107 protein-coding genes and 3 tRNA genes (2 of these 110 running past the window's edge) are annotated in these 112,476 nt (G+C 64.2%); 47 read left to right on the top strand and 63 right to left on the bottom strand.

Going from position 1 to position 112,476, the window contains the following annotated elements:
• The 3 genes from QCE49_RS05480 to QCE49_RS05470 all read left to right on the top strand — a co-directional run.
• Nucleotides 1–2,403, top strand: the 3' portion of a protein-coding gene (locus tag QCE49_RS05480) for a [protein-PII] uridylyltransferase (protein WP_250456406.1). The gene continues 183 nt to the left of window position 1, outside the view; only the last 2,403 of its 2,586 coding nucleotides appear in the window; its start codon lies off the left edge, out of view; the stop codon is at nt 2,401–2,403.
• Nucleotides 2,404–2,409: 6 nt separating this feature from the next.
• Entirely contained in the window at nt 2,410–4,284 is a 1,875-nt protein-coding gene (locus QCE49_RS05475; RefSeq protein WP_250456408.1) for a pseudouridine synthase, read from the top strand.
• 216 nt (nt 4,285–4,500) lie between these two features.
• The gene (locus tag QCE49_RS05470) at nt 4,501–4,737 is read left to right on the top strand and encodes a hypothetical protein (RefSeq protein WP_008350092.1); all 237 of its coding nucleotides are present in this window, start codon (nt 4,501–4,503) and stop codon (nt 4,735–4,737) included.
• Between the two features lie 72 nt (nt 4,738–4,809).
• Here the strand turns inward: QCE49_RS05470 and def are convergent, their stop codons facing one another.
• The 5 genes from def to QCE49_RS05445 form a co-directional block, all read right to left on the bottom strand.
• Entirely contained in the window at nt 4,810–5,343 is a 534-nt protein-coding gene (def, locus tag QCE49_RS05465; protein WP_008350093.1) for a peptide deformylase, read from the bottom strand.
• Nucleotides 5,340–7,418 (bottom strand): NAD-dependent DNA ligase LigA, encoded by a 2,079-nt coding sequence (ligA, locus tag QCE49_RS05460; protein ID WP_034471993.1) that lies wholly within the window; start codon nt 7,416–7,418, stop codon nt 5,340–5,342. Before ligA ends, def begins: the two co-directional genes overlap by 4 nt.
• Nucleotides 7,419–7,610: 192 nt before the next feature.
• The gene (locus QCE49_RS05455; protein WP_250456409.1) at nt 7,611–8,870 is read right to left on the bottom strand and encodes a cell division protein ZipA C-terminal FtsZ-binding domain-containing protein; all 1,260 of its coding nucleotides are present in this window, start codon (nt 8,868–8,870) and stop codon (nt 7,611–7,613) included.
• 175 nt (nt 8,871–9,045) lie between these two features.
• Complete coding sequence (gene smc / locus QCE49_RS05450) at nt 9,046–12,561, bottom strand: chromosome segregation protein SMC (protein ID WP_250456411.1); 3,516 nt, start codon at nt 12,559–12,561, stop codon at nt 9,046–9,048.
• A 124-nt stretch (nt 12,562–12,685) separates the two neighbouring features.
• Nucleotides 12,686–13,660 carry a DMT family transporter gene (locus QCE49_RS05445; protein WP_309805779.1) on the bottom strand — a complete coding sequence of 325 codons (975 nt, stop codon included), beginning with the start codon at nt 13,658–13,660 and terminating at the stop codon, nt 12,686–12,688.
• A 193-nt stretch (nt 13,661–13,853) separates the two neighbouring features.
• Here QCE49_RS05445 and dapC point away from each other — a divergent pair, with 193 nt between their 5' ends.
• The 6 genes from dapC (at nt 13,854) to cls (ending at nt 20,103) form a co-directional block, all read left to right on the top strand.
• Nucleotides 13,854–15,071 carry a succinyldiaminopimelate transaminase gene (gene dapC / locus QCE49_RS05440; protein ID WP_250456412.1) on the top strand — a complete coding sequence of 406 codons (1,218 nt, stop codon included), beginning with the start codon at nt 13,854–13,856 and terminating at the stop codon, nt 15,069–15,071.
• Nucleotides 15,072–15,122: 51 nt separating this feature from the next.
• Nucleotides 15,123–15,962 (top strand): 2,3,4,5-tetrahydropyridine-2,6-dicarboxylate N-succinyltransferase, encoded by an 840-nt coding sequence (gene dapD / locus QCE49_RS05435; protein ID WP_175979978.1) that lies wholly within the window; start codon nt 15,123–15,125, stop codon nt 15,960–15,962.
• 2 nt (nt 15,963–15,964) lie between these two features.
• A complete protein-coding gene (locus QCE49_RS05430) occupies nt 15,965–16,336 on the top strand; it encodes an ArsC family reductase (RefSeq protein ID WP_008350107.1) in 372 nt (123 codons plus the stop codon).
• Nucleotides 16,337–16,431: 95 nt separating this feature from the next.
• On the top strand, nt 16,432–17,568 hold the full coding sequence (gene dapE, locus QCE49_RS05425) for a succinyl-diaminopimelate desuccinylase (protein ID WP_175979977.1): 1,137 nt from the start codon (nt 16,432–16,434) through the stop codon (nt 17,566–17,568).
• Nucleotides 17,569–17,598: 30 nt separating this feature from the next.
• Nucleotides 17,599–18,483, top strand: coding sequence for a 50S ribosomal protein L3 N(5)-glutamine methyltransferase (gene prmB / locus QCE49_RS05420; RefSeq protein ID WP_008350110.1), 885 nt, complete (start codon nt 17,599–17,601; stop codon nt 18,481–18,483).
• 129 nt (nt 18,484–18,612) lie between these two features.
• Nucleotides 18,613–20,103: a cardiolipin synthase gene (gene cls, locus QCE49_RS05415; RefSeq protein WP_309805777.1), complete on the top strand. Its 1,491-nt coding sequence runs from the start codon at nt 18,613–18,615 to the stop codon at nt 20,101–20,103.
• Between the two features lie 6 nt (nt 20,104–20,109).
• Here the strand turns inward: cls and QCE49_RS05410 are convergent, their stop codons facing one another.
• Nucleotides 20,110–20,601, bottom strand: coding sequence for a glutathione peroxidase (locus tag QCE49_RS05410; protein ID WP_250439607.1), 492 nt, complete (start codon nt 20,599–20,601; stop codon nt 20,110–20,112).
• Between the two features lie 155 nt (nt 20,602–20,756).
• Between QCE49_RS05410 and QCE49_RS05405 the strand changes: the two genes are divergently transcribed.
• Nucleotides 20,757–22,697, top strand: coding sequence for an ATP-binding cassette domain-containing protein (locus QCE49_RS05405; protein WP_008350117.1), 1,941 nt, complete (start codon nt 20,757–20,759; stop codon nt 22,695–22,697).
• Between the two features lie 15 nt (nt 22,698–22,712).
• Nucleotides 22,713–23,735 (top strand): CaiB/BaiF CoA-transferase family protein, encoded by a 1,023-nt coding sequence (locus QCE49_RS05400; protein WP_034471999.1) that lies wholly within the window; start codon nt 22,713–22,715, stop codon nt 23,733–23,735.
• On the opposite strand, the gene QCE49_RS05395 is transcribed toward QCE49_RS05400, so the two are convergent.
• From QCE49_RS05395 to alr, 3 genes are all read right to left on the bottom strand, one after another.
• Nucleotides 23,732–23,995, bottom strand: a complete 264-nt coding sequence (locus QCE49_RS05395) for a DUF2866 domain-containing protein (protein ID WP_008350121.1) — start codon at nt 23,993–23,995, stop codon at nt 23,732–23,734. The genes QCE49_RS05400 and QCE49_RS05395 overlap by 4 nt on opposite strands.
• 162 nt (nt 23,996–24,157) lie before the next feature.
• Nucleotides 24,158–25,543 carry a DNA repair protein RadA gene (radA, locus tag QCE49_RS05390; protein ID WP_175979974.1) on the bottom strand — a complete coding sequence of 462 codons (1,386 nt, stop codon included), beginning with the start codon at nt 25,541–25,543 and terminating at the stop codon, nt 24,158–24,160.
• 39 nt (nt 25,544–25,582) lie between these two features.
• Nucleotides 25,583–26,653 (bottom strand): alanine racemase, encoded by a 1,071-nt coding sequence (gene alr / locus QCE49_RS05385; protein WP_034472003.1) that lies wholly within the window; start codon nt 26,651–26,653, stop codon nt 25,583–25,585.
• Between the two features lie 281 nt (nt 26,654–26,934).
• On the opposite strand from alr, the gene lplT reads away from it, so the two are divergent.
• The 4 genes from lplT to thiD are packed head-to-tail and all read left to right on the top strand — an operon-like array spanning nt 26,935 to nt 30,537.
• Nucleotides 26,935–28,242, top strand: coding sequence for a lysophospholipid transporter LplT (gene lplT, locus QCE49_RS05380; RefSeq protein WP_008350127.1), 1,308 nt, complete (start codon nt 26,935–26,937; stop codon nt 28,240–28,242).
• Nucleotides 28,243–28,255: 13 nt separating this feature from the next.
• Nucleotides 28,256–29,071, top strand: a complete 816-nt coding sequence (gene thiM, locus QCE49_RS05375; RefSeq protein ID WP_034472006.1) for a hydroxyethylthiazole kinase — start codon at nt 28,256–28,258, stop codon at nt 29,069–29,071.
• A 1-nt stretch (nt 29,072) separates the two neighbouring features.
• Nucleotides 29,073–29,720, top strand: a complete 648-nt coding sequence (gene thiE, locus QCE49_RS05370) for a thiamine phosphate synthase (protein ID WP_175979973.1) — start codon at nt 29,073–29,075, stop codon at nt 29,718–29,720.
• A 10-nt stretch (nt 29,721–29,730) separates the two neighbouring features.
• On the top strand, nt 29,731–30,537 hold the full coding sequence (gene thiD, locus QCE49_RS05365; RefSeq protein WP_034472154.1) for a bifunctional hydroxymethylpyrimidine kinase/phosphomethylpyrimidine kinase: 807 nt from the start codon (nt 29,731–29,733) through the stop codon (nt 30,535–30,537).
• Between the two features lie 11 nt (nt 30,538–30,548).
• Here thiD and QCE49_RS05360 read toward each other — a convergent pair whose 3' ends face one another.
• Genes QCE49_RS05360 through tsaB form a run of 4 tightly spaced genes read right to left on the bottom strand, consistent with a single transcriptional unit; the run spans nt 30,549 to nt 33,682 of the window.
• The gene (locus QCE49_RS05360; protein ID WP_250456413.1) at nt 30,549–31,532 is read right to left on the bottom strand and encodes a DUF1853 family protein; all 984 of its coding nucleotides are present in this window, start codon (nt 31,530–31,532) and stop codon (nt 30,549–30,551) included.
• Complete coding sequence (locus QCE49_RS05355) at nt 31,532–32,425, bottom strand: uracil-DNA glycosylase (RefSeq protein WP_250434551.1); 894 nt, start codon at nt 32,423–32,425, stop codon at nt 31,532–31,534. Before QCE49_RS05355 ends, QCE49_RS05360 begins: the two co-directional genes overlap by 1 nt.
• Nucleotides 32,412–32,906, bottom strand: coding sequence for a ribosomal protein S18-alanine N-acetyltransferase (gene rimI, locus QCE49_RS05350; protein ID WP_008350138.1), 495 nt, complete (start codon nt 32,904–32,906; stop codon nt 32,412–32,414). Before rimI ends, QCE49_RS05355 begins: the two co-directional genes overlap by 14 nt.
• Nucleotides 32,903–33,682: a tRNA (adenosine(37)-N6)-threonylcarbamoyltransferase complex dimerization subunit type 1 TsaB gene (gene tsaB / locus QCE49_RS05345; RefSeq protein ID WP_250456414.1), complete on the bottom strand. Its 780-nt coding sequence runs from the start codon at nt 33,680–33,682 to the stop codon at nt 32,903–32,905. Before tsaB ends, rimI begins: the two co-directional genes overlap by 4 nt.
• 178 nt (nt 33,683–33,860) lie before the next feature.
• On the opposite strand from tsaB, the gene QCE49_RS05340 reads away from it, so the two are divergent.
• The 3 genes from QCE49_RS05340 to aceA all read left to right on the top strand — a co-directional run bounded on the left by QCE49_RS05340 (nt 33,861) and on the right by aceA (nt 37,932).
• Nucleotides 33,861–34,130 carry an acyl-CoA-binding protein gene (locus tag QCE49_RS05340; RefSeq protein WP_008350142.1) on the top strand — a complete coding sequence of 90 codons (270 nt, stop codon included), beginning with the start codon at nt 33,861–33,863 and terminating at the stop codon, nt 34,128–34,130.
• Between the two features lie 474 nt (nt 34,131–34,604).
• Nucleotides 34,605–36,251, top strand: a complete 1,647-nt coding sequence (locus QCE49_RS05335; protein WP_250456415.1) for a DEAD/DEAH box helicase — start codon at nt 34,605–34,607, stop codon at nt 36,249–36,251.
• Nucleotides 36,252–36,624: 373 nt separating this feature from the next.
• On the top strand, nt 36,625–37,932 hold the full coding sequence (gene aceA, locus QCE49_RS05330) for an isocitrate lyase (RefSeq protein ID WP_008350146.1): 1,308 nt from the start codon (nt 36,625–36,627) through the stop codon (nt 37,930–37,932).
• 86 nt (nt 37,933–38,018) lie between these two features.
• Here the strand turns inward: aceA and QCE49_RS05325 are convergent, their stop codons facing one another.
• Together QCE49_RS05325 and QCE49_RS05320 are read right to left on the bottom strand one after the other, a co-directional pair.
• Complete coding sequence (locus QCE49_RS05325; protein ID WP_008350148.1) at nt 38,019–38,453, bottom strand: universal stress protein; 435 nt, start codon at nt 38,451–38,453, stop codon at nt 38,019–38,021.
• A gap of 132 nt (nt 38,454–38,585) precedes the next feature.
• Nucleotides 38,586–39,488: a LysR family transcriptional regulator gene (locus tag QCE49_RS05320; protein ID WP_034472020.1), complete on the bottom strand. Its 903-nt coding sequence runs from the start codon at nt 39,486–39,488 to the stop codon at nt 38,586–38,588.
• Nucleotides 39,489–39,626: 138 nt separating this feature from the next.
• Between QCE49_RS05320 and QCE49_RS05315 the strand changes: the two genes are divergently transcribed.
• From QCE49_RS05315 to QCE49_RS05305, 3 genes are all read left to right on the top strand, one after another.
• Entirely contained in the window at nt 39,627–40,466 is an 840-nt protein-coding gene (locus QCE49_RS05315; RefSeq protein ID WP_250456416.1) for a haloacid dehalogenase type II, read from the top strand.
• A gap of 18 nt (nt 40,467–40,484) precedes the next feature.
• Nucleotides 40,485–42,095 (top strand): malate synthase A, encoded by a 1,611-nt coding sequence (gene aceB, locus QCE49_RS05310; RefSeq protein WP_250456417.1) that lies wholly within the window; start codon nt 40,485–40,487, stop codon nt 42,093–42,095.
• A 153-nt stretch (nt 42,096–42,248) separates the two neighbouring features.
• Nucleotides 42,249–42,509 carry a hypothetical protein gene (locus tag QCE49_RS05305; RefSeq protein ID WP_008350156.1) on the top strand — a complete coding sequence of 87 codons (261 nt, stop codon included), beginning with the start codon at nt 42,249–42,251 and terminating at the stop codon, nt 42,507–42,509.
• Between the two features lie 17 nt (nt 42,510–42,526).
• On the opposite strand, the gene QCE49_RS05300 is transcribed toward QCE49_RS05305, so the two are convergent.
• Complete coding sequence (locus QCE49_RS05300) at nt 42,527–42,817, bottom strand: putative quinol monooxygenase (protein ID WP_008350158.1); 291 nt, start codon at nt 42,815–42,817, stop codon at nt 42,527–42,529.
• Between the two features lie 460 nt (nt 42,818–43,277).
• Nucleotides 43,278–44,486 carry an outer membrane protein assembly factor BamC gene (gene bamC, locus QCE49_RS05295; RefSeq protein WP_034472024.1) on the bottom strand — a complete coding sequence of 403 codons (1,209 nt, stop codon included), beginning with the start codon at nt 44,484–44,486 and terminating at the stop codon, nt 43,278–43,280.
• A 416-nt stretch (nt 44,487–44,902) separates the two neighbouring features.
• Here bamC and QCE49_RS05290 point away from each other — a divergent pair, with 416 nt between their 5' ends.
• Nucleotides 44,903–45,364: a DUF2844 domain-containing protein gene (locus QCE49_RS05290; protein ID WP_008350161.1), complete on the top strand. Its 462-nt coding sequence runs from the start codon at nt 44,903–44,905 to the stop codon at nt 45,362–45,364.
• A gap of 10 nt (nt 45,365–45,374) precedes the next feature.
• A complete protein-coding gene (locus tag QCE49_RS05285) occupies nt 45,375–46,661 on the top strand; it encodes a DUF3443 domain-containing protein (RefSeq protein ID WP_284508265.1) in 1,287 nt (428 codons plus the stop codon).
• Between the two features lie 64 nt (nt 46,662–46,725).
• Here the strand turns inward: QCE49_RS05285 and pcaC are convergent, their stop codons facing one another.
• From pcaC to QCE49_RS05255, 6 genes are read right to left on the bottom strand one after another with little or no spacing between them, the layout of a single operon-like run.
• Complete coding sequence (gene pcaC / locus QCE49_RS05280; protein WP_008350165.1) at nt 46,726–47,109, bottom strand: 4-carboxymuconolactone decarboxylase; 384 nt, start codon at nt 47,107–47,109, stop codon at nt 46,726–46,728.
• A gap of 2 nt (nt 47,110–47,111) precedes the next feature.
• Nucleotides 47,112–47,900 carry a 3-oxoadipate enol-lactonase gene (pcaD, locus tag QCE49_RS05275; protein ID WP_175979964.1) on the bottom strand — a complete coding sequence of 263 codons (789 nt, stop codon included), beginning with the start codon at nt 47,898–47,900 and terminating at the stop codon, nt 47,112–47,114.
• 27 nt (nt 47,901–47,927) lie between these two features.
• A complete protein-coding gene (locus tag QCE49_RS05270; RefSeq protein ID WP_244808010.1) occupies nt 47,928–49,283 on the bottom strand; it encodes a 3-carboxy-cis,cis-muconate cycloisomerase in 1,356 nt (451 codons plus the stop codon).
• Nucleotides 49,284–49,287: 4 nt separating this feature from the next.
• A complete protein-coding gene (gene pcaF, locus QCE49_RS05265) occupies nt 49,288–50,490 on the bottom strand; it encodes a 3-oxoadipyl-CoA thiolase (RefSeq protein WP_250456418.1) in 1,203 nt (400 codons plus the stop codon).
• A gap of 22 nt (nt 50,491–50,512) precedes the next feature.
• The gene (locus tag QCE49_RS05260; protein ID WP_250456420.1) at nt 50,513–51,169 is read right to left on the bottom strand and encodes a 3-oxoacid CoA-transferase subunit B; all 657 of its coding nucleotides are present in this window, start codon (nt 51,167–51,169) and stop codon (nt 50,513–50,515) included.
• 16 nt (nt 51,170–51,185) lie between these two features.
• Nucleotides 51,186–51,878 carry a 3-oxoacid CoA-transferase subunit A gene (locus tag QCE49_RS05255; protein WP_008350174.1) on the bottom strand — a complete coding sequence of 231 codons (693 nt, stop codon included), beginning with the start codon at nt 51,876–51,878 and terminating at the stop codon, nt 51,186–51,188.
• A gap of 211 nt (nt 51,879–52,089) precedes the next feature.
• On the opposite strand from QCE49_RS05255, the gene QCE49_RS05250 reads away from it, so the two are divergent.
• Both QCE49_RS05250 and QCE49_RS05245 read left to right on the top strand, forming a co-directional pair.
• Entirely contained in the window at nt 52,090–52,908 is an 819-nt protein-coding gene (locus tag QCE49_RS05250; protein ID WP_008350176.1) for an IclR family transcriptional regulator, read from the top strand.
• Between the two features lie 34 nt (nt 52,909–52,942).
• Nucleotides 52,943–53,866, top strand: a complete 924-nt coding sequence (locus QCE49_RS05245) for a LysR family transcriptional regulator (protein ID WP_250456421.1) — start codon at nt 52,943–52,945, stop codon at nt 53,864–53,866.
• 3 nt (nt 53,867–53,869) lie between these two features.
• Here the strand turns inward: QCE49_RS05245 and QCE49_RS05240 are convergent, their stop codons facing one another.
• Nucleotides 53,870–54,286, bottom strand: coding sequence for a DoxX family protein (locus tag QCE49_RS05240; protein ID WP_250456423.1), 417 nt, complete (start codon nt 54,284–54,286; stop codon nt 53,870–53,872).
• Nucleotides 54,287–54,389: 103 nt separating this feature from the next.
• On the opposite strand from QCE49_RS05240, the gene QCE49_RS05235 reads away from it, so the two are divergent.
• The 4 genes from QCE49_RS05235 to QCE49_RS05220 all read left to right on the top strand — a co-directional run bounded on the left by QCE49_RS05235 (nt 54,390) and on the right by QCE49_RS05220 (nt 56,676).
• Nucleotides 54,390–55,280, top strand: coding sequence for a LysR family transcriptional regulator (locus tag QCE49_RS05235; RefSeq protein WP_250434526.1), 891 nt, complete (start codon nt 54,390–54,392; stop codon nt 55,278–55,280).
• A gap of 141 nt (nt 55,281–55,421) precedes the next feature.
• Nucleotides 55,422–55,832: a hypothetical protein gene (locus QCE49_RS05230; protein ID WP_250456425.1), complete on the top strand. Its 411-nt coding sequence runs from the start codon at nt 55,422–55,424 to the stop codon at nt 55,830–55,832.
• Nucleotides 55,833–55,921: 89 nt separating this feature from the next.
• Nucleotides 55,922–55,998 (top strand) — tRNA-Pro (locus QCE49_RS05225).
• Between the two features lie 330 nt (nt 55,999–56,328).
• Nucleotides 56,329–56,676: a hypothetical protein gene (locus QCE49_RS05220; RefSeq protein ID WP_244807941.1), complete on the top strand. Its 348-nt coding sequence runs from the start codon at nt 56,329–56,331 to the stop codon at nt 56,674–56,676.
• Nucleotides 56,677–56,842: 166 nt separating this feature from the next.
• Here QCE49_RS05220 and QCE49_RS05215 read toward each other — a convergent pair whose 3' ends face one another.
• The 14 genes from QCE49_RS05215 to QCE49_RS05150 all read right to left on the bottom strand — a co-directional run bounded on the left by QCE49_RS05215 (nt 56,843) and on the right by QCE49_RS05150 (nt 70,432).
• Nucleotides 56,843–57,223, bottom strand: coding sequence for a MerR family transcriptional regulator (locus tag QCE49_RS05215; RefSeq protein WP_250434517.1), 381 nt, complete (start codon nt 57,221–57,223; stop codon nt 56,843–56,845).
• An 89-nt stretch (nt 57,224–57,312) separates the two neighbouring features.
• A complete protein-coding gene (locus QCE49_RS05210) occupies nt 57,313–57,717 on the bottom strand; it encodes an integration host factor subunit alpha (RefSeq protein WP_008350190.1) in 405 nt (134 codons plus the stop codon).
• Nucleotides 57,718–57,782: 65 nt separating this feature from the next.
• Nucleotides 57,783–60,215 (bottom strand): phenylalanine--tRNA ligase subunit beta, encoded by a 2,433-nt coding sequence (gene pheT, locus QCE49_RS05205; RefSeq protein ID WP_250456426.1) that lies wholly within the window; start codon nt 60,213–60,215, stop codon nt 57,783–57,785.
• Nucleotides 60,216–60,292: 77 nt separating this feature from the next.
• Complete coding sequence (gene pheS / locus QCE49_RS05200; protein ID WP_033537244.1) at nt 60,293–61,306, bottom strand: phenylalanine--tRNA ligase subunit alpha; 1,014 nt, start codon at nt 61,304–61,306, stop codon at nt 60,293–60,295.
• Between the two features lie 203 nt (nt 61,307–61,509).
• A complete protein-coding gene (rplT, locus tag QCE49_RS05195) occupies nt 61,510–61,869 on the bottom strand; it encodes a 50S ribosomal protein L20 (protein ID WP_008350196.1) in 360 nt (119 codons plus the stop codon).
• Between the two features lie 25 nt (nt 61,870–61,894).
• Entirely contained in the window at nt 61,895–62,092 is a 198-nt protein-coding gene (gene rpmI, locus QCE49_RS05190; RefSeq protein ID WP_004191477.1) for a 50S ribosomal protein L35, read from the bottom strand.
• 234 nt (nt 62,093–62,326) lie between these two features.
• A complete protein-coding gene (gene infC / locus QCE49_RS05185) occupies nt 62,327–62,854 on the bottom strand; it encodes a translation initiation factor IF-3 (RefSeq protein WP_075583511.1) in 528 nt (175 codons plus the stop codon).
• 47 nt (nt 62,855–62,901) lie between these two features.
• A complete protein-coding gene (gene thrS / locus QCE49_RS05180; RefSeq protein WP_008350308.1) occupies nt 62,902–64,809 on the bottom strand; it encodes a threonine--tRNA ligase in 1,908 nt (635 codons plus the stop codon).
• A 292-nt stretch (nt 64,810–65,101) separates the two neighbouring features.
• Nucleotides 65,102–65,178, bottom strand: a tRNA-Val gene (locus QCE49_RS05175).
• 99 nt (nt 65,179–65,277) lie between these two features.
• Nucleotides 65,278–67,500 (bottom strand): bifunctional (p)ppGpp synthetase/guanosine-3',5'-bis(diphosphate) 3'-pyrophosphohydrolase, encoded by a 2,223-nt coding sequence (locus QCE49_RS05170; RefSeq protein WP_034472050.1) that lies wholly within the window; start codon nt 67,498–67,500, stop codon nt 65,278–65,280.
• A 32-nt stretch (nt 67,501–67,532) separates the two neighbouring features.
• The gene (locus tag QCE49_RS05165) at nt 67,533–67,886 is read right to left on the bottom strand and encodes a RidA family protein (protein ID WP_008350311.1); all 354 of its coding nucleotides are present in this window, start codon (nt 67,884–67,886) and stop codon (nt 67,533–67,535) included.
• Between the two features lie 73 nt (nt 67,887–67,959).
• A complete protein-coding gene (locus QCE49_RS05160; RefSeq protein ID WP_250456428.1) occupies nt 67,960–68,880 on the bottom strand; it encodes an alpha/beta fold hydrolase in 921 nt (306 codons plus the stop codon).
• A 203-nt stretch (nt 68,881–69,083) separates the two neighbouring features.
• Nucleotides 69,084–69,725 (bottom strand): CoA transferase subunit B, encoded by a 642-nt coding sequence (locus tag QCE49_RS05155; protein ID WP_008350316.1) that lies wholly within the window; start codon nt 69,723–69,725, stop codon nt 69,084–69,086.
• 2 nt (nt 69,726–69,727) lie between these two features.
• Nucleotides 69,728–70,432: a CoA transferase subunit A gene (locus tag QCE49_RS05150; RefSeq protein WP_008350318.1), complete on the bottom strand. Its 705-nt coding sequence runs from the start codon at nt 70,430–70,432 to the stop codon at nt 69,728–69,730.
• A 217-nt stretch (nt 70,433–70,649) separates the two neighbouring features.
• Between QCE49_RS05150 and QCE49_RS05145 the strand changes: the two genes are divergently transcribed.
• Complete coding sequence (locus tag QCE49_RS05145) at nt 70,650–71,195, top strand: LuxR C-terminal-related transcriptional regulator (RefSeq protein ID WP_244807937.1); 546 nt, start codon at nt 70,650–70,652, stop codon at nt 71,193–71,195.
• Nucleotides 71,196–71,205: 10 nt separating this feature from the next.
• On the opposite strand, the gene QCE49_RS05140 is transcribed toward QCE49_RS05145, so the two are convergent.
• Entirely contained in the window at nt 71,206–71,643 is a 438-nt protein-coding gene (locus QCE49_RS05140) for a thioesterase family protein (RefSeq protein WP_008350323.1), read from the bottom strand.
• A 17-nt stretch (nt 71,644–71,660) separates the two neighbouring features.
• Entirely contained in the window at nt 71,661–72,440 is a 780-nt protein-coding gene (locus tag QCE49_RS05135; RefSeq protein WP_008350325.1) for an SDR family oxidoreductase, read from the bottom strand.
• A gap of 203 nt (nt 72,441–72,643) precedes the next feature.
• On the opposite strand from QCE49_RS05135, the gene QCE49_RS05130 reads away from it, so the two are divergent.
• Nucleotides 72,644–74,317: an electron transfer flavoprotein-ubiquinone oxidoreductase gene (locus QCE49_RS05130; RefSeq protein WP_250456430.1), complete on the top strand. Its 1,674-nt coding sequence runs from the start codon at nt 72,644–72,646 to the stop codon at nt 74,315–74,317.
• Between the two features lie 42 nt (nt 74,318–74,359).
• Here the strand turns inward: QCE49_RS05130 and aroC are convergent, their stop codons facing one another.
• The 3 genes from aroC to QCE49_RS05115 all read right to left on the bottom strand — a co-directional run bounded on the left by aroC (nt 74,360) and on the right by QCE49_RS05115 (nt 78,096).
• Entirely contained in the window at nt 74,360–75,466 is a 1,107-nt protein-coding gene (aroC, locus tag QCE49_RS05125) for a chorismate synthase (protein WP_034472056.1), read from the bottom strand.
• Nucleotides 75,467–75,519: 53 nt separating this feature from the next.
• On the bottom strand, nt 75,520–77,460 hold the full coding sequence (locus QCE49_RS05120) for an MFS transporter (RefSeq protein WP_008350330.1): 1,941 nt from the start codon (nt 77,458–77,460) through the stop codon (nt 75,520–75,522).
• 183 nt (nt 77,461–77,643) lie between these two features.
• A complete protein-coding gene (locus QCE49_RS05115; RefSeq protein ID WP_008350333.1) occupies nt 77,644–78,096 on the bottom strand; it encodes a CBS domain-containing protein in 453 nt (150 codons plus the stop codon).
• A gap of 249 nt (nt 78,097–78,345) precedes the next feature.
• Between QCE49_RS05115 and QCE49_RS05110 the strand changes: the two genes are divergently transcribed.
• The 3 genes from QCE49_RS05110 to QCE49_RS05100 all read left to right on the top strand — a co-directional run bounded on the left by QCE49_RS05110 (nt 78,346) and on the right by QCE49_RS05100 (nt 80,966).
• Nucleotides 78,346–79,683, top strand: coding sequence for an O-acetylhomoserine aminocarboxypropyltransferase (locus tag QCE49_RS05110; RefSeq protein WP_250456553.1), 1,338 nt, complete (start codon nt 78,346–78,348; stop codon nt 79,681–79,683).
• The gene (locus QCE49_RS05105; protein ID WP_175979952.1) at nt 79,680–80,522 is read left to right on the top strand and encodes an alpha/beta fold hydrolase; all 843 of its coding nucleotides are present in this window, start codon (nt 79,680–79,682) and stop codon (nt 80,520–80,522) included. The genes QCE49_RS05110 and QCE49_RS05105 overlap by 4 nt, the downstream gene beginning before the upstream one ends.
• Before the next feature lie 123 nt (nt 80,523–80,645).
• A complete protein-coding gene (locus QCE49_RS05100; RefSeq protein ID WP_250456432.1) occupies nt 80,646–80,966 on the top strand; it encodes an Mpo1-like protein in 321 nt (106 codons plus the stop codon).
• An 18-nt stretch (nt 80,967–80,984) separates the two neighbouring features.
• Here QCE49_RS05100 and QCE49_RS05095 read toward each other — a convergent pair whose 3' ends face one another.
• On the bottom strand, nt 80,985–82,292 hold the full coding sequence (locus QCE49_RS05095) for a YihY family inner membrane protein (protein WP_175979951.1): 1,308 nt from the start codon (nt 82,290–82,292) through the stop codon (nt 80,985–80,987).
• Nucleotides 82,293–82,386: 94 nt separating this feature from the next.
• Here QCE49_RS05095 and wrbA point away from each other — a divergent pair, with 94 nt between their 5' ends.
• The 5 genes from wrbA (at nt 82,387) to QCE49_RS05070 (ending at nt 86,553) form a co-directional block, all read left to right on the top strand.
• Complete coding sequence (gene wrbA, locus QCE49_RS05090) at nt 82,387–83,007, top strand: NAD(P)H:quinone oxidoreductase (protein WP_008350342.1); 621 nt, start codon at nt 82,387–82,389, stop codon at nt 83,005–83,007.
• Nucleotides 83,004–83,399 carry a DUF2069 domain-containing protein gene (locus QCE49_RS05085; protein WP_175979949.1) on the top strand — a complete coding sequence of 132 codons (396 nt, stop codon included), beginning with the start codon at nt 83,004–83,006 and terminating at the stop codon, nt 83,397–83,399. The genes wrbA and QCE49_RS05085 overlap by 4 nt, the downstream gene beginning before the upstream one ends.
• Nucleotides 83,400–83,559: 160 nt before the next feature.
• The gene (locus tag QCE49_RS05080; RefSeq protein WP_250456433.1) at nt 83,560–85,014 is read left to right on the top strand and encodes an FAD-binding oxidoreductase; all 1,455 of its coding nucleotides are present in this window, start codon (nt 83,560–83,562) and stop codon (nt 85,012–85,014) included.
• Nucleotides 85,011–85,814: a metallophosphoesterase gene (locus QCE49_RS05075; protein WP_244807930.1), complete on the top strand. Its 804-nt coding sequence runs from the start codon at nt 85,011–85,013 to the stop codon at nt 85,812–85,814. Before QCE49_RS05080 ends, QCE49_RS05075 begins: the two co-directional genes overlap by 4 nt.
• 28 nt (nt 85,815–85,842) lie before the next feature.
• The gene (locus tag QCE49_RS05070; protein WP_034472073.1) at nt 85,843–86,553 is read left to right on the top strand and encodes an SOS response-associated peptidase; all 711 of its coding nucleotides are present in this window, start codon (nt 85,843–85,845) and stop codon (nt 86,551–86,553) included.
• Nucleotides 86,554–86,571: 18 nt separating this feature from the next.
• On the opposite strand, the gene QCE49_RS05065 is transcribed toward QCE49_RS05070, so the two are convergent.
• Nucleotides 86,572–86,730, bottom strand: a complete 159-nt coding sequence (locus tag QCE49_RS05065; protein WP_160172895.1) for a hypothetical protein — start codon at nt 86,728–86,730, stop codon at nt 86,572–86,574.
• A gap of 124 nt (nt 86,731–86,854) precedes the next feature.
• The gene (locus tag QCE49_RS05060) at nt 86,855–87,793 is read right to left on the bottom strand and encodes a LysR family transcriptional regulator (protein ID WP_008350353.1); all 939 of its coding nucleotides are present in this window, start codon (nt 87,791–87,793) and stop codon (nt 86,855–86,857) included.
• A 167-nt stretch (nt 87,794–87,960) separates the two neighbouring features.
• Here QCE49_RS05060 and QCE49_RS05055 point away from each other — a divergent pair, with 167 nt between their 5' ends.
• The 4 genes from QCE49_RS05055 to QCE49_RS05040 are packed head-to-tail and all read left to right on the top strand — an operon-like array spanning nt 87,961 to nt 92,771.
• Nucleotides 87,961–89,472, top strand: coding sequence for an efflux transporter outer membrane subunit (locus tag QCE49_RS05055; RefSeq protein ID WP_250456435.1), 1,512 nt, complete (start codon nt 87,961–87,963; stop codon nt 89,470–89,472).
• 2 nt (nt 89,473–89,474) lie between these two features.
• Complete coding sequence (locus tag QCE49_RS05050; protein ID WP_239294952.1) at nt 89,475–91,676, top strand: FUSC family protein; 2,202 nt, start codon at nt 89,475–89,477, stop codon at nt 91,674–91,676.
• Nucleotides 91,663–91,866: a DUF1656 domain-containing protein gene (locus QCE49_RS05045; RefSeq protein ID WP_008350357.1), complete on the top strand. Its 204-nt coding sequence runs from the start codon at nt 91,663–91,665 to the stop codon at nt 91,864–91,866. The genes QCE49_RS05050 and QCE49_RS05045 overlap by 14 nt, the downstream gene beginning before the upstream one ends.
• Before the next feature lie 41 nt (nt 91,867–91,907).
• Nucleotides 91,908–92,771 (top strand): HlyD family secretion protein, encoded by an 864-nt coding sequence (locus tag QCE49_RS05040; RefSeq protein WP_244807924.1) that lies wholly within the window; start codon nt 91,908–91,910, stop codon nt 92,769–92,771.
• Between the two features lie 66 nt (nt 92,772–92,837).
• Here the strand turns inward: QCE49_RS05040 and QCE49_RS05035 are convergent, their stop codons facing one another.
• The 13 genes from QCE49_RS05035 to QCE49_RS04975 all read right to left on the bottom strand — a co-directional run bounded on the left by QCE49_RS05035 (nt 92,838) and on the right by QCE49_RS04975 (nt 106,670).
• Nucleotides 92,838–93,641 (bottom strand): ABC transporter substrate-binding protein, encoded by an 804-nt coding sequence (locus tag QCE49_RS05035; RefSeq protein WP_008350359.1) that lies wholly within the window; start codon nt 93,639–93,641, stop codon nt 92,838–92,840.
• Nucleotides 93,642–93,764: 123 nt separating this feature from the next.
• The gene (astE, locus tag QCE49_RS05030) at nt 93,765–94,781 is read right to left on the bottom strand and encodes a succinylglutamate desuccinylase (protein WP_175979944.1); all 1,017 of its coding nucleotides are present in this window, start codon (nt 94,779–94,781) and stop codon (nt 93,765–93,767) included.
• Nucleotides 94,765–96,105 (bottom strand): N-succinylarginine dihydrolase, encoded by a 1,341-nt coding sequence (gene astB / locus QCE49_RS05025; RefSeq protein WP_250456436.1) that lies wholly within the window; start codon nt 96,103–96,105, stop codon nt 94,765–94,767. The genes astE and astB overlap by 17 nt, the downstream gene beginning before the upstream one ends.
• Nucleotides 96,106–96,120: 15 nt before the next feature.
• Nucleotides 96,121–97,593, bottom strand: a complete 1,473-nt coding sequence (gene astD, locus QCE49_RS05020) for a succinylglutamate-semialdehyde dehydrogenase (protein WP_250439564.1) — start codon at nt 97,591–97,593, stop codon at nt 96,121–96,123.
• 12 nt (nt 97,594–97,605) lie between these two features.
• Nucleotides 97,606–98,637, bottom strand: a complete 1,032-nt coding sequence (astA, locus tag QCE49_RS05015) for an arginine N-succinyltransferase (RefSeq protein ID WP_250456437.1) — start codon at nt 98,635–98,637, stop codon at nt 97,606–97,608.
• Nucleotides 98,634–99,680 carry an arginine/ornithine succinyltransferase subunit alpha gene (aruF, locus tag QCE49_RS05010; protein ID WP_033537219.1) on the bottom strand — a complete coding sequence of 349 codons (1,047 nt, stop codon included), beginning with the start codon at nt 99,678–99,680 and terminating at the stop codon, nt 98,634–98,636. Before aruF ends, astA begins: the two co-directional genes overlap by 4 nt.
• Before the next feature lie 16 nt (nt 99,681–99,696).
• Nucleotides 99,697–100,923 carry an aspartate aminotransferase family protein gene (locus QCE49_RS05005; RefSeq protein ID WP_250434487.1) on the bottom strand — a complete coding sequence of 409 codons (1,227 nt, stop codon included), beginning with the start codon at nt 100,921–100,923 and terminating at the stop codon, nt 99,697–99,699.
• Nucleotides 100,924–101,033: 110 nt separating this feature from the next.
• A complete protein-coding gene (locus tag QCE49_RS05000) occupies nt 101,034–102,005 on the bottom strand; it encodes a GlxA family transcriptional regulator (protein WP_235366349.1) in 972 nt (323 codons plus the stop codon).
• Between the two features lie 43 nt (nt 102,006–102,048).
• Nucleotides 102,049–102,876, bottom strand: coding sequence for an ABC transporter ATP-binding protein (locus tag QCE49_RS04995; protein ID WP_051996525.1), 828 nt, complete (start codon nt 102,874–102,876; stop codon nt 102,049–102,051).
• 21 nt (nt 102,877–102,897) lie between these two features.
• Nucleotides 102,898–103,629 (bottom strand): ABC transporter permease, encoded by a 732-nt coding sequence (locus tag QCE49_RS04990; protein ID WP_008350370.1) that lies wholly within the window; start codon nt 103,627–103,629, stop codon nt 102,898–102,900.
• A gap of 23 nt (nt 103,630–103,652) precedes the next feature.
• Nucleotides 103,653–104,342 (bottom strand): ABC transporter permease, encoded by a 690-nt coding sequence (locus QCE49_RS04985; protein WP_008350371.1) that lies wholly within the window; start codon nt 104,340–104,342, stop codon nt 103,653–103,655.
• A gap of 281 nt (nt 104,343–104,623) precedes the next feature.
• Nucleotides 104,624–105,022: a hypothetical protein gene (locus QCE49_RS04980; protein ID WP_250434589.1), complete on the bottom strand. Its 399-nt coding sequence runs from the start codon at nt 105,020–105,022 to the stop codon at nt 104,624–104,626.
• A gap of 61 nt (nt 105,023–105,083) precedes the next feature.
• Complete coding sequence (locus QCE49_RS04975; RefSeq protein WP_008350376.1) at nt 105,084–106,670, bottom strand: EAL domain-containing protein; 1,587 nt, start codon at nt 106,668–106,670, stop codon at nt 105,084–105,086.
• Between the two features lie 270 nt (nt 106,671–106,940).
• On the opposite strand from QCE49_RS04975, the gene QCE49_RS04970 reads away from it, so the two are divergent.
• From QCE49_RS04970 to rpsU, 4 genes are all read left to right on the top strand, one after another.
• A complete protein-coding gene (locus QCE49_RS04970; RefSeq protein WP_175979942.1) occupies nt 106,941–107,480 on the top strand; it encodes a GNAT family N-acetyltransferase in 540 nt (179 codons plus the stop codon).
• 54 nt (nt 107,481–107,534) lie between these two features.
• On the top strand, nt 107,535–108,128 hold the full coding sequence (locus QCE49_RS04965) for a YigZ family protein (RefSeq protein WP_008350379.1): 594 nt from the start codon (nt 107,535–107,537) through the stop codon (nt 108,126–108,128).
• 26 nt (nt 108,129–108,154) lie between these two features.
• Nucleotides 108,155–108,463 carry a 2Fe-2S iron-sulfur cluster-binding protein gene (locus tag QCE49_RS04960; RefSeq protein WP_033537218.1) on the top strand — a complete coding sequence of 103 codons (309 nt, stop codon included), beginning with the start codon at nt 108,155–108,157 and terminating at the stop codon, nt 108,461–108,463.
• Nucleotides 108,464–108,627: 164 nt separating this feature from the next.
• The gene (gene rpsU, locus QCE49_RS04955; protein WP_006999077.1) at nt 108,628–108,840 is read left to right on the top strand and encodes a 30S ribosomal protein S21; all 213 of its coding nucleotides are present in this window, start codon (nt 108,628–108,630) and stop codon (nt 108,838–108,840) included.
• Nucleotides 108,841–109,169: 329 nt separating this feature from the next.
• Here the strand turns inward: rpsU and QCE49_RS04950 are convergent.
• From QCE49_RS04950 to QCE49_RS04935, 4 genes are all read right to left on the bottom strand, one after another.
• Nucleotides 109,170–109,246: transfer RNA gene (locus tag QCE49_RS04950), tRNA-Met, on the bottom strand.
• A 39-nt stretch (nt 109,247–109,285) separates the two neighbouring features.
• Nucleotides 109,286–110,830, bottom strand: a complete 1,545-nt coding sequence (locus QCE49_RS04945) for a peptide MFS transporter (RefSeq protein WP_008350387.1) — start codon at nt 110,828–110,830, stop codon at nt 109,286–109,288.
• A gap of 421 nt (nt 110,831–111,251) precedes the next feature.
• The gene (locus tag QCE49_RS04940; RefSeq protein ID WP_008350388.1) at nt 111,252–111,884 is read right to left on the bottom strand and encodes a LysE family translocator; all 633 of its coding nucleotides are present in this window, start codon (nt 111,882–111,884) and stop codon (nt 111,252–111,254) included.
• A 66-nt stretch (nt 111,885–111,950) separates the two neighbouring features.
• A protein-coding gene (locus tag QCE49_RS04935; protein ID WP_244807919.1) for a porin crosses the window boundary here: on the bottom strand, nt 111,951–112,476 show its 3' portion. It continues 644 nt past the right edge of the window; only the last 526 of its 1,170 coding nucleotides appear in the window; the start codon falls outside the window, past its right edge; the stop codon is at nt 111,951–111,953.

Genomic DNA, 112,476 nt, shown 5'->3' with positions numbered 1-112,476 from the left:
AGCGCGGCGCTCGTTGCGGTCGGCGGCTACGGACGCGGCGAGCTCGCGCCCTACTCCGACGTCGACATTCTCGTCCTGCTGCCCGACGCATCGCCGCACGGCAGCGACGCGGAGCTCAACGGCCGCGTCGAGCGCTTCATCGGCATGGCGTGGGATCTCGGGCTCGATATCGGCAGCAGCGTGCGCTCGGTGGAGCAATGCATCGCCGAGGCGGGCAACGACATCACCGTGCAGACGTCGTTGCTCGAAGCGCGGCGCATCTGCGGCGATACGCAACTTTTTCAGCGCTTCTCGGCGCGCTACCACGAGACGCTCGATCCGCGCGCGTTCTTCCAGGCGAAGGTGCTGGAAATGCGCCAGCGGCACGCGAAGTTTCAGGACACGCCCTACAGCCTCGAGCCGAACATCAAGGAAAGTCCCGGCGGCCTGCGCGATCTGCAACTGATTCTCTGGATTGCGCGCGGAGCGGGTTTCGGCAGCAGCTGGCGCGAACTCGACACGCGCGGGCTCATCACCGAACGCGAAGCGCGCGAACTGCGCCGCAACGAAGGCTTCCTGAAGGCGCTGCGCGCGCGGTTGCACGTCATCGCGAAGCGCCGTCAGGACATTCTCGTCTTCGACTTGCAGACGCCGCTCGCGGAAAGCTTCGGCTTCAAGGCGACCGCCGCCAAGCGCGCGAGCGAGCAGTTGATGCGCCGTTATTACTGGGCGGCGAAAGCCGTCACGCAGCTCGCGACCATCCTGATCCAGAACGTCGAAGCGCAGCTTTTTCCGTCGACGAGCGGCATCACGCGCGTCGTCAACGGGCGTTTCGTCGAGAAGCAAGGCATGCTGGAAATCGCCCGGGACGATGTCTTCGAGCGCGAGCCGCACGCCATTCTCGAAGCGTTTCTGCTGTACGAACAAACGCGCGGCATCAAGGGATTTTCGGCGCGGACGCTGCGGGCGATCTACAACGCGCGCGATCTGATGGACCGCGACTGGCGGCGCGACCCGGAAAATCGCCGGCTGTTCATGGAGATTCTCAAGCAGCCCGAAGGCATCACGCACGCGTTTCGCCTGATGAACCAGACGAGCGTGCTCGGGCGCTATCTGCTGAACTTCCGGCGCATCGTCGGACAGATGCAGCACGATCTCTATCACGTCTACACGGTCGATCAGCACATCCTGATGGTGCTGCGCAATCTGCGGCGCTTCGCGATCGCCGAGCACGCGCACGAATATCCGTTCTGCAGCCAGCTGATGGGCAATTTCGAGCGCCCGTGGGTGCTGTACGTCGCGGCGCTCTTTCACGATATCGCGAAAGGCCGCGGCGGCGATCATTCGACGCTCGGCATGGCCGATGCCCGGCGCTTCTGCCGCGAACACGACATCGGCGAGGAAGACACCGAGCTCGTCGTGTGGCTCGTGCAGCAGCATCTGACGATGAGTCAGGTCGCGCAGAAGCAGGACACGAGCGATCCGGACGTCATCAAGCAGTTCGCCTCCGTCGTGAAGACAGAACGCCGGCTCACGGCGCTGTATCTGCTGACCGTCGCCGATATCCGCGGCACGAGTCCGAAAGTCTGGAACAACTGGAAGGGCAAGCTGCTGGAAGATCTCTTCCGCGCGACGCAAGCCGTGCTCGGCGGCGCGCAGACCGACGCGCATTCGGAACTCAAATCGCGGCAGGAAGCGGCGCTCGCGCTGCTGCGGCTCGAAACGGTTCCCGAAGGCGCGCAGAAGCGGCTTTGGGATCAGCTCGACGTCGGCTATTTCCTGCGTCACGATCCGGCCGACATCGCGTGGCAGACGCGCGTGCTCTATCGGCACGTCGCGAGCGAGGAGCCGATCGTGCGGGCGCGGCCCTCGCCCATCGGCGCCGCGCTGCAGGTGCTCGTCTATCTGAAGGATCGGCCGGATCTTTTCGCCGGCATCTGCGCGTATTTCGACAAGAACGGGCTTTCCGTGCTCGATGCGCGCGTGACGACGACCCGCCACGGCTATGCGCTCGACAACTTCCTCGTGGCCCATCCGGACCACGACGGCAGTTATCGCGACATCGCCAATCTCGTCGAGCAGCAACTGGCCACGCTGCTCACGGACGAGCGTATTCTCCCGGAACCGTCGAAGGGCCGCGTGTCGCGGCTCGTGCGTACGTTTCCGATCACGCCGCGCGTGGACCTGCGTCCCGACGATCGCGGCCAGTACTACATCCTGTCCGTGTCGGCGAACGACCGGCAGGGCCTTCTTTATTCGATCGCGCGCGTTCTGGCGCAACACCGGATCGGCGTGCAGGCGGCACGGATCAACACGCTCGGCGAACGCGTCGAAGACGTGTTTCTGCTCGACGGCAAGAGCCTGTCGAACAACCGCACCCAGATCCAGGTGGAAACCGAACTGCTGCGCGCGATCGCAGCCTGAGACTTTATGCGCGTCAAACTGACAGCCAAACATCCGCGTCCGACCTCGGCAACGCGTTCGCCGGTTCGAGCCGGCACGACCACCGGGCGCAAGCCCGTTCGCGCACCGTCGCCGGACGAGGCGCGTCCGAAGCGCTCGGGCCAGCCGGCCGACAAGCGCAGCGACGCGCCGCGTGAGCCGCGTGCTTTCAAGCCGCGTGGTGACGATTCGCGTCCGGCGTTCGGTGAACGCGGTCCGCGCAAGTCGTTCGAGGGTCGTCCGCCTGCGCGTGGCGAGCGTCCGTCGGGTGGCGATGAACGTCGTCCGTTCAAACCGCGTGGCGATGATTCGCGTCCCGCGTTCGGTGAACGTGGTCCGCGCAAGTCGTTCGAGGGTCGTCCGCCTGCCCGTGGCGAGCGTCCGTCGGGTGGCGATGAACGTCGTCCGTTCAAACCGCGTGGTGACGATTCGCGTCCCGCCTTCGGTGAACGTGGTCCGCGCAAGTCGTTCGACGACAGGCCGCCGCGTGGCGAACGCACGTCGGGCGGCGATGAACGTCGTCCGTTCAAACCGCGTGGCGATGATTCGCGTCCGGCGTTTGGCGAGCGTGGTCCGCGCAAGTCGTTCGACGACAGGCCGCCGCGTGGCGAACGCACATCGGGTAGCGATGAACGTCGCCCGTTCAAACCGCGTGGTGACGATTCGCGCCCCGCTTTCGGTGAACGCGGTCCGCGCAAGTCGTTCGACGACAGGCCGCCGCGTCGCGAACGCGCATCGGGCGGCGATGAACGTCGCCCGTTCAAACCGCGTGGTGACGATTCGCGTCCGGCGTTTGGCGAGCGCAGTCCGCGCAAGTCGTTCGAGGGACGTCCGCCTGCGCGTGGCGAACGCGCATCGGGCGCCGATGAACGTCGTCGCTTCAAACCGCGCGGCGACGATTCGCGTCCCGCTTTCAACGAACGCGATCCGCGCAAGTCACGCGACGATCGCGCGCCCGGAGCGCGTCCCGCACGCCGCGATGAGAACGACCGTCCGTACGCCAGACGCGACGATCGCGGCGATACGCGCAAGCCAGCGGCGAAACCTGCGACGAAGCCCGCCGCGCCCGTCGCGGAGTCCGCGCCGAAGCATCGCGATCACCACGACGGCCTCGTGCGCCTGTCGAAAGTGATGTCGGAGCTCGGCCTCTGCTCGCGCCGTGAAGCCGACGAATGGATCGAGAAAGGCTGGGTGCTCGTCGACGGCGAAGTCATCGACACGCTCGGCACGCGCATCCGTCCGACGCAGAACATCGAAATCCTGCCCGCGGCGCATTCCGCGCAGGCGCGCCTCGTCACGATCCTGCTGCACAAGCCGGTCGGCTACGTCTCGGGTCAGGCGGAAGACGGCTACGAGCCCGCGGTCACGCTCATCAACCCGGCCAATCACTGGAACGAGGACCACTCGGGTGTGCGCTTCGCGCCGAGCCATCTGCGCACGCTCGCGCCGGCGGGCCGCCTGGACATCGACTCGACGGGACTTCTCGTGCTCACGCAGGACGGCCGCATCGCGAAACAACTGATCGGCGGCCACTCGGAAGTCGACAAGGAATACCTCGTGCGCGTGCGCTTCGGCGAGCATACGGTCGACGTCGATCAGCATTTCCCCGCCGAAAAACTCGCGCTCCTGCGTCACGGCCTCGAACTCGACGGCGTGCCGCTCAAGACCGCGCAGGTGAGCTGGCAAAACGGCGAACAACTGCGCTTCGTGCTCCGCGAAGGCAAGAAGCGGCAGATCCGCCGCATGTGCGAGCTCGTCGGACTGGAAGTGGTCGGTCTGAAGCGCATTCGCATGGGCCACGTGACGCTCGGCGCGCTGCCCCCCGGCCAGTGGCGCTATCTCGGCCCGAACGAGACTTTCTGAGCAAACCGAGCAGTTCGCGCGCACGTCGATCGAACGTTCGCGCGGCGTCGTATTGCGTCGCAAAAATGCGACGTTCCAGCAGAAAAAACGGCACGACGCAATTCCGGTCGTGCCGTTTCATTTTTGGCGGCTTTTTGGCTAAAGAAAATAAGTCATCGATCCGATAAACCAGACAGCAGGATCAGCAGCATTGAACGGCATTGATGGAGAATCGCCATGTCAGTTGAGATCATCGTTCGTGAGACGGGAACCGGTCTGGAGATCGTGAGTGGCCGGCGGCGGCTCGAAGCCCTCCTCGCCCTGCGCGACGAAGTCGTCGTGACGAGCCCCGGTGTGGGTGAAATGGTGATCGCCCGTCTGCCCGACGGACGCCTGCAGGCATCCGCGAATCCGGAGCATGTCGCGCTGTTTCGTCAACCCGACGTCAGCGGCAATCCGAAAACGTTGGCGTAAAGAAAAAGCCGCTTCTCGCGAAAGCGGCTCTCCGTATTCAGGCTGATTCGTTGCGATTCCAACCGCGCGGCGTCAGTCGTCGCGCGCGGGATCGAGACCCGGAAACAGCACTTCGGTGAAGCCGAACTTCGAAAAGTCGGTGATACGCATCGGATAGAGCTTGCCGATCAGATGGTCGCACTCGTGCTGCACGACGCGCGCGTGAAAGCCCTCCGCGAGCCGTTCGATGGCTTTGCCGTACTGATCGAAACCCTGATAGCGGATCATCGAGAAACGCTGCACCGCGCCGCGCAAACCCGGCACGGACAGACAGCCTTCCCAACCCTCCTCCATGTCGTGTCCGTTCGGCGTGATGATCGGATTGATGAGGACCGTCTCCGGCACCGACGGCGCGTCCGGATAACGCTCGTTCTGCCCGAAGCCGAAGATCACCACCTGCAGATCGACGCCGATCTGCGGCGCGGCCAGCCCCGCGCCGTTGGCGTCGCGCATCGTATCGAACATATCCTGCACGAGCGCGTGCAGTTCGGGCGTGTCGAAATGCTCGACCGGCTGCGCGATACGCAAAAGCCGCGGATCGCCCATCTTCAGGATTTCGCGAATCATGGAGTGACTCCTTCCAAAAGCTTACGCATGGCCTCTTCGTCGAGAACAGGAACCCCGAGTTCCTCCGCCTTGGCGAGCTTGCTGCCCGCTTCCGCGCCCGCCACGACGTAGTCGGTCTTTTTCGATACGGAACCGGCAACCTTCGCACCCGCCGACTCCAGCATTTCCTTCGCTTCCTCGCGCGATAGCGTGGGCAGCGTGCCCGTCAGCACGACGGTCTTGCCGGCCAGCACGCCCTGCGGCGCTTTCGGCGCGGGCGGCCCTTCCGGCCACGACACCTTGACGCGCAACTGCTCGATCACATGCTTGTTGTGTTCTTCGCTGAAGAAATTGTGGATGGCCTCGGCGACGATCGGCCCGACATCGTTGACTTCGAGCAGCTCTTCGACCGAAGCAGCCATGATCGGATCGAGCGAGCCGAAATGCTTCGCGAGATCCTTCGCCGTCGATTCGCCCACGTGCCGGATGCCGAGCGCATAGATGAAGCGCGCGAGCGTCGTCTTCCTCGCTTTTTCGAGCGAATCGATCAGGTTCTGCGCGGATTTGTCGGCGAACCGGTCGAGCGCCGCGAGCGTCGAAAAGCCGAGATTAAACAGATCCGCGGGCGTACGCACGAGATTCTGCTCGACGAGTTGATCGATGATCTTCTCACCTAGCCCGTCGATATCGAGCGCGCGGCGCTGCGCGAAGTGCCACAGTGCCTGCTTGCGCTGAGCGGGACAGAACAACCCGCCCGTGCAGCGCGCGATCGCCTCGTCCGGCAGGCGCTCGATCTTCGAGCCGCAGACGGGGCACTCCGTCGGCATGACGAATTCGCGCGCGTCGGCGGGACGGCGCTCAAGAATGGCGCCGACGACTTCGGGGATCACGTCGCCCGCGCGGCGCACCGTGACCGTATCGCCGATGCGGATGTCCTTGCGCCGCACTTCGTCCTCGTTGTGCAACGTCGCGTTCGTGACCGTCGCACCGCCGACGAACACCGGCGCGAGACGCGCGACCGGCGTGATCGCGCCCGTTCGACCGACCTGCACGTCGATGGCGAGCAGTTGCGTCAGCGCTTCCTGCGCCGGGAATTTGTGCGCGAGCGCGAAACGCGGCGCGCGCGACACGAAGCCGAGCTTATCCTGCTCGTCTCGGCGGTCGACCTTGTAGACGACGCCGTCGATGTCGTACGGCAGCTTCTCGCGCTTCTCGCCGATCCGGTGGAAGAAGGCGAGCAAACCGTCGGCGCCTTCGACCACGGCGCGCTCCGCATTCACCGGCAAGCCCATTTCCTTGTACCAGTCGAGCAACGCGGCGTGCGTCGCGGGCATCTCCGCGCCTTCGAGCACGCCGATGCCATAAGCGAAGAACGACAGCGAACGCTGCGCGGTCATTTTCGGATCGAGCTGACGCAAGCCGCCCGCCGCCGCGTTGCGCGGATTCGCGAACTCGCGCTGGCCCGCTTCGCGCTGACGCGCATTCAGGCGCTCGAAATCGCGCTTGAACATCAGCACTTCGCCGCGCACGTCGAGCCGTTTCGGCACGTTCTTGCCCTTCAGCGTGAGCGGAATCGAGCGGATGGTGCGTACGTTCGCCGTCACGTCCTCGCCCGTCGCGCCGTCGCCGCGCGTCGCGGCCTGCACGAAATGGCCGTCCTCGTAACGCAGGGAAATGGCGAGGCCATCGAACTTGAGCTCGCACGCATATTCGACGCTCGCGTGGCCCAGCGCGTCGGACACGCGCTTGTCGAATGCGGCGATGTCCTCGTCCGCGAAGCCGTTGTTGAGCGAAAGCATCGGCACGTCATGGACGACCGGCGTGAATCCTTCGGCGACTTCGCCGCCCACGCGCTGCGTCGGCGAATCCGGCGTGATCAGATCCGGATGCTCGGTCTCGATGCCCTGAAGTTCCTTGAAGAGCGTGTCGTACTCGGCGTCGGGCAGATCCGGCTGATCCAGTACGTAATACGCGTAGTTCGCGCGTTCCAGTTCCGAACGCAGCCACGCCGCGCGCTCGGCCGGACGAGCGGCGCTGGGCACGGCGGCGCCCGACTTCGCGGTCGCGGCGGATTCGGCTTTTGATTTTGCGGACATGCGGCTTCGAGAAAGTAGGTAAGTCAGTCAACCGACCGTTCGATTGTCTCAGAAGATCGGTAAATCGTGGCCTCGGCCAAACGGCCTAAGTGCGGGCGTCGGTGCGGCGGCGCGCACGCAAAGAAAAGCGCCCCGGCTGGGGCGCGATTCTCCTGGCAAGCAAGCGCCTTGCCGACTGCGCGCAGCAAAAAGTTACTGGCTGAAAAGACGCCGCGTCGCGGGCGAGCCGGCCGGAATGCCCGCCTGCTCCAGCTTCGCGTAGAGCGTCATCAACTGCTTCTCGATGGCGAGCAGCGCGGACTCCGGCAAGGGCCGGCGCTGGTCGTCGACGACACGCGCGCCGATACGCTCCGACAGCGACTTCGCGTAATCGCACATCAGGCGGAACGGCAGGATGTCTTCGTCGGCGACGGGCACGTCGAGCACCAGCGTGATCATCTGGCCGCCCTTGTAGGTGAGGTCGTCGCGCAGGAAGTTCGTGTCGCCGAACTGGAGCATGAAGACCGGATTCTGCTTCGCGTCGAGTTTGACGAAGCGTGTGCCGTCGCGCGAGAGCAAAAGGCCGTCTTGCGACGCCACCGCCTGCACGTAGTTCGCGGACCACGGCGCGCCGTCGGAGAGGATGTTGATCGAGAGCTGCGCGTCGCATTGCGCGGCGAACGCGTCCAGCTCGCGCGCCATGCCGACGGTTTCCATCATGTCGGGGAATTCGGGCGCGCCGTCGATGGCGTCGGCAAGCCGCTGCACGCCGGTCACGAACTCCGAGAATTCGAGTTCGTTGAGCGGGCCGCTGCGGTTCGCGAGCTGGGCGGCCGCGCGCAACTCCTCGTAGCGCACGCCGTTTCGCGGCAACTCCCACGCGCTGTCGCCTTCGGCCTTGCCTTCGATCGTCACGGGCTTCGTGCCCGCGCGGCGCAGGCGCTGCGCAAGCGGAATCACGCGATCGCCCGCAACCGGCGCGGCGAGGCGAATCGGCACGACACAATCGATGCGGCGATCGACGACCGCCGGCGGCGCCTGCGAAATCGTCGTCGCGGCGGGCATCACCGGTTCGGTGCGCTCGTCTTCGGTGGCACTTCGCGCTTCCTCGGACGCGCCATTGGCGGACGTCGCCTCGGCCTGGAGATCGACGGCGGTATCGGCAGGCGCGACGGGAGCCGCCGCCGTCGACTCGTTCGCCGTGCCGAAGCTCGGCTCGACACGCGTATCGCGCGGTTCGGCATCGGCGCCATCGGCGCCGCCCGCTACGGGCTCGCGCCGCGACTGACGCACGGGCTCGATGAACGGCTGCTCGTCGTCCGCTTCCTGGCGCGCAAGCGCATCCGCCGCTTCGTCCGGCATCGGACGCGGCATCTTGCGACGCACCTTCGCGCTCTGCCACGCGTTGTACACGACCACGCCGCCCACCACCACGGCTCCGGCTCCAATCAAACCGAGTGTCAACTCGTCCATGCAGGCTCCATCATTCTTTTAAGTTACGAAGCGCCGCGCGATCTGTCGCGCGCATCGCCGCGTTCCGGCTTCTCGCCGCCGCCTGGCCGATGCGCGCCACTCCGCGCCTTGACGCACGCTGCCGGAAACCTCGTCCGGCCCTTTCACTCAATCAAACTCTCGCGAGCGCGATGCTTCAGCCGTTCTGCGCGAAGCCCGCCGCCGCTTCCATGTCCACCGCGACGATGCGCGACACGCCCTGCTCCTGCATCGTCACGCCGATCAGTTGCTGCGCCATTTCCATCGCGATCTTGTTGTGCGAGATGAACAGGAACTGCGTCTTGGCCGACATCGCGCGCACGAGGTTCGCGAAGCGCTCGGTGTTGGCGTCGTCGAGCGGCGCGTCGACTTCGTCGAGCAGACAGAACGGCGCAGGGTTCAACTGGAACATCGCGAACACGAGCGCGGTCGCGGTCAGCGCCTTTTCGCCGCCCGAAAGCAGGTGAATCGTCGAATTCTTCTTGCCGGGCGGCTGCGCCATGACCTGCACGCCGGCGTCGAGGATTTCATCGCCGGTCATGATGAGCTTCGCCTGACCGCCGCCGAAAAGGCGCGGGAACAGTTCGCCGAAGTGACGGTTCACTTCGTCGAAGGTGCCTTGCAGCAGCGCGCGCGTTTCCTGATCGATCTTCTGGATCGCGTCTTCCAGCGTGCCGATGGCGTCGTTCAGATCCGCGGACTGCGCGTCGAGGAAATGCTTGCGCTCGGTCGCTGCCGCGAGTTCCTCGAGCGCGGCCATGTTGACCGGGCCGAGCGCGTTGATCGCGTTGTTCAGCCGCGTGACTTCGCCCTGCAGATACGACGGCTTCATGTCCGGCGTGAGCTTTTCGGCGAGCTCGGCTTCATCGACGCCGGCTGCCTGCAACTGCTCGACGAACTGCTCGCCGCTGATGCGCGCCGCCTGCTCCTTCAGTTGCAACTCGTTGATCTTGTCGCGCAGCGGCTGCAGCGAACGTTCGGCCATGAGGCGCTGCTCGTCGGCCTGACGCAGACGCGCGGTCAGATCGTCCAGTTCGACGCGCGCCGCATGCAGCGCTTCCTCGCGCGCCGCGCGCACTTCGAGCGCGTCCTGCAGGCCGGTCTGCGCGGTCTGTTCGTTGATGGTTTCGAGTTCGGCGCGCGCGTCTTCCAGCGTGCCCGCGATGCGCTCGCTCTGATCGTGCGCCGTCTCGATATTGCGCTTGTATTCGTCGATCTTCGCGGCGAGGCCGCGCACGGCGAAGCTGGCATCGCTCGCGGCGCGTTCCAGTTCGCGCAGTTCGTGGCGCGCGTTCGTGAGTTCCTCGTCGAGCGACTCGAACGCAAGCTGGTTGTCTTCGAAACGCGCCTGCAATTGCGCGATTTCGCCATCGTGACGTTCGAACGCGGCTTCCGATTCGGCGCGCAAGGCACGCTGCTCGTCGACCTGCGCGGCGATCTCTTCGAGCTCCTCGCCGATCTGCGTGTTGCGCTGCGTATAGCGTTCGTGCGCCTGCGCGAGCTTGAGCACGTCCATCTGCAACGCGTGCACGCGCTGCGTCGCGCGTTCAGCGGCGGCGCGCGCTTCCGCGAGCGTCTGCGAGCCTTGCGTGTGGGCGGCATCGGCACGCACGGCGTTGGCCTTGGCTTCATCGGACAGCAAAGCCTGCGCGCGCACCTGCTTCGTCAGATTCTCGATTTCCTGCGCACGCGCGAGCATGCCCGACTGCTCGGAATCCGACGCGTAAAGCTGCACGCCCACGCGCGTCACGATATGCCCCGCCTTCACGACGAACGCGGCGCCATCCGGCAACTGATTGCGCGAAGCGAGCGCCTGCGCGAGATCGTCGGCGACGAAAGTCGTGGCGAGCCATTCGTTGAGCACGGCGCGCAGGCCCGGATCGTCGATGCGCACGAGCGACAGCAGCGAGCGCAAGCCTTGCGGCGCGTCGACCGGCTTGCCCGCGACGGGCGGCGAGTAGAACGCGAGCTTGGCGGGCGGCGCATCCGTGGCGAACGCCTTGACCCAATCCAGATTCGATACTTCCAGCGCGGCGAGACGCTCCCGCAGCACGGATTCGAGCGCCGCTTCCCAGCCGGTCTCGACGTGCAGCTTCTTCCACAGACGCGGCAGCGCGCCGAGCTCGTGCTTGTCGAGCCACGGCTGGACCTTGCCTTCCGTCTGCACGCTTTCCTGAAGCTGCTTCAACGCGGCGAGGCGCGCTTCGAGCTGATGGATCTGCGCGCTTTCCTTCTGCACGCGTTCCTGCGCGGCGCGGCGCTCGGCGTCCAGACGCGGCACGGTTTCCTGCGCATCGGCGAGACGCGCTTGTGCTTCGGCGAGAATCTCTTCGTTTTCCGCGAGCTGCATGCGCAACTCTTCGAGATGCGCTTCGTCGGGCGCGTCCAGACCGCTCGCCTCGCTCTTCAGACGCTCCTGACGCTGCTGCAATTGCTGAAGCTGCTGATCCGCGTTGCGCTGATGCGCCGCTTCGAGCTTGAGCGCCTGTTCCGCGCGCGCGATGCCCGCGCGTTCTTCGTTCAATTGCGCTTGCGCGTCGCGCCAGCGCGCTTCGAGCGCGGGGAGCGCGTCGTGTTTCGCGGCGGCATTTTCCTGCGCGATCGCGGCCTTTTCTTCGCCTTCGGCGAGCGCTTCGGTCGCGGTATCGATTTCGTCGCGCGCCTTTTGCGCCTGCACCTGCCATTGCTCGCGCTGCGCGGTGAGCGCGGCGATCTGCGCCTGCACGCGATTGCGCGACTCGACGATAAAGCGGATCTCCGCTTCGAGCCTGCTCACTTCGGCATTGGCTTCGTAGAGCGAGCCTTGCGCGCCTTGCATCGCGTCGCTCGCGCTGTAGTGCGCGACGCGCAGCGTTTCCAGTTGCGCTTCGACTTCACGCAGACGCGCCGTCTGCGCTTCGAGCTCGACCTGGGCCTCGCGAATGGCGCGCTGCTGACGCTCGGCTTCGTTGCCCGCTTCCTTCTTGCGCAAGAGCCACAGAAGGCGTTGCTTCTCTTCGCCTTCGGCCTGCAGTTCCTTGTACTTCGTCGCGACGACCGCCTGCGCTTCGAGCTTTTCGAGGTTCGTCGACAGCTCGCGGATGATGTCTTCGACGCGCGTCAGGTTCTCGCGCGTGTCATGCAGACGGTTCTCCGTCTCGCGGCGGCGCTCCTTGTACTTCGACACGCCCGCGGCTTCTTCGAGGAACACGCGCAGCTCTTCGGGCTTCGCCTCGATGATGCGCGCGATCATGCCCTGCCCGATGATCGCGTAGGCGCGCGGGCCGAGACCCGTGCCGAGGAAGATGTCCTGGATGTCGCGACGGCGCGCGGGCAGATTGTTGATGTAGTAGCTGGAAGTGCCGTCGCGCGTGAGCACGCGCTTCACGGCGATTTCGCCGTAGGCGCTCCATTGACCGGCGGCGCGGCCGTCGCCGTTATCGAAAATGAGTTCGACGCTAGCCCGGCTGCCGGGTTTGCGCGCCGTCGATCCGTTGAAGATCACGTCCTGCATCGATTCGCCGCGCAACTCGGAGGCGCGCGATTCGCCGAGCACCCAGCGCACGGCATCGATGATATTGGACTTGCCACAGCCGTTCGGCCCGACGACGCCGACCAGTTGGCCGGGGACCTGGAAATGCGTGGGATCGACGAAGGACTTGAAGCCAGCGAGTTTTATCGAGGTCAGACGCACGGCGATATCGCTGTTTTGAATGAGTGACGGAGGATATATGGCGGACAGGCCGCAGCGCGGCCCGTCGTTTCCCGGCCGCGCGGCAGTGAAGCACCATCAACTGGCCCGGCGAAAGCGGACTCCATCATACCATCGCGCGCGTCGATTTCTTTTTGCTTTCCGGCACTTCTATCGCGAAGTCGGACGCTGCGGACGAAGGCGAGCGCGCTGCCCGCGGCCGATGCACCCACGCCGACAGCACGCATGCAACGACGATGCACGCGCCGCCCGCCCATTCTCGCGCTCCGGGGACTTCGCCTGCGAAGAGCCACGCCGACAGCGCCGTGACGACGAGTTCGAACAGCATGATGATCGACGCACGATTGGCCGGCACGCGCGCGAGGCCGAGTTGCACGATCATGTTGTTGCCGGCGAGCACGACGCCCAGCCCGATCACGATCAGGCTCACGGTCGGCAAGAGAGCGGCTGCGGGCGGCGCGGGCATCGGCTCGAACAGCGTGACGATGGACGCGATGAGCGCCGCGCCGCCGAAGATCACCGCCGTGCGCATCTCGGGCTTCATCGCGGGCAGCGTACGGGTGACTTTCACGACGAGCACGTTGCTCATCGCGAAGCCCATGCCGCCCATCAGACCCGACCATTCGGCGAGATCGGCCGGCAGCGGCATGCCGAGTTCGGGCGACCAGAGCATGGTGACCGCGCCCGCGAGCGAGAGGAGCGAGAGCGCGGCGTCGGCGCGCGTGAGACGCTCTTTCAGGATGAAGTGCGCGAAGATCGCGGTCCACGCGGGCGTCAGATAGAAGAGCAGCAGCACGCGCATCACCTGACCGTGGATCGCGCCCCACACGAAACCGATATTGGTCACGCCCGCGGCCACGCCGAGCCCGACGAGCAGCCAGTGCCACGACAGCGTACTGATCGAGCGGCGTTTCGCGACGAGCACGAAGACGCACGCGGCGGCGCTCGTCGTCGCGCTCGCGGCCGTGCCGGAGAGGCCCATGGCGGCAAGCATCCGCATCGGATACCAGACAAGGCCCCACACCGACGCGCCGAGCATGATTGCGAGCGTCGGCCATGCATTGCGCACGCTGCTCGTCATCGAGATGGTCCTTGCATTGCGTCCGGCATCACTCGTGTTTTCGTCCTTCGTGGCGCGCGCCGCCCGCCGTTTCCGGCGCGACGCCACGCGCTATAATCGTGAGTTCGTTTCACGTCCGTTCGATTCTTCCGATTGCCGCGCTCGCAGGCGCTTCTCGCCTCGCGCGCATCGCTCACTGCTTACCGGTCACGCCGTGAATCCACTTCTCGAGAAACTTCAGTCTTATCCATTCGAAAAGCTTCGTCTGCTCTTCAAGGGCATCGAGCCGCGCGCGGGATTCACGCCGATCAGCTTCGGCATCGGCGAGCCGAAGCATCCGACGCCCGCGCTGATCCGCGATGCGGTGGCCGATTCGCTCGACGGCCTCGCGAGCTACCCGGCGACGCTCGGCAGCGAGCCGTTGCGCCGCGCGATCGCGGCATGGGTGATGCAGCGTTACGGCCTCGAATCGATCGATCCGGCAACCGAAGTGCTGCCTGTCTCCGGCTCGCGCGAGGCGCTTTTCGCGCTCGCGCAGACCGTGATCGACAGCCGCACGAACAAGGCCGCAGAACCGCCCATCGTACTCTGTCCGAACCCGTTCTATCAAATCTACGAAGGCGCGGCCCTGCTCGCGGGCGCCGAGCCGTACTTCGTCAACAGCGATCCGGCGCGCAACTTCGCGTGCGATTACTCGGCGGTGCCCGAAGAGATCTGGGCGCGCACGCAACTGCTCTACGTCTGCTCGCCGGGCAACCCGACGGGCGCCGTGCTCACGCTCGAAAACTGGCGCGAACTCTTCGCGCTGTCGGACAGGCACGGCTTCGTGATCGCATCGGACGAGTGTTATTCGGAGATCTATTTCGACGAAAGCAATCCGCCGCTCGGCGGCCTCGAAGCCGCGCGGCTGCTCAATCGCAACTTCGACCGTCTCGTGATGCTGTCGAGCCTGTCCAAGCGCTCGAACGTGCCGGGCATGCGTTCGGGCTTCGTCGCGGGCGATGCGTCGATCCTGAAGGACTTCCTGCTCTATCGCACGTATCACGGCGCGGCGCTGTCGACGGTGTTTCAGCGCGCGAGCATCGTCGCGTGGCAGGATGAAACGCACGTGCGCGACAACCGCGCGCAGTATCTGAAAAAATTCCAGACGGTCACGCCGATGCTCGCGGACGTCCTCGACGTGCGTTTGCCCGACGCCGCGTTCTACCTCTGGGCGAACGTTTCGGGCACCGGGCTCACCGATACCCAGTTCGCTGCACGCCTTTACGCCGACTATAATGTGACGGTTCTGCCGGGCTCCTTTCTCGCTCGCACGGCGCACGGCGCGAATCCCGGCGAAGGTTTCGTGCGCATCGCGCTCGTCGCTGAAACCGGGGAATGTGTCGAAGGCGCTCGCCGCATCGTCGAATTCTGCCGCACGCTCAGTTCCTGACAAACGGTTCTGAAACGTAGCCGGCCCAACTACCCATCCTTGATACCAACTATGTCGCAACAACTTCAGAGCATCATCGATACCGCCTGGGAAAACCGCGCCGAGCTGTCGCCCAAGGCCGCGCCCGCCGAAGTCCGCGAAGCCGTCGCGCATGCGATCGAGCAGCTCGACAAAGGCCAGATGCGCGTCGCCGAAAAGCGCGATGGCGACTGGGTCGTGAATCAGTGGCTCAAGAAGGCCGTGCTGCTGTCGTTCCGACTGGAAGACAACGCGCCGATGCCTGCCGGTGGCGGGTCTTACAACTACACGCAGTTCTACGACAAGGTGCCCTCGAAGTTCGCGAACTACACGGCCGAAGACTTCGCGGCGGGCGGTTTCCGCGTCGTGCCGCCGGCCATCGCGCGCCGCGGCTCGTTCATCGCGAAGAACGTCGTGCTGATGCCGTCTTACACCAACATCGGCGCATATGTCGACGAAGGCACGATGGTCGATACGTGGGCGACCGTCGGCTCGTGCGCGCAGATCGGCAAGAACGTACACCTGTCGGGCGGCGTGGGCATCGGCGGCGTGCTGGAGCCGCTGCAGGCGAACCCGGTCATCATCGAGGACAACTGCTTCATCGGCGCGCGTTCGGAAGTCGTGGAAGGCGTGATCGTCGAAGAGAATTCCGTCATCTCGATGGGCGTGTATCTCGGCCAGTCGACGAAGATCTACGATCGCGAAACCGGCGAAGTCACGTACGGCCGCATTCCGGCGGGCTCGGTCGTCGTCGCGGGCAACCTGCCGTCGAAGGACGGCTCGCACAGCCTGTACTGCGCGGTCATCGTGAAGAAGGTCGACGCCAAGACGCGCGCGAAAGTCGGCCTGAACGAACTGCTGCGAGGCGACTGATTTTGGCACGCGGATCCACCCCGACGACTGTCGTCTACGGCATTCCGAACTGCGACACGGTGAAGAAGGCGCGCGTGTGGCTGGAAGAGCACGGCGTGCCGTTCGAGTTTCACGACTTCAAGAAAGCCGGCGTGAACGAGAAGCTGGTTCAGGACTGGCTGAAGGACGTATCGCTCGATCAGCTCATCAACAAGCGCGGCACGACGTGGCGCGGCCTGTCGGACGTGCACAAGGCCGAAGCCGACACGACCAACGGCGCGATCGCGCTGATGATCCACAAGCCGTCGATCATCAAGCGGCCGGTCGTGGTGGTGAACGGACGCGTGAAGACGCTCGGATTTTCCGCCGAGCAGTACGAAACGCTCTTTGCCTGAGCCGATGCGATGACTGTGAATCCGACGGTCATCGCGAGCTTGCTACGAGTGCCGGCCCGCGCGCCGGCATTTTTTATCGCTGTGGAAAAAGAACCATGTCCGGCACCCTTTCCCTTACCGAAGCGCTGATCGAACGCGCATCCGTCACGCCCGACGACAAGGCTTGCCAGGCGCTCATGATCGAGCGGCTCGCGGCGATCGGCTTCGAATGCGAAACGATCGAATCGGGCGGCGTCACGAACCTGTGGGCCGTCAGGCGCGGCACGGACGCAAGCGGCAAGCTGCTCGCCTTCGCCGGCCATACCGACGTCGTGCCGACCGGCCCGCTCGAACAGTGGAGCTCGCCGCCCTTCACCCCGACGCATCGCGACGGCAAACTCTACGGTCGCGGCGCGGCGGACATGAAGGCGTCGCTCGCGGCGTTCGTCGTGTCGAGCGAGGAATTCGTCGCGCAGCATCCGGAACATCGCGGTACGCTCGCGTTTCTCATCACGAGCGATGAAGAAGGCCCCGCGACCGACGGCACGATCAAGGTCGTTCAAGCGCTGAAGGCGCGCGGCACGCGGCTCGATTACTGCATCGTCGGCGAGCCGACTTCGAACGCCACGCTCGGCGACATGGTCAAGAACGGCCGGCGCGGCTCGATGACGGGCAAGCTCGTCGTCAAGGGCGTGCAGGGGCATATCGCGTATCCGCATCTCGCGAAGAATCCGGTGCATCTGCTCGCGCCCGCGCTCGCCGAGCTCGTCGCCGAAAAATGGGACGACGGCAACGAATATTTCCCGCCGACAACCTGGCAAGTGTCGAACCTGCATTCGGGCACCGGCGCGACCAACATCATTCCCGGTCATGCCGACCTGATGTTCAACTTCCGCTTCTCGACCGCGAGCACGGTCGAGAGCCTGCAAAGCCGCGTCCACGCGATCCTTGACAAGCACGGCCTCGAATACGACCTGCAGTGGATCGTGAGCGGCCTGCCGTTTCTCACCCCGCGCGGTGCGCTGTCCGACGCGCTCGAAAAAGCCATCGCCGATGAAACCGGCGTGCGCACCGAGCTGTCTACTACGGGCGGCACGTCCGACGGACGCTTCATCGCGCAAATCTGCGATCAGGTCGTCGAATTCGGCCCGCCGAACGGCACGATCCACAAGATCGACGAGCATGTCGAAGTGCGCTTCATCGAACCGTTGAAGAACGTGTACCGCCGCGTGCTCGAAGCACTGATCGCCTAATTCAAATCCGACAATAAAAAGGAGCCTTCGATGGCGCTGCCCTTCACCACCGTGCGCGACCTGCTGCGCTTCGGCGTCTCGCGTTTCACCGAAGCGGGCTTGTCCTTCGGCCACGGCTCGTCCAATGCCTACGACGAAGCCGCGTATCTGATCCTGCATACGCTGCATCTGCCGCTCGACACGCTCGATCCGTTCCTCGACGCGCGCCTGCTCGACCACGAGATCGACGCGGTCATGAAAGTCATCGAGCGCCGCGCGAAGGAACGCATTCCCGCCGCGTACATCACGCAGGAAGCGTGGATGCACGGCCGCCGCTTTTACGTCGATGAACGCGTGATCGTGCCGCGCTCGTTCATCGGCGAGTTGCTGCAGGACGGCTTGCAGCCGTATGTGGCCGATCCGGATCAGGTCACGCGCGTGCTCGAACTGTGCACCGGCTCGGGCTGCCTCGCGATTCTCGCGGCGCAGGCCTTCGAAAACGCCGATGTCGATGCCGTCGACATTTCCGCCGATGCGCTCGCGGTCGCGCGCCGCAATGTGGACGATTACGGTCTGGAAGAGCGCGTGAGCCTCTACGAAGGCGACCTGTACGCGCCGCTTCCCGAGGCGCGCTACGAGGTCATCATCACGAATCCGCCGTACGTCAACGCGGACGCGATGCAGGCGCTGCCGGCAGAGTACCGCCACGAACCCGAGCTCGCGCTCGCGGGCGGCGCGGACGGCATGGACGTGGTACGGCGCATCGTGCGCGACGCGGGCAAGTGGCTGACCGAGGACGGCGTGCTCGTCGTCGAGATCGGCAATGAGCGCCCGAATGTCGAAGCCGCGCTCGGCGGCCTCGATCTCGTCTGGCTCTCGACGAGCGCCGGCGACGACAACGTGTTCCTCATCCAGGCCGCCGACCTTCCGGCCTGAGCGTCCGCTTCTCCGTGAGCGGTCGTTGCGGCGGCGCAAGCGCTGCAACGATCGCTGACACTTCGCGTGGAAGGGTTGGGTAATATGGCAAATCGCCATTAGCCAAGCCCTTAGCTCCTTCCCGCGTCTATGCAAGCATCCGACTGGCTTCACCTCGGCACGCTCGTGATGGCCGCGCATGTGCTCGGCGTGATCGCCGCGATCCATGCCGTCATCAACACACGCACGTCGCAAGGCGCGGTCGCGTGGGCCGTGTCGCTCGTCGCGATGCCCTACTTCACGCTGATCCCGTATCTCTTCCTCGGCCGCAGCAAGTTCGCCGGCTATATCGACGAACGGCGGCTGGAAATCGAGATCCTGCGCAGCCGTTCGAAGCCTGCCGAATGGGATTCCGGCGCCCGCAGCGATGCGCCCGAAGCCGCTCCGCTCGTCGATTCCACCGGCGCGCGCGGCGAAATCGCGCCGGGGCCTGCCGCTTATCTCGGCAATCCGACGATCCGCACGCTGCAGCGCCTGTCCGGCATGCCGTTCTTGCGCGGCAACTCGGCCCGCGTGCTCATCAACGGCGACGCGACGTTCGCCGCGATTCTCGAAGCGATCGCCGGCGCCGAACGCTATGTGGTCGTGCAGTTCTTCATCGTGCGCGCCGATGCGCTCGGCGAAATGCTCAAGGACGCGCTCATCAAAAAAGCTCAGGCCGGCGTGCGCGTGTACTTCCTCTATGACAGCATCGGCAGCTTCGACCTGCCGCATCGCTACGTCAATGCGCTGCGGGCGGGCGGCGTCGAGGCGCATCCGTTCGCGGCCACCCGCAAGTTCGTGCACCGTTTCCAGATCAACTTCCGCAATCATCGGAAGATCTTCGTGGTGGACGGCAAATGCGCGTTCGTCGGCGGGCACAACGTGGGCGTCGAATATCTCGGCGGCAATCCGCGGCTTTCGCCGTGGCGCGACACGCATATCGAAGTGCGCGGCCCGGCGGTCGCGAGCATTCAGTTCGTGTTCACCGAAGACTGGTACTGGGCGACGCAACGCCTGCCGGAACTCGGCCCCGCGCCGCATTCCGGCGAGAACATGCACTGCATGGTGCTGTCGAGCGGCCCGGCGGACAAACAGGAAACCTGTTCGCTTTTCTTTGTCGAGGCGATCAACGCGGCGCGCGAGCGCATCTGGATCACATCGCCCTATCTGATTCCCGACGAAGCCGTGTTCTCGGCGCTGCGGCTCGCCGTGATGCGTGGCGTCGACGTACGCATCCTGATTCCGAGCCGGCGCGATCATCGCGTGGTGTTCGCGGCGTCGCGGCTTTACGCGTACGACCTCGTGCAGGCGGGCGTTCGCATCTTCCGCTACAAGCCGGGATTTCTGCATCAGAAGGTCGTGCTCGTCGACGGCATCGCCGCGTCGATCGGCAGCGCGAATCTCGACAATCGCTCGTTTCGCCTGAACTTCGAAATCACGGTGCTGACCGTCGATCGCGCGTTCGCTAGCGAAGTGGAAACCATGCTGCTCGCCGACTTCGCGCATTCGTTCGAGATCGACGCCAATGACTATCGCGGCAAGGCCTTCTGGCGGCGCATGGCGATGCACGTCGCGCGGCTTTTCTCGCCGATTCTCTGAGCGGCGTCAGAGCAGCTTTTCGATGTCGTCGGTGATCGATTCCGGCTTGGTCTGCGGCGCATAGCGCTTGATGACCTTGCCACTGCGATCGACGAGAAACTTCGTGAAATTCCACTTGATCGCTTCGATGCCGAGCAGGCCCGGTTCCTTGTCCTTCAGATACTTGTAGAGCGGATGCGCGTTGGAGCCGTTCACCTCGATCTTCGCGAACATCGGAAACGTGACGCCGTAGTTTTGCTCGCAGAAAGCGCCGATTTGCCCGGCATCGCCCGGTTCCTGCTTGCCGAACTGGTTGCACGGAAAGCCGAGCACCTCGAAACCGCGCGCCGCGTACTGTCGATAAACCTCCTGCAAACCCTGGTACTGCGGTGTGAATCCGCATTCGCTCGCCGTATTCACGATGAGCAGAACCTTGCCGCGGTACTTGTCGAGGCTGACGGTCGCGCCGTCGAGTGTTTCGGCCGAGAAGCCGTAGATGCCTTCGCTGGCTGTGCTCATGGCGTGCTCCGGAAAAATTCGATGAAAGTCACGCGATGCTAACCCGTCGCGCGTTCGCCCGCCATTAGCCGAACGGCCGACCCCTGCCGCGCAATCGGTCCGGTCTAAAATAGCGCTTTCCCTCAAAGCCGCGCCCTTTTCGCCGCCATTCCGACGTGATCCGCTTCAACCAGTTCAGCCTGTCCCGCGGCACCAAGCCGCTTTTCGAAGACACGAGCTTCACGCTCAATCCGGGCGAGAAGGCCGGTCTTGTCGGCGCAAACGGCGCGGGCAAGTCGACGCTCTTTTCCGTGCTGCGCGGCGAATTGCACGCGGACGGCGGCGACTTTTCGATGCCGCCGTCGTGGCGCATCGCGCACGTCGCGCAGGAAACGCCCGCCGTGGATCGCAGCGCACTCGACTACACGCTCGACGGCGACACGCATCTGCGTGCGATCGAGGCGCGCATCGTGGCCGCGTCCGCCGCGCATGACGGCGCGGCCGAAGCGGAAGCCCACGCCGCCTTCGCCGATGCCGATGGCTACACGGCGCCCGCGCGCGCCGAAACGCTGCTGCTCGGTCTCGGCTTCACGCTCGAGCAGACGCGCGAGCCGGTGTCGAGCTTCTCGGGCGGCTGGCGCATGCGCCTGAATCTCGCGCAGGCGCTGATGTGTCCGTCCGATCTGCTGCTGCTCGACGAACCGACCAACCACCTGGACCTCGACGCCATCGTCTGGCTGGAAGACTGGCTCGGGCGCTATGCGGGCACGCTCGTCGTGATCTCGCACGACCGTGAGTTCCTCGATTCGGTCTGCAACGTCACGCTGCATCTGGAAAATCGTCAGGTGAAGCGCTACGGCGGCAACTACAGCCAGTTCGAAGTGCTGCGCGCGCAGCAGATCGCGCTGCAACAAAGCGCGTACGAGAAGCAGCAAAGGACAGTCGCGCATCTGCAGAGTTTCATCGACCGATTCAAGGCCAAGGCGACCAAAGCCAAGCAGGCGCAAAGCCGCGTGAAGGCGCTGGAGAAGATGGAGCTGATCGCGCCCGCGCACGCAACCTCGCCCTTCACGTTCGAATTCCGCGAGCCCGACGCCGCGCCGAATCCGATGATGGTCATGGAGAGCGTGCGTTGCGGCTATCACAACGACGCGGGCGGCGAGATTCCAATCGTCGAAGGCGTGACGCTGTCGATCCAGAACGGCCAGCGCATCGGCTTGCTCGGCGCGAACGGTCAGGGGAAATCGACGCTCATCAAGACGCTCGCGCAGACGCTCGAACCGCTTTCCGGCGACGTCCGGCAGGGCAAAGGCTTGCAGATCGGCTATTTCGCGCAGCATCAACTGGAAACGCTGCGCCCGGACGATTCCCCGCTCCAGCATCTCGCGCGCCTCGCACCCGACACGCGCGAGCAGGAACTGCGCGACTTTCTCGGCAGCTTCAACTTCTCCGGCGACATGGCGACCGCGAAGATCGCGCCCTTTTCCGGCGGCGAGAAGGCGCGGCTCGCGCTGGCGCTCATCATCTGGCAAAAGCCGAATCTGCTGCTGCTCGACGAGCCGACCAACCACCTCGACCTCGAAACGCGCCACGCGCTGACCATGGCGCTCGCGCAGTTCGAAGGCACGCTCATACTCGTGTCGCACGACCGGCACTTGCTGCGCGCGACGACCGACACGTTCATGCTCGTCGCGAAGCATCGCCTGAGTCCGTTCGACGGCGATCTCGACGACTACCGCGACTGGCTTCTGCAGCACGCCGCCGAAACGCGCGCGGCGGCGAAGGAAGCGAGCGCCGCGGCCTCGGGCGAGGCGTCCGACAGCGCGCTCAATCGCAAGGAACAGCGCCGGCAGGAAGCTCAGGAACGGCAAAAGCTTGCGCATCTGACGAAGCCGCTCAAGTCGCGCATCGCCAAGATCGAGAAAGAGATGGAAAAGCTCAACGCGGAAAAATCGGCACTCGATGCGTTCGTCGCCGATCCGGCGAGCTACGAAGCGCCGATGAAAGCGAAACTCACTGAGACGATCCGACGCCAGGGCGAAGTGAATGCGCGCCTCGAAACGCTCGAAATGGAGTGGCTCGAAGCGCACGAGGAACTGGAGCAGATCGGCTCATAACAGGAGATCGACAACTTGACGACGCCTTCCCTCACCGGCCTGCGCGTGCTGGATCTGACGCGGCTTCTACCCGGCCCCATCGCCACGCTACGGCTCGCGGAACTCGGCGCCGATGTGCTCAAGATCGAGCCGCCGGGCGAAGGCGACTACACCCGCACGATGCTGCAAAGCGAAGCCGATCGGCAAAGCGGCACGCCGAGCGCGTTTTATCGCATCGTCAATCGCGGAAAGCGGCAGCTCACGCTCGATCTCAAAACGGACGAAGGCCGCGCGAAATTGATCGAACTTGCGCGCGATGCAGACGTGCTCGTCGAGAGCTTTCGACCTTCGGTGATGGCGCGGCTGGGCGTCGGCTACGACGTGCTGCGCGAGGCAAATCCGAAGCTCGTCTATTGCGCGATCACCGGTTTCGGCAGCGAGGGACCGTTCGCGCAGAAGGCCGGACACGATCTGAACTACATCGCGTATGCGGGCGTGCTGGATCAGCTCGCGGCGCGCGACGGCACCCCCATCGCGCCGAATTTCCAGTTGGCGGATCTGCTCGGCGGCGCGCTTTCGGCGGTCATGGAAATACTGGCGGCGGCGTGGCACGTCGCGCGCGGCGGCGAAGGACGTTGCCTGAATGTGTCGATGACGCACGCGGCGCACGCGCACAACGTGATGGCGCATATCGCGCTCGCCAATGCCGACGAAGCCACGACGCGCGCGGGCGCTGGCCTGCTGAACGGCGGCGCGCCCTGCTATGACGTGTATCGCACGCGCGATGACCGTTTCGTCGCGGTCGGCGCGCTGGAGCTGAAGTTCTGGCAGACCTTGTGCGAAGCGCTCGGCCGTCCCGATTGGGCGACGCGGCACTGGAGCCTCGGACAGGCGATTGGCGGTGCGGACGCGGCAGACTTGTCCGCGCAGCTTGCCGCGATTTTCCGCGAACGCACGCGCGACGAATGGATGACGTTGCTGGAGCCGCTCGATTGCTGCGTCGCGCCCGTGCTGACGCCTGCCGAAGCGGCGGCACACCCGCTTTTCAGAAGCGCCTAACGCCGCGGCAAGACCTGACGCGGCTGACGTTCGTCGTCGACGAGCACATGCTTGCGGCCCGTCACATGCTCGCGAATGGTCGCGACGACTTGATCCTCAGTGACATCGGCCGCGACGACGCGACGCGAGATCTGGCCTTGCTCGTCGATCCATTCGACGATCCGGCAGCCGCTGCCCCAAGGCTGCTGAAGCGGCGCGGAGACGCGGCATCCGCGCAGGTGGAAAGCGGGCTTCGGCCGGGCTGAATTAGCGTGTTTCAATGCGTGGTCCTCTCGATCCTTCCGGTCACTTCGCGTGTTGAAATGCCCTTGGCGAAGTTGGCCGGGTCCGTAGCCCTGTAAGGATAGGAAAACCGCGCGTCCGTTGGGTTACATTGCGCAACGGGATTTTTACACGCCGTTACGAAGGGTCCGATCGCGAAATCATTCGAGGTCGCGAACGCGGTCGATCGCTTCCTCGATGCGGTCCACGGCGATCACCTTCAGACCGTCGATGGCCTGCTTGGGCGCGTTCGCCTTCGGAATGAGCGCGACGGAAAAGCCTAGCTTCGCCGCTTCCTTCAGGCGATCCTGCCCGCGCGGAGACGGCCGGATTTCACCCGCCAAGCCCACCTCGCCGAACGTAATGAGACCCTTCGGCAGCGGCTTGTTGCGCATCGACGAGTGGATCGCGAGCAGCACGGCGAGATCGGCGGCGGGCTCGGTGATCTTCACGCCGCCGACCGCGTTCAGGAACACGTCCTGATCGAAACACGCAATTCCCGCGTGCCGATGCAGCACCGCCAGCAACAGCGCCAGCCGGTTTTGTTCCAGCCCGACCGCGAGCCGGCGCGGATTGGGCACGTGCGCGGTATCGACGAGCGCCTGCACTTCGACGAGCAGCGGCCGCGAACCTTCCTGCGTCACGAGCACGCACGAACCCGCGACGCTCTGCTCGTGCTGCGACAAAAATAGCGCCGACGGATTGGCGACGCCGCGCAAGCCCTTTTCCGTCATGGCGAAGACGCCGAGCTCGTTGACGGCGCCGAAGCGATTCTTGAACGCGCGCACGAGCCTGAACGACGAGTGCGTGTCGCCTTCGAAATACAGCACGGTATCGACGATGTGCTCCAGCACGCGCGGTCCCGCGAGGCTGCCCTCTTTCGTCACGTGGCCGACCATGATGATCGACGTGCCCGTCTGCTTGGCGATGCGCGTGAGTTGCGCCGCGCACTCGCGCACTTGCGCGACGGAGCCGGGCGCGGACGTCAGCGCTTCCGAGTAGATCGTCTGAATCGAGTCGATGACGGCGACTTCAGGCCGTTGCTCATCGATGGTCGCCTGGATCTTTTCGAGCTGAATTTCCGCGAGCAGCGCGAGATCGCCCGCGGCGCTCGCGCCGCCGATCAGTCCGAGCCGCTGCGCGCGCAGCGCGATCTGCGCGCCGGATTCCTCACCGCTCACGTAGAGCGCCGGCCGCTCGCGCGCGATTTCGGCGAGCGATTGCAGTAGCAATGTCGATTTGCCGATGCCCGGATCGCCGCCGATCAGCACGACGCCGCCCGGCACGAGCCCGCCGCCCAGCACGCGATCGAATTCGCCGACGCCCGTCGTGAAGCGCGGCACGTCCGACGCCTCGATTTCCGCGAGCTTGCGCACCGGCGAACTCTTCGCGAGCGCCTGGAAGCGATGGTTCGACGCCGTCTGCGCCACCGATTCGGTCAGCGTGTTCCACGCGTTGCATGCGGCGCACTGGCCGGTCCACTTCGGCGATTCCCCGCCGCATTCGCTGCACACATACAGCGTTTTTGCCTTCGCTACTTTTGCCACTCGAAGCCTTGCCTGATTTCTTGTTGTTGATTTCGTGTTTTATTCCGCGCGCACCGGCACGCGTTGCGCGATCGCGCACATGAGTTCGTAGCCGATCGTGCCGGCCGAGCTCGCGACATCGTCGATCGGCAGATTCGCGCCCCACAGTTCCACGCGCGAACCGATGCCGGCGTTCGGGCACGGCGTCAGATCGACGGTCAGCATATCCATCGACACGCGGCCGACGAGCCGCGTTCTCGCGCCGTCGACGATCACGGGCGTGCCTTCGGGCGCCACGCGCGGATAGCCGTCCGCGTAGCCGCACGCGACCACGCCGATGCGCATCGGCGTTCCCGCTGTATACGTCGAGCCATAACCGATGCTGCTCCCCGCGTCGACCGTCTGCACGGCGATCAGCTCGGACTGGAGCGTCATCGCGGGCTTGAGGCCGGTATCGGCGATATCCGCGGTCACGCCCGACGGCGATGCGCCGTACAGCATGATGCCGGGCCGCACCCAGTCGAAGTGCGCGCCCGGGTGCCACAAGAGCGCCGCCGAGTTCGCGAGACTGCGCGCGCCCGCGATGCCTTCCGCGCCGCGTTCGAACGCTTCCAGTTGATGCGCGACGCCGCGCGGGCCATCGGCATCGGAAAAATGGGTCATGAGCGTGATCTGGCCGACGCCCTGCACGGCGCGCGCGCGCTCCCACGCGGCGCGGAACTTCTCGGGCGTATAGCCGAGCCGGTTCATGCCGCTGTTCATCTTCAACTGAATGTTGACCGGTTTCGACAGCCGCGCCATTTCCAGCATCCGCAACTGCTCGTCGCAGTGCACGGCCGTGGTGAGGCTATAGCGGTCGATCACGTCGATGTCGGTCGGCCGGAAAAAGCCCTCGAGCAAAAGAATTGGCCCGGCCCACCCCAATTCACGCAACTTCGCGGCTTCTTCGAGGTCGAGAAGGCCAAAGCCGTCCGTTGCGCGCAAACCGGGGAACGCCCGGGCGAGACCGTGGCCATATGCATTGGCCTTGACGACGGCCCAGATCTTGGATTTCGGGGCGTACTTGCGTGCAACGGCCAGGTTGTTGGCGAGCGCGGCGGTGTGAATTGTTGCTGAAAGGGGGCGCGGCATGAGCGTTTGGTGGAATTGCAACGAGTGCGGTCTAAAAGGCCAGCATACGCGAGCGGGACGCGTCCTGCTGCGCCGACCGGGACGCCTTGCGAATCAGTATGTTATGAGGAATCACGAACACAGGCGCGTCATTTCTGGCGCGATCGAGATTACTGCTAGTCAGAATGCGCCTATTTTCGTGTTATAAAGCCGTGCACACAACCCATTTCGAAAGGCATAAGCCCGAGTGCACGACCGGTGCCCGGGGCGGATCACCCGCAGTGAGGAAAGCTTCGGATCAGATGAAAAAAGGTTTTTACACCATCATGGCCGCGCAGTTTTTCTCATCGCTGGCCGATAACGCTCTACTGATCGCTGCCATTGCACTGCTGAAAGACCTTCACGCCCCGAACTGGATGACGCCGCTGCTCAAGCTGTTCTTCGTCCTGTCGTATGTGATTCTCGCGGCTTTCGTCGGCGCTTTCGCGGATTCCCGGCCCAAGGGCCACGTCATGTTCGTGACCAATTCGATCAAGGTCGTGGGCTGCGTGACGATGCTCTTCGGCGCGCATCCGTTGCTCGCGTATGGCATCGTCGGGTTCGGCGCGGCGGCCTATTCGCCCGCGAAATACGGCATTCTGACCGAGCTCCTGCCAGCCGATCGGCTCGTCGCCGCGAACGGCTGGATCGAAGGCACGACGGTCGGCTCGATCATCCTCGGCACGGTCATGGGCGGCGCGCTCATCAGTCCGCATATCGCGAGTCATCTGCTGTCGCTGCACATTCCGCGCATCAACACGCCCGCCGAAGCCGCAATGCTCGTCATCATGCTGATGTACGTGATCGCCGCGATCTTCAATCTGCGCATTCCCGACACCGGCGCGCGCTATCCGAAGCAGGAGACGCGGCCGCTCAAGCTCATCACCGATTTCGCCGACTGCTTTCTCGTGCTCTGGCGCGACAAGCTCGGCCAGATCTCGCTCGCCGTCACGACGCTCTTCTGGGGCGCAGGCGCGACGCTGCAGTTCATCGTGCTGAAATGGGCCGAAGTGTCGCTCGGCATGACGCTCTCGCAGGCAGCGATCCTGCAGGCGGTGATCGCGGTCGGCGTCGCGGCGGGCGCGGTGCTCGCGGCCGCGCGCGTGCCGCTCAAGCGCTCGCTCAGCGTGCTGCCGGTAGGCATCGTCATGGGACTCGCCGTCATGCTGATGGCCTTCTACACGCGCCATCTCTTTCCCGCGCACTGGGGCATCTACTTCGGCAAGATGCACTTCCCCGGCTATCTGCTGATCGCATATGTGTTCCTGATGATCGTCGGCGGCCTGTCGGGCTTCTTCGTCGTGCCGATGAACGCGCTGCTCCAGCATCGCGGGCACGTTCTGCTTTCCGCCGGGCATTCCATCGCCGTGCAGAACTTCAACGAGAACCTGTCGGTGCTCGTCATGCTGTGCCTCTACGCCGTGCTCGTGTGGCTCGACGTGCCGATCCAGTTCGTCATCGTGCTGTTCGGCTCGTTCGTGTGTCTCATGATGTACTTCGTGATGCGACGGCATCAGGCCAATCAGCGCGCGTTCGATTCGGTCGCGCTGATCGGCGAAGCGCGGCACTGACCCTCTTCGCATCATGCTTGCCGCCGATCTCTTTTCCTTCGTCACCCGCGTGCGCGAACGCGCGCCGCTCGTGCATTGCCTCACGAATCTCGTCGTCACCAACTTCACCGCGAACGTGCTGCTCGCGATCGGCGCCGCGCCCGCGATGGTCGTCGCGCGCGAGGAAGTCGGCGAATTCGCGGCCGTCGCCAATGCGCTGTCGGTCAATCTCGGCACGCTCGACGTGCCGCAGAGCCGCGCGATCCGCGCCGCCGTCGAGGCCGCCAACAGCGCGGGCACGCCGTGGGTGCTCGATCCGGTCGCGGTCGGGCCGCTCGCGTTTCGCACGGAATTTGCGTTCGATCTGCTCGATGCGAAGCCCGCGGTGATCCGCGGCAACGCGTCGGAGATCATCAGCTTGTCGGGGGGCGCAGCGAGCGGACGCGGCGTCGACAGCACCGCCGCCACCGATGCCGCGCTCGACGCCGCGCAGGTGCTCGCGCTGAAGACGCAGGCCGTCGTCGCGGTCACGGGCGAGACCGATTACGTGACCGATGGCCGCCGCGTCATCGCGATGTCGAACGGCTCGCCCTTGATGACGCGCGTGACGGGCGTCGGCTGCGCGTTGTCCGCGACGGTGGCCGCGTTCGTCGGCGCGGCGCCGGATCGCGACGCGTTCTGGTCCGCGACCGTCGCCGCCATCGCCTATTCGACCATCGCGGGGGAACTCGCCGCGCGCGACGCCGCGCTGCCCGGCAGCTTCGCCGTCGCGTATCTGGACCGGCTCGCATCGCTCGATGAAGCCGCGTTCGGCAAGACGCTCGTGCAGCGCGACATCGTTGCCGGCTGACATGCGCGCTTCGTTCGATCTCTCGCTCTATCTCGTGCTCGATCCCGTGCAGTGCGGCGGTCATGACGCGGCGGTTCGTGTCGCGCGCGCCGCGCTCGAAGGCGGCGCGACCATCGTGCAACTGCGCGCGCCCGAGTGGCACAAGCGCGCGTGGTTCGAACTCGCGCGCGATTTGCTGCCGATCACGCGCGCGCACGGCGTGCCGTTTGTCGTCAACGATCATGTCGATGTCGCGCTGGCTGTCGGCGCGGATGGCGTGCATATCGGCCAGCGCGATCTGCCCGCCGATGTCGCGCGCCGACTGCTCGGGCCGGACGCGCTGATCGGCCTGTCGGTATCGAATCTCGATGAAACCGCCGACGCGGCGAAACGCGCGGACGTCGTCGATTATCTCGGCGCGGGTCCGGTGTACGCGACGCCGACCAAGACCGACGCCTCCACGCCCTGCGGCATCGACGGTCTCGCTGAAATCTGCGCGGCCGCGCATGTGCCGACCGTCGCGATCGGCGGCATTCAGGCGCATAACGCCGCAGACGTCATGCGCGCGAAGCCGGCCGGTCTCGCGGTGGTGTCGGCGATCTGCAAGGCGGCCGATCCGCGCACGGCGGCCTCGGCGCTTGCCGCGACCATCGCACAGTCACGCATCTAAGCTCATGGCAATCACGAAAACCATTCCGAACGTCCTCACGATCGCCGGCTCCGACTCGGGCGGCGGCGCGGGCATTCAGGCCGATCTGAAGGCGTTCTCCGCGCTCGGCGCGTACGGCGCGAGCGTCATCACGGCGCTCACCGCGCAAAACACGCGCGGCGTGACAGCCGTTCACGCGCCGGAGCCCGCGTTCATCGCGGCGCAGCTCGACGCCGTGTTCGACGACATCCGCATCGATGCCGTGAAGATCGGCATGCTGGCGAACGCGGGCATCGTGCGCGCGGTCGCCGAGGCGCTCAAGCGCCATCGGCCGAAACATGTTGTGCTCGACACCGTGATGATCTCGAAGAGCAATCACGCGCTGCTCGCGCCGGAAGCCGTTGCCGCGTTGCGCGACGAATTGCTGCCGCTCGCGACGCTCGTCACGCCGAATCTGCCGGAAGCGGCGGCGCTGTTAGGCGACGAAAGCGCCGCCGACGAAGACGCGATGGTCCGTCAGGGCGAAGCCTTGCGCGCGCTCGGCGCGCGGGCCGTGCTGATGAAAGGCGGCCACCTTGCATCGAACGACAGTCCCGACTGGCTGATCGAGGCGGCGGGCGCACTGAGGCTCGGCGGCGCGCGCGTGCCGCTCAAGAACACGCACGGCACGGGCTGCACGCTGTCGTCGGCGATCGCGGCGCTGATTGCGCAAACCGACGATCTTGCGAGCGCGACCGCCGAGGCGAAGCGCTATCTGACCGGCGCGATCGAAGCGAGCGTGCGGCTCGACGTCGGTCATGGCGTGGGTCCGGTGCATCATTTTTTCCGCTGGTGGTGATCAGCCGGTGATCACTCCGCCGACGCGGCGAACGCCCGCGCGCGCTCCGGCCAGTCGTCCGGCACGATGAAGCCTCGCGATTCCTCCACGAAATTCCCCGCTTCGTCGCGCGCGTAGGCGGCAACCATCGTCGGCGCGATCGTGCCTTCGAGACGCGCGCGAATCGCATCCGATTCCGCGATCAGCGTTTCGGCGGCATCCCCATTGAGCCGCCGCGACGCGAGCCACGCCATGCGCGGCTGCACGACCCACGCGCGCTCATCGTCCGACGCATTCGAGCGCGCGTCGCGCCATTCCGACGCCGTCAGCCACCATCCGCGCAGATGGTGCTCCCCTATTTCGCGCGCGGGCACGACCTCGTCGCCGCCGAGCCCGTGATAGAAAAGCCGGCCTTTGATGAACAACTGCGCCTGCCACGGACCGTCGAAGCCGAGCAACGCGAACTCGGCGCGCCGCGTCAGCGCCAGTTGATGCGTGAGAAGCCGCTCGTGCTTGATATCGAAGCGATCCTGCAGATTCGGCCCGACGTAGTTCGACAGACGCGCCGCGCGCGCCGCATCGCCGTCGCTATCGTCGATATGCAGGTAGAACTTCACCGCCAGCTCCCAGTGCAGCCGCGCGCCATCCGCCGATTCGAGCAGGAAATCGCATTCGCCGATGGTGCGCCGCTGTTGCCGCAACGGCACGTTCGCCGCGATGAGGCGCGCCGCCGGACCGTGCGCGAGAAAAAAGCGGATGAGGCTCTCGGCGTAGATGCCGAGGCGCGTGAACTTCGGATCGCGCGCGTGATCGTGCAGCGGCTGCGGCGCGGCATCGAGCGCCTTCAGCCACACGAGCGTCGCGTCGCGCTCCGCTGTCGACGCGAACGGATGCGCGAGCGCGGCGTCGCCTTCGCGCAGCAGATCGGGAGCGAACAGAAGCCAGGCGAGATCGCGAACCGTGACGTCGCCGAAACGATCGACGAGACCCGTGAGATCGCTCGCCCGGGCCGTCATCAGACGCCGCCCTTCTCTGCTCCTTGCTCGACGCCGAGCGCGGCGAGCGCCTCGCGATACGTATTGCGCGCGAGGCAGAGATCGGCCCACGCCTTCGACTTGTCCTGCAGGCTGCGCAGCAAATAAGCCGGGTGATACGTGACGACCACCGGCACGCCACGATACTCGTGCACGCGTCCGCGCATCGATGCGATGCTCGCCTCGTTCTTCAGCAGACTCTGCGCGGCGAAGCGTCCCATCGCGACGATGACCTTCGGCTTCACGAGTTCGACCTGCCGTTGCAGATACGGCTCGCAGCGCGCGACTTCGTCGAGCTCGGGATTGCGGTTGCCGGGCGGCCGGCACTTGATGACATTCGCGATATAGACGTTCGTCTGCCGCGACAGCGTGAGCGCGCGCAGCATGTTGTCGAGCAGCTTGCCCGCCTGGCCGACGAACGGCTCGCCTTGCTTGTCCTCGTTCTCGCCCGGCGCTTCGCCGATCAGCATCCAGTCGGCTTCGCGATCGCCGACGCCGAAGACCGTGTTCGTGCGGCGCTCGCACAGACGGCAGCGCTCGCAGGTCGCGACGCGTTCGGCGAGCGCATCCCAGCCGAGCGTGTGGATGTCGCTCGGGGCTTCCGCGGTGGCGGGCTCGACATGGAGCGGCGTTTCGTCGGTCCAGGGGAGATCGTCGTAGGCGTCGAGCGGCGGCGCGTCGGATTCGGGCTGTGCGGACTGGAGCGGCTTCGGCTCCGGCCGCATGTCGACGACGACGGGCGCGGGTGCTTCCGCCATCGTGGCGATCGCTTCAGGCGTGCGCTCTTCCTCGACCTTCGGCGCGGGCGCAAGCCCACGCCGTACCCAGACCGGCCCGATTCCCAACTCTTCGATCAGCATTTCATCGAGCGCCATGCGCAGTCTCCTCCGTAAACGACAGACGCATGACGATTGCGTCCTCGCGCGAGCGATGCCGCGCGGGGTAATAGTTCTTGCGGCGTCCGATGGCCGCGAAGCCAAAACGCTCGTAGAGCTGGATCGCGCGCGGATTGGACGGCCGCACTTCGAGCAGCACGCCTTCGAGCTTCTCCGCGCGCGTGATGCGGACCGCTTCGCGCAGAAGCGTCAGACCCGCCCCCGCCCGCTGCGCAGACGGTGCGACGCACAGATTGAGCAGATGCATCTCGTCGACGACGGGCATCAGCACGCAATAGCCGATCAGCGTGCCGGTCACATGGCGCAGACACACGCCGAAATAGCCATTGCGCAGCGAATCCTGAAAATTGCCGCGGCTCCACGGAAACTCGTAGGCGAGCTTTTCGACCGCGGCGACTTCGTCGAGGTCCGCTTCCGTCATCGGTGTGAGATACCGATCGGCCAGCAGCACGCCGCTCACCGAAGCGCCTCCTCGCGAGCCTGCATGCGTTCGGCCGTCGTCTGGGCGACCTTGTCGCGCACATATTCGGGCGCGGCGTGTTCGGGTGCGACCGCGCGCCCAGCCCGCCAGTCCCGCAAGCCGATGAGCGCGACCGGCAACGCGTGCGGCAGCGCCTCGCGATCGACACGCGCGGCGGCGGCGAGCGCCGGCAGACGATCGCCGAATGCGGACGCGGCGTTGCCCGCGAGCGCGAACGGCACGTCGGGCAGAGGCAGCGCGCCGGGCGCATCGAGCGCGGCCGGATGCAGCGTGCGCCAGTCGCCGGCGGCGGCATCGAATTCGAAATCGGCCCAGTACGCTTCATCCATGCGGGCGTCCAGCGCCGCTAGCACGCGCGCCGGGATCGACGGATCGTTCACGCGCGCGTGCTCCGCGCAGGCGAGCAGCGTGCTCACCGGCACGACCGGCACGTTCAAACCGAACGCCAGGCCTTGCGCCACGCCTGTCGCCGTGCGCAAGCCGGTGAACGAGCCCGGGCCCGCGCCGAATGCGATCGCCGCGCAGTCGGCGAGCGCGAGCCCGGCGTCGGCGAAAAGCTCGCGCACGGCCGGCAAAAGGCGCGTGCTCGACACGGCGCCGGTCGCCTCGTGGCGAAACCACACGCGCGTGTCGCCGTTCACGTATTGAGGCGCGGCGGAGTTCGGAGTGGCGGCGAAAGCGCTGTCGGCGAGCAGGAGCGCGACGGAGCAAAATTCCGTCGAGGTGTCGAGGGCGAGCAAAACGGTGCGTGTCATAGCCGGTATTGTAATGCGGGACATGCGCCGGATTCGCGTGATCGGCGATACGCGGTCGATCCAATTCGCGTCCGCAAGGCGCCTGGAAGGCGTCCTCGGTTGGAGGAAAGCCTCGACCGGGCTCGCGCGTCTCGCTTGCTAAGATCGTCCGGTCCATCTCGATAACAACGGAGAACGCATGACCGACATCGATCAGCAATTCGCCCAAGCCCAGTCCGACGTGACTCAACTGCCCGAGCGTCCCGGCAATCTCACGCTGTTGCGGCTTTATGCGCTTTTCAAGCAGGCGAGCATCGGCGACGTGCAAGGCGAAAAGCCGGGCTTCACGGATATCGCCGGCAAATACAAATACGAAGCGTGGGCCGCGCTGCAAGGCACGCCCGCCGACGACGCCAAGGCACGCTACGTCGAACTCGTCGAATCGCTCAAGCGGGGCGAGGCGGCCTGAGGTTCCGGCCGGCGTCGGCCAGTTCCAGCGGACCGGCCGCGCCGTCCGATGCCCGAAGATGGCGCGGCGATGCGTCAAAATGTGGCGCAGTGCAGCAAATTCCGATATACTAGCGGTCAGCGCTCGATTGCGGGTGGCGAGCCTTCCGGCAAGTCCCACGCAGCAAGGCGCTTCGTAGCGTTTCGCTCCAATCCAGTTTAGAAACTGTCCCCTTCCTGCCAGGCCTTTGCGTCGCATTTGCGCGCAGCACGTTTCTCGGCCCGTCATGCATCAGGCTGACGTCAGCGCCCGTCGTTCTCTTCGGAACGATCGAGCCTGCCGTATCCGATACAGCTTCTAACAAAGATACTCGCCGCACGTTCGCGCGAGTAGCCTACGTTTTTCGATTTGCTCGCTGTTTCTTCGCTCGCTGAATCCAACGACCTGGGTATGCCGATTGGCGCCGACGCCTTATTCCTCGTTTCAAGGATCGACATGACTTCGAGCTTCACCGCTAGCCCGTTGGACAATCTCGCAGCAAACATTGGCATCACCCCCTCGGCCGATACCCCGACCACCGACGCACCCGCCGACAAGCCCGCCGGCCCCACTTTCGAATCGCTCGGCCTTTCCGCCGATATCGTGTCCGCGCTGACCGCTGCGGGCTACGAATCCCCGACGCCCGTGCAGCAGCGCGCGATTCCCGCCGCGCTCGCCGGCCGCGATCTGCTCGTCTCCAGCCCGACCGGTTCGGGCAAGACGGCCGCGTTCATGCTGCCCGCCATCGAAAAATTCGCGCAACTGCAAAAGCTGGAAGCGCAACAGCCGCGCGCGCCGCGCGACCCGAACGCAGCGCGTGGCCGCCGTCCGCAGCCGATCGCGCGCCCGAAGCTGCTCGTGCTCACGCCGACGCGCGAACTCGCGATGCAGGTTTCCACCGCCGCGACCACGTACGGCAAGCATCTGCGCCGCCTGCGCACCGTCAGCATTCTGGGCGGTGTCGCGTACGGCCAGCAGCTCATGCTCCTCGCGAAGAACCCTGAGATTCTCGTCGCGACGCCGGGCCGCCTGATCGACCATCTGGAACGCGGCCGCATCGACCTGTCGGAACTCAACATGCTCGTGCTCGACGAAGCCGATCGCATGCTCGACATGGGCTTCATCGAAGACATCGAAACGATCGTCGACGCGACGCCCGCCTCGCGCCAGACGCTGCTCTTCTCCGCGACCATCGATAGCAAGATCACGTCGCTGACCGGCCGCCTGCTGAAGGATCCGGAGCGCATCGAGATCGTCCAGAAGCTCGAAGCGAAGAGCAACATCGCGCAGACCGTGCATTACGTCGATGACCGCGATCACAAGGACCGCTTGCTCGATCATCTGCTGCGCGGCGAAGGCCTGGATCAGGCGATCGTCTTCACGGCGACGAAGAGCGACGCGGATCTGATCGCCAACCGTCTCGCCGACGCGGGCTTCGAGTCCGCCGCGCTGCACGGCGATCTGCCGCAAGGCGCGCGCAACCGGACGATCCGCGCGCTGCGCGAGCGCCGCGTGCGCGTACTGGTCGCGACCGACGTCGCCGCGCGCGGCATCGACATTCCGGGTATCACGCACGTCTTCAACTATGACCTGCCGAAGTTCGCGGAAGACTACGTGCACCGTATCGGCCGTACCGGCCGTGCTGGCCGCAGCGGCACGGCGGTGAGCCTCGTGCACTACGCCGAAATGGGCGCGTTGAAGCGCATCGAGCGTTTCGTGCGCGCGCCGCTGCCGGTGAACGTCGTCGCAGGCTTCGAACCGCGCAAGGCGCCGCCGAAGGGTGGTTTCGGCGGCGGCCGTGGCCGTCCGGGCGGTAACGGCGGTGGCCGTCGCTTCGGTGGCAATGGCGGCGGCAGCAGCAGTGGCCGTGGTTACGGTCCGGGCAACGCCGGCGGTTATGGCAACAAGTCGAATGCAGGTTCTCGCGAAGGCGGTTATCGCGATGGCGGCGGTTATCGCGGCGGCAACAGCGATGGCGGCTACCGTGGCGGCAACGGCGACGGCGGCTATCGCGGTGGCAATCGCGAAGGCGGCTACGGCTCGCGCGACGGCTACAGCGCACGCCGTAACGACGGCCCGCGCGCCCCGCGCCGCGGCAACTAAGCTGCTTGCGGGAAGCGGTTCCTGATACCGCTTCCCCGTTGCGAAAAGAAAAACCGATGCCTCGTGCATCGGTTTTTTTTCGCCCCGTCGCCATATTTCACCATGCGCAATGCTCTTTTGCGTCGCAAAAGCGGTGCTGCGCGGCACAAAACCGGCGGTTGCAAGATAGAAAACGCCGTTCCGCAATACGATATTCGGATCGTATCTCGTTGATTTTAAACAAGGAAAATATACCAGAATTCTCTGTCAGAGAGGTGTTTCGGAAAATCGCATTAGCCTACACTCTTATATAAGAGTTGAGCAAACGCAGAACGCCGATTCGGCGCCGCTCATGCGATTCAGGAACATCAGTCCAGTCTCAGGGAGATTCGCCATGACCTCACGTCAACAACAAGCCCAGCAACTCCAGCAGCAATGGGAAACCGATCCGCGCTGGAAGGGCATCAAGCGCGGCTACTCGGCGGATGACGTCGTCCGTCTGCGCGGCTCGGTGCAGCCGGAGCACACGCTCGCGCGACGCGGCGCCGAACGGCTGTGGGCATCGATCAACGACGAGCCGTTCGTCAACGCGCTCGGCGCGCTGACCGGCAATCAGGCGATGCAGCAGGTCAAGGCCGGCCTCAAGGCGATCTATCTGTCGGGCTGGCAAGTGGCGGGAGATGCCAACGTCGCGGGTGAAATGTATCCCGACCAGTCGCTGTATCCGGCGAATTCGGTGCCGCTCGTCGTGAAGCGCATCAACAACACGCTCACCCGCGCCGATCAGATTCAATGGTCGGAAGGCAAGAATCCAGGCGATGAAGGCTATATCGATTACTTCGCGCCGATCGTCGCCGATGCCGAAGCGGGTTTCGGCGGCGTGCTGAACGCGTTCGAACTCATGAAGGCGATGATCGAAGCCGGCGCCGCGGGCGTGCACTTCGAGGACCAACTGGCGTCGGTCAAGAAATGCGGTCACATGGGCGGCAAGGTGCTCGTGCCGACGCGCGAGAATGTGGCGAAGCTGTCGGCCGCGCGGCTGGCCGCGGACGTGTGCGGCGTGCCGACGTTGCTCATCGCCCGCACGGACGCCGAAGCCGCCGATCTCGTCACGTCCGACATCGACGACAACGACAAGCCGTTCCTCACCGGCGAGCGCACGGTGGAAGGCTTCTTCCGCACGAAGCCGGGTCTCGCGCAGGCAGTTTCGCGCGGCCTCGCCTACGCGCCCTACGCCGATCTCGTCTGGTGCGAAACGGGCAAGCCGGATCTCGAATACGCGAAGAAGTTCGCCGAGGCGATCCACAAGGCATTCCCCGGCAAGATGCTGTCGTACAACTGCTCGCCGTCGTTCAACTGGAAGAAGAATCTGGACGACGCGACCATCGCCAAGTTTCAGCGCGAACTGGGCGCGATGGGCTACAAGTTCCAGTTCATCACGCTGGCGGGCTTCCACGCGCTGAACTATTCGATGTTCAACCTCGCGCACGGCTACGCCCGTTCGCAGATGAGCGCGTTCGTCGAATTGCAGCAGGCCGAATTCGCCGCCGCCGACAAGGGCTTCACGGCCGTCAAGCACCAGCGCGAAGTGGGCACCGGCTACTTCGACGCGGTCACGCAGACGGTCGAGAAGGAAGCATCGACGACCGCCCTGCACGGCTCGACCGAAGACGAGCAGTTCTTCGACAAGAAGGTCGCGTAATACGGCTTCAGCAGGCGAATCAGGGAGAGTGGTGAAAAGAAGCGGCGTCCCGGCGCGCGCAGCCACGCGCCGGGGAACGCCGCTCGCTAGCGATACACGATCACCGGAATCTTCGTATGCGTCAGGACGCGCTGCGTTTCGCTGCCGATCAGCAGACTGCCGAGACCGCGCCGTCCGTGCGACGCCATCAGGATCACGTCGCAACCATTTTGCTCCGCCGCCTCGATGATGCCGATATACGGCGCCGCATCGATGCTCGTCACGCTCGTGCAGGGCACGCCGGCGCTTTCCGCGGCGCGCTCGACCGCGCGCAGATGTTCGCGGGCTTCGTTCTCGGCGCGGGCGTGAAAATCGTCGGGCGGCTCGACGGCGACATCGGCGAATGGCGAATACGGATACTGAGGCAGGCACGCGTAAGCCGTGATGCGCGCACCGACGGATTGCGCAAGATCGATCGCGCCGTCGATGGCCTTTTGCGATAGCTCCGAGCCGTCGGTCGGCACGAGGATGTGTTTGAACATGGCGTCCTCCCCCGTCAGTTGATGGTGCGTGATTCCATTGTAGTAACGGGCGCCGGCGCAGAGCAATTTCGATGTACCCGCGCGGCGATGCGACGCCGCGCATAGGATTCCGAAGCTTTCACCGGCTCGCAGTCAACCCCAATATCCCGTCGCGTTATAGGTATGTTTGAGCAAATCGAGAAACAATCGCACGCGCAACGGCAGATGCCGCCTCTGCGGAAACACCGCGTGAATGCCGATCGGCGGCGCGGCGTACGCATCGAGCACGCTGACGAGGCGGCCAGCGTCGATGTCATCGCCGACTTCCCACCACGAGCGCCACGCGAGACCGCGGCCTTCGAGACACCATTCGTGCAGCACGGCGCCGTCGGAGCATTCCATCGTGCCGGAAACCTTGATCGTGACAACCTTGCCGTCCTGCTCGAACACCCAGCCACGCTGCTGATTCGCCGACGCGCCGAGTGCCAGGCAATTGTGATGCGCGAGCGCGGCGAGATCGGCGGGCTCGCCACGTTTTTCCAGATACTCCGGCGACGCGACGCACACGCGCCGGTTCTCCCCGAGCTTCAAGGAGACCAGCGACGAATCCGGCAACTCGCCGAGACGCACGGCGCAGTCGAAGCCTTCGTTGACGAGATCGACCATGCGGTCGGTCAGGTCGAGACTCACGGAAACGTCCGGATGCAAGGTCGTGAACTTCGGCACGAGCGGCGCGACGTGACGCCGTCCGAAGCCCGCCGGCGCCGAGACGCGCAAATGCCCGCTCGCCTTCACGCCGCCCGCCGACACGCTCGCCTCCGCGTTCTGCATGTCGTTGATGATGCGCTGGCAGTCCTCGAGAAACGCGGAGCCTTCGAAGGTCAGCGTGATTCGGCGCGTCGTACGCACGAGCAGCTTCACGCCGAGCCGCTCTTCGAGCGCATCCAGCCTGCGTCCGATGACGGCCGGCGCGATGCCCTCCGCCTGTGCCGCCGCCGACAGGCTGCCCTTCGCCGCGACCGAAGCGAAGGTTTCTATCTGCTTGAATCGATCCATGCGCGTTCGTCGTCAATATCGGTGTTGAACCACATATTAGGTAAGTAAAAGTAAAAGATCAATTGATGCTGCGGCGCTTTTTCCATCACTTAGATCACGAATACAATCGATTCCGACCTCTAAACGGAGCGCAAGGCTATGTCGGCCATAACGACACACGCATCGTCCAGCGAATTTTCCCGCGAGTTGTCCAAGCTCCCCCGCGCAGTCATCTTCGACGCTTACGGCACGCTTTTCGACGTCCACTCGGTCGTCGCGGCGGCCGAGCAGCTCTTTCCCGGCCACGGCGACGCACTCTCGAAGCTCTGGCGCCGCAAGCAGATCGAGTACACGCAACTGCGCACGCTCGCCGATCCGTCGGGCGCGCACTACGAGCCGTTCTGGACAATCACGATCGATGCGCTGCGCCACGCGGCTGCACGCCTGAACCTCGCCGATGCGCTCACGAGCGCCGCCGAGAAGCGCCTGATGGACGAATACGCGTGCCTTTCCGCGTTCCCCGACACGCTGCCCGCGCTCAGAGCGTTGCGCGACGGCCTCGCCATTCCGCTCGCGATTTTGTCGAACGGCAATCCGCCGATGCTCGACATCGCCGTGAAAAGCGCCGGCATGAGCGGCCTCTTCGATTACGTTCTGTCGGTCGATGCAGCGCGCGCCTACCAGCCCGCGCCCGCCGCCTACGCGGTCGGCACCCGAGCCTTCGACGCCAGCGCGCGCGACATCGTATTCGCGTCGAGCAACGGCTGGAATGTCGCCGGCGCAACATGGTTCGGCTACACGACTTTCTGGATCAACCGCGCCGCGCTGCCGCCCGAGGAACTGGGCGTCGCGCCGCACGGCAGCGGCCGCGGCATGGCCGATCTCATCGCTTTCATCGAAGGCGGCGCGGTGCGCGCCGTCGCCAACTCTCGCCGGATCACGCAGCCGAAAAGCAGGCAGCGCAACGCTTCACGCACAACCACTAGCAAAACCGTCTGACCGACCAAGGAGAAAACCATGACGCATCCATCGAATCCGCTTTCGCTTCCGAAAGGCATGGCCATCTCAGCCGATATCAAGCCCGGCTACGAGACCACCCTGACGCCCGAAGCGCTCGCGTTCGTCGCGTCGCTGCATCGCCAGTTCGAGCCGCGCCGCCAGCAATTGCTCGCTGCGCGCGTCGAGCGCACGAAGCGTCTCGATGCGGGCGAGCGCCCGAGCTTCCTCGAAGAAACGAAATCGATCCGCGAAGGCGACTGGAAGGTCGCGCCGCTGCCGGCAGATCTTCAATGCCGTCGCGTCGAGATCACCGGTCCGGTCGAGCGCAAGATGATCATCAACGCGCTCAACTCCGGCGCGGATTCCTACATGACCGACTTCGAGGATTCGAATGCGCCGAACTGGGACAACCAGATCGTCGGCCAGGTCAATCTGAAGGAAGCCGTGCGCCGTACGATTTCGCTCGAACAGAACGGCAAGTCGTACAAGCTCAACGACAAGATCGCGACGCTGATCGTGCGTCCGCGCGGCTGGCATCTCGACGAAAAGCACGTCACCGTCGATGGCGAGCGCGTGTCGGGCGGCATCTTCGATTTCGCGCTCTTCCTGTTTCACAACGCGAAGGAGTTGATCGCGCGCGGCAGCGGTCCGTACTTCTATCTGCCGAAGATGGAAAGCCATCTTGAAGCGCGTCTGTGGAACGACATTTTCGTCGCGGCGCAGGAGGCCATCGGCATCTCGCGCGGCACGATTCGCGCGACGGTGCTCGTCGAAACGATTCTCGCCGCGTTCGAGATGGACGAAATCCTGTACGAGCTGCGCGAGCATAGCTCGGGTCTCAACGCGGGCCGCTGGGATTACATCTTCTCGGCGATCAAGAAGTTCAAGAACGACACGGACTTCTGCCTCGCCGACCGCGCGAAGATCACGATGACGTCGCCCTTCATGCGCGCCTATGCGCTCGAACTTTTGAAGACATGCCACAAACGCAATGCGCCGGCGATCGGCGGCATGTCGGCGCTGATTCCGATCAAGAACGATCCGGCCGCGAACGACAAAGCGATGGGCGGCGTGCGCTCCGACAAGGCGCGCGACGCCTCTGACGGCTACGACGGTGGCTGGGTCGCGCATCCGGGCCTCGTGCCGGTCGCGATGGAAGAGTTCGTGAAGGTGCTCGGCGACAAGCCCAACCAGATCGATAAGCAGCGCACCGACGTGCAGGTGACGGCGCACGATCTGCTCGACTTCCGTCCGGAAGAGCCGATCACCGAAGCGGGCGTGCGCAACAACGTGAACGTCGGCGTCCACTATCTCGGTTCGTGGCTCGCGGGCAATGGCTGCGTGCCGATCCACAATCTGATGGAAGACGCCGCGACCGCCGAAATCTCGCGCTCGCAGGTGTGGCAATGGATCCGCTCGCCGAAGGGCAAGCTCGACGACGGCCGCAAGGTCACCGCATCGATGGTGCGCGAGATCACCATCGACGAACTGGAGAAGGTGAAGCAGGCGGTCAGCGCGTCGGGCGCGGACACGAAGCCCTACGAACGCGCGGCGAAAATCTTCGAGGAAATGTCGACTTCGGCGCACTTCACCGAGTTTCTGACGCTGCCGCTGTACGAGGAAATTTGAGCGTTTCGTGCCGTCTCGCGCACGAACGGAAAACGGCCTTCGGGCCGTTTTTTCGTCTGGCACGCCGCATGGATCGCGCACGGCGTGTGCTACATTGCGCATCGTCTTTTCAACGATTCAACCGTGGAGCGCACTCATCGTGCGAACGACAGCATGAGCAATATCCAGCTCGATATCGAATGGACCGAAGCGGCATCGCGCAAGATCGAAAAACTGATGCCGCGCAACGCGAACAAGGACTCGTATCTGGCGCTGCCGCCCGTCGAATGCCTGCCGATGGAAGGCGACGTGCTGTTCCTCGGACCGTCCGGCAAGCAGCAGCCGTTCATCGTCGCGGAGCGCCAGTATCATCACGACGGCGACGCCGACTGGACCATCATCCTGATCCTCGACGTCCCGCAAGAAACGCATTAAAAGCGCTGTCCGGTCCGTCAGAGAATCTTGCTCGCGACACGGACTTCGCCGTGCTCGCACAAGTCCGGCGATTTGGCGCGGAACGTCTGGATGTGCGCCGTTTCGCCGTGCTTCGCGAGCGCGGCCTCGCTCTCCCAGCGCTCGACGAAGATAAAGCGCCGCGGCTCCTTCAGGTCGCGGTGCAAGTCGTATTGCAGCGCACCCGCCTCCTTGCGCGTCGGCTCGACGTTCGCTTCCAGCACTTCCCTCAGTTCCTCTTCCTTGCCCGGTTTGGCAACAAAGATCGCGACGACGGCAACTTCCGACATGAGCTTCTCCTTTCTTACTTGAACGATGGAAGCACGAGCATAACCGCGCATCGCGCATGTCGCCGAAAACGCCCGATCTGCAAGCCAAAGAAAAAGCCCGCGTTCCAAGAGAAACGCGGGCAAAAACCGTCGCCCTACGAGGATAGGCGACGGGGCCATCGGGGTTCGCGCAGCGCGAACCAATCGTCTGTTTGTCAGGTACAACGTGCGTGATACGCGCGCTTCGTGGAACTTCCGGCGGGTGATTTACGCCACTGATGCAATGTACTGTCCGGGCGTTCATTTCTATAAGCTTTTGCGCACATTTCCCGATAGAAAGAATTGTCTGCGCAATATTTACGCGTCGCTCGCATTTCCGTGCGCGCTGAAAAAATCGTTTGCGCGCCCGGCGGCGGCATCGACGGCGTAAAAAAACCGCCTCGCGAAGGAGGCGGTTTCTGCGGATCGGCGCGGAAAACGATCAGCTGATCTGGTCGGCGAGCAGCGCCATGATCTGGCGAGCTTGCGGCGACGAATCGACTTCGCCCTTGTCGTCGACGATCGCCACGCGCGTTTGCTGCTCGGTGACGGCGCGCACGTTGACCTGATACTGCTTCGCCTTCATTTCCTTGCGGCCGTGGAACACCTGGCTCCAGAAGCCTTGTTCCGCCGACGACTTGTCCGTCGGATCGACGTAGCGCACGTAATAGACGCCCTTGCTGCGGTCGCGGTCGTCCACCGTGAAGTTGGCGCGATCGAGCGCGATGCCCACGCGCAACCACGCGCGGTCGTACGCTTCCGGCAAGGTCAGTTGCGACGATGCGGCCTCGGGCACGACTTCGTTGCGGATCGGCGAATTGCCCGCGTACGCGGCGTTCTGCGCCGCGACCGACGCAGCCTTCGCATCGCCGCCCTTCGCGGCTTGCGCGCCCGCAGCACCGGCGGCCGGGGCGTCGAGCGGCGTTGCGCCGCCGGAAGCCGCCCGCTGGTCGGCCAGCGAGAGCGAGGACATCAGGCGCTTGAGGTATTCGTTCTCGAGCGCGGGATCGTTCGGGCGGGCCTGCCACTGGCTCGTGTCATTGTTCACGCCGGTCAGCGCCTCGCGCATGCCCTTCTGGCTGATGAACACATACGTGCCGCCGTTCGGCGCCGCTTCGAGGCGCGTGCGGTACTTGTTGCGCTCGGCCGTGACATACGAGTTGCCGGTTGCCTTGGCGAGCGTGTCGCGGATCAGGCCGTCGGAAATCTGCGGATGGGTTTCGTTCCAGTCCGTTTCCATCACGCCCTTGTCGCGCTGATCGACGACGAGCAGAAAGCCCTGCTCCTGCCAGAAACGGCGGACCTGCGGCCACACCTGATCGGGCGTCTTGCCATCGACGACGAGCCAGCGCTCGGTGCCGTCGCGCTGAACGCGCATGCCCGACACCGGCGGAACCACCGTGGGCGCGTTCGGTGCGACTTTCTGAATCTGCTGCAGATCGGACAGCGATGCCTGCCCGCCCTGCGGCGGCAATGAACGCTGATCGGCCGCTTCGTCGAGCAGGTTCGGCGGCACGGCGAGAGACACCTGTTTCGAACGCTGATCGCTCTTGTAGTTGAACGCGTTGGGATTGGACGAGCCACATCCCGCCACGATTCCGGCCACCGCGAAAAGCGCAGCCATCCGCTTCGTTACACGAAAATCTGTCATTTGGAGAAGTCCTTCCGCTACGCCACGGGCGTTCTTCCGTGGATCAACCCGTTATTTTACCGGTCCGCCGTGCGCCGTGACAAAAAAGAGGTCACGACGGCTTCCGGCAAGGCTGCGCAGCGCGCCCATTAAACGTTGCCTTTCAATGACGAAAGCAGACTACGCGCAGCCAAAAGGCGCGCCTCAAACTTCCATTTAAGCCGCTCCGCATCGAATTGACAATTTATGACAATCGCGAAAAACGGCAATTCGGCTTTTCGATCTGCGTAACCTTTTGATTCATAGAGACTTCTTTTTCTCCTACGCGCATGCGCCCGTTTCGCGCGGAAAACATCGACGTGTATCAGTTTTTTCTGACTTCCTCCTAAAATCGCATCTCGAAAATAAGAAGAGTCCTAATTAACGGAGAGAACGTCATGAGAAAAATCAGAATTCCTCACTACGCGACCGCGTGCCTGACCATTCTGGCGATCGGCGCGTCGGCTAATGCCCACGCGCAGCTCGGTGCCGCCGGGCGCGCGTCGAGCGCATCGCAGGGCGATGTCGTGCATCAGGCGCAGAGCGGCCTCGTGAAATTCCACGAAACGACCGATGCCGACGGCATCGTCGTGCGTGAGTATGTCGATTCGAGCGGCACGGTGTACGCGGTGTCCTGGCGCGGCCCGGCGATGCCGGACGTCCGCACGCTGCTCGGCAGCCATTTCGAGACGTTCAGGCAAGGCGCGAGCGCGTCGGTCGGCGATGCGGGCCTGCATGCGGCGCATGTCGCCGCGGGCGATCTCGTCGTCGAAAATCGCATGCGGCTGCGCGAATTCATCGGCCGCGCATGGCTTGCGAGCGCCCTGCCGCCGGGCGTGAGCGCAACGGACATTCAGTAAGAGGCCCGCCATGAACCCACGCGCCCTTCTCTCGATCGCCGCACTCGGCACTTGCGTTCTGCTTCACGCCTGCGGCGGCGGCGGAGGTTCGGACGGCGGCTCGAACGGCAGCGCCGCCGCGTCGCCTCACCAGGCCAGCGCGCCCCAGACGGCCAGCGCCGCGACGCCCGCGAGCGCGGCGTCGTCCCCATCCACCGGCACGACCGTCGCGCAATCGACGACGCCCAACGTCCAGATCATCCATGTTTCCAGCACGCCGACCAACACGCGCAACATGCTGCAAACCAGCGTGACGATCTGCGTGCCGGGCACGGACACATGCCAGACCATCGACGACATTCAGGTCGATACCGGCTCGCACGGCTTGAGAGTGCTGGCGTCCGCACTCAGTCCGTCGATCGCGTTGCCGCTCGTTGCGGGCGGCAGCCAGAGCGCGATCATCGCGGAATGCGCCGTGTTCGGCTCAGGCTATACGTGGGGCGCGGTCCGCACGGCCGATATCCGGCTCGCGAGCCAGGTCGCGCGCTCGACTTCCGTGCACCTGATCGCCGACTCCGCCGCAGGCAACGCGGCGCAGGACTGCGGCCAGTCCGGCCTGCCGATGCTCTCCGCGTCGAGCCTGCGCGGCAACGGCATCCTCGGCGTCGGACCGTTCACCGCGGACTGCGGCGCGGGATGCGCGACCTCGGCGATGCCGCGCTGGTACTACAGCTGCATCTCGGGCAACTGCACCGCGAGCAAGCTGGCGGTCGCGCAGCAGGTGACCAATCCGGTCGCGAACTTCGCGTCGGACAACAACGGCGTGCTGATCGAGCTGCCCGACGTGCCGGATAGCGGCGCATCGGCGGTCACGGGGACGATGACCTTCGGCATCGGCTCGCAGTCGAACAATCTGCTCGGCTCGGCCACGGTGCTCAAGGCGAGTTCGCTGTCCGGCTACGTCACGACGGATTTCGGCGGCAGCCAGTACGGTTCGAGCTTCATCGATAGCGGATCGAACGGCGTCTTCTTCCCGTCGGCGACGCTCGCGAAGTGCGGCGCGTGGTATTGCCCGTCGACGCCGACGACGATCGCCGCGACGATCCGTTCGTCGAGCGGCGCGCAGAGCGCGGTGAGCTTCACCATCGCGCAATCGACGACCTTGTTCGGCACCGGCCACTTCGCCTTCGACAATCTCGCCGGATCCGCGAGCGGCTTCTTCGACTGGGGCTTGCCTTTCTTCTACGGACGGCGCGTGTTCACGGCGCTCGCAGGACGCCCGACGCCCGCAGGACCGGGACCGTTCTACGCGTTCTGAGTCCGCAAAGGAAAAAACCGTCTCCGGTTTCCCGGAGACGGTTTTTATCGGTTCCGCGTCGCGACTACGCCTTGCTCTCTTCGTCGAAGATTTTCTGCGCGAGGTGGAACGCCGAATTCGCCGCTGGCACGCCGCAGTAGACCGCCGTTTGCAACAGCACTTCCTTGATCTCGTCTTGCGTGACGCCGTTGTTCTTCGCGGCGCGCAAGTGCAGTGCGAGTTCTTCGCTGCGGTTGAGCGCGACCATCATCGCGATCGTGATGAGGCTGCGCGTGTGACGCGGCAGGCCGTCGCGCGTCCAGATTTCGCCCCACGCATAGCGCGTGATGAAGTTCTGGAATTCGGTCGTCAGCTCGGTGCGGTTTGCAAGCGAGCGGTCGACGTGCGCGTCGGACAGCACCGCGCGGCGCACTTTCATCCCGGCTTCGTAACGTTCGTCGTCGGTCATCTTTATTCTCCGAGGAAGTCGAGGACGGCGCGCGTGTAGTCGTCGCGCTTTTCGATGTTCGACAGATGCGCCGCGTCCAGTTCGACGTAGCGCGAGCCGCCGATATAACCCGCGAGCTCGCGGCCCTGCTCGGCCGTCGTCGACAGATCGTGCGTGCCCGCAATCACAAGCACGGGCAATGCGATGGTCTTCGCTTCGTCGCGCAGGTCGGCGTCGCGGATCGCCTCGCAGTTCGACGCGTAGCCGTCGCCGTTGGTGTGGCGAAACACGTCGCGGATATTCGCGAGTTCGAGCTGCTCACGCTCGATGAAGGGCGCGGTAAACCAGCGCGCGATCACGGCGTCGGTCAGCGCGGGCATGCCGCCCGGCTCGCGCGCTTTCGCGGCGCGCGGCGTCCACACGGCGTCCGAGCCGATCAGCGCGGCGGTGTTCGACAACACCACGCGCGAGAAGCGCTCCGGATGACGCGCCGCCAGCCCGATGCCGGTCAGCCCGCCCATCGACAGGCCGCAGTAGTTCGCGCGCTCGATTTTCAGATGATCCATCAGGCCGATCACGTCGCCGATCAGCTGATCGATCGTGTACGGGCCCGGCGGCACGTCCGAATGACCGTGGCCGCGCGTGTCGTAGCGCACGACGCGATAGCGCGCGGCGAACGCCTCGATGTTCGGCGTCCACATCGAGACATCGGCGCCGAGCGAATTCGACAGCACGAGCCACGGCGCGTTGTCGCCCGCCGTCGCGTCGATGCGATAGTGAATCCGTGTTCCGTTGACTTCGGCAAGAGGCATGTTTTTACCGCTCCTGTGTGTTCCTGCTTATTTCGAGTGAGCGTTCGCGATGGCGGCATCGACGAACGCCTGCGCCTGTCCGACGTAATTCGCCGGATCGAGCAGCGATTTCAGTTGATCCTGCGAAACATGACGCGTGACGGTTTCGTTCGAGAAGAGTTCGTCGAAGAGCGACGTGCCGTTCGCCACCGACGCCTTCGACGCGCCTTCGACGAGCTTGTGCGCGTCGAGCCTGCCGATTGCGTCGCCGAGCGCGAGCATCACCGCTTCGCCGAGAATCAGTCCGTTGGTCACGTCGAGATTGCGTGCGAGCCGTTCGACATTGACTTCCATCGACGGAACGATGCCCACGATGTTCGACAACGCGCCCGCCGTCAGACGCGCGAGATCGGGCAGCGCTTCCCATTCGGCCTGCCAGCCGCCGAGCGCGCGCTCGTGCTCCTGGACCATGCCCGCGAAGATCGTCGCGACGAGATTCGGCGCGCGCGTCGCGGCGGTCAGAACGGCCGCGCAGCCGACTGGATTGCGCTTGTGCGGCATCGTCGATGATCCGCCCTTGCCTGCGGCCGCCGGTTCGGCGACTTCTCCGAGCTCGGTCTGCATCATCAGCGAGACATCGCGCGCGATCTTGCCCAGCGTGCCCGTCAGCATGCCGAGAAACGACGCGGTTTCCGCGATGCGATCGCGCTGCGTGTGCCACGGCAACGCGGGAAGCGCCAGCTTCAGGTCCTGCGCAAGCGATGCCGCGACCGGCAAGGCCTTGTCGCGCAGACTCGCGAGCGTGCCCGCCGCGCCGCCGAATTGCAGCACGAGCGCGCGCGACCTCAGTTCGCCGAGGCGCTCGCGATGACGCGTCACTGCATCGAGCCATTGCGCGAACTTCAGGCCGAGCGTGATCGGCAGCGCCTGCTGAAGCCAGGTGCGGCCGATCATCGGCGTGTTTTTGTGGGCTTGCGCCTGCGTGGCGAGCGCATCGGAGAGCGAGCGCAGATCCGCATCGATCAGATCGAGAAACGCGCGCAATTGCAGCACGACGCCCGTATCGATGATGTCCTGACTCGTCGCGCCCCAATGCACGTACTTGGCTGCTTCGGCGTCGCGCGCCTTCACGACGGCCGTCAGTTGCTTGACGAGCGGAATCGCGAGATTGCCGCCCGCCGCGGCGCCGGTCATCAGCGCATCGGCGTCGATGTTATCGGCATCGCAGGCGGCGACGATCGCATCCACCGCGCCCGACGGAATCACGCCATGCAGCGCGGATGCGCGCGCGAGCGCGGCTTCGACATCGAGCATGGCCTGCACGGTCGCGCGCGGCGACCAGATCTCGTTCGCGGCGGCGTTGCCGCAAATGAGATCGGTCAAACGTCCGGTCGATGAAAACATGTGATCAGACGCGCTCGATGATCATCGCGATGCCTTGGCCGACGCCAATGCACATCGTGCAAAGCGCGTAACGTCCGCCCGTGCGATGCAACTGGTAGCTCGCGGTCGTGACGAGCCGCGCGCCGGACGCGCCCAGCGGATGGCCGAGCGCGATCGCACCGCCGTTCGGATTGACGCGGGGATCGTCATCGGCGACGCCGAGCATGCGCAGCGTCGCCAAACCTTGGGACGCGAACGCTTCGTTCAGCTCGATCACGTCCATCTGGTCGATGGTCATGCCGAGACGCGCAAGCAGCTTCTGCGAGGCCGGACCTGGACCGATGCCCATCACGCGCGGCGGCACGCCGGCCGTGGCCAAGCCCAGAATGCGCGCGCGCGGCGTGAGGCCGTTGCGCTTCGCGCTTTCCTCGTCGGCTATCAGCATCGCGACCGCGCCGTCGTTCACGCCCGACGCGTTGCCCGCCGTCACCGAGCCGTCCGGACGCACGACGCCCTTCAGTTTCGCGAGCGCTTCGAGGCTCGTTTCGCGCGGATGCTCGTCCTTGTCGACGACGAGCGCATCGCCCTTTTTCTGCGGAATCGTCACCGCGACGATTTCCTGCGCCAGCGTGCCGTCCTTTTGCGCGCGCGCCGCCTTCTGCTGCGAGCGCAGCGCGAACGCGTCCTGATCGGCGCGGCTGATCTTGTAGTCGTCCGCGACGTTTTCGGCGGTTTCCGGCATCGAATCGACGCCGTACTGCTTTTTCATCAGCGGATTGATGAAGCGCCAGCCGATGGTCGTATCGTGGATTTCTGCGGAACGCGAGAACGCGCTCGTCGCCTTGCCCATCACGAACGGCGCGCGGCTCATGCTTTCGACGCCGCCCGCGATCATCAGGCTCGTCTCGCCCGACTTGATGGCGCGCGCGGCCACGCCGATCGCATCCATGCCGGAGCCGCACAGACGATTGACCGTCGAGCCCGGCGTGCCGACCGGCAAACCGGCCAGCAGCGCCGACATGCGCGCGACGTTGCGGTTGTCTTCGCCCGCCTGATTCGCGCAGCCATAGATCACTTCGTCGATGGCTTCCCAGTCCACTTCCTTGTTGCGCTCGACCAGCGCGCGCAGCGGCACGGCGCCGAGATCGTCGGCGCGCACGGAGGACAGCGAACCGCCGTAACGGCCGATCGGCGTGCGGATGGCATCACATACGAAAGCTTCTTTCATGTTCAATGTCTCCAGAATTCTCTCAGGCTGCTTCGGTCAGCGGCGCGTATTGCAGTGGCACCTGGGCCAGCTTCTGCAACTCTTCGAACGACAGGCCGTCGACGATTTCGCGCACGACGAAGCCTTCCGGCGTCACGTCGAACACGGCGAGATCCGTGTACACGCGATTCACGCATGCGACGCCCGTCACCGGATACGTGCAGGCGTCGACCAGCTTGCTCTCGCCCTGCTTGGTGAGCAGTTCCATCATCACGTAGACCTGCTTCGCGCCGATCGCGAGATCCATCGCGCCGCCGACAGCCGGAATCGCGTCGGGCGCGCCGGTGTGCCAGTTCGCGAGATCGCCCGTCGCGGAAACCTGGAAGGCGCCGAGCACGCAGAAGTCGAGATGGCCGCCGCGCATCATCGCAAACGAATCGGCGTGATGGAAAAACGCGCCGCCGGTCAGCAACGTGACGTGCTGCTTGCCTGCGTTGATGAGTTCGTCGTCTTCCTCGCCTTTGGCGGGCGCCGGTCCCATGCCGAGCAGGCCGTTTTCGCTGTGCAGGAAGATCTCGCGGTCCGCCGCGAGATGATTGGCGACGAGCGTCGGCACGCCGATGCCCAGGTTCACGTACGCGCCTTCGGGAATGTCCGCGGCCACGCGCTTGGCCATTTCGTCACGAGTGAGTTTCTTCATGGCTTTTCGTCCTTCCTTAAGCGGCGAGTTCGGCTTGATGCACGGCTTGCGGTACTTCGACGACGCGCTGCACGAAAATGCCCGGCGTCACGATGTTTTCGGGGTCCAGCTCGCCGAGCGCGACGACCTTCGAGACCTGCACGATGGCCGTTTTCGCGGCGCTCGCCATGATCGGACCGAAGTTGCGCGCAGTTTTACGATAGACCAGATTGCCCCAGCGATCGCCCTTATATGCCTTCACGAGCGCGAAATCCGCGTGCAGCGGCGCTTCGAGCACGTAGTGCCGGCCGTCGATCACGCGCGTTTCCTTGCCTTCGGCGAGCTTCGTGCCGTAGCCCGTCGGCGTGAAAAATCCGCCGATGCCCGCGCCCGCCGCGCGGATGCGTTCCGCCAGATTGCCCTGCGGCACGAGTTCCAGCTCGATTTCGCCCGCGCGATAGAGCGCGTCGAACACATGCGAGTCCGTCTGACGCGGGAACGAGCAGATGATCTTGCGCACGCGCTTCGCCTTCAGCAGCGCGGCCAGTCCCGTGTCGCCGTTGCCGGCGTTGTTGTTGACGATCGTGAGCCCGCGCGCGCCCTGCTCGATGAGCGCGTCGATCAGCTCGGACGGCATGCCCGCCGTGCCGAAACCGCCGATCATGATGGTCGCGCCGTCGTGGACGTCGGCGACGGCCGAGGCGAGCGAATCGAAAATCTTGTTGATCATTGCCGTTCCTGTCTGTCTCGAACTGGGGTTTACCTGCTCGTCAGCACACTTGCGCTGAAATGTTCGTCATGCGAACATGGATTCGTTTAGCGAACATCGGCATGTTAGTCCCGCATTCGTTGTCGTGTCAACGAAGCATGCGCGAAGTGGGGGTTTTCACCGAGCTCGAACTTCGCGTCGACCGTCCGTTCGCGCTTTCATCACACGCCTTATGAAGAATTCAGCCACGCTCAATCCGGATGCCGAGCCGCAAGACGCGCAGGCGCGCCCCGGCGATGCCTACGTGCAGTCGTTCGCGCGCGGGCTCGCTGTCATCCGCTCGTTCGATGCGAACCGCCCCGCGCAGACGCTGACGGATGTCGCGGCGGCCACCGGCCTTACGCGCGCCGGCGCGCGCCGCATCCTTCTGACGCTGCAGGCGCTCGGGTATGTCGAGGCCGACGGGCGTCTCTTTCAGTTGACGCCGAAGATTCTCGACCTCGGCTTCGCCTATCTGACGTCGATGCCCTTCTGGAATCTGGCCGAACCGGTAATGGAAGATCTCGTCGAGCAAGTGCACGAAAGCTGCTCGGCGGCCGTGCTGAACGGCGCGGAAATCGTCTATGTGCTGCGCGTGCCGACGCACAAGATCATCACGCAGAATTTGTCGATCGGCAGCCGTCTGCCTGCGTTCTGCACGTCGATGGGCCGCGTCCTGCTCGCCGCGCTCGACGAAGCGCGCCTCGACGAAGCGCTCGATGCGAGTTCGCTGGTCGCGCGCACGCCGCGCACGATCGTCGACAAGGGCGCGCTCAAGGAAGCCATCGCCGCGGTGCGCCGCCAGGGCTGGGCAATCGTCGATCAGGAACTGGAGGAAGGACTGATTTCGATGTCCGCGCCGATCCGCGACCGGCAAGGCCGCGTGATCGCGGCGCTGAACATCAGCGGCAACGCGCAGCGCAAGAACGCAAAGCAGATGGTGAAGGCGTTTCTCGAACCGCTGCAGGAAGCGGCGCAGCGCGTGTCGGACATGGTCGCGCGGCGCGGATGACGCCGTATCGACGCGAGGAGACGGCGGTTCCGAAATGAACGATCTCGATCTCAACCTGATTCCGTACCTCGTCGCCATCGAGGAGACGCGCAACGTGAGCCGCGCCGCCGAGCGGCTCGGGGTGAGTCAGCCGCGCGTGTCGACCGCGCTCGCACGTCTGCGCGAGTACTTCAACGATCCGCTCTTCGTGCGCACCTCGCGCGGCATGGAGCCGACGCCGCGCACCATCGCGCTCGTGCCCGCGGCGCGCGAGGCGCTGGCGCGCATCGAACGCGGCCTGCTCGACCGGCAGCACTTCGATCCTTCGACGAGCACGGAGACGTTTTCGATCGCGCTTTCCGATGTCGGCGAGATCGTCTTTCTGCCGCGCCTCTTGCAGGCCTTCGCGAAGGAAGCGCCGAACGCGAATCTGCGCTCGGTGTCGGCGTCGCATGGCGATGTGGAGCGCGGGCTCGAAGCCGGCGATATCGATCTGGCGGTCGGCTACTTTCCGGACTTGCGCGGCAACAACTTCTTTCAGCAGCGGCTTTTCTCGCACCGGTTCATCTGTCTGATGCGGCGCGATCATCCGTTCGCGAACCAGCCGCTCACGCTCGAACGCTTCATGGAATGCGGCCACGCGGTCGTGCGCGCGGAAGGCCGCAGCCAGGAAGTGCTGGAGAATTATCTCGACAAGGAACGCGTGCGCCGGCGCGCGGTGCTCGAAACGCCGCACTTCATGAGCCTGCCGTTCATCCTGTCGCGCACCGATCTGATCGCGACGGTGCCGCATGCGATCGGCTTCGCGTATGTCGCCGAGCATGCGTCGATCACGCTCGCCGAGCCGCCGCTCGCGTTGCCCCGCTTCGATCTGAAGCAGCACTGGCATCGCAAGTTTCACAACGATGCGCGCACGATGTGGCTGCGCGGCATCGTCGCTTCGCTCTTCAACGACGAGCTAGACGAGTGGCCGAAGTAATGCTCAACGTCGCCCGTCGATGCTCCACGCGCCCGGCCCCGCCGCCGCGATGAACAAATAGATGAACGACAGCAGCACGGCCGGCTCGCCCTGATTCAATAGCGGCAGCAGGAAGTTTCCTTTCGGCGCGTGCCCGATGAAGTACGCGAACGCCAGTTCGCCCGACAACACGAACGCCGCCGCCCGCGTGAACAGGCCGATCAGCACGAGCACGCCGCCGATCAATTCGATGACGCCCGCCACGCCGAGCAGCGAGACGAGCGGCAGACCGTCGAACATCGCGATGTGCGGAACATGGAACAGCTTCGCGCTCGCATGCGTGAGCAGCAGATACGAAGCGACGATGCGCAGCAGCGCGTGAGCGTAGCCGGCGAGCGCCGACGCGTTGGCCGCGGATGGTCGAGTGTGTGTCGCAGACATCGCAAAACTCCAGTGAAGGTGGGTTGCCTGCAGTTTAGGCAGACATCGTCGGTCGATAAATCCGGCTAACATTAGCGTTTTGTTTCCCGGCAGGAAATGATCGATGGATGCTCTCACCAGCTTGCGCGTGTTCCGCGAAGTCGTCGAGGCCGGCAGCTTCGTGAAGGCTGCAGAACGGCTCGACATTTCGACCGCGATGACGAGCAAGCACGTCGCCAATCTGGAGCGCCAGCTCGGCGTGCGTCTCCTGAACCGCACGACGCGTCACCTGAGTCTCACGGAAGCCGGCAACGTCTACTACGAGCAATGCAGCGAGGCGCTCGACATCCTGCAGGCCGCGCAAGCCGCCGTCGGCGTGCAGACGGCGGAGCCGCAAGGCGTGCTCAAGGTCACCGCGCCAGGCTGGTTCGCCAATCGCACCTTCGCGGATCTGCTTGTCGCGTATCAGGCGCGCTATCCGGGCGTGCTCGTCGATCTGCGGCTGGAGAATCGCTTCGTCGATCTCGTCGAGGAAGGCTACGACATGGCGATTCGCGCCACGTCGGAGCCTTCGCCCTCGCTGATCGTCAGGCCGCTGTGCAAGATGCCGTTCGTGCTCGCGGGTTCGCGCGCGTATCTCGAACAGCACGGCAAGCTGCGTCATCCGGATGATGTCGCGCGTCATCGCTTCGTGTTGCCGACCTACACGAATATCGATTCCGTCACGTTGACGGGCCCGGACGGCGCGTTTACCGTGAAGAACCAGGCGGTGCTCAAGACCAACGATACGTCGATGGCGCTACAGCTCGTGCGCGCCGGACTCGGGCTCGCATACTTTCCGGCGTGGATCGTCGAGCCGGAATTGGCGTCGGGCTCGCTCGTGCGCGTGCTGCCGAGCTATTCGGCGTTCGCGCCGTCCGTGTATGCGGTGTACACGAGCCGCAAATACATGACGACGAAGGTGCGGACGTTCATCGATTTCCTGTCGGAGTCGCTGGCCGATCGGCCAATCTGATTAGGATTACTCTTATTTTTGCGTCGAGACTTGCGTGTAATCATCGCGCTCGCTTCCGGAAGCGGGCGCTCCAGACGCAACATAAATCCATCTTGCGCGCCGCCGGGATCGTCCCTTCTACCCATACGCGAGGCGCGCGACATGCATTTTCCGTGGCTTCCCTTGATTTTTATCCTGAGTTTGCTGGGCGTGACGCTCTTCGTCTGCCGCACGTTGAATGCGAGCGAACGCGCTCTGAAGTGGAACGGCGCCTTGATCTTTCTGTGTCTGTGCGGCGCGGCCATGGTGCTGGACTTCACGTTGACGATGATCTTTGCGTCCGCCGGCTTCGATGAGCGCACGCCGTACGACACTTTCGGATCGCGCATCGCGTGGACGGAGCGCATCGCCACCTATCTGATTCCATGCGCGATTTCGTTGCTTCTGGCTTTGAGGTTCCGCAGGCGTCAGCGCTTCGCGCTGGAAGTCTCGCCTGAGCGGGCGTCGGCCGAGCGCGAGGATTCGGTGAAGATCCAGACGTCGCCGTACACGCAGTCGGAACTGACGCTCTGACGCATTGCGAGTGAATTTTGTGAGTGCAACAGCGAAATTGTTGGAAGCAGTTCTACTATTCGTTTCTCTCTGATATACTTTCGCTCTTTCGGGGCGTAGCGCAGCCTGGTAGCGTACCTGCATGGGGTGCAGGTGGTCGGAGGTTCAAATCCTCTCGCCCCGACCAGAAATTGAAGGCTCTCCGGCTTCTGCCGGAGAGCCTTTTTTCTTGGCCCCTCGCGGGTCATCAATGACGCATCGCCCGCGTTTCTCCACGGGCGTGCGCAGCTCGACTACCACCTCGCCGATGCAATGCTTAAAGTCGGCGCCGATGAAGAAGCGCTGACCAGAACGACCGCGACGATGGGCATGACCGTCCGAAGCCGTTCGTCATGGACGACACGCGCGCAAAAACGCGGCGCCGCCCGCCAATATTCAGACGTAAAAGCCTAAAAAACACTTGTGTGTCAGTAATTTAAGCCCTAATCTTAAGGTGACACATAAGGAACGGCGCCCCATGCCTTTGTCTGTCCCAGCGTCCGCCAGAGCGCGGCGCAGCCGATGCGGCCAAACCTGCTCCGCCCTGCGCGCGGAAGTCGCGAGATGGTTCGGTCCGGGAAGCGGCGCGCGCGTCACGCGCTTCGGGCGCATCTATCCCGGCGGCAGCCGCTATGTCTCCGTTCGCGCGTCGAGACCAGGCCGATGCTTCGCGCTTTACTTCTTCCACCATGGCGTCGATGACTGGCGCATCTATCCGCCATGGGGCGTCGGACCGAGCATCGTCTATTGGTCGGTCAAGACCAAGTTGCCGGCCACGCAAGCAGCCGGTCCGAAAAAACGCTTCCGCGTAGGCGTCAAGCCTTAACCGCGGGCAGGGCCTGTCCGGTCATCGACTCCTCGACGGCGGCTGGTACACCTTCGCTACATCGGCGGCCACGATGCCTTGCGACGCATCCGGTAATTACAGCGTGGGACGGACAAAAAAAATGCCGCGAGAACTCGCGGCATCGGGACTTTGAATCGGACGGCGTTCATCCTCCGAGAAGATCGATCACCTGAAGAATATCCTTGCGCAACTGCTCGACATCGACGCCCGGTTGAGCCTGCGTCGATACTTGCGTCTCGGCCATGTCCGCATCGTCGTCGATTGCACGTCCCTGCGAATCGAGCCGGTTACGCGCACCGTTGATCGTGAAGCCCTGCTCGTACAGCAACTCGCGGATGCGCCGGATCAACAAGACTTCGTGATGCTGATAGTAGCGGCGATTGCCACGCCGCTTGACCGGCCTCAACTGCGTGAACTCCTGCTCCCAATAGCGCAGCACGTGAGGCTTGACGCCGCACAACTCGCTGACTTCGCCAATCGTGAAGTATCGCTTGGCGGGGATCGGAGGCAAGACGACTTTTTCCATCGTCGATCAACCATCGTTATAAGTGATGTCGATTGAAGCGCGGTGGCCAAGCAACGCGACGCGCGAGTCATTCGCGCGCCACCGGGAAATCAGCGAGTGAGATCGGTCTCCGCTCCCGTTTCGACCAGCGCCTTCAGCTTCTGACTTGCATGAAACGTGACGACCCGCCGCGCGGCGATAGGAATGGCCTCGCCCGTCTTCGGATTGCGGCCGGGACGCTGAGGCTTGTCGCGCAACTGGAAATTGCCGAAGCCGGAAAGCTTGACGCTCTCGCCGCTCTCCAGCGCATCGCGGATGACCTCGAAGAAGGCTTCGACCATGTCCTTGGCTTCGCGCTTGTTCAGACCGACATGGTCGAACAGCATCTCCGCCAACTCGGCTTTGGTGAGCGTCGGCGTATCGCCGGGCGCGCTCGAGGTCGGAATATCTCGGGTCATGGCGCTACGCTGCGCCGAAAGAAGGGCTTCGAAATCACTCGAGTTCATTTGGTTCATATCGGTAAAACGGCGCTTGCCATATTTAAGACTTGGCGATTAAGACGGAAAGGGCCAACTGAAGGCTATCCGCGCAACCGCGCGCCGTGTACTCGAGCCAGGCGATCCACCAGCGTTTTGATAGCCGTATCGACCGTTTCGTCCTGAAGCGTGCCGCCAGTATCTTGCAACGTTACACGGAAGGCAAGACTTTTCTCATGCGCTCCCAAGCCACCGGAAGTATTTGATTTTGGACGAAATTCATCGAAAAGGGCAACCTTCGTGACGTACCTGCACGCCGCTTCCGCGCGCGCGCTTTCGAGCTCGTCGAGCAGCGCCTGAACCGCCACGTTTTGATCCACGACAATCGCGATATCGCGACGCACCGGCGGAAATTTCGACACTTCGGACGGCGCCGGCAATGCGCGATCCATCAACGCGTCGGCGTCGATTTCGAAGAGGATCGGCGCGTTCGGCAAGTCGTACTTTTGCAGCCAGCGCGGATGCAGTTCGCCGATCCAGCCGACCGCGCGCCCCGCCACCTCGATGCGCGCGCTGCGTCCCGGATGCAACGCCGGATGCTCCGACTTAACGAAGCGCGGCACGACGGGCGCGAAGAGCGCTTCGACATCGCCCTTCACGTCGAAGAAGTCGACGTTGCGCGTGGCCACGCCCCACTGTTCCTCGACCACCGGACCATACGCGAGCCCGCCGATCATCTTCGGTTGCGCGAAGCCTTCGACCGTCAGTTCGCCCGCTTTAACCGTTGCGTCGCGATGGAACACGCGCCCCGCTTCGAACACGCGCACGCGGTCTGCGCGGCGATTCAGGTTATGACGCAGCACTTCGATCAGGCTGCCGAACATGGTCGAACGCATGACCGAGAGCTGGCTCGCGATCGGGTTCAGCAGCTTGATCGGATTATCGTTGCCGGCGAAGTCCTTCTCCCACTCGGCGTCGACGAAGCTGAAGTTCACCGTCTCCGAGTAGTCGCGCGCGGCGACTTCGTGGCGCAGCGTATGGATCGAGCGCTTCGTTTCGTTCGTGATGCGCATCTCGCTGCGCGCGACCGGCGGGCGCGCCGGAATCTTCTCGAAACCGTAGATGCGCGCGACTTCCTCGATCAGGTCTTCCTCGATCTCGATATCGAAGCGATACGGCGGCGGCGTGACCTTGAAGGTGTCGCCGTCGCGCTCGAACGCGAGGTTCAGACGCGTGAAGATCTGCGCGATCTCTTCCGCGCCGATCTCTACGCCGATGATCCGATGCGCGCGCGACACGCGCATCGACACCGGATTGCGATCCGGCACGTTGACGATCTGATCGTCGACCGGACCGGCTTCGCCGCCGCAGATGTCGAGGATCAGGCGCGAGATGCGTTCGATATGCTCGACGGTCGTCGAATAATCGACGCCGCGCTCGAAGCGATGCGCCGCATCGGTCGAGAAGTTGTACTTGCGCGCGCGGCCGCGGATCGCGTCCGGCCACCAGAACGCGGCTTCGAGATAGATGTTGGTGGTGTCGAGCGAGACGGCCGTGCTGTCGCCGCCCATGATGCCCGCGAGACTTTCGACGTGGCGATCGTCGGCGATCACGCCGACGGTTTCATCGAGCTCGACGGTGTTGCCGTTCAGGAGCTTCAGCGACTCGCCCTTCTTGCCCCAGCGCACTTCGATCGCGCCGTGAATCTTATCGAGATCGAACACGTGCGTCGGACGGCCGAGTTCGAGCATCACGTAATTGGAGATGTCGACGAGCGCGGAGATGCTGCGCTGGCCCGCACGTTCCAGACGCTCGACCATCCATTGCGGCGTCTTCGCGCGGGCGTTCACGCCGCGAATCACGCGGCCCGAGAAGCGCCCGCACAGATCGGGCGCGAGCACCTTGACCGGCAGCTTTTCGTCGAGCTTCGTTTCGACGGCCGGCATGTCCGGTTGCTTGAGCGGCGCGCCGGTGATCGCTGCCGTCTCGCGCGCAACGCCGAACACCGACAGGCAGTCTGCCTTGTTCGGCGTGAGCTTGATTTCGAAGACGGTGTCGTCGAGATTGAGCGCCTCGCGGATGTCCTGGCCGACCTTCGCATCGGTCGGCAGGATCAAGAGACCGCTGTGATCTTCCGACAGCTTGAGCTCACGTGCGGAGCACAGCATGCCTTGACTGTCGACGCCGCGCAGCTTCGTCGGCTTGATCGCGAAAGGCTCGCCGCCCGCTTCGGCCGGCGGCAGCACGGCGCCGATCAGCGCGACCGGCACCTTGATGCCCGGCGACACGTTCGGCGCGCCGCACACGATATTGAGCGTCTCGCCCGTGCCCGCATCGACCTGACAGACGTTGAGCTTGTCGGCGTTCGGATGCTTGGCGACTTCGAGCACTTGGCCCACGACGATCTTCGTGGTCGGCGGCGCGACCGGGCGCAGGTCTTCGACTTCGAGGCCGGCCATCGTCAGCGCGTGCGCGAGTTCGTCGGTGGAGAGCTTGGGATCGACGAAACTGCGGAGCCAGGATTCTGGGAATTGCATGTGTGTCTACGTTCGAAATGTTTGGAGTCTCACGATCGCCGCTTATCGGGAAGCGATCGCCGCGGGCGCTAAGTGCTTTACGCGAACTGACGCAGGAAACGCAGATCGTTCTCGAAGAACAGACGCAGATCCTGCACGCCGTAGCGCAGCATCGTCAGGCGCTCGAGGCCGCTGCCGAACGCGAAGCCGATATAGCGCTCCGGATCGAGGCCCATGTTGCGGATGACGGTCGGATGCACCTGCCCCGAGCCTGAGATTTCCAGCCATTTGCCCGCGTTCTTGCCGTGTTCGAACATCATGTCGATCTCGGCGGACGGCTCCGTGAACGGAAAATACGACGGACGGAAGCGCACGAGAATGTCGTCGCGCTCGAAGAACTTCTTCAGAAAATCGGTGTAGACGCCCTTCAGATCCGCAAAGCTGATGTTCTCTTCGATCCACAGGCCTTCGACCTGGTTGAACATCGGCGAATGAGTGGCGTCGCTGTCCACGCGATACGTGCGGCCCGGCACGATCACCTTGATCGGCGGCTTGTTCATGCGCGCGTAGCGCACCTGCATCGGGCTCGTATGCGTGCGAAGCAAAAGCGGACGGCCATCCGCGTCCTTGCCGTCGACGTAGAACGTGTCCTGCATCGAGCGCGCCGGATGGTTCTCCGGGCTGTTCAGCGCCGTGAAGTTGTACCAGTCGGTCTCGATTTCCGGACCGTCGGCGACATCGAAACCGATCGTGCGGAAGATTTGTTCGACGCGCTCCCACGTACGCATCACCGGATGCAGCGTGCCCGCACCCGCGCCGCGTCCCGGTAGCGTGACGTCGATGGCTTCCGACGCGAGACGCTGATTCAGCAGCGCGTCGGCCAGCGCCTGACGGCGCGCGTTCAGCGCGGCTTCAACCTGCTGCTTTGCCTGATTGATGCGCGCGCCTTCTGTCTTCTTCGCTTCCGGATCGAGCTTGCCCAATCCCTTCAGCAATTCGGTCAGCGCGCCGGACTTGCCGAGGAACCGTGCCTTCTCGTTTTCGAGCGTGGTGGTATCGGCGGCGTGTTCAAAGGCGCTTTTCGCGTCGGCGACAATCTGGTCCAGATCCATTGATCCCATCTTTTAGCGTCGAAATTCAATCTGAGGTTCGGTTTTGCTCATCCACGCTCCACGATGGGCATGAGATGCGCAAAACCGTCCGACCAACAAAAACGGGGCTCGGTGAGAGCCCCGTTTTCTGCCTTCGCGCCGCCGTCAACGTATTTCTACGATGCGGCGACGAGGAGGCGAACCACGCAGTACTAATTTCGCAATTAGGCTGCAACGGCGGCTTTCACCTGCTTCACGATCGCAGCAAAAGCAGCCTTGTCGAACACAGCCATGTCAGCCAGAACCTTGCGGTCGAGTTCGATCGAAGCCTTCTTCAGGCCGTTGATGAACACGCTGTAGGTCATGTCGTGCTGACGCACCGCCGCGTTGATACGCGTGATCCACAGTGCGCGGAACACACGCTTCTTGTTGCGGCGATCGCGGTAGGCGTACTGGCCTGCGCGCATGACCGCCTGCTTGGCGATGCGATAGACGTTATTGCGACGGCCGCGGTAACCCTTGGCCAGACGGATGATCTTCTTGTGACGGGCCCGTGCGGTAACCCCACGTTTTACTCGAGGCATGTTGCTCTCCTTAAGTTAGATGAGGTTAGGCGAACGGCAGCATTGCGCGGACGGAGTTCAGATCGGAATCATGAACGGCCGTGGCGCCACGCAGATGGCGTTTGTTCTTGGTGGTTTTCTTGGTAAGAATGTGGCGCTTGAAGGCCTGACCGCGCTTGACGGTACCGCCCGGACGCACCACGAAGCGCTTTGCAGCACTCTTCTTGGTCTTCATCTTCGGCATGAAACAACTCCAGTTTATTAGATGGTCATGGGTGTGCGGATGATCCGCCGATACTGCCCGCGAACCCCTTCCCGCCCTTCGAAACCCACGCTCCACTTGTGTGCGAACGGTTCGGTGAAGAACCGCCGCTTTTCATGACCGGCGTCACCGAAATGACGCCGGCCTGAAACCGCCGGCAATGCCGCGCCGACCGCCTTTCGACGGCGCGCGATCCATCGCCCTACTGCTGTTCGGTTACTTGCCCTTCTTCTTCGGGGCAAGCACCATGATCATCTGACGCCCTTCCATCTTCGGCATCTGCTCGACCTGGCCATATTCGTCCAGATCGGACTTCAGGCGCTCGAGCATACGCATGCCGATTTCCTGGTGCGCCATTTCGCGACCGCGGAAACGCAACGTGATTTTCGTCTTGTCGCCGTCTTCGAGGAAGCGCGTGAGGTTGCGCAGCTTGACGTTGTAGTCACCGTCATCCGTGCCGGGGCGGAATTTGACTTCCTTCACCTGCACGATCTTCTGCTTCAACTTCGCTTCGTGCTGCTTCTTCGCTTCCGAATACTTGAACTTGCCGTAATCCATCAAACGGCAGACAGGCGGCGAAGCCTGCGGCGCGATTTCGACGAGATCCACGTCGAGTTGCTCCGATTGACGGAACGCCTCGGCCAGTTTCACGATTCCGAGCGGCTCGTTGTCCACTCCGACCAAACGCACTTCCGGCGCGGTAATCTCACCGTTGATGCGATGTGACGACTTATCAGTAGCGATGTTACGTTTCCTCTAAAAATGAAAAAACAAGCCGCGCTGCGAGTGACTTACTTGAACGCCCGCACTTCCTGCTGCAGACGTTCGAGGAATGCGTCGACCGGCATCACGCCCAGATCGACACCGCCACGAGCACGCACGGCTACGGTTTGTGCATCACGCTCCTTGTCGCCGACGACCAGCAAATACGGCACCTTTTGCAGCGTGTGCTCGCGTATTTTATAGCTAATCTTCTCATTGCGCAAATCGGACTCTACTCTAAGCCCTTGTTTTTGCAACGATTGAGCCAGATTTCCGGCATATTCGGCCTGACTTTCAGCAATATTCAACACAACGGCCTGGATCGGCGCGAGCCACGGCGGCATTGCGCCGGCATGATGCTCGATCAGAATGCCGAGGAAACGCTCCATTGATCCGACGATTGCGCGATGAAGCATCACCGGACGGCGGCGGCTGTTGTCTTCCGCCACGTACTCCGCGCCGAGACGCTCCGGCAGCACCATGTCGAGCTGCAGCGTGCCGCATTGCCACGAGCGGCCGAGCGCATCCTTGATGTGATACTCGATCTTCGGACCGTAAAACGCGCCCTCGCCCGCGAGCTCTTCCCACTGCAGGCCGCACGCGGTCAGCGCTTCGCGCAGGCCCTGCTCCGCGCGATCCCAGGTTTCATCGGTGCCGGCGCGCTGTTCCGGACGCAGCGACAGCTTGATGTCGATGTGATCGAAGCCGAAATCCTTATACACGCTCATCGCGAGCGTGTTGAACGCGATCGATTCCGCGATGAACTGATCTTCGGTACAGAAGATATGTGCATCGTCCTGAACGAAGCCCCGCACGCGCATCAGACCGTGCAGCGCGCCCGACGGCTCGTTGCGATGGCACGAACCGAACTCCGCGTAACGCAGCGGCAAGTCGCGGTACGAGCGCAAGCCGTGATTGAACACCTGGACGTGGCCCGGGCAGTTCATCGGCTTGATCGCGTAGTCGCGCTTTTCCGACTCGGTCGTGAACATGTTTTCACGATAGTTCTGCCAGTGCCCCGATGCTTCCCACAGCGAACGGTCCATAACCATGGGAGTCTTGATTTCGAGATAGCCGGCTTCGTTCACGCGGCGACGCATGTACTGCTCGACCTGCTGCCATAGCGACCAGCCCTTCGGATGCCAGAACACCATGCCCGGCGCTTCGTCCTGCAGATGGAACAGGTCGAGCTGCTTGCCGAGCTTTCGGTGATCGCGCTTCTCGGCTTCTTCCAGCATGTGGAGGTACTGCTCCTGGTCTTCCTTCTTGGTCCACGCGGTGCCGTAGATGCGCTGCAGTTGCTCGTTCTTCGAATCGCCGCGCCAGTACGCGCCCGCGACTTTCATCAGCTTGAAAACCTTGAGCTTGCCGGTGGACGGCACGTGCGGGCCTCGGCACAGGTCGATGAAATTGCCGTGCGCGTAAAGCCGGATCTCGTCGCTTTCCGGAATCGATTCGATGATCTCGGCCTTGTACGCCTCGCCGATGCTCTTGAAGTACTCGACGGCCTCGTTGCGCGAGACGACGCGGCGCGACACCGGCTCGTCCTTCTTCGCGAGCTCCTGCATGCGCTTCTCGATCTTTTCGAGATCTTCGGGCGTGAACGGACGGCTGTACGAGAAATCGTAGTAGAAGCCGTTGTCGATGACCGGCCCGATGGTTACTTGCGCCTCGGGGAACAGATCCTTCACGGCATAGGCCAGCAAGTGCGCGGTCGAGTGACGCACGACATCGACGCCTTCCGGGTCTTTGTCGGTGACGATCGCGAGCGACGAATCCTTGTCGATCAGAAACGAGGTGTCGACGAGTTCGCCGTTGAGCTTGCCGGCGAGCGCCGCCTTGGCGAGGCCCGCGCCGATCGATGCCGCAACTTCCGCGACGGTCACCGGGTGGTCGTATTGTCGGACCGACCCATCAGGCAAACGTACCGAAACCATATCGTTCTCCAAGACGCCGGCACATGCCGGGCGATTCGATTAAGCATTGCCACGCGATTTCGTTTGAAAATCGCAAGACAAAAAAAATGCGGCCCCGCTATCGAGGGGCCGCATTCACTTTTCACACATACCGCGAAACAATTTGGCAGAAGGCGAATATGGTCCTCGACTAGCGTCGCTCCGAAGTTGTTTCGGTCAACGTTCGACGTGCCATGTTTTTTCGCCTTTTGCGCTGCGCGCTTCTTGCGGTTTGAAACCCCGCGAACCGAAGTCCGCTGAATTTCGTTTTCGTTGGTAGGCTCGATTGGACTCGAACCAACGACCCCCACCATGTCAAGGTGGTGCTCTAACCAGCTGAGCTACGAGCCTGAAAGAAGTGAGATTATATGGAGTGTTTCAGATGTTGGCAAGTGCTTATCTTCAGAAAAATCGAAAATATTCGCCAATCCGTTCAATCCCTTCTAGATGCTACGCGCGACGCGAAGCGCGAATCACGCCCTGCACTTCGCCGAGCAGCGTGCATGCGCGTTGAATCTGCGCTGCACTCGACACTTCCACGGTGAACTGCATATACGCGACATTCCTGCGGCTCTGGCTCTTCACGCCGATCACGTTGATCTTCTCGCGCGCGAACACTTCGGAGATGTCGCGCAGCAAGCCCTGGCGATCCGCCGATTCAACCGAAAGGTCCACCGGATAAACGGACGAGCCACGCCCGTTCATCACCTCGGCGGACCAAGTCGTGTGCAGCACGCGTTCGGGCGAGCGCTCGGCCATGCGCTTGAACGTTTCGCAATCGGTCCGGTGCACCGACATGCCTTTGCCGCGCGTGACGAATCCCGCGATCGGATCGGGTGGCGCCGGGCGGCAGCAACGCGCGAGTTGCGTGAGCAGCGCATCGACACCGACGACGAGCACGCCCGTCGACGCTCCGTGCGCCACGCTTTGCCCGCTGCTGCGCTTCTCGAACTGCTCGGGCGCTTCGGGTTCGGGCTCGGGCGGCGGCGCATCGGAGAGCGCCTGCTCGATGTTGCGCAGACTGAACTCGTCCTTCGCGACGAGTGCGTAAAGCTCCTCGGGCGCCTTGAAGCCGAGTTTGGCCGCGAGTTGTTCGAGACTGACCGACGTCTTTCCCTCGCGCTGCAAGGTCTTCTCGACGATGCTCCGTCCGGCCGCGATGTTCTCCGCCGCATCCGCCGCGAGGAACCACGAGCGCACTTTCTGCCGCGCGCGGGCGCTATGCAGATAGCCGAGCTGCGGATTGAGCCAGTCGCGCGACGGACCGCCCTCCTTCACCGCGACGATCTCGACCGTCTGTCCGTTTTGCAGCGGCGTGTTGAGCGGCACCATCGCGCCATCGACGCGAGCGCCCCGACAACGATGTCCGAGCTCGCTGTGCAGGTGATATGCGAAATCGACGGCTGTCGCGCCTTGCGGCAACGCGATCACGCGCGCCTGCGGCGTCAGCACGTAGATATGGTCGTCGTCGAGTGTCGCGTCGCGCAGATGCTGCCAGCCGGGATGCTCGCCTTCGACGTCGTCCTTCCACGCGAGAAGCTGACGCAACCATGCGATCTTCTCGTCGTATTTCTCGCTCGCGGTCACCTGCCCCGCATAGCCACGCGCGCCCGCTTCCTTGTACCGCCAGTGCGCGGCCACGCCGTACTCGGCGAACTGATGCATCTCGTACGTGCGAATCTGGACTTCGAATGCGCGCCCGTCGTCGCCGATCACGACCGTATGCAGCGACTTGTAGCCGTTGGGCTTGGGACGCGAGATGTAATCGTCGAACTCACGCGGCACCGGCTGCCACAGGTTGTGCACGATGCCGAGCACGGTGTAGCAATCCTTGATGTCGCCGACGATCACGCGAAATGCGCGCACGTCGTTCAGTTCGGCGAAATCCAGCTGCTTGCCGCGCATCTTCTTCCAAATGCTGTAGATGTGCTTCGGCCGTCCGCTGACGTCCGCCTTGATGTGCGCGGTTTCCAGTTCCTTCTGCAGACGAGCGATGGCCTCGGTCACATAGGTCTCGCGCTCGACGCGCTTCTCGTCGAGCAGCTTCGCGATGCGTTTGTACGTGACCGGATCTTCGAAGCGAAACGACAGGTCTTCGAGTTCCCACTTCAGTTGCCAGATGCCGAGCCGGTTGGCGAGCGGCGCGTAAATCTCCAGCGTCTCGCGCGGCACGTCGGGCGACGGTTCGATCTTGTGCGCGGCGTAGTAGCGCAGCGTCTGCACGCGCGAGGCGAGCCGGATCAGCACCACGCGAATGTCCTGCGCGAACGCAAGCAACATCTTGCGCAACGCTTCGACCTGCGCACGGCGCGCGGCCTGCGCGTCGCGCGTGTTTTCAGGCAGTTCCGCGAGCGTCGCGCGCGAGCTGACCGAACCAAGCCGCAACAGCTTGCGCACATCGCCGACGAGCCGCTGCACTTCCGGGCCGAAGCGCTCCGCGATCACCTTCTCCGGATCGTCGAGATGCGGCGCCAGCACGAAGAGCGCCGCGGCGGCGACCGCGTGCGAATCGACGTTGAGCGTCTGCATGATGCGCGCGGTGCCGGCAGCGTGGTCCGCGAGCAGTTCGCCCGTCGAGACGCGCGCGTCCTTCGCGTGCTCGCGCACGAACGCGAGCGCGTCGTCGATGGACGGCTCGGGCAACGTTTCGGTGGGGACGGCGGTCTCGGTCATTCGGGCGATGCCAATACTTCAGACGACTCGATTCAGTTGCGCTGTGCGGCGATCACGACGATTTCCACGAGGCACGCCGGATTGGCGAGCTTCGCCTCGACGGTGGCGCGGGGCGGCGTGTTGCCTTCCGCGACCCACGAGTCCCACACGGCGTTCATGCCGGGGAAATGGATCATGTCCGAGATATAGATCTGCACCGACAGCAAGTGCGACTTGTCGCTGTTCGCCTCTTCGAGCAGGCGGTCGATGTGACCGAGCACTTCGCGCGTCTGACCGGTGATGTCCTGGTCCGTGTCCTCGGCGATCTGGCCGGCGAGATACACCGTGCCGTTGTGGATCGCGGTTTCGGAAAGGCGCGGCCCGACGTGATGACGAATGACTGCCATTGTTTGTTCCTGATCGGTGATGGTGAGAAAAGAAGCGCAAGCGGCGCGCAAGCACCTTATGTTCAGCCCAATATTATGCCCCGCTCGCGTCATCGCCGAGAAAGAACCCCCTGGCGATGGCGATTTGATCTTCGACAAGAAACGCCGGCGCGTGACCCGCGCCCGGGATCTCGGCGCTCGTCACGGCCTGACCTTTCTCGACCATTTGCGCGACCGTCTCGCGCGACAGCAAATCCGAGCTCTCGCCGCGCACGACGAGCACCGGCGTCCTGATCGACGCGAGCGAGCGCCAAAGAAACGCCTCGCCGGCCGCATTCTGCTCATCGGTGGCCGACGTGAACGGCGTCGCGATGCCCGGGTCGTAGCGAAAGCCCCACGCACCGTCGCGCTCGTGCAGGAGCGGCGTGTTGATGCTCGCCCACTCCTCGTCGGTCAGCGGCCCGAACGACGACGCGAGCGCCGCCGCGTGCCGCACGCCTTCGTCGAGCGATGCGAAACGCGCCGGCTTGCCGAGATACTCGCCGATACGCTGCAGCGCGACCGGTTCGATATGCGGCCCGACATCGTTGAGCAGCATCTTTCGGATCGGCGTGTTCGGCAAGCCGCCGAGCGCCATGCCGATGAGACCGCCCATCGACGTGCCGAACCAGTCCACCGTCTCGACGTTCAACCGCGCGATCAGCGTGACCACGTCCGCGACATACTGCGGCACGCCGTAGTAACGCGGATCCGCGAGCCAGTCGGACAGTCCTCGCCCGACCACGTCCGGACACACCACGCGATAGTCCCGCGCGAACGCTTGCGCGAGCTTGTCGAAGTCGCGTCCCGAGCGCGTCAGGCCGTGCACGCACAGCAGCACGCGCGGATTGGCCGGATCGCCCCACTCCGTATAGGCGACGCGATGCAGACCCGCCGGGCTCGCGCATTGCACGAAGCGCTGGCGCGGCTCGCTCAGATCGGAATGCACGGCTTCGGCGACGATGGATGCGGTCATGGAGAGGTCCTCGTGGAAGTGTCGAAACGATTGTAAAGCGCATCTCACCGGATCGAGCGGGCCTATGCCGAACGGACGACCCCTTCCCGCGTGCACAGATGCGGGCGAAAACCCGCAAAAGCAAAGCGGGCGAAGCTCCGAAAGCTTCGCCCGCCCGTGTTCGCGCTCACGCCGAGAGAACCGGCGTTCCTGTCACGCCGCTATCACTTCACGCTCGTGACATCGAGCGGCGCGCCCGTCTTCTTCTGAATTTCCTCGACCGTCACGCCGTCGGCCAGCTCGACGAGCTTGAGGCCATTGTCGGTGACGTCGATCACGCCGAGATCGGTGATGATGCGATCCACGACGCCCACGCCCGTCAGCGGCAGCGAGCACTCTTCGAGGATCTTGTGCTGGTCGCCCTTCGCGACGTGTTCCATCAGCACGACGACTTTCTTCACGCCGGCGACGAGGTCCATCGCGCCGCCCATGCCCTTGATCATCTTGCCGGGGATCATCCAGTTGGCCAGATCGCCCTTCTTGCTGATCTGCATTGCGCCGAGGATCGCCAGGTTGATGTGGCCGCCGCGGATCATCGCGAACGAATCCGCCGACGAAAAGATCGACGAGCCCGGCAGCGTCGTCACGGTCTGCTTGCCGGCGTTGATGAGATCGGCGTCGACTTCGTCTTCATACGGCGACGGCCCGATGCCGAGCAGACCGTTTTCCGACTGCAGCCACACTTCCATGCCGTCCGGAACGTGATTGGCGACGAGCGTCGGCAAGCCGATGCCAAGGTTCACGTAGAAGCCGTCCTGCAGTTCCTGCGCCGCGCGCGCGGCCATCTGGTCACGAGTCCAAGCCATGATTACTCTCCTTTCGCGCGGACGATGCGTTGTTCGATGCGCTTCTCCGGCTGCGCATTCAGCACGAGGCGCTGCACGTAGATGCCGGGCAGATGGATCGCGTCCGGATCGAGTTCGCCCGTCTCGACGATTTCTTCCACTTCGGCCACGGTGATCTTGCCGGCCATTGCGCACATCGGGTTGAAGTTGCGCGCGGTGCGCCGGAAGATCAAGTTGCCGGATTTATCGGCCTTCCATGCCTTGACGAGACCGACGTCTGCCGTGAGCGAATGCTCGAGCACGTAATGGTTCTCGCCGAACTGGCGCGTTTCCTTGCCTTCCGCGATCACCGTGCCGAAACCGGTGTTCGTGAAGAACGCCGGAATGCCCGCGCCGCCCGCGCGCAGCTTCTCGGCGAGCGTGCCCTGCGGCGTGAATTCGAGCTCGAGTTCGCCGGCGAGGTATTGGCGCTCGAACTCCTTGTTTTCGCCGACGTACGACGAAATCATCTTCTTGATCTGGCGCGTCTCGAGCAAGAGACCGAGGCCAAAGCCGTCGACGCCCGCGTTATTGCTGATGCAGGTGATGCCCTTGACGCCCGTATCGCGCAGCGCGGCGATGAGCGCTTCGGGAATGCCGCACAGCCCGAAACCGCCGACGGCGAACGTCTGCCCGTCCTTGACGATGTCCTCGAGCGCGGCTTTCGCGCTGGGATAGACCTTGTTCATCTGTGTGTCCCTTCCATGTTGAAACCAACTGAAAATCGGTTTTTTGATGCCGCCGATGCACTGTTCGAGCGCATCGCGCGGCCTTTTGACGTAGCACAAGCGTACTTTGTGCCGATGATCCGGCACAATACGCAAAAATACATAAGTCTTTGCCCGCGCGCGTTGGTTCCCGGCGCTTTTCGCCGCGATACGCAAGGCGCCGCGCGCCCGATCTCACATGCGTGCACTGGATTATCAAACCGCGTTTCAACTTGCGCCCGTCGGGCTCGTGCTTTCGCGCGAGCGCACGATCGAAGACTGCAACGAGCAGCTTTGCGCGATCTTCGGTTCCATGCGCGAGGCGCTCATCGGCAAGTCGTTCGAGGTGCTGTATCCCTCGCCGGACGAGTTCGCGCGCATCGGCGAGCGCATCGCCGCGCATATCAGCAAGGAAGGCACGTACAGCGACGACCGCATCATGAAGCGCAAGAACGGCGAACTGTTCTGGTGTCACGTCACCGGCCGCGCGCTCGACCGGACCGCGCCTCACGCGGCGGGCGTCTGGACATTCGAGGACTTGAGCGCGACGCGGCGGGTCGCGATCGAATTGACGCCGCGCGAGCGCGAGATCGCCGCGCAGCTCGTGACGGGCAAGACGAGCAAGCAGATCGGCCGCGTGCTCGATATCAGCCCTCGGACGGTTGATATCTACCGCGCGCGGCTCATGAGAAAGTACGACACGGGCAATGCGACCGAACTGCTGCAACGGCTGCTCGGCACCTGACCTGCGCGCTTTACGGCGCGACGGGCGCGGCGGTCTCGATGATCTGCCGCAACATGTCCGGCAGCGGCACGGACTTGCCCGCCGCGTAGTCGATCCAGACGATTTTCGCTGCGCCGCGCGCATACAGTGCGGCGGGTTCATCGGCGCGATACAGCTCGAAGCGCGTATCGAGACTGCTGCGCCCCGGCTTGCCGACGGACATGCGCCCGATCACGTCGCCGGGATACTGAAGCTGCTTCAGAAACTCCATCGACGCGTTTACGATCACCGGCCCTTGCCCGTCGCCATTGCCGCCGACGAGACCGATCTCTTCGAACCACGAGATACGCACCTGCTCCATGTAGCGGAAATAGACGGTGTTATTGACATGCCCGAAGGCGTCCATGTCGCCCCAGCGGATCGGCATGGAAAGTTCGAAGACGGTGTGGAAATCGTTATGCGTGGTCATTGCGTGCGCTAAAAAGTTCAAAGCGAAAAACCGTCGTCCGCCGAGATGACCGAGCCGTTCATGAACTGCGATTCGTCGGCGGCGAGCAGCAGCAAAAGACCGTCGAGATCGTTTGGCGAGCCCACGCGGCGGCGCGGCAGCAACGAAATGAGCTTTTGCCCCTGCTCGGTCTTCCAGTGGTGGTGGTTGATCTCGGTATCGATATAACCCGGGCAGATCGCGTTGACGTTGATGCCGTGTCGGCCCCATTCGAGCGCCATCGCCTTTGTCATCTGCACGACGGCGGCCTTGCTCATCGAGTAGAGGCCGATCTGCGGAAACACCCGCAAGCCTGCCACCGACGCCACGTTGATGATGCGATACGCCGGCTTGGCCGCGCTGTTGCTATTGCCGCGCATGATCATGCGCTTGGCGACCTCTTGCGCGACGAAAAACGCGCCGCGCACGTTCGTGCCGAACACGAATTCGTAGTCCGCGGGCGTGACCTCCGTCAGCTTTTGCGTGGTCGACACGCCCGAGTTATTCACGAGGATGTCGATGGTACCCGCTTCGGTCTCCGCATGCGCGATCGCCGCTTTGATGCTCTGGTAATCGGTGACGTCGAGCGAAACGACGTGCGCGGCGCCGCCCGACGCCTCGATTTCGGCGCGCAGCTCCTTCAGGCGCTCCGTGCGCCGGCTGGCGAGCACCACTTTGGCGCCCGCCTGCGACAGCACTTGCGCGAAACGCTTGCCCAAACCGCTGGACGCGCCGGTAATCAGCGCGACCTTGCCTTCCAGGTTGATCGAACGGCCCATTGTGCTTCCCTTTTTATGGTTGGCTCAGCCCGGGCAGGCACGCGGCGCGCCGATGCGGGCAATAAGCGTCAACACCGATAGCGCGGGTGTCGTGAATAATAGTACGATCGTGCTAAATTAGCGAGCTTTGGTTGCGGCCCGCTTCACCTTCCCTGAAAATACGCGATCCCGAAAGGGCATTCTAACGGCACATAGGAGCATTGATGACCCCGGCGAGCCTCATCGAGCAATACGGTCCCCGCGAATCGATGGAATACGACGTCGTGATCGTCGGCGGCGGACCAGCCGGTTTGTCGGCGGCCATCCGGTTGAAGCAACTGGCGGAAGAAAAAGGCGTCGAGATCGGCGTGTGCGTCCTGGAGAAAGGCTCCGAGATCGGCGCGCACATCCTGTCCGGCGCGGTCATGGATCCGCGCGGCCTGTCCGAGCTCATTCCCGACTGGAAGGAAAAAGGCGCGCCGCTCGACGTCGAAGTGACCGAAGACCGGTTCCTGTTCCTGTCGCAAAACGACGCGAAGCAGGTGCCGAACTGGCTTCTCCCCGACAATTTCAAGAATCACGGCAATTACGTCATATCGCTCGCCAACGTCACGCGCTGGCTCGGCCAGCAGGCCGAGGCCGTGGGCGTCGAGATCTTCCCGGGCTTTCCGGCCGCCGAAGTCTTGTATGCGGACGACGGCTCGGTGCGCGGCGTCGTCACCGGCAACATGGGTGTCGGCAAGGACGGCGAGCCGACGGAGAATTTTCAGCTCGGCATGGAACTGCACGCGAAATACACGCTTTTCTGCGAAGGCGCGCGCGGGCATCTGGGCCGTCAGCTCATCGAGAAATTCAAGCTCAACAAGAATGCCGATCCGCAGGTGTACGGCATCGGCATCAAGGAATTGTGGGAAATCGACCCGGTCAAGCACAAGCCCGGTCTCGTGATCCACACGGCCGGCTGGCCGCTGGAACCCGACACCTACGGCGGTTCGTTCCTCTACCACATGGACAACAATCAGGTGGTGGTCGGCTTCGTCGTCGGGCTCGGGTATTCGAATCCGTATCTGTCGCCATTCGAGGAATTCCAGCGCTACAAGACGCATCCGTCGATCCGCGCGTTCCTCGAAGGCGGCAAGCGCATTTCCTACGGCGCGCGCGCGATCACCGCCGGCGGCCTGATGTCGCTGCCGAAGCTCGCGTTCCCGGGCGGCGCGCTTGCCGGCGACGACGCGGGTTTCCTCAACGTATCGCGCATCAAGGGCAGCCACGCGGCGATCAAGTCCGGCAAGATGGCCGCCGAAGCCGCGTTCGAAGCCGTTCAGGCGGGCCGCCAGAACGACGAACTCACGGCCTATCCCGAAGCGTTCGACAGTTCGTGGCTCAAGACCGAACTCTACCGCGCGCGCAACTTCAAGCAGTGGATGAGCAAGGGTCTGTACCTCGGCACGTTCATGGTCGGTCTGGAGCAAAAGGTGATGGGCGGCAACGTGCCGTGGACGCTGCATCATCAGCACTGGGATCACGAGATGCTGAAGCCGGCGTCGCAATGCAAGCCGATCGTCTATCCGAAGCCGGACGGCAAGCTCACGTTCGACCGTCTCTCGTCGGTGTTCATCTCGAACACGAACCACGAAGAGAATCAGCCCCCGCATCTGACGCTCAAGGATCCGAGCGTGCCGGTCAACGTGAACCTGCGCACGTATGCCGGTCCTGAAAGCCGCTACTGCCCCGCCGCCGTGTACGAGTTCGTCAAGTCGGACGACGGCAACGAGCGCCTGCAGATCAACGCGCAGAACTGCGTGCATTGCAAGACCTGCGACATCAAGGATCCGACGCAGAACATCGTCTGGGTTACGCCGGAAGGCGGCGGCGGGCCGAACTATCCGAACATGTGAGGTCTGAAACGACAAAGGGCGCCAAATCGGCGCCCTTTTCTTTTATTTCGACGGCGCTTGAGCCGCGATCTTCGGCGTTCCGACGACCACATCGCCGCATTGCGCACGATGCCGCAGCGCGTGATCCATCAGCACCAGCGCGAGCAGCGCTTCGGCGATCGGCGTCGCGCGGATGCCGACGCACGGATCGTGACGGCCGAAGGTCTCGACCGTCGCACTGGCGCCGTCCTTGTCGATCGACTGACGCGGCGTGCGGATGCTCGACGTCGGCTTGATGGCGATCGACACCGTGATGTCCTGCCCGCTCGAAATGCCGCCGAGGATGCCGCCCGCATTGTTCGTCGCGAAGCCTTCGGGCGTCATTTCGTCGCCGTGCTGCGAGCCGCGTTGCGCGACGCTCGCGAAGCCCGCGCCGATCTCGACGGCCTTCACGGCGTTCAGGCCCATCATCGCGTGGGCGATATCGGCGTCCAGGCGATCGTAAAGCGGCTCGCCGAGACCGACCGGCACGCCCGTCGCGACGACTTCGATGCGCGCACCGACCGAATCGCCGTCGCGACGCAGGTTGTCCATGTATTCCTCGAGCTGCGGCACGATTGCTTCGTTCGCCGAGAAAAACGGATTCTCGGGCACGTGGCGCCAGTCGACGAACGGAATGTCGATTTCCCCGAGCGCGCTCATGCGGCCGTGCGTTTCGAGACCGAACTTCTCACGCAACCACTTCTTCGCAACCGCGCCGGCGGCGACGGTCGGCGCGGTCAGACGCGCCGATGACCGGCCACCGCCGCGATAGTCGCGCACGCCGTACTTCTGCCAATAGGTGTAGTCCGCGTGACCGGGACGGAAGGTCTGCGCGATGTTGCCGTAGTCCTTGCTGCGCTGATCGGTATTGCGGATCAGGAGCGCGATCGGCGTGCCGGTCGTCACGCCCTCGAACACGCCGGAAAGAATCTCGACCTGATCCGCTTCCTGCCGCTGCGTGACGTGACGTGACGTGCCGGGGCGGCGCCGGTCGAGTTCGATCTGAATATCGGCTTCGCTGAGCGCCATGCCCGGCGGGCAACCATCGATCACGCAGCCGATCGCCGGACCGTGCGACTCGCCGAAATTCGTGACGGTGAAGAGCGTGCCAAGGGTATTGCCGGACATGAGCGTCGACCTGAAAAAAAGTGTCGGGGAAACCGCTATTATGCCAGCGCCGTCTACCGCCGCGCGCCGCGCAAGACCGACACGGCTTCCTGCAGATGCGCGGGCGTCGCGTCCTCTGGCGCGATCGGTTCGCCGACCGCGAGCGTCAGCCGCGTCATCGCCCCACGCTGGATCGGACGCGGCCATTGCGCATCTTCGTGGCGCGAGAACACGCTGCCCCACAGACCGCGCAGCGCCATCGGCACGACGGGCGCCGGATGGCGCCGCAGAATCTCCGAGATGCCGTGCCGGAAGGGATTGATATCCCCCGTGCGCGTCAGCTTGCCTTCGGGAAAGATGCAGACGAGATCGCCGTCATCCAAAGCCCGCGTGCAGGCGGCGTACGCGCGTTCGAGCATGTCGGCGTCTTCGTGTGCGGGCGCGATCGGAATCGCCTTCACATGCCGGAACATCCAGCCGACGAACGGCGTGCGAAAGATGCGGTGATCCATCACGAAGCGAATCGGCCGCGGACTTTCGGCCATGATGACGACCGCATCGACGAAGCTCACGTGATTGCACACGAGCACGGCCGCGCCATGCGCCGGGATGCGCTCGGCGTCGACGAGACGGATCCGATAGAACGTGTGCACCAGAATCCACGCGATGAAGCGCAGCAAGAACTCCGGCACCAGCGAATAGATATAGACCGCGACGACGACATTGAGCAGCGCGGTCGTCAGAAAGAGTCCCGGAATGCCGACGCCCAACGACGTAAGCGCGAGCGCCATCAGCGCCGACACGATCATGAAAAACGAATTGAGGATGTTGTTCGCCGCGATGATGCGCGCGCGATGAGTCGGCTGACTGCGCGCCTGGATCAGCGCGTAGAGCGGCACGCTGTAGAAGCCGCCGAACATGGCGAGCAGAAAGAGGTCCGCGAGAATGCGCCAGTGCGGCAGCGTCATCAGGAATTCGCCGACGTTGAGCAGATGCCCGGCCGGCGCGATGCGATGGCTCGCGAAGAACAAATCGATCGCGAACACGCTGATGCCGATCGAGCCGAGCGGCACGAGCCCGATCTCGACGCGCCGCTTCGAAAGCCGCTCGCACAGTAGCGATCCCGTGCCGATGCCGATGGAAAACGTCGCGAGAAGGATGGTCACGACGTCGGGATCGGCGGAAAGCACGTCCTTCGCGAAATTGAAGAACGATGTGAGAAAGGTTGCGCCGACGAACCACAGCCACGAAATGCCGAGCAGGCTCAGAAACACCGTGCGGTCCTGCTTCGCGAGCTTCAGATTGCGCCATGTCTCCGAGACCGGATTCCAGTTGATGCGCAAGTCCGGCTGCGATGCGTCCGACTTCGGCACGAACGCCGAAGCTACGCGCCCGATGACAGCGAACGCGATGCACGCGATCGCGAGGAGCATCGCGCCGTGTTCCGACGCGCCCGCCGCCGCCCCGCCGATGATCGTGCCGATCAGGATCGCGACGAAGGTGCCCATCTCGACGAGTCCGTTGCCGCCGACGAGTTCATGCGAATCGAGATGCTGCGGCAGATACGCGTATTTGACGGGGCCGAAGACGGTCGAATGCACGCCCATCAAAAACGTGCACGCGTAAAGCAGCGGCGCGCTGTGCAGCAGAAAACCCGCGCCGCCGATCAGCATCACGACGATCTCGAAGCTCTTCACGAGCCGCGCGAGCACGGCCTTGTCGTACTTGTCGGCGATCTGGCCGGACGTCGCGGAGAACAGCAAGAACGGCACGATGAAAATCGCGGAAATGAGAAACGCGGCGGTCTTCGGATCGACTCCGGAGAAGCGCGCGGCCTGAAACGTCACGAGCGACGTGAAGCCGACCTTGAAGACGTTGTCGTTCATTGCGCCGAGGAACTGCGTCCAGAAGAACGGCGCGAAACGGCGCTCGCGCAACAGGCGAAACTGGCCGTCGCCTTCGGCTTGGGAACGTCGGGAAGCGCGCGGCGAGGCGCGCAGCGGTTTGTCACTCATGTCTTGCGCAATAGTTGAGTTCGGCGTTGATCGCGCAATGTCCGCGGTCGAATCCGAATGGAAGGGAAACCGGGCGAAATGCTAACCCTCCCACTTGGGCCAGACGTAAAAAAGCGCGCCATGAGGGCGCGCTTCGGTGGGTCCGATGCACGCGAAGCGCGACGCCTCGCGACATCGACATGCTCAGCGTGCTTCTTCCTGCTGCTCCGGCCAGTCGCGGATATACGCCTTCAGCATGCGATTTTCGAAGCCCTGCTCTTCGACGACCGCCTTGGCGACGTCATAAAACGAGATGACGCCCATCAACTGACGCTTTTCCATGACCGGCAGATAGCGCACGTGATGTTCGAGCATCATGCGGCGCACTTCGTTTACGTCCGTTTCGGGCGTGCAGGTGAGCGGATGGTCGTCCATGACCTTGCGGATGGTCGTCGCGCCGACCGAGCCGCCATTGTTGTGCAACGTCAGGATGATTTCGCGGAAAGTCAGCATGCCGACCAGATCGCCGTACTCCATGACGACGAGCGAGCCGATATCGTGCGCGGCCATCGTGTCGATTGCGTCGGAGAGCGGCGTGTCCGGTGTCACGGTGAACAGCGTGTTGCCCTTAACTTTCAGAATGTCGCTGACTCGCATGACTGTCTCCTAGCGAAATGCCTGTTCGATTGGCCGAACGATGATGAAACCATAGGCCGATGCTATCGGAAAGGCCCGCAAAAGGAAAGCGAACGGGACGACGGTTCGCCCGCATTGGCCGAACGGACAAGGCTTTGCGCGATCGAAGGCCGCGCGTTCGCCCTAGGTTTGGGCGCGCGCATCCGATGTTAGGATGATTGACCCTCATTTTCGCCGCACGCCGGCCGTCTCGCGCGCCGGCCGCCTATGATGCCAGCCAACCGTTTCGACACGCTCGCGCTGCACGCGGGCGCCGCGCCCGATCCCGTCACCGGCGCGCGCGCGACGCCGATTTATCAGACGACGTCGTTCACCTTTCGCGACAGCGATCACGCCGCCGCGCTCTTCAACATGGAGCGCTCGGGGCACGTGTACTCGCGCATCTCGAATCCGACCGTCGCGGTGTTCGAGGAGCGCGTCGCGGCGCTCGAAGGCGGCGTCGGCGCCATCGGCACGGCGAGCGGCCAGGCCGCGCTGCATCTCGCGATCGCGACGCTGATGGGCGCGGGCTCGCACATCGTCGCGTCCAGCGCGCTCTACGGCGGCTCGCACAATCTGCTGCATTACACGCTGCGGCGCTTCGGCATCGAGACGACATTCGTGAAGCCGCACGATCTCGATGCATGGCGCGCGGCGGCACGGCCGAACACGCGGCTTTTCTTCGGCGAAACGCTCGGCAATCCGGGGCTCGACGTGCTCGACATTGCGGGCGTCGCGGAAATCGCGCACGAGCACGCCGTGCCGCTGCTCGTCGATTCCACGTTCACGACGCCGTATCTGCTGCGTCCGTTCGAGCACGGCGCGGATCTCGTCTATCACTCCGCGACCAAGTTTCTCGGCGGACATGGGACGACGATCGGCGGCGTGCTCGTCGACGGCGGCACGTTCGATTTCACCGCGAGCGGACGCTTCCCCGAGTTCACCGAGCCTTACGACGGCTTTCACGGCATGGTGTTCGCCGAAGAGAGCACCGTCGCGCCGTTCCTGTTGCGCGCGCGGCGCGAAGGCTTGCGCGATTTCGGCGCGTGTCTGCATCCGCAGGCGGCGTGGCAACTGCTGCAAGGCATCGAAACCTTGCCGCTACGCATGGATCGGCATGTCGCGAATACGCGCAAGGTGATCGAGTTCCTGCTGAGTTCGCCGGCAGTGGAAGGCGTGGCCTATCCCGAACTGCCGACGCATCGCGATCACGCGCTCGCCGGACGTCTCTTGCCGCGCGGCGCCGGCGCGGTCTTCAGCTTCGATCTGAAGGGCGGCGTGCCGGCGGCGCGCAAGTTCATCGAAACGCTCACGCTGTTTTCACATCTCGCGAACGTCGGCGATGCGCGCTCGCTCGTGATTCATCCAGCATCGACGACGCACTTCCGCATGGATGCCGCCGCGCTCGAAGCTGCGGGCATCGGGCCGGGGCGCATCCGTCTGTCGATCGGACTGGAAGATCCCGACGATCTCATCGACGATCTCAAGCGCGCGCTGAAAGCCGCGCAGAAAGCGGCAGAAAGCGCTCCGGACGCGAGCGCCGCCGCGCTGCTCGGGAGCCGCGCATGATCCTCGACGTCCACGGCCGCGCGGCCTATGCCTACACCGGCGGCAAGCCTTTCGACGCGACGCGCCCCGCCGTCGTGTTCATTCACGGCGCGGAACACGATCACAGCGTCTGGGCCTTGCAGACGCGCTATTTCGCGCATCACGGTTTCGGCGTGCTCGCGCTCGATCTGCCGAGTCACGGAAGAAGCGCCGGTCCCGCGCTTTCGACCATCGGCGAGTTCGCCGACTGGGTCATCGCCGTGCTCGACGCGGCCGGCGTGCAGCAAGCGCTCTTCGTCGGCCACAGCATGGGCTCGCTGATCGCACTCGATGCCGCTGGCCGCTATCCCGACCGCGCGGCGGGTCTCGCCCTGCTCGCGACGGCCGCGCCGATGGCCGTCTCCGATACGCTGCTCGACGCCGCACGCGAGCACGAGCCCGAAGCCATCGCGATGGTCAACCAATGGTCGCATTCGACGATCGCCGCGAAGCCGTCGAGTCCCGCGCCGGGCTTCTGGCTGCAAGGCGTGAATCAGCGGCTCATGGAACGCGTGAGCCTGCGCGGCGAAGCGCTGCTTTTTCATACCGATTTCAGCGCCTGCAACACCTACGCCGACGCGCTCGAACGCGCGGCCGCCGTGCGTTGCCCGGTGTGCATCGTGAGCGGCAAGCGCGACCTGATGACGCCGCCGCGCGCTGCCCGTCCGCTCGTCGATGCCTTCAGGAAAGCCGGCGCGTCCTTGAAGACCGTGGAACTCGATGCGGGCCACGCGATCATGACCGAGCAGCCCGACGCGACGCTCGATGCGCTGTTCGCTTTCGCGCTCGCGTGCGCCAGCGCGAAAGCGCCGTCGGCCTGAAAACGCGCGTGCGGCGCGCCGCGCAAGCCCGCCGTGGCTGCTTGCATGGCGCGACTGGCAGTCGCAGAATGATTCTTGCTGGCTAATCTTCAGACACCGGCACGCATCATCAGGGAGGCCGTCATGGCGCACACCGCACATGGTGAACATTTCGCGAATTTCGCCGAGTTTTATCCCTATTACCTCGAAGAGCATCGCAACCTGGTGTCGCGCAGGCTGCACTTCATCGGATCGCTGGGCGTGATCGGCAGCCTCGCGATGGCGATCGCAACCGGCGACTGGCTGTGGCTGCCCGCGGCCGTCGTCTGCGGTTATGGCTTCGCGTGGATCGGCCATTTCTTTTTCGAGAAGAACCGCCCCGCGACGTTTCGCCACCCGATCTACAGCCTGATGGGCGACTGGGTGATGTTCAAGGACATCTGCGTCGGCAGAATCTCGCTTTGATATGCGTCGAACGAAGGCTCAGGCCGGCTGCTCCGGCATCGACGAGCGCGGCACCTCGCGCAGACGCGCGCTCGTCAGCGCAGACGCGCGTGCCGCGATCAGCGAGCCGAGCGTGATTTCCAGCTTCTCGTTATCCAGCGCGTTCATCAACGCGCCGCAGTCGACCTGCGCCGCATCCAGCTTCAGTTGATATTCGAGTTCCGCGCGATCGATCACGAACTGCTCGAAGAGCATCGTCACCGTGATCTGATTCGGATTGGCGATCAGCACATAACGCGGCATGCGCGAATCCTCCAGCCTGCCGATCCAGCCGAGCGCGTCGAGCCGCGCGATCAGCCTCGTCGACGTATCGAGATCGCAGCGCGCCAGGGTCGAAAGCTGCAAGGACGTGTAGCCGGGCTTGCCCTCGTCCCGCGCCTCGACGAGCCGCGCGAGGATCTCGAGTGCATCGAGCAGATCGCTGCCCGGAAAATCGCGCCGATGATATTGCCCCGTGCGAATCGCAGGCAGCGCGGATGTGACCATCGCGCCGATGAGCGCGAACATCCAGCACAGATACACCCACAGCAGAAAGACCGGCAGCGCCGCGAACGCGCCGTAGACGGCGGTGTAGGTCGGAATGCGCCGTACGTAATAGCCGAAGCCGCGCTTGCCGAGTTCGAACGCGACGGCCGCGATCAGCCCGCCGACGATCGCATCGCGCCATTCGACCTTGCAGTTCGGCATATAGACGTAGATGAACGTGAAGGCGAGCGCCGTGAGCGGCAGCGAGACGCCTGTGAGCGCCCATTCGACGATCGGCGGCATCAGGTTGTGCGAGCCCGCGAACGCGACCGAATGCGCGAACACGTACGAGGAGATCGACAGGCTGCAGCCGAAGAGAATCGGCCCGAGCGTGATGATCGACCAGTAGACGAGCACGCGCTGCGCGATCGGGCGCGCCTTCTTCACGCGCCAGATCACGTTGAACGCGGACTCGACCGTCATCATCGTCATGACGGAGGTGACGAACAGAATGATCATGCCGACGGTCGTCAGCCCCTTCGCCTTCGACGCGAACTGGTTCAGATACTTGAAGATCTGATCGTTGATCTGCGGCGGCATCAGGTGCACCGCGAGGAAGTCCTGAAGCGACGCCTGGAAGGAGCCAAAGATCGGGAACGCGGTGAAGAGCGCGAACGCGACCGTGGCGAGTGGCACGAGCGACAACACGCTCGTGAACGTGAGGCTGCCCGCCACTTGCGCGACGCGGTCTTCGCCGATGCGCCGCGCGACAAAACTGGCGAGACGCCTGACCGCCGCGAGATCGATAAAAACGTGCTGCAAACGCGTTCTCCCGTCATGGCGTCCCGCGTGCAAAGCCGCTTCTCGCCACGAAAATCACCCAATACCTATAATAGCCGTTCACTAAAAAAGCCTTATGAACGACATCCTCGTGCTTTACTACAGCCGCCACGGCGCGACGCGCGAGCTCGCACTCGCAATCGCCCAGGGCGTCGATAGCGTGGCCGGCATGCAGGCGCGTGTGCGAACCGTGCCGCCGGTTTCCACGGTCTGCGAAGCGACCCAGCCCGACATTCCCGCCGACGGACCGCCCTACGCCGAATTGCGCGATCTCGAAGAATGCGCCGGCCTCGCGCTCGGCTCGCCTACGCGCTTCGGCAACATGGCCGCGCCGCTCAAGTACTTCCTCGACGGCACCACGCCGCAATGGCTGTCCGGCGCGCTTTCGGGCAAGCCTGCCAGCGTGTTCACGTCCACCGGCAGCCTGCACGGCGGCCAGGAAAGCACGCTTCTTTCGATGATGCTGCCGCTGCTGCACCACGGCATGATGATCGTCGGCATCCCGTACACCGAATCGCGGCTCACCACGACGCAAAGCGGCGGCACGCCCTACGGCGCGTCTCATCACGCCCGCGCGGGCGGCGACGAAAATCAGCGGCACGGCATTTCCGCCGACGAGAAGGCGCTCGCAATCGCGCTCGGCGCACGGCTCTCACGCACCGCGCTCAATCTCGTGCGCGGCGCCCGTTCCGCATGACCACGCCGATCTCCACAGCACGTCCCAACGGCGCGCTCGCATCGGGCGCGCTTGCGAGCCTCGTGGCGCTCGTCGTGCTCGCGCTCGTCTGGGAGCTCTGGCTCGCGCCGCTGCGTCCGGGCGCATGGGCGCTTGCGCTGAAGGCGCTACCGCTCGCGTGCGCGCTGCCGGGCGTCGCGCGCAAAAATCTCTACACGCTGCAATGGGCGTCGATGCTCGTGCTGCTGTATTTCGCCGAAGGCATCGTGCGCGGCATGACCGATGCGCGCCTCCCCGCGTCGCTCGCCTGGCTGGAAGCAGCGCTCGCCCTCGCGTTCTTCGTCTGCGCGCTCGCGTACGTCGCGCCCTTCAAACGCGCGGCCCGGTTGAACGCTCGTGCGGAAAAAAGCTGAAACGTTCGCTTTTTTCGCCCGCGTTCTGCCCGGACGTGATGCTTTGTAGCATGAAACCTCACCGTGCGCGCGTGCCTATGCCATTCGGACGAGGGTCGCGCGCCGCTCGCCTGCGCGATACTGTGCACTACGCTCTACCGGATCCTTTGCCCATCTGCCCATGACCGCCACTCAAGCTTTCATCGCCGCGTGCGCCGACGCTCTCGGTGCATCGCATGTCCTGACCGACGCCTACGATACCGAGCCGTACCTCGTCGACTGGCGCAAGCGCTATCGCGGCACTGCGTGCGCCGTGCTGCTGCCCGCCGATACCGCGCAGGTCGCGGCCGTGGTCCGGATCGCTCGCGAGCATCGCGTCGCGATCGTGCCGCAGGGCGGCAACACCGGTCTCGCAGGCGGCGCAACGCCAGATTCGAGCGGGGCGCAAGCCGTCATCAGCCTGAAGCGGCTCAATCGCGTGCGCGGCGTCGATCCGCATAACAACACGATCACCGTCGAAGCGGGCGTCGTGCTCGCCGAAATCCAGGCGCGCGCCGAAGAAGCGCAACGGCTGTTCCCGTTGAGTCTCGCCGCCGAAGGCAGCTGCACCATCGGCGGCAATCTCTCGACGAACGCGGGCGGCACCGGCGTGCTGCGCTATGGCAACACGCGCGAGCTGTGTCTCGGCCTCGAAGTCGTGACGCCGCAGGGCGAAATCTGGGACGGCCTGCGCGGGCTGCGCAAGGACAACACCGGCTACGATCTGCGCGATCTCTTCATCGGGGCGGAAGGCACGCTAGGCATCATCACGGCGGCGGTCATGAAGCTGCATCCCGCGCCGGTCGCGAAGGTCACGGCGCTGGCCGGGCTCGCTTCGCCGCATGCCGCGCTCGACTTTCTCTCGCTGGCGCAGCATCACGCGGGCGCGCTTCTGACCGGCTTCGAGCTGATGTCCGATTTCTCGATGCGGCTCGTCGGCAAGCATTTCCCGCAACTGCGCTATCCGTTCGGCAAACCGCACGCGCAAACCGTGCTGCTCGAACTTTCCGACAGCGAAAGCGACGAGCACGCCCGCGCCCTCTTCGAGCGGCTGATGGAAGAAGCGCTCGAGAAGGGCATCGTGGAAGATGCCGTCGTCGCGGAAAACCTCGCGCAGTCGCAGGCTTTCTGGGATCTGCGCGAGCATATTCCGCTCGCGCAGGCCGAGGAAGGTCTGAACATCAAACATGACATCGCCGTGCCCATTTCGAGCATCGGGCGGTTCATCGAGGAAACCGATGCGATCATCGCGAAGAGAGTGCCCGGCGTGCGCATGGTGACGTTCGGCCATCTCGGCGACGGCAACCTGCACTACAACGTGCAGGCGCCCGAAGGCGTCGACCCAAAGCGCTTCCTCGGCGAATTCCAGACGCCGATCAACGCGCTCGTGTATGACCAGGTGCACCGGCACCGCGGCAGCATCAGCGCGGAGCACGGCATCGGCCAGTTGAAGGTGGATGAAGCGATGCACTACAAGTCGCCGGTCGAAGTCCGTCTCATGCAGACGATCAAGGCCGCGCTCGATCCGGACAACCTGATGAATCCCGGCAAGGTCGTGCGCTGGAACGCGACGCTCGCGAAGGAGAACATCGCATGAAGATTCGCGTGCTGTCCGACCTGCATCTCGAATGCGACGAGCCGCTGGCGATTCCGTATGCACAGGCCGATCTCGTCGTGCTCGCTGGCGACATTCACAACCACGCCGAAGGTTTGCGCTGGGCCGCGGAAAATTTCGATTCCGACGTGCCCGTCGTCTACGTGCCCGGCAATCACGAATACTACGACGCCGAGTTCGGCGCGATGGAAGCGGCAATGCAGGACGCCGCGCGCAGCGTCGACAACGTGCACTATCTGAACAACGCGTCGCTGGTGGATCGGCGCGGCGCGTGGCGCGTGCTTGGCACGACGCTGTGGACCGACTTCGCGCTGTTCGGCTCCGGCGATGCGCAAATCGAAAACGCCAAGGCCGCGTGCACGAAAGTGATGCTCGACTATAAGGGCCTCATTCAACTCGCGTGGCCCGAGCCGGACGGCGAACCGCGCGAATTCGCACCGGACGATTCCCTCGCGCTGCACGAACAGTCGCGCGCATGGCTCGAGAGCGAACTCGCGAAGCCGTTCGCAGGGCAAACGATCGTCGTCACGCACCACGCGCCGATGCGCCAGAGCCTCGCGCCGCGTTACGCGGAAGATCTCGTGTCCGCGGGCTTCGTGAATCATCTGCCGTCGCTCGCGCGCGCGCCCGCGTCGTTGTGGATTCACGGCCACACGCATACGTCGTTCGATTACGAAGTGGACGGCACGCGCGTCGTGTGCAATCCGCGCGGCTACTTCAGCCGCCGCGAGCAACGGTGGGAGAATCCGGATTTCGCGTGGGACAAGGTCGTCGAAATTTGAAACGTCGCGGACTTTGCGGAGGAACGCCATGTGCGGCCGAATCAGCCAGTACCGACTGCCGATGCATTACGCGCAGCGTCTGCATCTGAGAAATCCGTTCGTGCTGGTCGATGCCGCCGACAGGCGTCCCGGCTATAACCTGTCGCCCGGCACGCATCCGCTCGCCGTCTATCCCGACGAAACCATCCGCGCGGTGCATTGGGGCTATTGCCCGCCGTGGGCGATTCAGAAGAAGCTGCCGCAGACCATCAACGCGCGCGTCGAGACGGCGGCGACGAGCGCGTATTTCAAGCATTTATGGAAGAAGGCGCGCATTCTCGTGCCGGCCGATGGCTGGTTCGAATGGCGTATCGAGCCACGCCCGGGAGACCCCGCCGCGAAGCCTTTCAAGCAGCCCTACTTCATTCAGCGCGCGGACGGCGAGCCGATGTACCTCGCCGCGCTGACGAGCATCATGCGCGACGACGACGCTGCCGCGCCCGGCGCGGGCTTCGTCATCGTGACGGCGGCGGCGGACGAAGGACTCGTCGACGTGCATGACCGGCGTCCGCTCGTGTTCGCGCCGGCAAACGCGCGCCGCTGGCTCGATCCGGACGCGTCGCCCGACGATCTCGCGGCGCTCGTCGAGTCGGACGGCGTGCCGGCGTCGCACTTCGTCTGGCACCGCGTATCGGCCGATGTGAATCGCGCGACCAATGATGAGCCGCGACTCATCGAGCCGCTCGAAGCCTCGCTGTGAAGGCTGTGTGAAGTTCGTTTAGCGCCGCGGCCGATCGTCGTCGATACGGATCGGCACCAGGCGCCGCTTCGCCTCGCGCTCCGACTGCGCGCGCATGGCGTTGAACAGATCGCGCGACGCCGGAACGGCGAGCAGGACGAGAAGCGCGGCGAGTGCGAGCAAAAGGGGCGTACTCATGTGACTTATCCCGGTCAAAGATGCGTGAGAACCAGTGCAGAAAGTATCAAGCTGCGGACAAATCGTGAGTAAGCAAGTGTTGCGCCGCGGCTTTTTTCGTAACTGAACGCAGCTTCATCCGTGTTCAGGCGACGACGAATTCCTTGAGCGATTCCGCGTCGGCCGCGAGCGTGTCGGGCAGCGCCTCGCGCAGGAACTCGACCCACGTGCGGATCTTGGCATCGAGATACTGCCGCGACGGATAGAGCGCGTACACGTTCAACTCCTGCATCGTGTATTGCGGCAGCACGCGCACGAGCGTGCCCGCGCGCAAGCCCGGCAGCGCGGACGACGTCGGCAGCACGCCAATGCCCATGCTTTCGCGGATCGCGGCGACCATCGCCTCGGCGACGTTGACCGTGAACGTGGACGGCCCGAGACTCACCGTCTCCTGACCGTTCGGGCCGTCGAAAACCCAGCGGTCGGCCGGAAACACCGGCGTCATCAGATGCAGGCAGGTATGGCGCACGAGATCGGAGAGCACGTGCGGCGCGCCGTTCTTCTCGATGTACGCCGGCGACGCGCACGCGATGCTGTACACCGAGCCGAGACGCGCCGACACCAGACCCGAATCCGGCAGATCGGAAGCGAGCACGATCGACACGTCGTAGCCTTCGTCGAGCAGATCGGGCACGCGCTGCGCGAGCGTCAGATCGACCTGCACCGAAGGATGCCGCTGCTGATAGCGCGAGATCATCGGCACGACGTAGTGCTGGCCGAAGCTCGTCATCGAATGGACCTTGAGCTTGCCGGACGGACGCGCGTGCGCATCGCCGGCCTCGGCTTCCGCCTGATCGACATAGGCGAGGATTTGCTCGCAGCGTTGCAGATAGCGCTCGCCCGCTTCGGTGAGCGCGATGCGCCGCGTTGTCCGGTTCAGCAAGCGCGCGCGCAAGTGCGCCTCGAGGTCGGATACGGCGCGCGATGCGTAAGCCGTCGTCGTGTTCAGATGCTGCGCGGCCGCGGTGAAGCTGCCCGCTTCCACGACCCGCACAAATACGCGCATGTTCTGGAGCGTGTCCATGCCGCTAATTCCGTCTTAAAAATCGTTCGTGACTCGGATTGTTACACGCGTAACAACAACGATTATCACATCCCTCGTAAAAATGCTTTGCATCCTTACGGGTTATTCGACAATCTGCGCAAAAATATAATCACTTCTTGGCATCTAATTCATTTTAGGAGTGAATCGTGCGGGGACGACTGTCCAGAAGCGCTGCAGGCGCGGCCGTTCTTGCAGCACTATTAACAATCGGTGGATGCGCAAGCACGGGCAAAATCGCGCCGCAGGATTCCCTCACGGACGCGGCGACGCTCGATGCCGGCAGCGCCATTCGCGCCGCCAACGCAGACGCCCAATGGCCCGCCGAGCAATGGTGGCGCGCCTATCGCGACCCGCAACTCGACGCGTGGATCGCACGCGCGACCGCCGGCAGCCCCACGCTCGCGATGGCCGCGGCGCGCGTGCGCGAAGCGCAGCAACAGGCGGGCGTCGCGCACTCCGAGTTGCTGCCGCACGTCGACGGCTCGATGAGCATCGCTCGCAAGAACTGGCCCAACAACGATTTCTACGGCCCCGGCACGTATGCCGACACGACCACCTGGGACAACACCGCGGGCCTGTCGCTGTCGTACAACCTCGATCTCTGGCATCGCGACGACAGCAACGCCGAGCGCGCACTGGACGTCGCACACGTTCGCGCCGCCGATGCCCGCGCCGCGCAACTCGAACTCGAAACGAACGTCGTGCGCGCGTATATCGGCTTTTCGCAGTCGTTCGCGCTGCTCGATATCGCGGAGCAGACGCTCGCGCAGCAGGAGCGCATCGCGGATCTCGCGCGGCGACGTTTGAAAGGCGGGCTCGGCACGCAGCTCGAAGTCAGCCAGGCCGAAGCGCCCTTGCCCGAGTACGAACGTCAGGTCGATGTCTACAAGGAAGAGATCCAACTGGCGCGCAACCAGTTGGCGGCGCTCGCCGGCGACGGCCCCGGCGCGGGCGAAGCGCTCACGCGTCCCGACCTGTCGCTCGCCACGCCGCTCTCCCTGCCCTCCGCGCTGCCGGCGGAACTCGTCGGACATCGGCCGGATATCGTCGCGGCGCGCTGGATGGTGGCCGCGCAAGCGCGTGGCATCGATGTCGCGAAGGCCGGCTTCTATCCGAACATCAATCTCGCTGCGTCGCTGACGCAGGCGTTCGCGGGCGGCGCGCTGCTCTCGTTCCTGACGCGCGACGCATCCGGCTACAGCTTCGGCCCCGCGATCTCGCTGCCGATCTTCGAAGGCGGACGCCTGCGCGCGCAGCTCGGCGCGGCATCGGCGCAATACGATCAGGCCGTCGATCATTACAACGCGACGCTCGTCGCCGCGCTCAAGGACATCGCCGATCAGGTCGTGCGCGTGCATTCGCTCGATACGCAGCTCGAAGCGTCGGGCCGCTCCGTCGCCGCCGCGCGCAAGAACTACGATCTCGCGAACGAAGGCTACAAGCGCGGCCTCACCGATTATCTGAACGTGCTGATCGCGCAGACGCAATTGCTCAAGGCGCAGGACGGCGAGGCGCGCGTGCGCGCGCAACGCCTCGCGTCCTACGCGACGTTGACGTCGGCGCTCGGCGGCGGCATCGACGATCCGTCGAACGGGCCGCAGCAGACCGCGCTCGCGCCGTCGAAGCATATCGGGCCGTTCAGCAAGGCACGGGATTGAGCATGTCGACGCCCGCTTCTCTCATCGGACGACAGCCGCTCAAGGAGGTCGTGCTCGACTGGGCGCGCACCGACGGCCTCGCGTGGATCTACATCTTCAAGGCGGTGCTCGCGGCGCTGCTGTCGCTGTGGATCGCGATGCGCCTCGACATGGCGCAGCCGCGCACCGCGATGACCACCGTGTTCGTCGTGATGCAGCCGCAAAGCGGCATGGTGCTCGCAAAGAGCTTCTATCGTTTCTGCGGAACGATGGTCGGTCTCGTCGTGATGATGATCTTCATCAGCCTGTTCTCTCAGCAGCCGGTGCTGTTCCTCTCGGCGACGGCGCTGTGGGTCGGCGTCTGCACGGCGGGCGCGGCGCGCAATCGCAACTTCCGCTCGTACGGCTTCGTGCTCGCCGGTTACACGGCCGCGCTGATCGGCATTCCGGCGGCGCAGCATCCGGAGGCCGCGTATCTGTCGGCGCTCACGCGCGTCGGCGAAGTGACGCTCGGCATCGTGTGTTCCGGCGCGGTGAGCGCGCTCGTCTTTCCGCAGCACGCGGGCGAGCAGGTTCGCACGACGGTGCGCCGCCGCTTCGCGCAGTTCGTCGATTACGTGTGCCGCGCGCTGTCGGGCAACATGGAACGCGCGCAGATCGAGCGAACCAATCTCGCGTTCGTGTCGGATATCGTCGGCTTCGAGGCCGCGCGCAGCGTCGCCGTGTTCGAGAATCCCGAATCGCGGATGCGCGGCGGGCGGCTCGCACGTCTCAACAGCGAGTTCATGAGCGCGTCGACGCGCTTTCACGCGCTGCATCAGTTGATGAACCGGCTGCGCGAGAACGCATCGGCGACGACGATCGCCGCGCTGGAGCCATTCTTTCGCGAAGTGCCGCCGCTCTTCTCGGTATCGGGCGAACCGGTGAAAAACGCCGCCGATGCCGCGCACGCCGCCGCGCAACTGCGCGACTACAAGGCCGCATTGCCCCGGCGCGTGCGCGCGACGCGTGCCGCGCTCGAAGCGGATCCGGACTTCGCGCAACTGGAGTTCGATACCGCGACGGAACTGCTGTATCGCTTCGTCGACGACATGCTCGCCTATGCCGAAACGTATGCGTCGCTGAGCTCGCCGTCGCACGAACGCGAGCGCTGGATCGCGCGCTACGTGCCGAAGACGAACCTGCTCGCCGCTGCGATTTCGGGCCTGCGCGGCGCGATCGTGATGTTCGTCCTGTCCGCGTTCTGGATCGCGACGGCGTGGCCGAGCGGCGGCACGATGGTGCTCAACGCGGCGGCCGTGTGCGCGCTCGCGTCGTCGTCGCCGCGTCCGACGCTCATGTCCGCGCAAATGGCGCTCGGCACGATGCTCGCGGCCGTCGCCGGGATGATCGTCGTGTTCGGCGTGTTTCCGCATATCGAGGGCTTCGCGATGATGTGCGCCGCGCTCGCGCCCGCGCTTTTGCTCGGCGCGTATCTGAGCACGCGGCGCGCGCTCGCCGGCGTGGGCATCGGCTATTGCATCTTCTTCTGCTTTCTCGCGGGGCCGGACAATCTCGTGCACTACGATCCGACCGGCTACATGAACGATGCCCTCGCGCTCGTGCTGTCGATGATCGTCGCGGCGGTCGCCTTCGCCGTCCTGCTGCCGACCGATGCGCCGTGGCTGCGGCGTCTCCTGCTCGGCGATCTGCGGCGCGAAGTCGTGAGCGCGCGCCATGGACGTCTCACGCGTCTCACGACGCACTTCGAAAGCCGCACGCGCGATCTGCTCGCGCAAATCAACGCGCTCGCGACCGGACGTCCCGACTTGCAGCGCGATGCGTTGCAATGGCTCTTCGCCGTGCTCGAATTCGGCAACGCGGTGATCGATCTGCGACGCGAGATCGCAGGGCTGTCGAACGCGCCGCAGTACGCGGCGTCGATGCCGTGGCGCCGCTCGATCGACGCGACGCTCGACGCCATCGCGCGCCTTTTCGATCGCCCGAATGCGCAGCGCTTCGACGCCACGCTCGCCGCGACCGAACGCGCGATCGACGATACGCGGGATGTGCTCGCGCGGTTCGATCTGCCGCGCGAGGAAAAGCATCGGCTGCAGCGCATCGCCAGTCATCTTCATTTTGTCCGGACCGCGCTGCTCGATCACGAATCGCCGTTCGCGCCCTTCGTGCACGGTGCGCCGGTTCGGAAACACACGCCAGAAGGAGCGGACCATGTTCCCGCGTAACGTCGCGATCCTCGAAGCCTATGTGCCGACGATCCTGCTGCTCTTCATCGCCGGCGCGATGATCACGTGGGTCGTCGACCGCGCGCTCGCGCTGACGGGCCTTTATCGCGTGGTCTGGCATCCGGCGCTGTTTCGCGCGAGCCTGCTCGTCTGCATTTGCGGGACGCTCGGGCTCATCGCGTATCGCTGAATCGACATCACCTTCATACAAGCTGAAAAAGAGTTCGCATCATGATTCTCAGGAAAATCATCGGGCTGGTTTTGACGATCGCCATTTTCGCGGTCGCGCTCGTCATCGGGCGCGTGCTGTGGGTGCATTACATGGACGAGCCGTGGACGCGCGATGGCCGCGTGCGCGCGGATGTCGTCAACGTGGCGCCGGACGTGTCGGGCGCGGTCGTGCAGTTGCCGGTTCGTGACAATCAGTTCGTGAAGAAGGGCGATCTGCTGATGGAGATCGATCCGTCGCATTACCGGATCGCGGTCGAGCAGGCGCAGGCGAACGTCACCGCGCGCGCGGCCGAATTGCGCATGCGCCGTGCGGACGCCGCGCGCCGCGCCGACATGGACAGCCTCGTCGTATCGAAGGAAGCGCGCGAAAACGCGATGCAGACCGCATCGACCGCCGAAGCGCAGTTGCAGCAGGCGCAGGCCGCGCTCGATGCCGCGAAGCTCAACCTCGAACGCACCAAAGTGTTCTCGCCGGTCGACGGCTACGTCACCAACCTGAACGTGTTTCGCGGCGACTACGCGACGGCGGGCGCCGCCAAGCTCGCGATCGTCGACAGTCATTCATTCTGGGTCTATGGATACTTCGAGGAAACGAAGCTGCCGCATGTGCGTGTCGGCGACAAGGCATCGATTCGCCTGATGAGCGGCGGCGAGCTGAAGGGGCACGTCGAGAGCATTTCGCGCGGCATCTATGATCGCGACAATCCGCAAAGCCGCGAGCTGCTCGCCGACGTGAACCCGACGTTCAACTGGGTGCGGCTCGCGCAGCGCGTGCCGGTGCGCGTGCATATCGATGAAGTGCCGGATGGGGTGCTGCTGAGTGCGGGGACGACGGCGACGGTGATCGTCACGCCGTCGATGTGACCTAAAAAAAGCCCGCTCCCGGGACCACTCCCGAAGCGGGCTTCTCACATCCGGCAAACCGAAGCCTTACTTCAACACCACCTTCACATCGAAATACTTCTGCGCGAAGCGATCGATCGTCCCGTCGTCCTTCAGCTCCTTCAGCGCGCGATTGAGCGCATCTTTGAGCGCCTTGTCGTTCTTGCGCACGCCGAAGCCGACGCCCGAACCCAGCAGCTTGTCATCCGCCACGGCCGGGCCAGCGAACGCAAAGCCCGCGCCCTGCGGCTGCTTCAGAAAGCCCTTCGACGCCGCTTCGGCATCCTGGAACGCCGCATCGAGACGGCCCGACGCCAGATCGGCATAAATCTGGTCCTGCGCCTGATACGACTCGACATCGATGCCCGCCGTCGCCCACTTCGCCTTCGCGTAGGTTTCCTGGATCGAGCCCTGGAGCACGCCGACGCGTTTGCCCTTCAAACCCTCGACCGTGGGCTGAATCGCGCTGCCCTTCTTCGCGATCAGCTGATTCGGGATCGTGTAGATCGGATCGGTGAAGTCGATGGCGAGCTTGCGCTTGTCGGTGATCGTCATGTCCGAGTTGATGCCGTCGAACTTGCGCGCCTGCAACGCGGGAATGAGACCGTCGAACGAATTCTCGACCCACACGCACTTCATCTTCAGCTTCGCGCACACCGCGTTGCCGATGTCGATATCGAAGCCCTGCAGCTCGCCGCTCGGCGACTTCGATTCGAACGGGGCGTAAGACGCTTCGACGCCGAAGCGCAGTTGCTTCATGTCATCGGCCGCTTGCGCGTTCGACGCGACGACGGCGGCGCCCAGCACCGCCAGCGCGGCGAGCTTGCGACCGATCAGATGCGATTTCTTCAACTTCCATCTCCTTCCATTGCGGTTCGATACAGGTGTGATGATCCGACACCGGGGCGCGATTGTAGCGCGCACCCGCGGTGCGTCGGATAAACATCGGGAAGTGAATCGATGAACCGTTGCCGGTCAATCGAGAGAGGCGAGCGTCGAATCGGTCGTATCGACGACCATCAAGCCGGCGCGCAGGCCCGGCTTGACCTTCGGATTCGGAAACACGATGCGCTCTTCGTCGTGCGACACGCGATAACGATAATCGCCGTCGCGCGCGAGCTCGGTGCCGGCGGCGAACGCGGTGAAGTTGGGCACGTCGCTCGCCACGTTCAGCACGAATTGCTCGCTCTGCTTGTCGATTTGCGCGACGACCGTGAACACGCGCAGCGGCGCGCTTTCCTTCGCCGCCTCGCCCGCAATCAGGCGACGCAACGCCGCATCCGATGCGGCAAAACGCGCGAGATCGTTCTGACCGAACGGGCGCACCTTGCCGAGTTCGAGCGTGCAGGCGAGCGCCCCCGCGTGCTGCGCAGTGAAGTGCGTGAACGTGTTGCCCTTCTCGCGATGCAGGAGCACCGCCTGCAGACGCGCATCGCGCAGCCAGTCGAACATCGCGCGGGCGAGCGGCGCGCCGGTGTGCGGCAGTAACGCGAACTGCTCGAACACCGACGCGCGAATCGCCGTATGCATGTCGATGTGCCATTTCCGATGCGTGACGCCATCGAAGAACTTCAACGCGGCGTCTTCCAGTTCAGCGGCGCGCGGTGCTTCGCGGCTGTCGCGCAAATCCGCATGACGGCCGCTGAACAGGCGATTCAGGTCGTCGTCGAGATAGCGGTCGGCGGCACGCATCGCGTCGATGTTGCCGAGGATCACGAGCATGCGCGCGACGAGCGGCGCGCGGCCGTTCGCGATATCCGCGACAAGCGAGCACAGCATTTCGATCGGCGCGGTTTCGTCGCCGTGAATGCCCGCCGACGCGAGCACGCTATGCGTCGGTTCTGTCGCGGGTTCCAGCAGCAACACGCCCTCGCCCTGCCAGGTCCAGCGCACGCCCGAAGGCGCGACGCCCTGTGCGACGGAAGGGCGCCCGCCGTTGAGCGTGAAGGCGAGGAAGTCTTCGAGCAAGGACGAATCAGCGCTGAAAGTCATAGATGGCACCGAGTCCGAGGATGGTCGTCAGTTCGTCGAGCGCGCCGCGCGATTCGGCGAGCAGTTTCGGATCGGCGAGATCGGCGGGCGCGAGGCGATCGCGGTAATGCCTGTCGATCCACGCGTCGAGTTGCGTGAAAAGCGCGTCGTTCATCCACACGCGCGGGTTCACCGCGGCGCGCTCGGCGTCGTTCAGCACGACGCGCAGACGCAAACAAGCCGGCCCGCCGCCGTTCTTCATGCTTTCGCGCAGATCGAAGACGAGCACTTCGTCGATCGGCGTCTTGCGGCCGCCGAGGGAATCGAGATACGCCGCCACGCGCGCGTTCTCGCGGCATTCCTGCGGCACGACGAGCACTTGCCTGCCGTCCTCGCGCGACAACAACTGGCTATTGAAGAGATACGACGAAACCGCATCCTCGACGCTGACTTCGCTGTCCGGCACTTCGAGCGCGTGAAACGGCGTGCCTTGCGCGCCGAGCTTCTCGCGTAGCTCGTCGTAGACCTTGTGCTGATCGACGAACGCGCGCTCATGGCAAAAGAGCGTCGTGCGATTGCCGACCGCGATGACGTCGTTGTGGAACACGCCCGCATCGATCACATCGGGCGATTGCTGCGCGAACACGGTCGCATCGGCGGATAAACCGTGCAGGCGCGCGACCGCGCGGCTCGCTTCGAGCGTCTGACGCGCGGGATAGCGCTGCGGCTGCGAACCCTGGCCGTACTCGCTGCGCCCGTACACGAAGAACTCGACGCCCTTCTCGCCGTACTCGCGCGCAAAACGCGTATGGTTCGCCGCGCCTTCGTCGCCGAGCGCGGGCGTGCCGGGCAGCGCGTGATGAATGCGAAAGCGCGCTTCGTCGGCGAAGATCGCGCCAAGCGAGCGGCGCGTTTCGCCATGCTCGATCGCGCGATGCAGCTTGGCCGCGAGATTCGCCGGCGTGAAGTGGACGCGCCCGTCTTCCGTATCCGCGGACGGACTCACGGTCGCCGCATTCGCGGTCCACATCGCCGATGCGGAGCTCGCCGCCGCCAGCAGTTCCGGCGCTTCACGCGCGGCGCGGGCGATCACGCTGGCGTCGTCGCCGGAAAAGCCGACGGCGCGCAACAGCCTGATCGACGGGCGTTCGAGCGGCGGCAACACGCCCTGCCGAAAGCCGAGATCGGCGAGCCGCTTCATCTTGCGCAAGCCCTGCTTCGCGGCGGCCTTCGGATTGGCCACCGACTTCTCGTTGTTGCGCGACGCGACGTTGCCGAACGAGAGTCCCGCGTAGTTGTGCGTCGGGCCGACGAGCCCGTCGAAATTCGCTTCGGTTGCAAGCATGTTCATTTCCGCCGCTTAGAACGTAAGTCCCGGCGATACGCTCGCCGGCATCTGCAATTGCGCGCTTTCCACCGAGGCCATCGGATACGAGCAATAGTCCGCCGCGTAGTACGCGCTCGGCCGCTGATTGCCCGAACGTCCGATGCCGCCGAACGGCGCCGCCGACGATGCGCCGTTGGTCGGCCGGTTCCAGTTGACGATGCCCGCGCGGATCGTGCGCTGGAAATGCTTCCACGCGGATTCGTCGTCGGCGAGCAGGCCCGCGGACAAGCCGTAAGCGGTGTCGTTCGCGCGCTCGATGGCTTCGTCGAACGTCTTGTAGCGCGTGACCTGCACCATCGGGCCGAAGTGCTCTTCGTCGGGGACGTCGCGCGCGTTCGTCACGTCCAGGATCGCGGGCGAGACAAAGCCGAGATGCGCCGCGCGCTGCTTCATTTCGAGCGCGGGCTTCGCGCCGGCTTCGATCAGACGCGTCTGCGCATCGACGAGACGCGCCGCCGCGCGCGCCGAGATCACGGCGCCCATGTACGGCTGCGGCTCATCGTCGTATTTCCCGACGCGAATGTTCGCGCTCACTTCGATGAAGCGCTGCATGAAGCGCTCGCCGACGGCATCGTCGGGGACGAAGAGACGGCGTGCGCAGGTGCAGCGCTGGCCCGCCGACAGAAACGCCGATTGAATCGCGTGATGCACGGCGGCATCGACATCCTCGACGTTCGCGACGACGAGCGGATTGTTGCCGCCCATCTCCAGTGCGAGCACGATTTCGGGACGTCCGCCGAACTGCTTGTGCAAGAGCGTGCCGGTATCCGAGCTGCCGGTGAAGAAAAGCCCGTCGATCTGCCGATGATTCGCAAGCGCGACGCCCGTGTCCTTTTCGCCTTGCACGAGATTGAGCACGCCTTCGGGCAAGCCAGCCTGAATCCACAGCGCGACGGTTGCGGCCGCGACGCCGGGCGCGAGTTCGGACGGCTTGAACACGACCGTATTGCCCGCGATGAGCGCCGGCACGATATGTCCGTTCGGCAGATGCCCCGGAAAGTTGTACGGCCCGAACACGGCGACGACGCCATGCGGACGATGCCGCAGCACCGCGACGCCATCGGCCATCGGCGCGCGCTTTTCGCCGGTGCGCTCGTGATACGCCTGCACGGAGATATCGACCTTCGCGGCCATCGACGCCACTTCCGTGCGCGCTTCCCACAGCGGCTTGCCGGTTTCGCGGCCGATCGCGTTTGCGAGCGCTTCCTTGTTCTCGTTGAGCAAGGCGGCGAAGCGTTTGGCGACCGCGACGCGCTCGTCGAACGACAGCGCCGACCACGACGCGAACGCGCGCCGCGCCGACGACACCGCGCGATCCACGTCTTGCGCGGATGCGCTCTTGCCCTGCCACACGGTTTGATCGGTGCCGGGATTGCGCGATGCAAACGCCGCGCCCTTGCCGTCCTGCCACTCACCGCCGATATACAACTGGTTCGAAATATCCATGTCGTGTCTCATTTACTTGGCGCGCGGATGAGAAGTCAGCACGCGCACCTGATCGCCTTCCTTCACGCGCAACGCCGCGGCTTCTTCCGCCGTCAGCAGGAACGCGCCGTCCTCGACCGCGCCCGTCGTCGCGCCGCAGCGGAAATCTTCGAGCAAGGTGTTCGATACGAGGCTTTTGGCATCGCTGCCCGTGTCGCTTCGATCGCCGATACGCACGCGCGCGATCACGCTCTCGCGCACCGTGCGCAAGTCCGCGATGTGGCATTCGAGCACCGGACCGGCATCGAAGATATCGACGTGATTCTCGTAACGCAGCCCTTCCGCCTCGAGCATCTTGCGTGCGGGCGCGGTGTCCCTGTGCGTGACGCCGACCGCCTGTTGCGCGGTCTCCGGCAGCAAGTCCAGATACACCGGATAGCGCGGCATCAGTTCGGCGACGAACGACTTCTTGCCGTGCGAGCTCAGATAATCCGCTTCGTTGAAATCGATCTGATAGAAATGCGAGCCGACCGCGTTCCAGAACGGCGACTCGCCGTTTTCGTCGAAGTGGCCGCGCAATTCCGCGCACAAACGCTGCGGAAAGCGATCCGCGAACTGCGCGATGAACATGAAGCGCGAGCGCGACAACAGGCCGCCCACGCCCGCCGTGCGATAGCGCGGGCTGAGAAAGAGCGAACAGACTTCCGCATAACCCGTCAGATCGTGCGAGATATTGAGCAGCGACATGCGTGTCCACACGCGCATGTCCTGGCTCGCGTGCACGACCGTCGATACGCGATAGTTGTAGAACGGCTGCTCCAGCCCGACTTCCGTTTCGATGCCGCACACGCCCGCGACATCGCCGGTCGCGGTGTCTTCCATCACGAAGAAATAGCCTGCTTCGAAGGCTTGCGCTTCACCGGTCAGCGTGCGGCGCGCGCGTTCGACGCGTGCCGCGAGCGCGCCGCGATCCGGCTTGAACGTGGTGAGGCCCGGGCCCGTTTCCTGGGCGAGCGCGACGAGCGCGTCGACATCGCCCGGCTGCGTGCATCGCACGACGATCATTGCAATTCTCCCGATGCCTGATGCAACGGCACGCAACGCACCGTGTCCTTGTCTTCGACGCCGAGCGCATCGCGCGCCTGTGCGGTCAATTCGGCGCCGTCCGCGCGCGTGCCCGCGAGTCCCGCGACGATGCAACGGAACGCATGCGCGCCGCCCGCCGCGACGAGATACGGCGCGCCGCTTTCGACGGCGGCATCGCGCACGGCGCGCAATTCGCCCGAACTCGCCGACGCGCTTTTGTCGACGGCGATCGTCAGCACCGGACCGGCATCGAAAATATCGACGTAACGATCCGGCTCGAAGCCTTCCTCGAGATGAATGTCGTAGGCGAGCAGCGTGCTTTCGTTCGGCTCGCCGAGCACGCGCTGCGCATCGCCGGGCAGCAGCGGCACATAGAGCGGATAGCTCGGCATCACTTCCGCGATGAACGTGCGGCTGCGTCCGCCCGATTCCGATTCGACCTGTTCGAAGTCGCGGCCGAAGAACTTGCGTCCGACCGCGTCCCAGAACGGCGACGCGCCTGATTCGTCGGTGACGCCCAGCATCAGCGAGAAGACTTCGCTGGAGAAGCGCTTGCGATTCGCCGCGATGTAGATCATGCGTGCGCGCGACAAGAGATGCGCGGCCGCTTCGTTCGCTTCGTCGCGCAACGACGGATCGATATAAAAGCCCGTCAGACGGCTCTTGCCCGTCAGTTCGTGCGACATCGTGAGCGCGTGGATTTTTCGGTTTACCTTGAGTTCGCGCGAGGCGTGAATCAGCGCATCGTTGCGAAACGCGTAGAACGGCTCGGAATACCCCGCCGACGCGACGATGCTCGACGTGCCGAGCAACTTGCCTGTCTGCGAGTCTTCGAGCACGAAGAGATAGAACTCCTCGCCGGGAAATTCCACTTCGGCGCGAAACGAGTCTTCCGAGAGCGCGACGCGCGTTTCGAGCGCGCGCCGGTCGCGCGGCAACGAGTGCAGCACGGGCAGCGCGGCGCGCGCCATGCGTTCGAGTTCGTCGAGATCGGAGAGTCTTGCGGGGCGGACGAAGAGCATCATCGGATTCCGTTGGTCACTTGACCGCAACCGTGCCGACGACCTGCTCGATCGCCTTTTCGATGCGCGCGAAGCCTTCGTCGAGATCGGCCATCGGCATGATGAGCGACGGCGCGAAGCGCAGCACGTTCGGCCCCGCGATCAGCATGATGACGCCGTTCGCGGCCGCCGCGTTGAGCACGTCCTTCGCGCGGTCTTTGTAGCTGTCGTTCAGTTCCGCGCCGATCAGCAGGCCGCGTCCGCGTATCTCGCTGAACATGCCGAAGCGCTCGTTGATGCGCGCCAGATGCGCCTTGATCGCTTTGCTGCGTTCGGCGACACCTTCGAGCAGCTTCGGATCGCTGATGAGTTCGACGACTTTCTCCGCGATCGACGCGCCGAGCGGATTGCCGCCGTAAGTCGTGCCGTGCACGCCGACCTTGAAGTGCGCGGCGATGTCGTTCGTGGTCAGCATCACGCCGATCGGAAAGCCGTTGCCCAGCGCCTTCGCGCTCGTCAGGATGTCCGGCGTCACGCCGTACTGCATGTACGCGTAAAACGTGCCGGTGCGGCCGACGCCGGTCTGCACTTCATCGAAAATCAGCAGCGCGCCGTGCTTGTCGCAGGCTTCGCGCAAGCCCTTCAAAAACGCGGGATCGGCGGGCAGCACGCCGCCTTCGCCTTGCACCGGCTCGACGATGACCGCGCACGTCTTCGGCCCGATGGCTTCCAGCGCCTTCGGCAAATCGTTGTACGGCAGATGACGGATGCCCGCCGGCTGCGGACCGAAGCCTTCCGCATACTTCGGCTGTCCGCCGACGCTCACCGTGAAGAACGTGCGCCCGTGGAACGACTGCGTGAACGAGATGATTTCGATCTTGTCGTCGCCGTGATTGTCGATTGCGTAACGGCGCGCGAGCTTCAGCGCCGCTTCGTTGGCTTCCGCCCCCGAATTCGCGAAGAACGCGCGGTCGGCGAAGGTGAGATCGGTCAGGCGTTTCGCGAGGCGCAACACCGGCGCGTTCGTGTAACCGTTGCCGATGTGCCAGAGCTTCTCGCCCTGCTCGTGCAGCACTTTCAGCAGTTCCGGATGACCGTGGCCCAGCGCCGTCACCGCGATGCCGCCGGCGAAATCGACATAATCGCGGCCTTCGGTGTCCCAGACGCGCGAGCCGCGGCCCCGGTCGGGCACGAAATTGGCCGGCGCGAACACCGGAACCATTACTTCGTCGAACGTACCGCGATTCACATTGATGTCGGTCATGAGCCACTCCTCGGTTTGAGCATTACGTCGATATTAGGCAATCGCCCGCGTTCCGTCTTGCGCGTTCGCGACATGCTTCGATGAGCTTCTCCGCAGATACCGTGCAGCTTCTATGCCGCGCCGGGCGGCTCGATCAGCGCGCCGCCGCGCGGTTCGTCGATCGCGCCGCCGCGCTGCTTTTCGATCCAGTTACGGCGCTCCTCGCGCGGCGTCACGCCGAATCGGTCGCGATACGCATTGGAAAAATGCGCCGCCGATGAAAACCCGCACGCGAGACTGATCTGCACCACCGATTTGCTCGTGCGCTGCAGTTGCGTGCGCGCCTTCGTGAGACGCAGATTGAGGTAATACTTCGACGGCATCGCGCCGAGATACTGACGAAAGAGCCGCTCAAGCTGCCGGCGCGAAATGCCGACGAGATTCGCGATTTCATCGGTGGCGAGCGGGTCTTCGATATTCGCTTCCATCAGTTGAAGCGCGTCGTTCAGGCGCGGATGCCGCTCGCCCGGCGCCGTGACGAACGGAATGCGCTGACGCTCCGTGCCCGCGCGCAAGGTGCCGATGCCGAGCGAATCCGCGATGCGCTCCGCGAGGTCCGGGCCGTGATCGCGCGCGATCATCGCGAGCATGAAATCGATGGCCGCTTGCCCGCCGGAACAAGTAGCGCGATCGCGGTCGATTTCGAAAATCTGCTGGCTGACGATCGCGCGCTCGAACTGCTCGGTGAACTGCTGATACGTTTCCCAGTTCACCGCGACCCGATATTGCGAAAGCTGCCCGGCCATCGCGAGCCACCATACGCCGTGATGAATGCCGGAAACGAGCGGCGTACGCGGCGCGACGCGCGCGAGGCTCGCGAGAAAGAGCCGGTAATCGGCGAACTGCTGATAGCGCTCCGACACGACGATGAGCCAGTCGCAACGCACGGCGTCGTTGAACGCGCAATCGGCGGGAAGCTGTGCGCCGCCCGAAAGCGGCACCGGACGGCCGTCCCACGAACAGATGCGCCATTCGTAGAGACGATGCCCGTCGATTTCATTGGCGAGCGAAAGACTGTCGATGATCGGCCCAATGCCGCTCATCGACACCGGCGGCAGCGCGACGATCGCAACTTGCAGCGTCACGTTACTTGAGGCTGCCCGACAGGAACTGGCGCAGACGCTCGCTCTTCGGCGCGCTCAGCACTTCGGACGGCGCGCCCTCTTCTTCCGTGCGCCCCTGATGCAGGAACATGACGTGATTCGACACGTTGCGCGCGAAGCCCATTTCATGCGTGACGACGATCATCGTGCGGCCTTCTTCGGCGAGACGCTGCATCACCTTCAGCACTTCGCCGACGAGCTCGGGATCGAGCGCGGACGTGGGTTCGTCGAAGAGCATGACATCCGGATGCATCGCGAGCGCGCGCGCAATCGCGACGCGCTGCTGCTGACCGCCCGACAGATGCGACGGATACTGCTTCTCGACGCGCGGCGGCAGGCCCACTTTCTCGAGATATTCGCGCGCACGATCCTCGGCTTCCTTCTTCGATATGCCGAGCACATGCAGCGGCGCTTCCATCACGTTCTCGATGGCCGTCATGTGCGACCACAGGTTGAAGTGCTGGAAGACCATCGCGAGCTTCGTGCGTACGCGCTGCAACTGCTTGTGATCCGCGACTTCGAGATTGCCGGATTTATCGGTCTTGGTGCGAACGGCTTCGCCATCGACGATGATCTGCCCCGCGTTCGGCCGCTCCAGGAAGTTGATGCAGCGCAGAAACGTGCTCTTGCCCGAGCCGCTCGCGCCGATGATGCTGATCACATCGCCCGCTTTGGCCGCGAGCGAGACGCCCTTCAGCACTTCGTTGTCGCCGTAGCGCTTGTGAATGTCCTCGGCGACGAGCTTGGTCGCGACGTCTTTGGCGGTTGGCTGCAACGCTTTCTCCTCGGGTGATGACAGGGTGTGACGCATGGCTTCGAATTTTACCGCTCGTTAATGACGCACAGCGCGCACCGCGCCCGCCGGCCGCAGATACGCGAGCCAGCGCCGCTCGGCGCGCCGGAATGCCGCGACGAGCGCGAACGAGATCGCGACATACAGCAGCGCCGCGATGCCGAACGATTCGAACGACTGATAGGTCGCCGAATTCGCATCGCGCGCGACCTTCAGGATGTCCGGCACGGTCGCGGTGAAGGCGACGGTCGTCGCGTGCAGCATCAGGATCACTTCGTTGCTGTACAAAGGCAAGGCGCGCCGCAGCGCGGACGGCAGGATGATGCGGCGATACATCGTGAAGGTGCTCATGCCGTAAGCGCGCGCCGCTTCCACTTCGCCGTGCGCGATGCCGCGAATCGCGCCGGCGAAGATTTCGGTGGTATAGGCGCAGGTGTTGAGCGCGAACGCGAGGATCGCGCAATTGAAGCCGCTTTTGAAAAACGCTTCGAGCAAGGACTGCGTGCGCACGAATTCCAGGCTGTACATGCCGGTGTAGAGCAGCAGCAGTTGCACGTAAAGCGGCGTGCCGCGAAACACGTACGTGTAGAGGCGCACGGGCGTCGAAAGCCAGCGGTTGCGCGATACGCGCGCGCAGGCGAGCGGCACCGCCGCGCAGAAGCCGAGCGCGATCGACGCCGCGAGCAGCCACAACGTGACGACGAGGCCCGACGCGCGCATGCCGTCGGAATACAGGAACGGACGCCACCATTCGGCGAAGATCTGGATCATGGCTTTTTGCTCGCTGGCAGGAGTCAGAGTTCGGCGTGCCGCACGCCGATCGAATAGCGGCGCTCGAGCGCCATCAACACGAGGTTCGATGCGCTCGTGATCGCGAGATAGATCAGCGCCGCGATCAGGATGAAGAAGAACATGTTGAACGTGCTCTTGCCCGCGTCCTGCGCCGCCTTGACGACATCCGCGAGACCGATGATCGACACGAGCGCCGTCGCCTTCACGAGCACCTGCCAGTTGTTGCCGATGCCCGGCAGCGCGAAACGCATCATCTGCGGAAAGAGAATGCGGCCGAACACGCGCATGCCGCTCATGCCGTACGCACTGCCCGCTTCGAGTTGCCCGCGCGGCACCGCCAGAAACGCGCCGCGAAACGTCTCGGTGAAATACGCGCCGTAGATGAAGCCGAGCGTGAGCACGCCGGCCGTGAACGGATCGATGTCGAACTGACTCCAGCCGAAGGCATCGGTGACATTGTTGATCGCGATCTGAATGCTGTAGAAGAGCAGCAGCATCAACACGAGGTCGGGAACCGAGCGGATGAGCGTCGTGTACGCGGTCGCGACGGCGCGCAAAGGCGCGTGACGCGAAAGTTTCGCGGATGCGCCGGCCAAGCCGAGCAGCACCGATACCGCGAGAGACAGCACCGCGAGCGCGAGCGTCTCTTTGGCGCCCGCCCAGAGGAGCGGGCCGAAGCCGTACAGGATCAAGAGTCGCCTCCATCGTCTTCGTTGAAAGAAGCGGAGCGCGACTACGAGCGCTCCGGCGATTGGCGGCGATACTCGCAAGCGAAAATTAATCGCTCAATTGTGATGAAACGTCTTTGCTGCGATGCAGCACGACGACGCGGTGAGCCGTCACGCGGCCACGGGCCCGCCGCGCAACGCTGTTCGCACGCGACAGACAGGAAAACCCCGATGCGCGCGGAATCCGGAAATTGCGGTTTTCAGGTCGCATTTTCGATAGACCGCGCGCCCGTCGATCACGCCATTTACGCGCGCGCGACGTCCCGCACGCGTTGCGCGACCTGCCCGTTCGCCACGGCGATCTCCGGGCTGTCCTGCAGCAAAGGCAGGAATTGCTCGGCGAATGCCGGGTCGCGCGTGCCGGCGCTGAACATGTCGATGACGGCTTGCGCGTGCGCGATGCGCGCGTCGGCGGTGGCTTCCTCGTCGTCGAGGACGTCGTCGATGGCGGCGATGAGCGTCGAGAACGGCGTAAGCCAGCGATACGCCGATCCGTTGATCACGATCTGCAGGAATTCGCCCGGCGACGTCGGCCCGAACTCGGCCTCGTGGCGCGCGCGCAAATGCGCAAGCACGCTGCGATGAAGCACGAGCAGCGGATGCCGCACGTCGCGCAGGAAAGCGGTGGCGGTCGGGTCGTTCATCGGAGTGGTCATGATCGGGCCTCGTCAGGAAACATCGTAGATAAGGACGAATCGAGGCCGATCAAGCGGCGCGCGTCTTGCCCGCGTAGCGGATGAATTCCGCGGCCGTGAGCGGCGCCGAAAACAGCCAGCCCTGCCCGAACCGCGCGCCGCGCGCGAGCAGATACGCAGCCTGTTCCTCACGCTCGATGCCTTCGGCGATCACCTGCACGTCGAGCGTCGCGGCCATGTCGATGATGTGCGACGCGACGCTGCTCGACGCCGCGTCCTGCCCGACGGTATCGACGAACGACTTGTCGATCTTCAGGCCGTCGATGCGAAAGTTTTGCAAGTGCGAGAGGCTCGAATAACCGGTGCCGAAATCGTCGAGATAGACGGCATGGCCCGCTTCGCGAAACGCGCCGATGACTTCCTTGGCGGCATCGGCGTCGAGAAAGCTGCGCTCGGTGGCCTCGATGTGAATCTGCTCCGGCCGCACGCCCTGCTGCGCGATCGCGGGGCCGAGCACGTCGAGAAAGCGATGCGTGGTGAGATCCGGCGCGGACAGATTCACCGACACGTAGTACTCCGGGTAGCGCTTAAGAAAGTCGCCGAGTTCGAGCAGGATCGTGTCGAGCACCTGATCGGTGATCGCCTGGATCAGCCCCTGATGCTCCGCGAGCGGGATGAAATGATCGGGCCGCACGATGCGATCGTGATACTTCCAGCGCACGAGCGCCTCCGCGCCGACGCAGCGCCGCGTGGCGAGATCGACGATCGGCTGATACGCGACGATGAACTGGTGCCGCCGCACCGCATCGCTCAACTGGCCGCGCGGCGAGAGCCGTCGCACGAAGAAGAACGCCGCCCAGCTCGCGAGCGCGAGCCCGACCACGACGCCGCCGAGCAGCCAGCCCCACGGCAGCGTGCGCAGGCGCTGGCGCAGCGTCTGATGCGGCGCGCTCACGACGACCGCGAGCGGCATCGACACGGAACGGCGCACGACGTACGGCGAGTCGTCGCGCACGGGCGGCTCGGTGCGATAGACGGCGAGGATCGCGTTGGCGTCGGTGGCGGGCGTGGTCGCGATCACGCGGCTCACTTCCGTGTTGATGACGGCGACGCCGCTCGCGACCTCGTCGTTCGCGTCGAGCGTGTCGACGTAAAGCGATGGATCGGCGGCGACGTAGAAGCCGTTGCGCCCCATCACGAGCGAAGACTTGCCGCCCGGCAGACGCGACAGCCCGTACCACGCCATCACGCCGTCGCGCGAGCGCCAGTCGGGCGGCGGCAGCGTGAGGCCGTCGAGCACGCCCGCCGACACCGCGCCCAGGAGCGACGAACATTGCCAGCGGCCGTCGCGATCGTAAGCGCCGGCGTCGCGCACCTGCTCGTGCGTGAGCGCGATGCGTCGCAACTCCTGCAGATACGGCGTCGAACACGGCACGGCCGCCACTTTGCCGATTTCCCCGAGCGCGCCCGACAGCCGCCGCGTGACATCTTCGGCGCGAAAGAGCGCGGCGGCCGCGACCGTGTTCAGGCGCGCGGTCTCGTCATGCCGCTGACTGCGCTGCGCGAACAAAAAACCGATCCCCGCCGGCGCCAGCGCCGCGATTCCCACGATGACGATCAGAAGCGCCGCCAGCGCCCCACGTTGAATTTTGTTCATTGCGTCTTATGGACCGCGGCACAAAGACTGTCGCGCGCGCGTTGTGTATTTCCTGTCCGACGTGGCCGGCGTGCGTTGCGCCGCGCCCGAGTCTCGGACAAACGACTTAGTGTAGGGGTCGCGCATCGCTCGATTCAACGTTTTCTTTGCCCGAAAACGCTGCCTTTTGGTGGTCTTCCGCACGGCCCGCGCAAGCTTTTTTTGCCGCCGATGCACCGTGCGAAAATGGCCAGACCAGAAACCGCGTTTTCCTTGCATCGAACGACAGACATGGCCTCCGACGTTTCCTCCCGACCGCTCGTGCGCGACGCCGCGCAAGGCGACTTCGACGCCATCGCGCGCATTTACTCGCACTACGTCGAAAACGCGCTCGCGACTTTCGAAGAGATCGCGCCGTCGGTCGACGACATGCGCGCGCGTCACGCGGCCATCGCGGCGGCGGGCTTGCCGTATCTCGTCGCGGAGCTGGACGGACGGCTGGCGGGCTATGCGTATGCGTCGGCATACCGGCCGCGCTCGGCTTACCGGCATACGATCGAAGATTCGGTCTACGTCGCCGATGGTTTCGGTCGCCGCGGCGTCGGCCTCGCGCTGCTCACGGCGCTCATCGAACGATGCGAGCGCGGACCGTGGCGGCAGATGATCGCAGTGATCGGCAACAGCGGCAACGCCGGCTCGATCGCGCTGCATGCGCGGCTCGGGTTCGAACATGTCGGCGTGCTGCGCGACGTCGGCTTCAAGCACGGACGATGGGTCGATACAGTGCTCATGCAGCGCGCGCTGAAAGACGGCTCGGACGTTGCGGCATGACCGGCCGCGTCGAGCGGCTATGATTCGATATTTGCCTCCCGCGCGTTTTCCGCTTTGCCAACGTACACTCTCGCCGCTTCCGTCAGCGCTGAAATCGACATCCGCAAGAGCCGCTTCATCGCGCTCGCGATACCCGTCGCGGATCGCGACGAAGCCATGCGCGAGCTCGAGCGTCTGCGCGCCGAGCATCCGGGCGCGACGCATGTCTGCTGGGCGCTGCTCGCGGGCGGCCAGTCGGGCATGTCCGACGACGGCGAGCCTTCCGGCACCGCCGGACGGCCGATTCTCGAAGTGCTGCGGCATCACGAAGTCGATGGCGTGCTGGCCGCGGTCGTGCGCTATTACGGCGGCATCAAGCTCGGCGCGGGCGGCCTCGTGCGCGCCTACACAGATGCGATCGCAAGCGCGATGCAGTTGGCCGAGCGCGTCGAGCGCATCGAGCGCGGGCTGATCGGCATCGACATCGACTATGCCGACGAAGCGCGCGTGCGCCGATGGATCGAGCAGCACGACGCCGAACTCGTGCAAAGCGAATATGGGATGACCGTGCGCCTCGTCGTGCGGATGGCCGCGATCGCGCGCGAGCCGGCCGCCGCCGAATTGCGCGATCTCACCAACGGCCGCGCGAACGTCGAGGTACAGGCGTGAATGACGACGAGCCGCGCGCCTTCGCGATGGTCATCGAGCCTGCCGGACACTTCGTCGCGGTGAAAGGCGGCGAGACGCTGCTCGAAGCCGCGCTGCGGGCGAATCTGTCGCTGCCGCGATCGTGCCGCAACGGCACCTGCCGTGCGTGCATCTGCCGGATCGTCGAAGGCGAGATCGCGTATCGCGTGGAATGGCCGGGACTCACCGCGGAGGAAAAAGCCGAACGCTGGATTCTGCCGTGCGTCGCGCTCGCCCTGTCCGACGTGACGATCGAGCAGCCGGACGCGCGCCGAGCCGAGCCCGATCGAAGGCCTCCTCGCTCGCGCGGATTCTGAGCGCGGGTATTCCGGGATTGTCGTCTCGATTCAACGACCTACGATGTGATTCCAACGTCCGCATATGCATGCTTTCGTACAAAGTGCGTGCAGGGTCACGCTCAAAAAGTGTACAATTGCGTTTTGCCCTAAATTCTGGCAGGGCCAGATCAACCGAGATTTCAATGACTAAAGTACTGTTGAAAGAGAACGAGCCTTTCGACGTCGCCATGCGTCGTTTTCGCCGTACCGTCGAACGCACGGGCCTGATTCAAGAGCTCAAGTCGCGCATGGCTTATGAAAAGCCCACCACCGAGCGCAAGCGCAAGAAAGCTGCTGCTGTCGCTCGTCTGCGCAAGCAGATCCGTCGCGCGCAACTGCCGAAGAAGTTCTATTGATCGACGCAGGGCATCGCGCCCTCGTCTGCTTAGGCAAGATCGGCATCGCAACCTGAGATCGATCGGGTCGCGGTTTCACGCGCAGGTCGCGTGAAAGCTCGCGGATTCGCGCATCATCGTAGCGCCCCAATCGATTAAAGCTGGCAAGATCGCACAAAGCCTGCATGAGCACAAAGCTCATGCAGGCTTTTCGTGCTTGGGAAGGAAATTTTCGGTCGGATGCGCGGTCGCGCTTTTTCGCTGCCGGACCTGCGCCATTGAGAACGAAGAAGAAACGAACGCACAAAAGCGAAGAGCCCGGCTGAACCGGGCTCTTCGCTTTTTGAAACTGGTTGCGGGGGTAGGATTTGAACCTACGACCTTCGGGTTATGAGCCCGACGAGCTGCCAGACTGCTCCACCCCGCGTCTGAAGAATTAAATTATAGACGGAAGCATTCCCCGAAGTCAAACGTTGTTTGTACTCAACGTTGCCGCCGGCGTCGCGCGTTCGTTTGCGGCGGCGTTGACGGCCTGCTCCACCGCCTGCTGATGCGCCCGCGACAGTCTGCCGAGCACCGGCAGGAGCGCCATCGCGACCGCCGCGCCGCCCGCGGCCAGCCAGCCGAGCCCGAAAAAGAGATGCGTATAGAGCGGCAGCGATTGCACCGGTTCGAGGTTGCCGGACGGCATGCGCGCAAAATTGGCGACGACGCTGCCGAGATACTGCGACACGCCCGTCGCGACGAAATACGCGCCCATCATGAAGCCGCTCATGCGCGCCGGGACGTAGCGCGCGATCATCGCGAGGCCGAGGCCCGACACGAGCAGTTCGCCGAGCGAATAGAGACCGTAGCCCGCCACCATGAACCACGACGACACCCGCCCATCCACCGCGTAACGCCCGCTCAGACCGAACACGAAGAATCCGATCGCCACGACGACGAAGCCGAGCGCGTACTTCAAGGCCACCGACATGCCGCGGCCGCGCTGTGCCTGTCGCGTGTAAAGGAACGCGAGAATCGGGCTCAGGAGCATGATCCAGATCGGGTTGAGCGCCTGAAACTGCGCCGCGCTCCACGTGAACAGCTCTGCGTTGCCGATCGAGAACGACGGATCGACGTTGCGCAGCGCGAACAGCGTGAGCGATGTCGACATCTGCTGGTAGAACACGAAGAAGAGAATGACCTGCAACGTGAGGATCAGCGCGGCGACGAGGCCCGCGCGCTCGCTGCGGTCGCACTTGATCAACATGTAGCCGAAGATCGCCAGAATGGCCACGCCCGCCGCGTAGACACACGCGACCGCCACGGTCTTGTGCTGCAGGATGAATACGGTCGATGCCGCCAGCGCGATGCTCCCCGCCGCCACCGCGAACGCGTGCTTCCAGCGAATCGGCTGGTCGTCCGGAGCGGAACCGATGTGCGCGAGCGTGCGGCGCATCACCGCGAAATTCAGCAGGCCGAGCACCATGCCGCCGCAGCACACGGCGAACGCCGCGTGCCAGCCCCAGTGATCCTTGATCCACGGCGTCGCGAGCATCGAAAACGTCGAGCCGATATTGACGGCCATGTAATAGATCGTGAACGCGCTATCGATGCGCGCGTCATCGCCCTCGTAGATGCGGCGCACGAGATTCGCCGCGTTGGACTTGAAGAGCCCGTTGCCGACGACGATCACGCCGAGGGACGCATACATGAAGCCGAGCGTGTCGACCGGAAGCGCGAGCATCAGATAGCCGAGCGCCAGCACGAAAGCGCCCGCGGTCATGGTGCGGCGCGCGCCGAGTATCTTGTCGCCGATCCAGCCGCCGATCGACGGCGCCGAAAACACGAGCGCGGTGAACGCGCCCCAGGTGAGGTTGGCCTGCTCATCGGCGAAACCGATCTTGTCGACCATGAACAGCACGAGCAGCGCAGCCATGCCGTAATAGCCGAAGCGCTCCCACATTTCGATCAGAAAGACGGTCGTGAACGAGCGCGTCTGCGAGGCGCGGGACGAGTGAGTTAGCATCGGAAAAAATCCTTCAAACGGCGTAAGCGAATCGGCGCATTTCGAGATACCGATTGCACGTAATGACGAAACGAGCGAATAGTCCGCGAAATGATCAGATGAATAGCTGGGCGATTATCCGCGGCAAACACGCGATTATCGCAAATCGGAGACATTCGATTGCTATCGAATCCTGAATCAGCGGCGCACGCGCGGCGTTCGCTTTCCTCGACGCGCGAGGCAAGGAAGTATCGGGTAATCGGCAAAATCCGGGCGCGCGACGTTTCGTCGCCGCTTTCTCGCATGGCGGGTAAATCAAGCGAAACGCAAAGTTCTCGGATTCTGCGATTGGCGTAATTTGTCGCGAGAATTAATGCGCGGTTATCGACTATGACTCAATGTAATAATTCGCGCGATTAATTCGATCCCGAAAGTCGCTGAATCAGGTCGCGGGCCGCCGCACGAACGCGAGCATCACGCCGAAGCCGATCATCAGCGCCCCGCTCACGCGATTGAACCACGTGAAACCGCGCGCGCCGCGCGAAAGCGAGCCAAGGCGCGCGCCCAGCGCGGCGTAAATAAAGATCGCCACCAGTTCGAGCAGCAGGAACGTCGCGCCGAGAATGGCGAAGCTCGTCGCGTACGCGCTGCGATCGACGAATTGCGGGAAGAAGGCCGTGAATACGAGGATCGCCTTCGGATTGCCCGCCGCGACCCAGAATTCCTGTTTGATGAGCCGCGCGAGATTCATCGGACCGCGCGCCGCGCCCTCTTCCTTGACGACGAGCGAAGGTCCGGAGCGGATCAGCTTCACGCCGATCCACACGAGGTACGCCGCGCCGGCGAACTTGATCGCCGTGAAGAGCGTCTGCGATGCGAGCAAAAGCGCGCCGAGCCCGAGCCCGGCGATGGCGATCATGATCGCGAAAGCGACGATCCGCCCGAACGACGCCAGCACCGACGCGCGAACGCCATCGCGCGCGCCGTTCGACAGCGACAGCACGTTGTTCGGCCCGAAGGCCATGTTGATGGCGAAGCACGCGGGCAGGAACAGCGAGAAAGTCTGGAGCGACATGGGACACCTGCGGATCGGCGCAAAACAAACCGCAAAATTAGCACGCGCGCGACGCCGGCAGAATGGTCAGAAACGATGACGGATGCCCGTGCTCAACATCAGCTGATTGCGGCCGCTCGACGGATCGTTGGTGTTGATCACCGCCGGCGCGCCCGACGAAGCGCGCTGATAGATCGACTCCAGATACACGTCCGTGCGCTTGGAGAGCAGATAGTCCACCTGCAGCGCGCCCTCGTGCCAGTGCGCGCCGCCGCCGTTGGTGTACACGTACATTCCGGAGATCTGAATCGCCGGCGTCAGCTTGTAGATGCCGTTGATCTCGTAATTGTTGAGCGCGAGCGATGGCATCAGCTCGCCGGTGTCGGCATCGGTGACGCCGGAATTGATCGCGCGGGAAAATGCGCCGCCCAACGTGAATTCGCCGATCTCGTAGCTCATGCCGACGCCGAACGTGTTCTGCCGCTGCACGTTGGCGTTGAATATCGTGTTGCCCGGGCCGGGCAGCGCGAGCGAATCGTATGCGCCGCTCGTCGTGTTGCCGCGCCCGTTGTTGTGCAGATAGGCGGCGCCCGCGTTGAAGGAGCCCGCCGAA

It is taken from the genome of Caballeronia sp. LZ008 (genome assembly GCF_031451435.1).
Lineage (GTDB): Bacteria > Pseudomonadota > Gammaproteobacteria > Burkholderiales > Burkholderiaceae > Caballeronia > Caballeronia zhejiangensis.
The sequence above is the reverse complement of the archived record's forward strand: the minus strand, read 5'-3'. Positions and strand labels throughout refer to the sequence as shown.

What these genes read in the sequence shown, in the direction of transcription:
- QCE49_RS05475 (WP_250456408.1), top strand. Translation starts at nt 2,410, where the DNA reads ATGCGCGTCAAACTGACAGCCAAACATCCGCGTCCGACCTCGGCAACG.
- QCE49_RS05470 (WP_008350092.1), top strand. Translation starts at nt 4,501, where the DNA reads ATGTCAGTTGAGATCATCGTTCGTGAGACGGGAACCGGTCTGGAGATC.
- def (WP_008350093.1), bottom strand. Translation starts at nt 5,343, where the DNA reads ATGATTCGCGAAATCCTGAAGATGGGCGATCCGCGGCTTTTGCGTATC.
- ligA (WP_034471993.1), bottom strand. Translation starts at nt 7,418, where the DNA reads ATGTCCGCAAAATCAAAAGCCGAATCCGCCGCGACCGCGAAGTCGGGC.
- QCE49_RS05455 (WP_250456409.1), bottom strand. Translation starts at nt 8,870, where the DNA reads ATGGACGAGTTGACACTCGGTTTGATTGGAGCCGGAGCCGTGGTGGTG.
- QCE49_RS05445 (WP_309805779.1), bottom strand. Translation starts at nt 13,660, where the DNA reads ATGACGAGCAGCGTGCGCAATGCATGGCCGACGCTCGCAATCATGCTC.
- dapD (WP_175979978.1), top strand. Translation starts at nt 15,123, where the DNA reads ATGTCGCAACAACTTCAGAGCATCATCGATACCGCCTGGGAAAACCGC.
- dapE (WP_175979977.1), top strand. Translation starts at nt 16,432, where the DNA reads ATGTCCGGCACCCTTTCCCTTACCGAAGCGCTGATCGAACGCGCATCC.
- prmB (WP_008350110.1), top strand. Translation starts at nt 17,599, where the DNA reads ATGGCGCTGCCCTTCACCACCGTGCGCGACCTGCTGCGCTTCGGCGTC.
- cls (WP_309805777.1), top strand. Translation starts at nt 18,613, where the DNA reads ATGCAAGCATCCGACTGGCTTCACCTCGGCACGCTCGTGATGGCCGCG.
- QCE49_RS05410 (WP_250439607.1), bottom strand. Translation starts at nt 20,601, where the DNA reads ATGAGCACAGCCAGCGAAGGCATCTACGGCTTCTCGGCCGAAACACTC.
- alr (WP_034472003.1), bottom strand. Translation starts at nt 26,653, where the DNA reads ATGCCGCGCCCCCTTTCAGCAACAATTCACACCGCCGCGCTCGCCAAC.
- lplT (WP_008350127.1), top strand. Translation starts at nt 26,935, where the DNA reads ATGAAAAAAGGTTTTTACACCATCATGGCCGCGCAGTTTTTCTCATCG.
- thiM (WP_034472006.1), top strand. Translation starts at nt 28,256, where the DNA reads ATGCTTGCCGCCGATCTCTTTTCCTTCGTCACCCGCGTGCGCGAACGC.
- thiE (WP_175979973.1), top strand. Translation starts at nt 29,073, where the DNA reads ATGCGCGCTTCGTTCGATCTCTCGCTCTATCTCGTGCTCGATCCCGTG.
- QCE49_RS05360 (WP_250456413.1), bottom strand. Translation starts at nt 31,532, where the DNA reads ATGACGGCCCGGGCGAGCGATCTCACGGGTCTCGTCGATCGTTTCGGC.
- QCE49_RS05355 (WP_250434551.1), bottom strand. Translation starts at nt 32,425, where the DNA reads ATGGCGCTCGATGAAATGCTGATCGAAGAGTTGGGAATCGGGCCGGTC.
- tsaB (WP_250456414.1), bottom strand. Translation starts at nt 33,682, where the DNA reads ATGACACGCACCGTTTTGCTCGCCCTCGACACCTCGACGGAATTTTGC.
- QCE49_RS05340 (WP_008350142.1), top strand. Translation starts at nt 33,861, where the DNA reads ATGACCGACATCGATCAGCAATTCGCCCAAGCCCAGTCCGACGTGACT.
- QCE49_RS05335 (WP_250456415.1), top strand. Translation starts at nt 34,605, where the DNA reads ATGACTTCGAGCTTCACCGCTAGCCCGTTGGACAATCTCGCAGCAAAC.
- aceA (WP_008350146.1), top strand. Translation starts at nt 36,625, where the DNA reads ATGACCTCACGTCAACAACAAGCCCAGCAACTCCAGCAGCAATGGGAA.
- QCE49_RS05325 (WP_008350148.1), bottom strand. Translation starts at nt 38,453, where the DNA reads ATGTTCAAACACATCCTCGTGCCGACCGACGGCTCGGAGCTATCGCAA.
- QCE49_RS05320 (WP_034472020.1), bottom strand. Translation starts at nt 39,488, where the DNA reads ATGGATCGATTCAAGCAGATAGAAACCTTCGCTTCGGTCGCGGCGAAG.
- QCE49_RS05315 (WP_250456416.1), top strand. Translation starts at nt 39,627, where the DNA reads ATGTCGGCCATAACGACACACGCATCGTCCAGCGAATTTTCCCGCGAG.
- aceB (WP_250456417.1), top strand. Translation starts at nt 40,485, where the DNA reads ATGACGCATCCATCGAATCCGCTTTCGCTTCCGAAAGGCATGGCCATC.
- QCE49_RS05305 (WP_008350156.1), top strand. Translation starts at nt 42,249, where the DNA reads ATGAGCAATATCCAGCTCGATATCGAATGGACCGAAGCGGCATCGCGC.
- QCE49_RS05300 (WP_008350158.1), bottom strand. Translation starts at nt 42,817, where the DNA reads ATGTCGGAAGTTGCCGTCGTCGCGATCTTTGTTGCCAAACCGGGCAAG.
- bamC (WP_034472024.1), bottom strand. Translation starts at nt 44,486, where the DNA reads ATGACAGATTTTCGTGTAACGAAGCGGATGGCTGCGCTTTTCGCGGTG.
- QCE49_RS05290 (WP_008350161.1), top strand. Translation starts at nt 44,903, where the DNA reads ATGAGAAAAATCAGAATTCCTCACTACGCGACCGCGTGCCTGACCATT.
- QCE49_RS05285 (WP_284508265.1), top strand. Translation starts at nt 45,375, where the DNA reads ATGAACCCACGCGCCCTTCTCTCGATCGCCGCACTCGGCACTTGCGTT.
- pcaC (WP_008350165.1), bottom strand. Translation starts at nt 47,109, where the DNA reads ATGACCGACGACGAACGTTACGAAGCCGGGATGAAAGTGCGCCGCGCG.
- pcaD (WP_175979964.1), bottom strand. Translation starts at nt 47,900, where the DNA reads ATGCCTCTTGCCGAAGTCAACGGAACACGGATTCACTATCGCATCGAC.
- QCE49_RS05270 (WP_244808010.1), bottom strand. Translation starts at nt 49,283, where the DNA reads ATGTTTTCATCGACCGGACGTTTGACCGATCTCATTTGCGGCAACGCC.
- pcaF (WP_250456418.1), bottom strand. Translation starts at nt 50,490, where the DNA reads ATGAAAGAAGCTTTCGTATGTGATGCCATCCGCACGCCGATCGGCCGT.
- QCE49_RS05260 (WP_250456420.1), bottom strand. Translation starts at nt 51,169, where the DNA reads ATGAAGAAACTCACTCGTGACGAAATGGCCAAGCGCGTGGCCGCGGAC.
- QCE49_RS05255 (WP_008350174.1), bottom strand. Translation starts at nt 51,878, where the DNA reads ATGATCAACAAGATTTTCGATTCGCTCGCCTCGGCCGTCGCCGACGTC.
- QCE49_RS05250 (WP_008350176.1), top strand. Translation starts at nt 52,090, where the DNA reads ATGAAGAATTCAGCCACGCTCAATCCGGATGCCGAGCCGCAAGACGCG.
- QCE49_RS05245 (WP_250456421.1), top strand. Translation starts at nt 52,943, where the DNA reads ATGAACGATCTCGATCTCAACCTGATTCCGTACCTCGTCGCCATCGAG.
- QCE49_RS05240 (WP_250456423.1), bottom strand. Translation starts at nt 54,286, where the DNA reads ATGTCTGCGACACACACTCGACCATCCGCGGCCAACGCGTCGGCGCTC.
- QCE49_RS05235 (WP_250434526.1), top strand. Translation starts at nt 54,390, where the DNA reads ATGGATGCTCTCACCAGCTTGCGCGTGTTCCGCGAAGTCGTCGAGGCC.
- QCE49_RS05230 (WP_250456425.1), top strand. Translation starts at nt 55,422, where the DNA reads ATGCATTTTCCGTGGCTTCCCTTGATTTTTATCCTGAGTTTGCTGGGC.
- QCE49_RS05220 (WP_244807941.1), top strand. Translation starts at nt 56,329, where the DNA reads ATGCCTTTGTCTGTCCCAGCGTCCGCCAGAGCGCGGCGCAGCCGATGC.
- QCE49_RS05215 (WP_250434517.1), bottom strand. Translation starts at nt 57,223, where the DNA reads ATGGAAAAAGTCGTCTTGCCTCCGATCCCCGCCAAGCGATACTTCACG.
- QCE49_RS05210 (WP_008350190.1), bottom strand. Translation starts at nt 57,717, where the DNA reads ATGAACCAAATGAACTCGAGTGATTTCGAAGCCCTTCTTTCGGCGCAG.
- pheT (WP_250456426.1), bottom strand. Translation starts at nt 60,215, where the DNA reads ATGCAATTCCCAGAATCCTGGCTCCGCAGTTTCGTCGATCCCAAGCTC.
- pheS (WP_033537244.1), bottom strand. Translation starts at nt 61,306, where the DNA reads ATGGATCTGGACCAGATTGTCGCCGACGCGAAAAGCGCCTTTGAACAC.
- rplT (WP_008350196.1), bottom strand. Translation starts at nt 61,869, where the DNA reads ATGCCTCGAGTAAAACGTGGGGTTACCGCACGGGCCCGTCACAAGAAG.
- rpmI (WP_004191477.1), bottom strand. Translation starts at nt 62,092, where the DNA reads ATGCCGAAGATGAAGACCAAGAAGAGTGCTGCAAAGCGCTTCGTGGTG.
- thrS (WP_008350308.1), bottom strand. Translation starts at nt 64,809, where the DNA reads ATGGTTTCGGTACGTTTGCCTGATGGGTCGGTCCGACAATACGACCAC.
- QCE49_RS05170 (WP_034472050.1), bottom strand. Translation starts at nt 67,500, where the DNA reads ATGACCGAGACCGCCGTCCCCACCGAAACGTTGCCCGAGCCGTCCATC.
- QCE49_RS05165 (WP_008350311.1), bottom strand. Translation starts at nt 67,886, where the DNA reads ATGGCAGTCATTCGTCATCACGTCGGGCCGCGCCTTTCCGAAACCGCG.
- QCE49_RS05160 (WP_250456428.1), bottom strand. Translation starts at nt 68,880, where the DNA reads ATGACCGCATCCATCGTCGCCGAAGCCGTGCATTCCGATCTGAGCGAG.
- QCE49_RS05155 (WP_008350316.1), bottom strand. Translation starts at nt 69,725, where the DNA reads ATGGCTTGGACTCGTGACCAGATGGCCGCGCGCGCGGCGCAGGAACTG.
- QCE49_RS05150 (WP_008350318.1), bottom strand. Translation starts at nt 70,432, where the DNA reads ATGAACAAGGTCTATCCCAGCGCGAAAGCCGCGCTCGAGGACATCGTC.
- QCE49_RS05145 (WP_244807937.1), top strand. Translation starts at nt 70,650, where the DNA reads ATGCGTGCACTGGATTATCAAACCGCGTTTCAACTTGCGCCCGTCGGG.
- QCE49_RS05140 (WP_008350323.1), bottom strand. Translation starts at nt 71,643, where the DNA reads ATGACCACGCATAACGATTTCCACACCGTCTTCGAACTTTCCATGCCG.
- QCE49_RS05135 (WP_008350325.1), bottom strand. Translation starts at nt 72,440, where the DNA reads ATGGGCCGTTCGATCAACCTGGAAGGCAAGGTCGCGCTGATTACCGGC.
- QCE49_RS05130 (WP_250456430.1), top strand. Translation starts at nt 72,644, where the DNA reads ATGACCCCGGCGAGCCTCATCGAGCAATACGGTCCCCGCGAATCGATG.
- aroC (WP_034472056.1), bottom strand. Translation starts at nt 75,466, where the DNA reads ATGTCCGGCAATACCCTTGGCACGCTCTTCACCGTCACGAATTTCGGC.
- QCE49_RS05120 (WP_008350330.1), bottom strand. Translation starts at nt 77,460, where the DNA reads ATGAGTGACAAACCGCTGCGCGCCTCGCCGCGCGCTTCCCGACGTTCC.
- QCE49_RS05115 (WP_008350333.1), bottom strand. Translation starts at nt 78,096, where the DNA reads ATGCGAGTCAGCGACATTCTGAAAGTTAAGGGCAACACGCTGTTCACC.
- QCE49_RS05110 (WP_250456553.1), top strand. Translation starts at nt 78,346, where the DNA reads ATGCCAGCCAACCGTTTCGACACGCTCGCGCTGCACGCGGGCGCCGCG.
- QCE49_RS05105 (WP_175979952.1), top strand. Translation starts at nt 79,680, where the DNA reads ATGATCCTCGACGTCCACGGCCGCGCGGCCTATGCCTACACCGGCGGC.
- QCE49_RS05100 (WP_250456432.1), top strand. Translation starts at nt 80,646, where the DNA reads ATGGCGCACACCGCACATGGTGAACATTTCGCGAATTTCGCCGAGTTT.
- wrbA (WP_008350342.1), top strand. Translation starts at nt 82,387, where the DNA reads ATGAACGACATCCTCGTGCTTTACTACAGCCGCCACGGCGCGACGCGC.
- QCE49_RS05085 (WP_175979949.1), top strand. Translation starts at nt 83,004, where the DNA reads ATGACCACGCCGATCTCCACAGCACGTCCCAACGGCGCGCTCGCATCG.
- QCE49_RS05080 (WP_250456433.1), top strand. Translation starts at nt 83,560, where the DNA reads ATGACCGCCACTCAAGCTTTCATCGCCGCGTGCGCCGACGCTCTCGGT.
- QCE49_RS05075 (WP_244807930.1), top strand. Translation starts at nt 85,011, where the DNA reads ATGAAGATTCGCGTGCTGTCCGACCTGCATCTCGAATGCGACGAGCCG.
- QCE49_RS05070 (WP_034472073.1), top strand. Translation starts at nt 85,843, where the DNA reads ATGTGCGGCCGAATCAGCCAGTACCGACTGCCGATGCATTACGCGCAG.
- QCE49_RS05065 (WP_160172895.1), bottom strand. Translation starts at nt 86,730, where the DNA reads ATGAGTACGCCCCTTTTGCTCGCACTCGCCGCGCTTCTCGTCCTGCTC.
- QCE49_RS05060 (WP_008350353.1), bottom strand. Translation starts at nt 87,793, where the DNA reads ATGGACACGCTCCAGAACATGCGCGTATTTGTGCGGGTCGTGGAAGCG.
- QCE49_RS05050 (WP_239294952.1), top strand. Translation starts at nt 89,475, where the DNA reads ATGTCGACGCCCGCTTCTCTCATCGGACGACAGCCGCTCAAGGAGGTC.
- QCE49_RS05045 (WP_008350357.1), top strand. Translation starts at nt 91,663, where the DNA reads ATGTTCCCGCGTAACGTCGCGATCCTCGAAGCCTATGTGCCGACGATC.
- QCE49_RS05040 (WP_244807924.1), top strand. Translation starts at nt 91,908, where the DNA reads ATGATTCTCAGGAAAATCATCGGGCTGGTTTTGACGATCGCCATTTTC.
- astE (WP_175979944.1), bottom strand. Translation starts at nt 94,781, where the DNA reads ATGACTTTCAGCGCTGATTCGTCCTTGCTCGAAGACTTCCTCGCCTTC.
- astB (WP_250456436.1), bottom strand. Translation starts at nt 96,105, where the DNA reads ATGCTTGCAACCGAAGCGAATTTCGACGGGCTCGTCGGCCCGACGCAC.
- astD (WP_250439564.1), bottom strand. Translation starts at nt 97,593, where the DNA reads ATGGATATTTCGAACCAGTTGTATATCGGCGGTGAGTGGCAGGACGGC.
- astA (WP_250456437.1), bottom strand. Translation starts at nt 98,637, where the DNA reads ATGATCGTCGTGCGATGCACGCAGCCGGGCGATGTCGACGCGCTCGTC.
- aruF (WP_033537219.1), bottom strand. Translation starts at nt 99,680, where the DNA reads ATGCTCTTCGTCCGCCCCGCAAGACTCTCCGATCTCGACGAACTCGAA.
- QCE49_RS05005 (WP_250434487.1), bottom strand. Translation starts at nt 100,923, where the DNA reads ATGACCGACATCAATGTGAATCGCGGTACGTTCGACGAAGTAATGGTT.
- QCE49_RS05000 (WP_235366349.1), bottom strand. Translation starts at nt 102,005, where the DNA reads ATGAGCGGCATTGGGCCGATCATCGACAGTCTTTCGCTCGCCAATGAA.
- QCE49_RS04995 (WP_051996525.1), bottom strand. Translation starts at nt 102,876, where the DNA reads ATGCGTCACACCCTGTCATCACCCGAGGAGAAAGCGTTGCAGCCAACC.
- QCE49_RS04990 (WP_008350370.1), bottom strand. Translation starts at nt 103,629, where the DNA reads ATGATCCAGATCTTCGCCGAATGGTGGCGTCCGTTCCTGTATTCCGAC.
- QCE49_RS04980 (WP_250434589.1), bottom strand. Translation starts at nt 105,022, where the DNA reads ATGAACGACCCGACCGCCACCGCTTTCCTGCGCGACGTGCGGCATCCG.
- QCE49_RS04975 (WP_008350376.1), bottom strand. Translation starts at nt 106,670, where the DNA reads ATGAACAAAATTCAACGTGGGGCGCTGGCGGCGCTTCTGATCGTCATC.
- QCE49_RS04970 (WP_175979942.1), top strand. Translation starts at nt 106,941, where the DNA reads ATGGCCTCCGACGTTTCCTCCCGACCGCTCGTGCGCGACGCCGCGCAA.
- QCE49_RS04960 (WP_033537218.1), top strand. Translation starts at nt 108,155, where the DNA reads ATGGTCATCGAGCCTGCCGGACACTTCGTCGCGGTGAAAGGCGGCGAG.
- rpsU (WP_006999077.1), top strand. Translation starts at nt 108,628, where the DNA reads ATGACTAAAGTACTGTTGAAAGAGAACGAGCCTTTCGACGTCGCCATG.
- QCE49_RS04945 (WP_008350387.1), bottom strand. Translation starts at nt 110,830, where the DNA reads ATGCTAACTCACTCGTCCCGCGCCTCGCAGACGCGCTCGTTCACGACC.
- QCE49_RS04940 (WP_008350388.1), bottom strand. Translation starts at nt 111,884, where the DNA reads ATGTCGCTCCAGACTTTCTCGCTGTTCCTGCCCGCGTGCTTCGCCATC.